Annotated in this window: 95 protein-coding genes, 5 tRNA genes, 1 pseudogene and 1 riboswitch (2 of these 102 cut by a window edge); of the genes and pseudogenes, 52 read left to right on the plus strand and 49 right to left on the minus strand. The window is 67.1% G+C overall.

All coding sequences use genetic code 11. The annotated features are described in order from the left end of the window. From LDO14_RS03325 to LDO14_RS03350, 6 genes and pseudogenes are all read right to left on the minus strand, one after another. Positions 1-3,820: the 5' portion of an ATP-dependent helicase gene (locus LDO14_RS03325; RefSeq protein WP_223993779.1), read on the minus strand. It extends 1,202 nt beyond the left edge of the window; 3,820 of the gene's 5,022 nt are visible here — the first part of the coding sequence; it begins with the start codon at positions 3,818-3,820; its stop codon lies off the left edge, out of view. 165 nt (positions 3,821-3,985) lie between these two features. Beyond that, positions 3,986-5,591 (minus strand): annotated as a pseudogene (locus LDO14_RS03330) (FAD-dependent oxidoreductase). Between the two features lie 90 nt (positions 5,592-5,681). Next, entirely contained in the window at positions 5,682-6,335 is a 654-nt protein-coding gene (locus LDO14_RS03335; RefSeq protein WP_200953184.1) for a DUF4232 domain-containing protein, read from the minus strand. A 101-nt stretch (positions 6,336-6,436) separates the two neighbouring features. After that, the gene (locus LDO14_RS03340; protein WP_223993780.1) at positions 6,437-7,207 is read right to left on the minus strand and encodes a YcnI family protein; all 771 of its coding nucleotides are present in this window, start codon (positions 7,205-7,207) and stop codon (positions 6,437-6,439) included. An 83-nt stretch (positions 7,208-7,290) separates the two neighbouring features. Then, positions 7,291-7,923 carry a hypothetical protein gene (locus tag LDO14_RS03345; RefSeq protein WP_223993781.1) on the minus strand — a complete coding sequence of 211 codons (633 nt, stop codon included), beginning with the start codon at positions 7,921-7,923 and terminating at the stop codon, positions 7,291-7,293. A 150-nt stretch (positions 7,924-8,073) separates the two neighbouring features. Beyond that, positions 8,074-8,283, minus strand: a complete 210-nt coding sequence (locus LDO14_RS03350; RefSeq protein WP_223995107.1) for a hypothetical protein — start codon at positions 8,281-8,283, stop codon at positions 8,074-8,076. A 215-nt stretch (positions 8,284-8,498) separates the two neighbouring features. On the opposite strand from LDO14_RS03350, the gene LDO14_RS03355 reads away from it, so the two are divergent. Continuing rightward, on the plus strand, positions 8,499-8,846 hold the full coding sequence (locus LDO14_RS03355; protein WP_018770854.1) for a hypothetical protein: 348 nt from the start codon (positions 8,499-8,501) through the stop codon (positions 8,844-8,846). 59 nt (positions 8,847-8,905) lie between these two features. Here LDO14_RS03355 and LDO14_RS03360 read toward each other — a convergent pair whose 3' ends face one another. The 8 genes from LDO14_RS03360 to LDO14_RS03395 form a co-directional block, all read right to left on the minus strand. Beyond that, positions 8,906-10,621 (minus strand): thiamine pyrophosphate-dependent enzyme, encoded by a 1,716-nt coding sequence (locus LDO14_RS03360; RefSeq protein ID WP_144601243.1) that lies wholly within the window; start codon positions 10,619-10,621, stop codon positions 8,906-8,908. A 40-nt stretch (positions 10,622-10,661) separates the two neighbouring features. Then, positions 10,662-12,179 carry an amino acid permease gene (locus LDO14_RS03365; RefSeq protein ID WP_223993782.1) on the minus strand — a complete coding sequence of 506 codons (1,518 nt, stop codon included), beginning with the start codon at positions 12,177-12,179 and terminating at the stop codon, positions 10,662-10,664. A gap of 47 nt (positions 12,180-12,226) precedes the next feature. Further along, positions 12,227-13,183 (minus strand): glutaminase, encoded by a 957-nt coding sequence (locus tag LDO14_RS03370; RefSeq protein ID WP_223993783.1) that lies wholly within the window; start codon positions 13,181-13,183, stop codon positions 12,227-12,229. After that, complete coding sequence (locus tag LDO14_RS03375; protein WP_018772169.1) at positions 13,180-14,778, minus strand: helix-turn-helix domain-containing protein; 1,599 nt, start codon at positions 14,776-14,778, stop codon at positions 13,180-13,182. Before LDO14_RS03375 ends, LDO14_RS03370 begins: the two co-directional genes overlap by 4 nt. A 235-nt stretch (positions 14,779-15,013) precedes the next feature. Beyond that, complete coding sequence (locus tag LDO14_RS03380) at positions 15,014-15,766, minus strand: maleylpyruvate isomerase family mycothiol-dependent enzyme (RefSeq protein ID WP_223993785.1); 753 nt, start codon at positions 15,764-15,766, stop codon at positions 15,014-15,016. Continuing rightward, positions 15,766-16,590: a fumarylacetoacetate hydrolase family protein gene (locus tag LDO14_RS03385; RefSeq protein WP_223993791.1), complete on the minus strand. Its 825-nt coding sequence runs from the start codon at positions 16,588-16,590 to the stop codon at positions 15,766-15,768. Before LDO14_RS03385 ends, LDO14_RS03380 begins: the two co-directional genes overlap by 1 nt. Next, positions 16,590-17,720, minus strand: a complete 1,131-nt coding sequence (locus LDO14_RS03390; protein ID WP_223993793.1) for a cupin domain-containing protein — start codon at positions 17,718-17,720, stop codon at positions 16,590-16,592. The genes LDO14_RS03385 and LDO14_RS03390 overlap by 1 nt, the downstream gene beginning before the upstream one ends. A gap of 109 nt (positions 17,721-17,829) precedes the next feature. Further along, the gene (locus LDO14_RS03395; RefSeq protein WP_018772173.1) at positions 17,830-18,636 is read right to left on the minus strand and encodes an IclR family transcriptional regulator; all 807 of its coding nucleotides are present in this window, start codon (positions 18,634-18,636) and stop codon (positions 17,830-17,832) included. A 48-nt stretch (positions 18,637-18,684) separates the two neighbouring features. On the opposite strand from LDO14_RS03395, the gene LDO14_RS03400 reads away from it, so the two are divergent. Together LDO14_RS03400 and LDO14_RS03405 are read left to right on the plus strand one after the other, a co-directional pair. Beyond that, positions 18,685-19,971: an aromatic acid/H+ symport family MFS transporter gene (locus LDO14_RS03400; protein ID WP_223993794.1), complete on the plus strand. Its 1,287-nt coding sequence runs from the start codon at positions 18,685-18,687 to the stop codon at positions 19,969-19,971. Then, positions 19,964-21,211: an FAD-dependent oxidoreductase gene (locus LDO14_RS03405; RefSeq protein ID WP_223993795.1), complete on the plus strand. Its 1,248-nt coding sequence runs from the start codon at positions 19,964-19,966 to the stop codon at positions 21,209-21,211. Before LDO14_RS03400 ends, LDO14_RS03405 begins: the two co-directional genes overlap by 8 nt. Positions 21,212-21,376: 165 nt before the next feature. Here LDO14_RS03405 and LDO14_RS03410 read toward each other — a convergent pair whose 3' ends face one another. Further along, positions 21,377-22,429 carry a LacI family DNA-binding transcriptional regulator gene (locus LDO14_RS03410; protein WP_223993796.1) on the minus strand — a complete coding sequence of 351 codons (1,053 nt, stop codon included), beginning with the start codon at positions 22,427-22,429 and terminating at the stop codon, positions 21,377-21,379. Between the two features lie 218 nt (positions 22,430-22,647). Between LDO14_RS03410 and LDO14_RS03415 the strand changes: the two genes are divergently transcribed. The 14 genes from LDO14_RS03415 to LDO14_RS03480 all read left to right on the plus strand — a co-directional run bounded on the left by LDO14_RS03415 (position 22,648) and on the right by LDO14_RS03480 (position 39,703). Beyond that, positions 22,648-24,009 (plus strand): extracellular solute-binding protein, encoded by a 1,362-nt coding sequence (locus tag LDO14_RS03415; protein ID WP_223993798.1) that lies wholly within the window; start codon positions 22,648-22,650, stop codon positions 24,007-24,009. Between the two features lie 6 nt (positions 24,010-24,015). Continuing rightward, entirely contained in the window at positions 24,016-25,026 is a 1,011-nt protein-coding gene (locus tag LDO14_RS03420) for a sugar ABC transporter permease (RefSeq protein WP_018772178.1), read from the plus strand. Then, positions 25,023-25,946, plus strand: a complete 924-nt coding sequence (locus tag LDO14_RS03425; RefSeq protein WP_018772179.1) for a carbohydrate ABC transporter permease — start codon at positions 25,023-25,025, stop codon at positions 25,944-25,946. Before LDO14_RS03420 ends, LDO14_RS03425 begins: the two co-directional genes overlap by 4 nt. 2 nt (positions 25,947-25,948) lie before the next feature. Beyond that, positions 25,949-26,797, plus strand: coding sequence for a sugar phosphate isomerase/epimerase family protein (locus tag LDO14_RS03430; protein WP_223993799.1), 849 nt, complete (start codon positions 25,949-25,951; stop codon positions 26,795-26,797). Continuing rightward, complete coding sequence (locus LDO14_RS03435) at positions 26,794-27,957, plus strand: Gfo/Idh/MocA family oxidoreductase (protein WP_056391229.1); 1,164 nt, start codon at positions 26,794-26,796, stop codon at positions 27,955-27,957. Before LDO14_RS03430 ends, LDO14_RS03435 begins: the two co-directional genes overlap by 4 nt. Before the next feature lie 3 nt (positions 27,958-27,960). Further along, positions 27,961-28,866 (plus strand): sugar phosphate isomerase/epimerase family protein, encoded by a 906-nt coding sequence (locus LDO14_RS03440; protein ID WP_223993800.1) that lies wholly within the window; start codon positions 27,961-27,963, stop codon positions 28,864-28,866. A gap of 3 nt (positions 28,867-28,869) precedes the next feature. Next, a complete protein-coding gene (uxaC, locus tag LDO14_RS03445) occupies positions 28,870-30,273 on the plus strand; it encodes a glucuronate isomerase (RefSeq protein WP_056391223.1) in 1,404 nt (467 codons plus the stop codon). A gap of 77 nt (positions 30,274-30,350) precedes the next feature. After that, a complete protein-coding gene (locus tag LDO14_RS03450; protein WP_223993801.1) occupies positions 30,351-31,700 on the plus strand; it encodes a mannitol dehydrogenase family protein in 1,350 nt (449 codons plus the stop codon). A gap of 198 nt (positions 31,701-31,898) precedes the next feature. Continuing rightward, the gene (uidB, locus tag LDO14_RS03455) at positions 31,899-33,287 is read left to right on the plus strand and encodes a glucuronide transporter (protein WP_223993803.1); all 1,389 of its coding nucleotides are present in this window, start codon (positions 31,899-31,901) and stop codon (positions 33,285-33,287) included. Positions 33,288-33,352: 65 nt separating this feature from the next. Further along, on the plus strand, positions 33,353-34,582 hold the full coding sequence (gene manD, locus LDO14_RS03460) for a D-mannonate dehydratase ManD (protein ID WP_223993805.1): 1,230 nt from the start codon (positions 33,353-33,355) through the stop codon (positions 34,580-34,582). A gap of 28 nt (positions 34,583-34,610) precedes the next feature. Further along, complete coding sequence (locus LDO14_RS03465; protein ID WP_223993807.1) at positions 34,611-36,890, plus strand: gluconokinase, GntK/IdnK-type; 2,280 nt, start codon at positions 34,611-34,613, stop codon at positions 36,888-36,890. Positions 36,891-37,156: 266 nt separating this feature from the next. Then, positions 37,157-37,906: a hypothetical protein gene (locus LDO14_RS03470; protein WP_223993808.1), complete on the plus strand. Its 750-nt coding sequence runs from the start codon at positions 37,157-37,159 to the stop codon at positions 37,904-37,906. Positions 37,907-37,955: 49 nt separating this feature from the next. After that, positions 37,956-38,492, plus strand: coding sequence for a GNAT family protein (locus LDO14_RS03475; RefSeq protein ID WP_223993809.1), 537 nt, complete (start codon positions 37,956-37,958; stop codon positions 38,490-38,492). Positions 38,493-38,668: 176 nt separating this feature from the next. Beyond that, on the plus strand, positions 38,669-39,703 hold the full coding sequence (locus LDO14_RS03480) for a zinc-binding dehydrogenase (protein WP_223993810.1): 1,035 nt from the start codon (positions 38,669-38,671) through the stop codon (positions 39,701-39,703). A gap of 89 nt (positions 39,704-39,792) precedes the next feature. Here LDO14_RS03480 and LDO14_RS03485 read toward each other — a convergent pair. Continuing rightward, positions 39,793-39,882, minus strand: a tRNA-Ser gene (locus LDO14_RS03485). A gap of 149 nt (positions 39,883-40,031) precedes the next feature. Here LDO14_RS03485 and LDO14_RS03490 point away from each other — a divergent pair. From LDO14_RS03490 to LDO14_RS03505, 4 genes are all read left to right on the plus strand, one after another. Beyond that, complete coding sequence (locus LDO14_RS03490) at positions 40,032-41,600, plus strand: HNH endonuclease signature motif containing protein (RefSeq protein ID WP_223993811.1); 1,569 nt, start codon at positions 40,032-40,034, stop codon at positions 41,598-41,600. A 271-nt stretch (positions 41,601-41,871) separates the two neighbouring features. Then, complete coding sequence (locus LDO14_RS03495) at positions 41,872-42,912, plus strand: zinc-binding alcohol dehydrogenase (RefSeq protein WP_223993812.1); 1,041 nt, start codon at positions 41,872-41,874, stop codon at positions 42,910-42,912. A gap of 2 nt (positions 42,913-42,914) precedes the next feature. Then, a complete protein-coding gene (locus LDO14_RS03500; RefSeq protein ID WP_018771245.1) occupies positions 42,915-43,310 on the plus strand; it encodes a 6-carboxytetrahydropterin synthase in 396 nt (131 codons plus the stop codon). A gap of 2 nt (positions 43,311-43,312) precedes the next feature. Continuing rightward, complete coding sequence (locus LDO14_RS03505; protein WP_223993814.1) at positions 43,313-44,416, plus strand: glycosyltransferase family 4 protein; 1,104 nt, start codon at positions 43,313-43,315, stop codon at positions 44,414-44,416. Here LDO14_RS03505 and tadA read toward each other — a convergent pair. After that, positions 44,413-44,919, minus strand: a complete 507-nt coding sequence (gene tadA / locus LDO14_RS03510; protein ID WP_134165856.1) for a tRNA adenosine(34) deaminase TadA — start codon at positions 44,917-44,919, stop codon at positions 44,413-44,415. The two genes, LDO14_RS03505 and tadA, sit on opposite strands and share 4 nt — an antisense overlap. 55 nt (positions 44,920-44,974) lie before the next feature. Between tadA and LDO14_RS03515 the strand changes: the two genes are divergently transcribed. The 3 genes from LDO14_RS03515 to LDO14_RS03525 all read left to right on the plus strand — a co-directional run bounded on the left by LDO14_RS03515 (position 44,975) and on the right by LDO14_RS03525 (position 46,913). Beyond that, positions 44,975-45,778, plus strand: a complete 804-nt coding sequence (locus tag LDO14_RS03515) for a phosphatase PAP2 family protein (RefSeq protein ID WP_043425400.1) — start codon at positions 44,975-44,977, stop codon at positions 45,776-45,778. A gap of 12 nt (positions 45,779-45,790) precedes the next feature. After that, the gene (gene upp, locus LDO14_RS03520; protein WP_018771241.1) at positions 45,791-46,426 is read left to right on the plus strand and encodes a uracil phosphoribosyltransferase; all 636 of its coding nucleotides are present in this window, start codon (positions 45,791-45,793) and stop codon (positions 46,424-46,426) included. A gap of 61 nt (positions 46,427-46,487) precedes the next feature. Beyond that, positions 46,488-46,913: a VOC family protein gene (locus tag LDO14_RS03525; RefSeq protein ID WP_223993820.1), complete on the plus strand. Its 426-nt coding sequence runs from the start codon at positions 46,488-46,490 to the stop codon at positions 46,911-46,913. An 87-nt stretch (positions 46,914-47,000) separates the two neighbouring features. Here LDO14_RS03525 and LDO14_RS03530 read toward each other — a convergent pair whose 3' ends face one another. From LDO14_RS03530 to LDO14_RS03555, 6 genes are all read right to left on the minus strand, one after another. Further along, positions 47,001-47,714: a hypothetical protein gene (locus LDO14_RS03530; protein WP_223993822.1), complete on the minus strand. Its 714-nt coding sequence runs from the start codon at positions 47,712-47,714 to the stop codon at positions 47,001-47,003. A gap of 5 nt (positions 47,715-47,719) precedes the next feature. Continuing rightward, a riboswitch (cyclic di-AMP (ydaO/yuaA leader) is annotated at positions 47,720-47,880 on the minus strand. 207 nt (positions 47,881-48,087) lie between these two features. Next, entirely contained in the window at positions 48,088-50,151 is a 2,064-nt protein-coding gene (locus LDO14_RS03535) for a glycosyltransferase family 39 protein (protein ID WP_223993824.1), read from the minus strand. A 6-nt stretch (positions 50,152-50,157) separates the two neighbouring features. Beyond that, complete coding sequence (locus tag LDO14_RS03540; RefSeq protein ID WP_223993826.1) at positions 50,158-52,296, minus strand: glycosyltransferase family 39 protein; 2,139 nt, start codon at positions 52,294-52,296, stop codon at positions 50,158-50,160. Next, positions 52,293-53,639 carry a bifunctional glycosyltransferase family 2/GtrA family protein gene (locus LDO14_RS03545; protein ID WP_223993828.1) on the minus strand — a complete coding sequence of 449 codons (1,347 nt, stop codon included), beginning with the start codon at positions 53,637-53,639 and terminating at the stop codon, positions 52,293-52,295. Before LDO14_RS03545 ends, LDO14_RS03540 begins: the two co-directional genes overlap by 4 nt. Before the next feature lie 155 nt (positions 53,640-53,794). After that, the gene (locus LDO14_RS03550) at positions 53,795-55,270 is read right to left on the minus strand and encodes a HAMP domain-containing sensor histidine kinase (RefSeq protein WP_018771235.1); all 1,476 of its coding nucleotides are present in this window, start codon (positions 55,268-55,270) and stop codon (positions 53,795-53,797) included. Positions 55,271-55,283: 13 nt separating this feature from the next. After that, on the minus strand, positions 55,284-56,024 hold the full coding sequence (locus LDO14_RS03555; protein ID WP_018771234.1) for a response regulator transcription factor: 741 nt from the start codon (positions 56,022-56,024) through the stop codon (positions 55,284-55,286). A 226-nt stretch (positions 56,025-56,250) separates the two neighbouring features. Here LDO14_RS03555 and LDO14_RS03560 point away from each other — a divergent pair, with 226 nt between their 5' ends. The 3 genes from LDO14_RS03560 (at position 56,251) to LDO14_RS03570 (ending at position 59,263) form a co-directional block, all read left to right on the plus strand. Continuing rightward, positions 56,251-57,219, plus strand: a complete 969-nt coding sequence (locus LDO14_RS03560) for a hypothetical protein (RefSeq protein WP_223993830.1) — start codon at positions 56,251-56,253, stop codon at positions 57,217-57,219. A gap of 568 nt (positions 57,220-57,787) precedes the next feature. Further along, positions 57,788-58,654 (plus strand): winged helix-turn-helix domain-containing protein, encoded by an 867-nt coding sequence (locus tag LDO14_RS03565; RefSeq protein ID WP_018771233.1) that lies wholly within the window; start codon positions 57,788-57,790, stop codon positions 58,652-58,654. Positions 58,655-58,735: 81 nt separating this feature from the next. Continuing rightward, a complete protein-coding gene (locus LDO14_RS03570) occupies positions 58,736-59,263 on the plus strand; it encodes a histidine phosphatase family protein (protein WP_026266065.1) in 528 nt (175 codons plus the stop codon). Positions 59,264-59,287: 24 nt separating this feature from the next. Here LDO14_RS03570 and LDO14_RS03575 read toward each other — a convergent pair whose 3' ends face one another. Then, complete coding sequence (locus LDO14_RS03575) at positions 59,288-60,217, minus strand: LysR family transcriptional regulator (RefSeq protein WP_223995109.1); 930 nt, start codon at positions 60,215-60,217, stop codon at positions 59,288-59,290. Positions 60,218-60,289: 72 nt separating this feature from the next. Here LDO14_RS03575 and LDO14_RS03580 point away from each other — a divergent pair, with 72 nt between their 5' ends. Next, complete coding sequence (locus LDO14_RS03580) at positions 60,290-61,294, plus strand: EamA family transporter (RefSeq protein ID WP_223993832.1); 1,005 nt, start codon at positions 60,290-60,292, stop codon at positions 61,292-61,294. Positions 61,295-61,787: 493 nt separating this feature from the next. On the opposite strand, the gene LDO14_RS03585 is transcribed toward LDO14_RS03580, so the two are convergent. The 5 genes from LDO14_RS03585 to LDO14_RS03605 all read right to left on the minus strand — a co-directional run bounded on the left by LDO14_RS03585 (position 61,788) and on the right by LDO14_RS03605 (position 66,841). Further along, positions 61,788-62,435, minus strand: coding sequence for a TetR/AcrR family transcriptional regulator (locus LDO14_RS03585; protein WP_223993839.1), 648 nt, complete (start codon positions 62,433-62,435; stop codon positions 61,788-61,790). Then, a complete protein-coding gene (locus LDO14_RS03590; protein ID WP_223993840.1) occupies positions 62,432-64,468 on the minus strand; it encodes a YhgE/Pip domain-containing protein in 2,037 nt (678 codons plus the stop codon). Before LDO14_RS03590 ends, LDO14_RS03585 begins: the two co-directional genes overlap by 4 nt. Continuing rightward, the gene (locus LDO14_RS03595) at positions 64,465-65,166 is read right to left on the minus strand and encodes a hypothetical protein (protein WP_018771227.1); all 702 of its coding nucleotides are present in this window, start codon (positions 65,164-65,166) and stop codon (positions 64,465-64,467) included. Before LDO14_RS03595 ends, LDO14_RS03590 begins: the two co-directional genes overlap by 4 nt. Positions 65,167-65,233: 67 nt before the next feature. Next, positions 65,234-66,688: an NAD(P)/FAD-dependent oxidoreductase gene (locus LDO14_RS03600; protein WP_223993841.1), complete on the minus strand. Its 1,455-nt coding sequence runs from the start codon at positions 66,686-66,688 to the stop codon at positions 65,234-65,236. 76 nt (positions 66,689-66,764) lie between these two features. After that, a tRNA-Arg gene (locus LDO14_RS03605) sits at positions 66,765-66,841 on the minus strand. A 277-nt stretch (positions 66,842-67,118) separates the two neighbouring features. On the opposite strand from LDO14_RS03605, the gene LDO14_RS03610 reads away from it, so the two are divergent. Next, positions 67,119-68,951 carry a phosphoenolpyruvate carboxykinase (GTP) gene (locus LDO14_RS03610; RefSeq protein WP_018771225.1) on the plus strand — a complete coding sequence of 611 codons (1,833 nt, stop codon included), beginning with the start codon at positions 67,119-67,121 and terminating at the stop codon, positions 68,949-68,951. A gap of 75 nt (positions 68,952-69,026) precedes the next feature. Here LDO14_RS03610 and LDO14_RS03615 read toward each other — a convergent pair whose 3' ends face one another. From LDO14_RS03615 to LDO14_RS03630, 4 genes are all read right to left on the minus strand, one after another. After that, on the minus strand, positions 69,027-70,187 hold the full coding sequence (locus LDO14_RS03615; protein WP_018771224.1) for a globin domain-containing protein: 1,161 nt from the start codon (positions 70,185-70,187) through the stop codon (positions 69,027-69,029). A gap of 138 nt (positions 70,188-70,325) precedes the next feature. Beyond that, positions 70,326-70,775, minus strand: a complete 450-nt coding sequence (locus LDO14_RS03620; RefSeq protein ID WP_018771223.1) for an Rrf2 family transcriptional regulator — start codon at positions 70,773-70,775, stop codon at positions 70,326-70,328. Between the two features lie 15 nt (positions 70,776-70,790). Further along, positions 70,791-71,288, minus strand: a complete 498-nt coding sequence (locus LDO14_RS03625; protein WP_144600277.1) for a hypothetical protein — start codon at positions 71,286-71,288, stop codon at positions 70,791-70,793. A 6-nt stretch (positions 71,289-71,294) separates the two neighbouring features. Next, on the minus strand, positions 71,295-72,713 hold the full coding sequence (locus LDO14_RS03630) for a phosphomannomutase/phosphoglucomutase (RefSeq protein ID WP_223993842.1): 1,419 nt from the start codon (positions 72,711-72,713) through the stop codon (positions 71,295-71,297). A gap of 191 nt (positions 72,714-72,904) precedes the next feature. Between LDO14_RS03630 and LDO14_RS03635 the strand changes: the two genes are divergently transcribed. After that, positions 72,905-75,058 (plus strand): RecQ family ATP-dependent DNA helicase, encoded by a 2,154-nt coding sequence (locus LDO14_RS03635; RefSeq protein ID WP_208324299.1) that lies wholly within the window; start codon positions 72,905-72,907, stop codon positions 75,056-75,058. Here LDO14_RS03635 and LDO14_RS03640 read toward each other — a convergent pair. The 3 genes from LDO14_RS03640 to LDO14_RS03650 form a co-directional block, all read right to left on the minus strand. Then, a complete protein-coding gene (locus LDO14_RS03640; protein ID WP_223993843.1) occupies positions 74,982-76,463 on the minus strand; it encodes an MFS transporter in 1,482 nt (493 codons plus the stop codon). The two genes, LDO14_RS03635 and LDO14_RS03640, sit on opposite strands and share 77 nt — an antisense overlap. A 234-nt stretch (positions 76,464-76,697) precedes the next feature. After that, a tRNA-Ser gene (locus tag LDO14_RS03645) sits at positions 76,698-76,786 on the minus strand. 190 nt (positions 76,787-76,976) lie between these two features. Further along, entirely contained in the window at positions 76,977-79,220 is a 2,244-nt protein-coding gene (locus tag LDO14_RS03650) for a prolyl oligopeptidase family serine peptidase (RefSeq protein WP_223993844.1), read from the minus strand. A gap of 84 nt (positions 79,221-79,304) precedes the next feature. Between LDO14_RS03650 and LDO14_RS03655 the strand changes: the two genes are divergently transcribed. Then, positions 79,305-81,233 carry an FAD/NAD(P)-binding protein gene (locus LDO14_RS03655; RefSeq protein ID WP_018771217.1) on the plus strand — a complete coding sequence of 643 codons (1,929 nt, stop codon included), beginning with the start codon at positions 79,305-79,307 and terminating at the stop codon, positions 81,231-81,233. Between the two features lie 93 nt (positions 81,234-81,326). Here LDO14_RS03655 and LDO14_RS03660 read toward each other — a convergent pair. After that, positions 81,327-81,414: transfer RNA gene (locus LDO14_RS03660), tRNA-Ser, on the minus strand. Between the two features lie 108 nt (positions 81,415-81,522). On the opposite strand from LDO14_RS03660, the gene LDO14_RS03665 reads away from it, so the two are divergent. From LDO14_RS03665 to LDO14_RS03710, 10 genes are all read left to right on the plus strand, one after another. After that, on the plus strand, positions 81,523-82,506 hold the full coding sequence (locus LDO14_RS03665; protein WP_018771216.1) for an NAD(P)H-quinone oxidoreductase: 984 nt from the start codon (positions 81,523-81,525) through the stop codon (positions 82,504-82,506). A gap of 123 nt (positions 82,507-82,629) precedes the next feature. Beyond that, positions 82,630-83,235, plus strand: a complete 606-nt coding sequence (locus LDO14_RS03670; RefSeq protein ID WP_018771215.1) for a PadR family transcriptional regulator — start codon at positions 82,630-82,632, stop codon at positions 83,233-83,235. Then, complete coding sequence (locus LDO14_RS03675) at positions 83,232-83,969, plus strand: ABC transporter ATP-binding protein (RefSeq protein ID WP_056389255.1); 738 nt, start codon at positions 83,232-83,234, stop codon at positions 83,967-83,969. Before LDO14_RS03670 ends, LDO14_RS03675 begins: the two co-directional genes overlap by 4 nt. Then, complete coding sequence (locus LDO14_RS03680; protein ID WP_223993846.1) at positions 83,969-86,833, plus strand: hypothetical protein; 2,865 nt, start codon at positions 83,969-83,971, stop codon at positions 86,831-86,833. Before LDO14_RS03675 ends, LDO14_RS03680 begins: the two co-directional genes overlap by 1 nt. Before the next feature lie 93 nt (positions 86,834-86,926). Beyond that, the gene (locus LDO14_RS03685; protein ID WP_018771212.1) at positions 86,927-87,211 is read left to right on the plus strand and encodes a DUF1540 domain-containing protein; all 285 of its coding nucleotides are present in this window, start codon (positions 86,927-86,929) and stop codon (positions 87,209-87,211) included. 226 nt (positions 87,212-87,437) lie between these two features. Further along, a complete protein-coding gene (locus LDO14_RS03690; protein ID WP_018771211.1) occupies positions 87,438-89,735 on the plus strand; it encodes a carbon starvation CstA family protein in 2,298 nt (765 codons plus the stop codon). Further along, positions 89,735-89,938 (plus strand): YbdD/YjiX family protein, encoded by a 204-nt coding sequence (locus tag LDO14_RS03695; protein ID WP_018771210.1) that lies wholly within the window; start codon positions 89,735-89,737, stop codon positions 89,936-89,938. Before LDO14_RS03690 ends, LDO14_RS03695 begins: the two co-directional genes overlap by 1 nt. A gap of 91 nt (positions 89,939-90,029) precedes the next feature. After that, a complete protein-coding gene (locus LDO14_RS03700; protein WP_018771209.1) occupies positions 90,030-90,656 on the plus strand; it encodes a bacterial proteasome activator family protein in 627 nt (208 codons plus the stop codon). Between the two features lie 7 nt (positions 90,657-90,663). Continuing rightward, a complete protein-coding gene (locus LDO14_RS03705; RefSeq protein ID WP_018771208.1) occupies positions 90,664-91,107 on the plus strand; it encodes a hypothetical protein in 444 nt (147 codons plus the stop codon). A gap of 117 nt (positions 91,108-91,224) precedes the next feature. Beyond that, positions 91,225-92,070 carry an aldo/keto reductase gene (locus LDO14_RS03710; RefSeq protein ID WP_026266063.1) on the plus strand — a complete coding sequence of 282 codons (846 nt, stop codon included), beginning with the start codon at positions 91,225-91,227 and terminating at the stop codon, positions 92,068-92,070. A 218-nt stretch (positions 92,071-92,288) separates the two neighbouring features. On the opposite strand, the gene LDO14_RS03715 is transcribed toward LDO14_RS03710, so the two are convergent. The 3 genes from LDO14_RS03715 to LDO14_RS03725 form a co-directional block, all read right to left on the minus strand. After that, a complete protein-coding gene (locus tag LDO14_RS03715; protein ID WP_018771206.1) occupies positions 92,289-92,474 on the minus strand; it encodes a hypothetical protein in 186 nt (61 codons plus the stop codon). A gap of 100 nt (positions 92,475-92,574) precedes the next feature. Further along, a complete protein-coding gene (locus LDO14_RS03720; RefSeq protein WP_018771205.1) occupies positions 92,575-93,666 on the minus strand; it encodes a hypothetical protein in 1,092 nt (363 codons plus the stop codon). 62 nt (positions 93,667-93,728) lie between these two features. Beyond that, the gene (locus LDO14_RS03725; protein WP_018771204.1) at positions 93,729-94,733 is read right to left on the minus strand and encodes a hypothetical protein; all 1,005 of its coding nucleotides are present in this window, start codon (positions 94,731-94,733) and stop codon (positions 93,729-93,731) included. Positions 94,734-94,855: 122 nt separating this feature from the next. Between LDO14_RS03725 and LDO14_RS03730 the strand changes: the two genes are divergently transcribed. Next, positions 94,856-96,097 (plus strand): NAD(P)/FAD-dependent oxidoreductase, encoded by a 1,242-nt coding sequence (locus tag LDO14_RS03730; protein ID WP_018771203.1) that lies wholly within the window; start codon positions 94,856-94,858, stop codon positions 96,095-96,097. Between the two features lie 110 nt (positions 96,098-96,207). Here LDO14_RS03730 and LDO14_RS03735 read toward each other — a convergent pair whose 3' ends face one another. From LDO14_RS03735 to tmk, 6 genes are all read right to left on the minus strand, one after another. Then, positions 96,208-97,149: a polysaccharide deacetylase family protein gene (locus LDO14_RS03735; RefSeq protein WP_223993854.1), complete on the minus strand. Its 942-nt coding sequence runs from the start codon at positions 97,147-97,149 to the stop codon at positions 96,208-96,210. A 426-nt stretch (positions 97,150-97,575) separates the two neighbouring features. Next, complete coding sequence (locus tag LDO14_RS03740) at positions 97,576-99,552, minus strand: APC family permease (protein ID WP_018771201.1); 1,977 nt, start codon at positions 99,550-99,552, stop codon at positions 97,576-97,578. A gap of 493 nt (positions 99,553-100,045) precedes the next feature. After that, positions 100,046-100,118, minus strand: a tRNA-Thr gene (locus LDO14_RS03745). Positions 100,119-100,223: 105 nt separating this feature from the next. After that, positions 100,224-101,789 carry an alpha/beta hydrolase gene (locus LDO14_RS03750; protein ID WP_223993855.1) on the minus strand — a complete coding sequence of 522 codons (1,566 nt, stop codon included), beginning with the start codon at positions 101,787-101,789 and terminating at the stop codon, positions 100,224-100,226. Beyond that, a complete protein-coding gene (locus tag LDO14_RS03755) occupies positions 101,786-102,949 on the minus strand; it encodes a DNA polymerase III subunit delta' (protein ID WP_056389228.1) in 1,164 nt (387 codons plus the stop codon). Before LDO14_RS03755 ends, LDO14_RS03750 begins: the two co-directional genes overlap by 4 nt. Beyond that, positions 102,946-103,620 carry a dTMP kinase gene (tmk, locus tag LDO14_RS03760; RefSeq protein ID WP_018771198.1) on the minus strand — a complete coding sequence of 225 codons (675 nt, stop codon included), beginning with the start codon at positions 103,618-103,620 and terminating at the stop codon, positions 102,946-102,948. Before tmk ends, LDO14_RS03755 begins: the two co-directional genes overlap by 4 nt. Positions 103,621-103,754: 134 nt before the next feature. Here tmk and LDO14_RS03765 point away from each other — a divergent pair, with 134 nt between their 5' ends. Both LDO14_RS03765 and LDO14_RS03770 read left to right on the plus strand, forming a co-directional pair. Beyond that, a complete protein-coding gene (locus LDO14_RS03765) occupies positions 103,755-104,945 on the plus strand; it encodes an aminotransferase class I/II-fold pyridoxal phosphate-dependent enzyme (RefSeq protein WP_144600290.1) in 1,191 nt (396 codons plus the stop codon). A 9-nt stretch (positions 104,946-104,954) separates the two neighbouring features. Then, positions 104,955-105,308, plus strand: a complete 354-nt coding sequence (locus LDO14_RS03770; protein ID WP_026266062.1) for a DUF2516 family protein — start codon at positions 104,955-104,957, stop codon at positions 105,306-105,308. Here the strand turns inward: LDO14_RS03770 and LDO14_RS03775 are convergent. Further along, positions 105,293-106,126: a class I SAM-dependent methyltransferase gene (locus tag LDO14_RS03775; RefSeq protein WP_223993856.1), complete on the minus strand. Its 834-nt coding sequence runs from the start codon at positions 106,124-106,126 to the stop codon at positions 105,293-105,295. The genes LDO14_RS03770 and LDO14_RS03775 overlap by 16 nt on opposite strands. 120 nt (positions 106,127-106,246) lie before the next feature. Between LDO14_RS03775 and LDO14_RS03780 the strand changes: the two genes are divergently transcribed. Further along, the gene (locus tag LDO14_RS03780) at positions 106,247-106,993 is read left to right on the plus strand and encodes a phosphoglyceromutase (protein WP_018771194.1); all 747 of its coding nucleotides are present in this window, start codon (positions 106,247-106,249) and stop codon (positions 106,991-106,993) included. Positions 106,994-107,068: 75 nt separating this feature from the next. Here LDO14_RS03780 and phoU read toward each other — a convergent pair whose 3' ends face one another. Beyond that, the gene (gene phoU / locus LDO14_RS03785) at positions 107,069-107,731 is read right to left on the minus strand and encodes a phosphate signaling complex protein PhoU (RefSeq protein WP_018771193.1); all 663 of its coding nucleotides are present in this window, start codon (positions 107,729-107,731) and stop codon (positions 107,069-107,071) included. 205 nt (positions 107,732-107,936) lie between these two features. On the opposite strand from phoU, the gene LDO14_RS03790 reads away from it, so the two are divergent. Together LDO14_RS03790 and LDO14_RS03795 are read left to right on the plus strand one after the other, a co-directional pair. Then, positions 107,937-109,169, plus strand: coding sequence for an ATP-binding protein (locus LDO14_RS03790; protein ID WP_134165866.1), 1,233 nt, complete (start codon positions 107,937-107,939; stop codon positions 109,167-109,169). Next, positions 109,166-109,846 carry a response regulator transcription factor gene (locus LDO14_RS03795; RefSeq protein ID WP_026266060.1) on the plus strand — a complete coding sequence of 227 codons (681 nt, stop codon included), beginning with the start codon at positions 109,166-109,168 and terminating at the stop codon, positions 109,844-109,846. Before LDO14_RS03790 ends, LDO14_RS03795 begins: the two co-directional genes overlap by 4 nt. 89 nt (positions 109,847-109,935) lie before the next feature. On the opposite strand, the gene LDO14_RS03800 is transcribed toward LDO14_RS03795, so the two are convergent. Then, positions 109,936-110,535: a hypothetical protein gene (locus tag LDO14_RS03800; protein ID WP_056389217.1), complete on the minus strand. Its 600-nt coding sequence runs from the start codon at positions 110,533-110,535 to the stop codon at positions 109,936-109,938. A gap of 272 nt (positions 110,536-110,807) precedes the next feature. Between LDO14_RS03800 and LDO14_RS03805 the strand changes: the two genes are divergently transcribed. The 5 genes from LDO14_RS03805 to rlmB form a co-directional block, all read left to right on the plus strand. Next, positions 110,808-111,290 carry a CarD family transcriptional regulator gene (locus tag LDO14_RS03805; RefSeq protein ID WP_011690592.1) on the plus strand — a complete coding sequence of 161 codons (483 nt, stop codon included), beginning with the start codon at positions 110,808-110,810 and terminating at the stop codon, positions 111,288-111,290. Between the two features lie 108 nt (positions 111,291-111,398). Next, complete coding sequence (gene ispD / locus LDO14_RS03810; RefSeq protein ID WP_056389214.1) at positions 111,399-112,181, plus strand: 2-C-methyl-D-erythritol 4-phosphate cytidylyltransferase; 783 nt, start codon at positions 111,399-111,401, stop codon at positions 112,179-112,181. 8 nt (positions 112,182-112,189) lie between these two features. Beyond that, a complete protein-coding gene (gene ispF / locus LDO14_RS03815; protein WP_018771188.1) occupies positions 112,190-112,690 on the plus strand; it encodes a 2-C-methyl-D-erythritol 2,4-cyclodiphosphate synthase in 501 nt (166 codons plus the stop codon). A gap of 9 nt (positions 112,691-112,699) precedes the next feature. Further along, positions 112,700-114,157, plus strand: a complete 1,458-nt coding sequence (cysS, locus tag LDO14_RS03820) for a cysteine--tRNA ligase (RefSeq protein ID WP_018771187.1) — start codon at positions 112,700-112,702, stop codon at positions 114,155-114,157. A gap of 105 nt (positions 114,158-114,262) precedes the next feature. Then, positions 114,263-114,864, plus strand: the 5' portion of a protein-coding gene (gene rlmB / locus LDO14_RS03825; protein ID WP_018771186.1) for a 23S rRNA (guanosine(2251)-2'-O)-methyltransferase RlmB. The gene runs 388 nt beyond the window's last position; 602 of the gene's 990 nt are visible here — the first part of the coding sequence; its start codon is at positions 114,263-114,265; the stop codon falls past the right edge of the window.

The following is a 114,864-nucleotide window of genomic DNA, read 5'->3' on the forward strand; positions in this document are numbered from 1 at the left end:
GCTCCCAGGCTGACGCGGGGACGGGCACCCCTGAGAGCTGGTCGATGGCGGTGATGATGCCGTCCAGGCCGCGCAGCGAGGGCTGGCCGCGGCCGCCGCCGGGAGTCCTGACATGCTGCCACGCGGGCAGGAAGCGTCCGTAGGCGGCAGCGTCCACCGGCTCCACTTCGGCACGCAGCGCGGCCAGGGAACGACGGCGGAGCTTGCGCAACACCTCGGCGTCGCACCATTCGCTGGGGATAGTGTGCGCAACGTCGGGGACGGGAGCGCTGGCGGCTTCATCGGCTGGCGGTGGTCCGGCAGGTTCGCCGGCCTCCGGCGGCGCGGTTTCGGGCGGGGTGACGTGGGGCCGGAATTCCCCCTCCACCACGCGTCCATCCGCTGCCAGGCGTTTCAGGGCCGTACCCACCACAGCCACACCGAGGCCCAGCCGGGCAGCGGCTTCGGCAGCGGTGAAGGGCCCATGGGTCCGGGCATACCGGGAGACAAGGTCGCCCAGGGGATCGGCCACCGGCTCGATGAAGGCCAGCGGAACGCCCATGGGCAGCGGAACGCCAATGGCGTCGCGGAGTCGGGCTGCATCCTCCACGGCGGCGAAGCGTTCAACCCCGCCGATGTTGACCTTGATGGCGCGGTTGGCGCGCTGGAGCGCGGCCAGGTGGGCCGCCGCCTCCTGCACGGTTGCCGCAGCCTCGACCGGCGGAGCGTCACCGGGCTCGGGCACCTGGATTGCGTCCCCTGCCGGCTGTGAACCCTGGAGCCGTGCCGCCGTTTCCCCAGCCGTCAGCGGGCCCAGCAACCGCAGGAGGTCCGCGACGCCCTCCATGCCCCGTGCACGCCGGTCAGGGGCCAGCCGCTGCAGCTCGCGTTCGGTGGCCTCGATGACTTTGGCGTCCAGGAGTTCGCGCAGTTCCACCCGGCCCAGCAGCTCGTTCAGGAGGGTGGAGTCCAGGGCCAGGGCGGCGGCCCGCCGTTCGGCGAGCGGGGAATCGCCCTCATAGAGGAACTGGGCCACGTAACCGAAGAGGAGGGACTTGGCGAACGGCGAGGGCTGTTGGGTGGTGGTCTGCAGGATCCGCAGCTCACGCCGTTCCACGGACGCGGCGATGTCCTTCAACGCCGGCAGATCGTAGACGTCCTGCAGGCATTCGCGGACTGTTTCCAGCACGATGGGGAACGTGGGGTACTTCCTGGCCACGTCCAGCAGCTGGGCCGACCGCTGGCGCTGCTGCCAGAGCGGCTGGCGCTTGCCCGGGGTCTGGCGCGGCAGCAGCAGCGCACGGGCAGCGCACTCCCGGAACCTCGAGGCAAACAGGGCGCTGCCGCCCACCTCTGCCGTGACGATCTGCTCGAGTTCCTCGGGATCGAAGAGGAACAGCTCGGCGCCGGGCGGCTCGTCCTCCATCATGGGCACCCGCAGCACGATGCCGTCGTCGGCGGCCATGGCGGAGCCGTCCAGTCCGTAGCGCTGGTGCAGCCGTTGCCCCACAGCCAATGCCCAGGGCGCGTGCACCGGCATGCCGAACGGGCTGTGCAGGATCACGCGCCAGTCGCCCAGTTCGTCGTGGAACCGCTCCACCACCAGGGTGGTGTCGCTGGGGACCACCTCGGTGGCCTGCTTTTGCTCGTTGAGGTACTGGATGAGGTTGTTGGCGGCGAAGTCGTCCAGGCCGCTGGCCTTGCAGCGCTCGGTGGCAGGGCCGGCGTCGGACGCGGACAGTTCGCGGACGAAGGCGCCAAGTGCGCGGCCCAGGTCCACGGGCCGCCCCAGCGAATCGCCCTTCCAGAACGGCAGCTTGCCGGGCTGCCCGAACGCGGGGGAGACCAGGACGCGGTCGTGGGTGATGTCCTCGATCTTCCAGCTGGTGGCGCCCAGGGCAAAGACGTCCCCCACCCGGGACTCGTAGACCATTTCCTCGTCCAGCTCGCCCACGCGCCGGCCGCCCTTTGGTGCGCGCGCCGGTTTGCCGTCCCCGGAGGGGGAGGCAGAGCCTTCCTGTTCGGTGCCGATGATGTAGACGCCGAACAGGCCGCGGTCCGGGATGGTGCCGCCGGACGTAACGGCCAGGCGCTGGGCTCCGGGCCGCCCCTCGATGGTGCCGGCGTTGCGGTCCCAGATGATCCGTGGCCGCAGCTCGGCGAACTCGTCGGACGGGTAGCGCCCCGCCAGGAGGTCGAGGGTCGCCTCGAACGCTGACCGGGGGAGGGAAGCAAAAGGCGCCGAGCGCCGGACGGTGCTGAACCACTCCTCCACGTCGATGCTGCCCAGGGCGGTTGCGGCAACGGTCTGCTGGGCCAGGATGTCCAGCGGATTGGCCGGGATGCTGAGCCGCTCGATCTTGCCACCCAGCATCCGCTCCACGGTGATGGCTGTGTGGACCAGGTCTGCCCGGTGCTTGGGGAAAAGGACGCCCTGGGAAATCTCGCCCACCTGGTGCCCGGCGCGTCCCACCCGCTGCAGGCCGCTGGCCACGGACGGCGGCGACTCCACCTGCACCACCAGGTCCACGGCACCCATGTCGATGCCCAGTTCCAGGGACGACGTAGCCACAACGCAGCGCAGCCGCCCGGACTTGAGGTCGTCCTCGATGAGCGCGCGCTGGTCCTTGGACACGGAACCGTGGTGGGCGCGGGCCAGGACCGGATCAGCGCCCGCGGAGCTGCCGGCCTGGGCCATCATGTGCGCAGGGGTGGCGGTTGAAGCGGGAATGCCCGACGGCGGTCCCCCCGGCGTGCCGGGCGCGCCGGCCTGCCCTTCCGGGCCGGGATCGTCCCAGCCCCCGCCGACGGCAATCAGCTGGCGTTCGGCGTAGATCTCGTTGAGCCGCGCCGTGAGGCGTTCGGCAAGCCGCCGGGAGTTGGCGAAGACGATGGTGGACTGGTTGGCCAGCACCAGGTCCACGATCTTTTCCTCCACATGCGGCCAGATGGAAGCCTGCGGCTGCAGGCCGGAAGCCGGGCCGGAGTCGAACGCCCCTGCCGCGCCCTGCAGGTCCGACATGTCCTCCACGGGCACCGATACGGTGAGGTCCCAGTTCTTCCTGGCCGGCGGGGCGACGATCTCCACGGGGGCTGAACCGGCCAGGAACTGGGCCACCAGCTCCCGCGGCTCCACCGTGGCGGAAAGCCCGATGCGCTGCGCAGGCTTGGGCAGCAGCGCGTCCAGCCGCTCCAGGGACACGGCAAGGTGGGCCCCGCGCTTGGTCCCGGCCACGGCGTGGACCTCGTCAATGATGATGGTGTCCACCTCGGCAAGGGTTTCGCGGGCCTTGGAGGTGAGCATGAGGAACAACGACTCCGGGGTGGTGATGAGGATGTCCGGCGGGTTGGTCAACAGCGTCCGGCGGTCCGCAGCGGGAGTGTCCCCGGACCGGACCCCTACCGTGATCAGCGGGGCGGGAAGTCCCAGCCGCTTTGCCGTCTGGGTGATGCCGATCAGCGGGGACCGCAGGTTCCGTTCCACGTCAACGCCCAAAGCCTTAAGGGGCGAAATGTAGAGGACACGGGTCTTGCGCTTTGGCGCCCGGGCCCGCTTGCCTTTTGCGGGCGCTTCGGCAGCGGCGGGATCAGGGGCCTGGGACGCCGAGGCGAGCAGCCTGTCCAGCGCCCAGAGGAAGGCCGCGAGGGTCTTTCCGGAGCCGGTGGGGGCCACCACCAGCGCATGCGATCCTGAGGAGATGGCGTTCCAGGCCCCGGCCTGCGCAGGAGTCGGCTCGGAAAACGCGCCAAGGAACCAGTCCCTGGTGGGCCGGCTGAACTGGCCCATGGGGGCGGCCGCACCGGAAACACTGCTGCCGGCAGGACGCTGTTCCTGGTTCATGCCTCCATCATGCCGCAAGGCACTGACACCCGACTCCCGGGCGGCCGGGGTTCCGCCCGAAGCCGAACATCACCCCGTCCACCCCCGGGATTTCGGCCAAGGCAGACGGCAGCCCTGCAGGGCCTCGGCCGGCAAATCCCTGTTCAATAGCTGATCAATTCCTGTTCAAACAGTTTCGGACTCCGGCAGGTCCTTGGTGGCCGGGCCTTCAAGCAACCTTCCCTGGTTCGTGAAGCGGGAGCCGTGCAGGGGGCAGTCCCACGTCTGTTCGTTGTCGTTCCAGTGCAGGATGCCGCCCAGGTGCGTGCAGACCGCCGAGAGCCTGCAGGTGGTTCCTTCCACGGTGGATACAGCCACCGGCCGGTTGCCCTGGCGGTAGACCTTGCCCTGGCCTTCAGCCGGGACGGCGGCAGCAGCACCCGCAGGACCAGGTGTCCCGGCGGCCGGGCCTGCGGTATCAGGTGTTGCGGGGGCAGGCGCTGCGGGAACGGTGGGTCCGCGGGTTCCCCGTTTGAGGCCGTCAATCCTGCGGCCCTCAGTGGTCACCTTCCCCCAGTCGGAGGCCATCCTCGCGGCAACGCCGGCGTTGAGCGCCACGGCGGACAACGCACCTGCCGGCGATGTAATGCGGTGGTGGATGGTGTCCGCCCAGGGCACCTGGCCGCCCAGGATGTCCGCCGAGATGCCCAGCGGCGGCGACGGCGTTGGTCATTCCCCACTTGTTGTAGCCGGTGCCGAAGTAGATCCGGCCCTTGCCGCGCGGGAGCTTTCCGAAGAAGGGCATGAGGTTGGTGGGCATGTAGTCCTGTGCCGACCACGTGTGCGTGGTGACCGCACCGGGGTAATGCCGGCCCGCCCAGTCGAGCAGCCCGGTGAGGTGCGCTTTCTCTGAGTCCGTCCGCCCCACGTGATGGCCGTGACCGCCCACAAGCAGCAGGTTCCGGCCGTCCACCTCATAGTCGCGAAGGGAGTGCGTGGGCTGCTCAACGGAGATATACATGCCCGGGGGAGGTGCCTGGTCCTCCTGCAGGGCAAGGGCCGCCGCGTAGGAGCGGCTTGGCTTCAGCTTGGCGAAATAGAGGCCGCGGTTCAGGACGGGGATTCCGGTGGCAAGGACGACCGTGTCCGCCCTGACACTGCCACGGTCGGTCCTGACGGCGGAGGGCGCATCGCCGGTGACGTCCTGGAGGCGCACGCCGCTGACGATCCGGCCGCCACGGCGGCGGATGTCCGCCACCAGTGCGTCGAGGACCTCCATCGGGTTGATCTGGGCCTGGTCCCGCAGCCGGGCGGCCCCGTGGACGGGAAACGGCAAACCCGCGTCGCGGACGTAATTCACGTCCAGCCCGGCGGTGGTGGCGGCGCTGACCTCCTCCCGCAGCTTTTCCGTTCCCTGTGCTGACGCAGCATAGGTGTAAGCGGTGCGGCGCTGGAAGGGCACGTTGTGCTCCTCCAGGTAGCGCAGCAGCCAGGCCTGGCCCTCCCGGTTTCCGTCCACGTACGCCTGCACCTGTTTCTGCGAATACTGGCGGGCCAGCTGGGACAGGAACGTGCCCTGCAGCAGCGTTACTTTTGCAGTGGTGTTGCCGGTGGTCACGGCCCCCGGCCGGCGGGCCTCCAGTACCAGTACGCTTTGCCCGGAGCGGGCCAGCAGCAGTGCGGCGACCAGGCCGGTGAGGCCGGCCCCCGCCACCACCGTGTCATACCTGGTGTCCGGTTCAAACGGATCAGAAATGAAGGGATCCCTGCGGTCCAGCCAAATCGACGTCATGCCAGTCCAACCTGCCTACGGTCCACGGCCCTCGCAGGCCAGTTTGTGCCTCCCTCCATTCCCGGTTCCCTCCTGGGTCAGGTCCCGGGGTCAGGCGGGCTGGAACGCTCCAATGCTGAGCAGTGTGATGTTTGCGTTGCCGCAGGCCCGGGTAGGTTGCGGGAGGAACAGGGAATCGGTGTCCTCGGGCGGATAGATCCGGTAGCCGGCAGCATCCACGGGGGAGCAGTCCATGTAGTTGCCTGCCTGCGTGTAGCGCAGCACCGCAGTGGCCATCTGGCCGGGGGCCAGCAGAACGTCCACGACACCTGCGGACTCATCCCGCGTGGCGGGGGCGCCAATGGGGGCGCCGGCGGCGTCTGCCACCAGGGAGACGCCCGGGAAGCCCCTGAGGATGCACGGCTCGGAGCCGCTGTTGGTGAGGTTGAGCTTCATGTAGACACTGCCGGCAGCGCCGCCACCGGACGGATCCGTGGCCGCCGTGAGCCCGGCCGCCTTGCACAGGCCCGGAGTGCCGGCAGGGCTGACGGGGGACGGGGAAGCCGGCGTCGACGTGGCCGGCGCCGAGGACGCCGGAGGCGCCGTTGACGCGGTCGGCGAGGGGGACTGGCTGGCCTGCCCGGTGGCGGGCGCCGTCGTAGTCTGGGACTGCGGCTGGCTTGGACCGCACGCGGTGAGCAGCAGCGCTGCCGCTGCGGCCGCCGTCGTCATGGCAAACCCCTGGGAAATTTTCTGAGACCTCATGGGACCACCTTCGCGGTAGCCGTTGCCCGCGTCAACGATGCCACCTGCAGTAGGGGCAATTTGATGCCCGGATCGTGATGATCCGGGCACCAATTACGACCCTAGGGCTTGCCGGCCGGCTCCCGGCCGGCAGTGCCGGCGGCAGTGTTGGTGCCCGGCGCGCGGAGCCTGCCCTTGCTCCGCAGCAGTGCCGCCCCGCCCAGGACCAGTCCGCCCACGCCGGCAGCAAGCCCGGTCCAGCTGCGCGCCTCCGCGCCGCTGTCCGTCCCCGCCGCCTGTCCGGTGCCGTGGGCAGCTCCTGCCGCGCCGTGGGCGTCCGCGCTGTCCGCCGCCGTGATGGTGAGCGAGGGGGCGGGGGCTTTCAGCCCGTGGGGGTCCTGGCCGTCAGCGGCGACCTGGGACCAGTCGGTCTGGCCGCTTTCGCAGGTCTGCAGCGTGGGGAAGTTCAGGGTTGTCCCGGCCATGTCCGGCAGGTGCACGGAAAGGACCAGGGCGTCGCGCAGTTCGGGGCTCAGCGGCGTCTTGGCCGTATAGACGATCTGGCTGGTCCGCTGCGTGATGGCGGTTCCGTCCGGGAGCTTCCGGGGTTCGGCGAACTGTTCGGTCACCTTTTCCGCTGTCCAGTTGGGGTTGACTGTGGGTTGGGCGTCATTCAATTCCGGGGGCAGCGTGATGGCCACCTTCGTGGTGGGGGACGTGCCGCAGCCGTGCGGAATGCCGAACGTCAGCAGGGCATAGGAACCGGCGCCGGTCTTGTCCGGCGTCACGCCAACATGCGCTGAGGCGCCGCCCGCCGCGGCGAGCAGGAGAACGGCTGAGCCTGCGGCGGCTGCGGATGCGGTCAGGGTACGGCGAAAAAACGGGGTTGTCATGGGTTGCCTTTCTGGCGCACACCACTGATTCAGGGCGTGCAAAATGTGTACCCCGACGCCGGGCGGAAGGCCGGTGCGGGGCTTTAGCAGGGAAGCACGACGGCGGAAGGCGGGCCGCGCCGGCTGTCCTGGCGGACGTTGCGCCAGGGGGAGCGGTACAAGGGAACGTGCCTGAACAGTCCGTTGAGGCGGACGGCAGGGACAGGTGCCACCGGCCCGGGAAGGCCGGCAAAGGGCCGCAGCCAGTCGGCCAGTGCCCACAGGGCAGCTTCGCCTTTGGCGAGGAGGAGGGCGCAGCCCAGCGTGGCCGCCGCGTGCGCTGCGAGCATCAGTGGTGCCAACGCGGGATTCGCGGGACTCAGGTGCTCCGCCAGGGGAGCGAACGCTGCGAACCCGGCCAGGGGGACCTGGTGCAGGTGGGCCGCCGCCGGCGCACCTGCTGCGCTCTCAAGGGGAGCGGAAAAGGCGGTGAGAAGCTCGTGCAGGGCCAGCTGGCCGCCGCCCAGGAGCGCGGCCATGGCCGGAAACGCCAGCCGAAGGCGGGTTGCGGCCGTGCTGGCCAGTGCTGTCAGGGCCAGCACGGCCAGGAGGATGCCCGGGGCCGGAAGGCGGCCTCCGCCAACCACGTGGGCGCCGCCGGCGAGGGCCAGGGTGCCGGCGGCCAGGGTCGAGGCACGGAGGAGGTGGAAAGGGACCTGCGGGAGGGCACCACGCACGGCTGCTCCTCCTGCTGTCCGCCGGCACTGCAGGGTGCAGGGCCGGTTCCGCCTACGGGTCCGGAGCCGGTGCCCGGACCCTCAAGATTCTACCGGCCCCTTAGTCAGTCTCCGGCCCGGTGCAGTAGGGGCAATCGTCCGGGCAGTCCGTCATGCCGGCACCCCTGCCAGGTCGTAGCCGTCGGCGATATGGAACAAGCGCCGGTCTCCCGCGGGGGCTGCCACCCACACCACGTCGCCGTCATCGGTCCGGGCATCCACCAGGCCGCTGAAGGCGGTGTGCCCATCCCTCCTGAGTTCGACGCTGTCGCCGACCTGGACAGCGTCCCAGCGGACAGGGCTCTTTACGCGGCTCGTCATTGAAGTCACGGATATTCCTTTGAAGAGGCTTGGCCGGGGCGGCTGCTGCGGCCCCGGTGATGCCATCAAACCGCTGCGCCACGGCGCGGCTCAATGGAGGAATGGCCACGGGTTCCGGTCCCTTGTTGTGCATCCCTCCAGCAGGGACCCTGTGCCGGCATGGAGCGGCAGGGTTAGACTGCCTGCATACGTGTTGGCGATCGAAGGAGAAGTTCATGGACTACACCGGAAGCCAGTCGGAGAAGGCCGTAACCGCCGGGGAACTGGGCCGCAGCCACATCGGGCAGACCATCAGCTTCAAGCCGAACGAGTTCACGGTTGTGTTCGGCAAGCTCGCGGGCATCGCCCGGACTGAGGCCATGGTCTACCTGTCGCTGACGGGGGTTGGAAACGGCACCCACCTGAAGGACGAATATGACCTGCCGCTGACCCATGAGGTCTTTGTGCCGGTGGACGTCATCACCAACGCGGAATCCACCATCAAGGACCTGTTCGGCAAAGTCCAGGAAAACCTCCGCGGGGCCGGCCACAAGGGTGGCGAGGACCGGACGGACCGGCTCTAACCGCCCGCAGCAAGAGCAAGGAAGAAGGCCGGCACTTTCGTGCCGGCCTTCCCCTTGGCCTAGTACGCCTTGACCCGCTGCTCCACCACGAGATGGATGAGGGCGAATACGCCGTCCCGGTCAATCGCTGCCAGGGCTGCATCCAGCGCTGCCGGGACATCTCGGTCCTCGGTCACCGTGACCCCGAATCCGCCGAAAGCCCTGGCCATCAGCGCAAAGTCGGGGTTCTTCAGCTGGGTACCGGAGACGCGCCGGGGATAGTGCCGCTCCTGGTGCGTGCGGATGGTGCCGTACTCCTGGTTGTCCATGACCACCACCAGCGGCGTGGCCCCGTACTGGGCAGCCGTGGCCAGCTCCTGCCCGTTCATGAGGAATTCGCCGTCCCCGGCGATGGTGACCACGCGCCGCTTCGGTTCGGCCAGGGACGCTGCGATGGCCGAGGGGACGGAGTAGCCCATGGACCCGTTCCGCGCGCTGATCATGGACGCGTAGCGGCGGGTGGGGAAATACCGGTGCGCCCAGTTGGTGTGTTCACCTGCACCGAACGTCACCATCGCATCCTCCGGCAGCCGGGGGACGAGGTTGGCCATCAGGGTGTCCATCCGGGCCTGCCCGGCCGCCGGGGCAGCAGGAGGCAGCGTGGCAAAGCGCTCCTGCTCGGCGCGCATCCTGGCCGTCCAGGCCTTCCACTCTTCCTTCACGGGCAGGCTGATGCCCTCCAGGCCGCGCACGAACGCTTCCGGTTTGGCCAGGATCTGCCGCGACACCGGGCCGGACCTTCCCCGCAGCGACGGGTCCACGGTGACCAGGAAATTTTCCTTGTTCCAGTCCTGCCGGCAGACGAAACCGTCCGTAATGACGTCGCCCGGCACCGTTCCCACGAAGACCAGGAGGTCGGTCTCCTCCAGCAGGTCGTAAGTGGGGCGCGGCCGGCCATAGCCGATCGGTCCCACGTAGGACGGCGAATCGAAGGGCACTGTTCCCTGCGTCCGCCATTCCGCCGCCGCCGGGATGTGGTGCCGTTCCAGCCAGGCGGTGAGCTGGTCCGCGGCCTCCTGCGTCCAGTCGTTGCCGCCGGTCACGAACAGCGGCTTGGACGATTCCGCCAGCGCCGCTTCCAGGGCTGACGCATCAGCGCTGCCCATCCCGCCTGCGGCCACGGGAATCGCAGGATGCAGCGCAGGGCTGACCTCCCGCCGGATGACGTCCTCGGGCAGGCCCACCACCACGGGCCCGGGCCGGCCGCTCATTGCCGCAAACATGGCCTCCGCCACGATCTCGGAGGCCCGTTCCGGGTGGTCAAGGACCATCACCCGCTTGGCGCCGGTGTCGAACCAGGACTTGATGTCGAATTCCTGGAACGCCTCGCGGTCCCGGTGGGCAAACGGGATCAGGCCCACGAAGAGCAGCATCGGCGTGGAGTCCTGCCAGGCGGTGTGCAGCCCTACGTGGGCGTTGGCCGCGCCGGGCCCCCGGGTCACCATCGCCACGCCCGGGCGCTGGTTCAGCTTTCCGTCGGCTTCCGCCATGTACGCGGCACCGCCTTCATGGCGGCAGACGATGGTTTCGATCTTCGAGTTGTGCAGGCCGTCCAGCACATCCAGGAAGCTCTCGCCGGGAACCACATAGGTGCGTTCCACGCCATGCGCCACCAGCGAGTCAACGATCACGTGCCCCGCGGATTTCAGGGCGGGCGCCACGGTGTCCTGGTGATGGACGACGGCGGCGGGCCGGGTGGGGGAGGAGGTCAGGGTGGGCTGCGGCTCTGGTGTCATGTTCTTTCTTTGGCTCGGAAGGTTGGCGGAAGGGATGGGGTCAGGAGATGGGGGTGCGGTTGGCGATGACGGGGGACTTTCCGGTGTAGCCGTCGCGGGTTTCGGCGATTTGGCGGATGCGGGTGCGGCAGGCGTACCAGCCGGCGACCATGAGGATGGAGGCGATGGCGGTGACGAGCATGGTCAGGGGTGAGTCGATGAAGACCATGATGAGGACGCCGATGAGGAAGAGCAGGGAGAGGTAGCCGGTGTAGGGGGCGCCGAACATGCGGAAGGAGGGGCGGGTGACCCAGCCTTTGTCGGCCCAGCTTTTGAGTTGGATTTGGCACAGGACGATGGTGGCCCAGGTCATGATGATGCCGACGGAGGCGATGTTCAGGACGATTTCGAAGGCTTCGGCGGGGACGAGGTAGTTCAGGGGGACGCCGAGGAGGGAGACGGTGGCGGTGATGGCGATGCCGCCGTAGGGGACGCCTGCTTTGTTCATGCGGGAGGCGAAGCGGGGTGCGGAGCCGTTGACGGACATGGAGCGCAGGATCCGGCCGGTGGAGTAGAGTCCGGCGTTCAGGGAGGACAGGGCGGCGGTGAGGACGACGAGGTTCATGATGACGTCTACGCCCTGGACGCCGATGGAGCCGAAGAAGGTCACGAAGGGGCTGACGCCTTTTTGGTAGGAGGTGAAGGGCAGCAGCAGGGCCAGGAGGATCACGGAGCCGACGTAGAACACGGCGATGCGGAAGACCACGGAGTTGATGGCCTTGGGCATGATTTTTTCGGGGTTTTCGGTTTCGCCGGCGGCGGTGCCGACGAGTTCGATGGAGGCGTAGGCGAACAGGACGCCTTGCATGAGGATGATCATGGGCAGCAGGCCGTTGGGGAAGATCCCGCCGTTGTCGGACAGGAGGCTGATGCCGACCTGTTGGCCGTCCACGGGGGTGCCGAAGATGACGAAGTAGGTGCCGATGATGAGGAACGCGACCAGGGCGGCGACCTTGATCAGGGCGAACCAGAATTCCATTTCGCCGAAGACCTTGACCGAGACCAGGTTCAGGGCCAGGACGACGATGAGGGCGGTCAGTGCCCAGGCCCACTGGGGAACGTCGGCCATCCAGGGGATGTAGTTGCCGAAGAAGTGCATGTAGAGGGCGGCGGCGGTGATGTCCACGATGGTGGTGGTGGCCCAGTTGATCCAGTAGAACCAGCCGGAGACGAACGCGGCTTTTTCGCCGAAGAATTCGCGGGCGTAGGAGACGAACGAGCCCGAGGAGGGCCGGTGCAGGACCAGTTCGCCCAGGGCGCGCAGGATCAGGAACGCGAAGAACCCGCAGACCGCGTAGGCGATGACCAGGGACGGGCCCGCGGCGTTGAGCCGGCCGCCGGCGCCCAGGAACAGGCCGGTGCCGATCGCGCCGCCGATCGCGATCATCTGGATCTGCCGGGGCTTGAGGTTCTTGTGGTAACCCTTGTCCTCCGCGTGCAGGGAGGTCTCGGACGCATGCGCGTGACCACCATCAATTATGTGGTCGAAGCCAACCTCGTCATTGGGGTTGTTGGGCATGGGTATTTCCTTTCGATCCGGGGAAGATCTGTCTTGGATGGGAAAAACTAGAAAACTGACCAGCCGGTGCGGTCGGAGAGGTCGGCAAGGGCTGCCGTGCCGGCGAGGGAATTGCCCTTGGCATCCAGGCGCGGGCTCCAGACGCAGATGGCGCACTGGCCCGGCACGATGACCAGTATTCCGCCGCCCACCCCGCTCTTTCCGGGCAGGCCCACGCGGTAGGCGAATTCGCCGGCGGCGTCATACATGCCGCACGTCAGCATGATGGAGCCGATCCGCTTGGCCTCGCTCCGGGACAACACGGTGCCGGCGGCTCCCTGTCCGTCATTGGCAAGGAACAGGCCGGCCTTGGCCAACTCCGCGCAGGTCATCATGATCGAACACTGGCGGACGTAGTTCTCCACCACTGATTCCGCAGGCTGCGTGAGGTTCCCGAAGTCCTTCAGGAAATGCGCCAGGGCAAGGTTGCGGCTGCTGCCGGCCAGTTCACCGGCGGCAGCTGCCTCGTCAATGAACGGCCCCTGTCCCCGGCTGTCCGCCTGTCCCTGGTGACCCGCTTGTCCGGTCAGGAACCGCAGGAGGTGCGCGGCGGCGTCGGGCGTCTCCTGCATCAGGTGGTCGGTGACCACCAGCGCCCCGGCATTGATGAAGGGGTTGCGCGGGATGCCATGTTCGGCCTCGAGCTGGACCAGGGAGTTGAAGGCTGTTCCGGACGGTTCGCGCAGCACTCGAGACCACAGCCGGGCGGACCGGCCGCCCTGCAGCGCCATGGCCAGGGTGAAGACCTTGGAGATGCTTTGGATGGAGAAGGGGACATCGGCGTCACCGGAGCAAAAAACGTCACCGGACGTGGTGGCGACGGCAATGCCAAACCGGTCGAAGGGGACCTTGGCCAGGAAGGGGATGTTGCGGGGTACTGCACCCGTTTCCTTCCGCGGACGGTGACGCCGGACGATGTCCTCGAGGACGATGTCCAGGGGTGGTGCGCCGAGTGTTGTGGTCATTTCCTGCCTGAAGTGTCGTAGGAAGTGGAGGCCCACTCCTGGAGGTGGAGCAGCGCCACCAGGGAATCCCTGGGGCTGCCGAAGTCGAGGCCGGTCACCCGGGTGGCTTTGGCCACCCGGTAGTAGACAGTGTTCTTGTGCAGGTTCATCCGCCTGGCGCATTCGGCGACGTCGAAGGACGCATCGAAATACGTGCGGAGGGTGTCGGCGAGTTCGGCGTCCTCCTGGAGGAGCGCTGCCAGGCCGCGGTGGCGGAACGGTGAGGTGTGGAAGTTCCGCACCGCCTCGCGGTAGAGGATTTCCGCTTCGAAATCGCCCACCGCGGCAACCGTGCCGGGTTCTGCCGTGCCCACGCAGGCCAGCAGCGCCTCCGTCACCCCGGTCACCGTATGGAGGGACAACAGGTCCGGCACCAAGGGGCCCACGGCCGCGAATGGACTGATGCCGAGGTGCTTGCGGGCATCCCGGACGATTGCCTCGGCAAGGGACCGCAGCCCCGATTCCGCGGTGCTGGACTGCAGGTCAGGCACGATGATGGCGGTGTCACCCTTGAACTGGCCCACGACGGCGGTGGGCTTGTACGCGGCCGCGTGGATGGAGGCGAGATTGGCAAGTTCCCCGTGCTTGAGTGCGGCGTCGTCGGCGCGCGAGTCGGCGTCGGACATGCCGATGAGGATGAGGGCGGCGGGACGTTCCGAAGGGATTTTTCCGCTGTGCGCGCTGGCGGCGGCCTCCGCGGGACCTGACAGGATCCGAACAATCCGGTCCTCCCGCATATGGACGGACTGCTGGTTGCGGTACCGGATCAGTTCGGCCGAGACGCGTGCCGCGGATCCCGTGAGGACATACTCAACGTCCGGGCCGAAGCCGGCTCCGGTCTCCTGGAGCCAGATGTAGCCCATGATCCGTTCGCCGGCAAAGAGCGCGATGGCCACCCGTTCCCGCAGCCCGTCCTGGGGCCGTGCGGGTACCCGGACCGGCTGCCGGGTGCGGTGCAGTTCGCGGTAGGCGCCAAGATCCTTGAGCAGCAGTTCGTATTTGCGGGGGCCGCGCCGGGCCAGGATGGAAGCCTTGCGGAGTTCGTCGATGTCATTGGTGACGGTGGAGTAGGCCAGGACCTTGTTGGCCGCATCCTCGATGAGCACGTGGCTGGACGTGAGCCGCGCTGTGGTCTGGGCGATCGCGAACAGGTCTTCCTCGAGCAGGGTCAGCACTTCGCTCTGGTAGCTGCGCGGCTGGATCCGGTCCTTGGCAATGGAGAGCAGGCGGTCCCAGTCTGCTGCCGGATCCACCAGCAGCAGTCCCGATCCGGCTGCGCGGAGGAGTTCTTCCGCTTCCGCCAGGTCTTCGCGCTGGCCCTTGACGGCGACCACCGGGGGCGGGTCCTTCAGGAGGCGCCGGAGGGCAGGCAGCGCCGAACGGCCACGGACCCCGATGAGCAGGACAAAGGCTTTGCCGGCCTGGGCTGCTTCATCGTCGGCGTCGACGATCAGGAACCGTTCGATGTCCGGCGCCGAGGGGGCCGGGCGAAGGATGAGGCTGGCGAAGCCGAGGGGAAGATCCGAGAGGATGTCATCCACCGTAACCGCGGCCATGGGTTGTCCTTTTGCGTCGATCCCACCGGACGGCTCTGTCCGGTCACCTCATGCTATCCAGCGTCCTGGGCTGATTTTATGGAACCTCCTCCAAGTCCAGGGGATCCTTTTTAGGCTCCAGCCTGAGGCGACGCACCGCACGTGACGGGACATGCGGGCAGGAACGCCGAAAGGCGGGCCAGCCGGTGCTGGCCCGCCTCTGGTGCGGTGCTGTGGCGGGTGCCACGGCGGCCTGTCAGATCCAGGCCGGTGCCGGCGGCGCCGGGGTAGCTGCTTCGCCGTCGCGCTTCGCCGTGGTTCCGTCCGTGCCGCGGCCCGCGGCCCACTGGGCGATGGCGGCCAGTGAACCTGACACCACGGTGGGCGACAGGGCGGCGGTGTCCCCAAACGACAAGCCGGTGCCGTCCACTGTGATGAGGAGCCCGGCGTCGGTGCCGCGCGCATGCCAGGCGCCGGTGATGTCCTTGAGCAGGCGTTCCAGGACGGGTGCAGGGATGTCCTTGAAGGTGGCCCCGTTGTCCAGGTCCACGGCGTGGACCCAGACTTCGCGGGTGCGCATCCACACGGTCTCTTCGGCCGGGACGGTCCTGCCCTGGACGGTTTTGACCTTGTGGTGCCAGTTGGCGGCGGGCAGGTCGCGCCATTCGACGTTCAGGTGCACGGCGGAGTGGTCGAACAGGTTCCGCAGGGCGATGGGACTGAGGGTGGACCCGAAGTCGATCTCGTGGTTGCGGACCTCAACGGAAGGGTACATGGGTGTTTCCACCCCGGTGGCCGCCCACTCGACCAGACGGGCGATGGCCCTGGCGTTGTAGCCCACGTGGGCTACAACGTGGCGGCGGGTCCAGCCGGGCAGCAGCGAGCCCCCGTCCAGTTCCGCGTCGGGAAGCTCGTTGAGCTTGCGGGCGAAGAACGCGGTGCCGCGCCGGGCCTGCAGCAGCCCCTCGAGCAGCACGGGGTCGCTGGCCTGGTCGTGCCGGGCAACCATCAGGCTTCCTTGACCACGCGGTTGGTCAGCTGGCCCAGGCCCTCGATGGTGGTGACCAGGACCTGGCCCTCCTGCAGGTAGCGCTTGGGGTCCTGCGCGTGGCCCACGCCGCCGGGGGTGCCGGTGGCGATGACGTCGCCCGGGTTCAGGGTGATGATGGTGGAGATGTAGGAGACCAGGTATTCCGGGGTGAAGACCAGGTCGCTGGTGGGGGTGGACTGCTGGACGTCGCCATCCACGGCCGAGGTCATCAGCGGCCCGGGGGTGAATTCGTCCTTGGTGACCAGGGCCGGGCCGAACGGGGTGGACTTCTCCCAGGTCTTGCCCTGCAGCCACTGGATGGTGCGGAACTGGTAGTCGCGCATGCTGATGTCGTTCAGCACGGAGTACCCTGCGATGTGCCCGGCAGCCTCTGCCTCCGGGATGCGCCGGCCGGCCTTGCCGATGACGACGGCGAGCTCGGCTTCCCAGTCCACGGTGTCCGATTCCTGCGGCAGCGCGAGGTCATCGTTGGGCCCGATCAGCGACTCGGCGTACTTGGCGAACAGGGTGGGGTACTCGGGGACCTCGCGGCCCATCTCCTTGATGTGGTTGCGGTAGTTGTGGCCCACGCAGATGATCTTGCCCGGGGAAGGCACGACGGCGGCGAGGTCGGCGCCGTCGAACGCGTGTGTTGCGCCGTTGGCATCCTTGGCGATGGTTTCCCAGTTGGGGTCCTGCAGGAGTGCCCCGACATCGGAAAAGCCCGGGACTTCGGTGAGGGTCTCGCCGTCCTGGCGTGCGGCCTTTGTTCCGTCGGGAGTGCGGAGGGTGAGGAGTTTCATTACTTGGTGCGTCCTTCGATGTAGGTGCGGTTGAAGTTCAGGCGCTCGAAGATGGGGGCGTCGCTGAACCGGAACAGATCAAACTCAGTCCCGGCTTCCAGGGACCATTGCTGCCAGGACGGGACGACGAACAGGTCGCCCTTGGCCAGGACCTTGGTTTCGCCGTTCAGGGTCACGGATCCGGTGCCTTCGAAGACCTGCCAGACGCTGGAGCCCACCTCGCGGACGGTCTCGGTCCAGGCGCCGGCGCGCAGCCGGTGGAACTCGGCGCGGATGGTGGGCATGACGTCCCCGCCCGTGGTCGGGTTGGTGTACCGGATGGCGGCGTGGCCCTGGGAGACGGTGGCGGGGTGGCCCTCGTCCTCGAGGAGCAGCTGTTCGCGCAGGGCGGCGTCGGTGTACTTCCACCGGTAGGCCGCGATGGGGGAGTTGGTGGTGTCATCGAGGCCCGAGAGCGGGCGCAGTCCGGGGTGGGCCCAGAGCCGCTCGGAGCGGGAGATGTCCGGGGTGGCTTCGTCGGTGACGCGTTCGGTGCCGAACTCGAAGAACCCGGCGTCCGCGTAGTGCACGAACGGGATGTCCAGGCCGTCGATCCACGCCATGGGCTCGTCGGTGTCGTTGTGGTGGCCGTGGAAGTTCCAGCCCGGGGTGAGCAGGAAGTCGCCGCGGGACATCCGGACAGGGTCCCCGTTCACCACGGTCCACACGCCCTCGCCCTCCACCACGAACCGGAACGCATTCTGCGAGTGGCGGTGCTCCGGGGCCGTTTCACGGCCGCCCAGGTACTGGATGGCCGCCCACAACGTCGGGGTGGCGTAAGGCGTGCCGGCCAGGCCCGGGTTGGCCAGCGCAATGGCGCGCCGTTCCCCGCCGCGGCCCACCGGCACCAGGTCCCCGGCGCGGGCGGCCAGGGGGTACAGGTCATTCCAGCGCCAGACGTGCGGCACTGCTTTCGGGGACGGGACCATGGGCATCAGGTCCGCGATCTCCGTCCACAACGGAATCAGGTTTTCCTTATCGAAATCCCGGTACAGCTGCTCAAGCTGCGCAGCCTCCTCCGGGGTGGGCCCGGGAACGTGGTGTTCCTGCGCCACGGATTCGTGCGTTTGTTTTTCAGCGCTGATCGACACTGGCCTTCTCCTTGCGTGCGGACTGACTGCGACGTGGATTCGACCCTAGGGAAGATCTGCTGTGATCCCCAGCATATTCTGGCATGCAGAATTCCTTCGGCCCTGCCGGTCAGCTTCCGGCTGCCCCGTCCGCCGGATTGGCCGCGATGTCTATTTCCAGCTGGCGCCGGGTCTCCATCATGACGCCCACCAGCCCGGCGTCGAACAGGGGCCGGAACCGTGCCACGGGAGTGGCCACGCTCAGGGCGCCCACCACCATGCCCTTGCCGTTGTGCAGGGCCATCCCGAAGGCGCTGATGCCCTCCTCGGTACCCTCGAAGTTGGCGGCAAATCCGTTGGCGCGGACGGACTCAAGCTCGCGCAGGAACGCGGGGTAGTCGGCGTCCGGGATGTAGTCTCCGCCCAGTTCCGCGTTGGGGCTGCGGAACAGCTGTTCCAGCACGGCGGGATCGAGCTCCGCCAGGATGGCCTTCCCGCCCGAGGCTTTATGCGCGGGGAGCAGGGTCCCCTGCCGGTCCCCGACGCGCAGGATGTTGGTGCTTTCCACCGTGTCCAAAAAGCGGACTTTTGTGCCCACCCGGATCATGAGGTTGACGGTCTCGTTGGTGCGCGCGCACAGCAGTTCCATGTGTGGCCGGGAGATGTCCCGCAGCTGGCGTGTCCAGCTCAAGCCCGCCGGGCCGGCGCCCATCGCGGGGCCCGGCACATACCGGCGCGTTTCATCCTGGACCGCGAAGCCCCGGTACACCAGCATGGCCAGGAGCCGGTGTGCCGTGGACGGCGCCACGCCGAGCTCCGCCGCAGCGTCCTTGAGCCGCAGGCTGCCGACGTCCCGCAGGAGCTGGAGGAGCTGCAGGGCGTTATCCACCGCTTCGATGGAGTAGGTGGGCTTCCGCCGGGCAGGAAGATTCTGCATGACAGAATAATATGGGCGCGCTGGTATGACTGCCAGCACAGTGGTGGGATGAATCACACAACTTCCGCTGCAGCGCCGCAGCGCACGGCCGCCCCCAGCTCGGGCGCAGGCCTTTCCGGGTTCCCCCGGCGTTCCGTACTTGCCGTCCTGGTGTGCTGGCTGCTGGTCGTTTTCGACGGCTACGACCTGATCGTCTACGGCACCGTCCAGGGCTCACTCATCAGCGACACCGGCTGGGGCCTGACCAAGGCCACGGCCGGGACCATCGGGTCCATGGCCTTTGTCGGCATGATGATTGGAGCGGTCTTTGCCGGCCGTATGTCCGATACCTGGGGCCGGCGGCGCACCATCATCGGCTGCGCCATCGTGTTTTCCACGTTCACCATCCTTTGCGCCTTTGCCCCCAATGCGCCGGTCTTCGGCGGCCTCCGCCTGCTGGCCGGCATCGGACTGGGGGGCCTGGTGCCCTCAGCCAACGCTTTGGTGGCCGAACTCGTGCCGGAAAAATGGCGGTCAACCATCGCCACCCTGATGATGTCCGGCGTTCCCATCGGCGGCTCCCTCGCCGCGCTGGTGGGCATTCCGCTGATTCCGGCCTTAGGCTGGCCCATCATGTTCCTCGTGGCCGTCGTCGCCCTGGTGGTAGTGATCCCGCTGGGGTTCCGCTACCTGCCGGAAACACTGGCACCCAAGACAACCGGCGGCAGCACCGCGAAGGAGTCCGTGGGATTCGGCTCCCTGCTCCGGGCGCCTTACCTTGGCACCAGCCTGCTGTTTGCCATCGGAACCCTGGTGACCCTGTTCGCCTGGTACGGGCTGGGCACCTGGCTGCCCAACCTGATGCAGCTGGCCGGGTACAACCTTGGCTCCGCCCTGACGTTCGCGCTGGCGCTCAACCTGGGCGCCGTGGCTGGCTCGGTACTGACCGCCTGGGCCGGCACAAGGTTCGGGCCCATTCCCACGGCGATTGCGGCAGCGGCGGTGGCCGCCGTCGCCCTGGTGGTCCTGGTGTCCGGGCCGCCCGTCGCCGTCGTCTATTTCATGCTGGTGCTTGCCGGCGTGGGAACGCACGGCACCCAGTGCCTGATTATCGCGGCCGTGGCCAGCCACTATCCGGCACACCTCCGCGGTACTGCCCTTGGCTGGGCACTCGGCGTGGGCCGCATCGGGGCAGTGGCCGCACCGCAGGCCGGCGGGCTCCTGCTCGCAGCGGGCCTGGGCGTCAACTCAAACTTCCTGGCGTTTGCCGGAGCAGCCGCCGCAGCAGCAGTCCTGCTCGCAGCAGTCGGCATCAAAATCAAGAAATCAACAGCAGTAGGAGTTTCCAATGTCTAACGTCAAAGCGTCCACCGACGTCCTCGTGGTGGGCGGCGGCATGGCCGGGCTTGCCGGAGCGCTGGCGCTTCGCGAAAACGGCGCCGACGTCACCCTGGTTGAAGTGGCACCGGCCTTCGGTGAAGTGGGTGCGGGCCTGCAGATGGCCCCCAACGCATCCCGCGTCCTGAAGCGCTGGGGCCTGCTGGAGAAGGCGCTGGAAATTGGCGTCCAGCCCAAGCACCTGGTGTTCCGCGACGCCATCACCGGCGAGGAGCTGACCCGCCAGACCCTGGGCGGTGAGTTCGAGGAGCGCTACGGCGCCCCCTACGTCGTCATCCACCGCAGCGACCTGCACCGGATCCTGCTCGAAGCCTGCCAGGAAGCCGGCGTCACCCTGGTGAACGACGTCCTGGTGCAGAAGGTGGAAACCGACGGCGACCGGGGCCGCGCTTACGCCGCCAAGGGCGAGGTCTTTGAAGCCGACGCCATCCTGGCTGCGGACGGGCTCAAGTCCACCTTGCGCGGCACCGTTGCCAATGACGGTCCGGTGAATTCGGCCTACGTGGCGTACCGCGGAACCGTGCCCATCACCGAGGAGACCCCGGCCGCGGACCTGGAGGACGTCATCGTCTACCTGGGACCGGACTGCCACCTGGTCCAGTACCCGCTGCGCAAGGGCCAGCTGCTCAACACCGTGGCGGTGTTCAAGTCCCCGTCCTTCGAGCGCGGCGAAGAGCAGTACGGCGGCGTGGACGAGCTCGAGGCAGCCTATAAGGACTGCGTCCCCGCCGTGCAGGAAGCCCTGAAGAACCTGGCCACCGGCATCCGCTGGCCCATGTACGACCGCGACCCCATCGAGAACTGGGTTTCCGGCCGCATGGCACTCATCGGCGACGCCGCCCACCCGATGCTGCAGTACCTGGCCCAGGGTGCCTGCCAGGCGCTGGAGGACGCGGCAGTCCTGCAGGACGTGGCCCGCGAAAAGGTCTTCACGCCCGAGGGCATCGACGCCGGCGCCTGGGAAGCTGCCTTCCGCGAGTTCAACGAAGCCCGCGCCGCGCGGACGGCCCGAGTGCAGCGCACCGCCCGGATCTGGGGCGAGTCCTGGCACGTGGGCGGCGTGGCACGCATCCTGCGGAACATGCTGTTCAAGAGCCGCGGCGACAACAACTTCCAGTACAACGACTGGCTGTACGGGCGCGGTGAGCCGGGCGTTCCCGCGGAGGTTCCGGCCGGGGCCAGGCTGGTGGAAGCCTAAGCACTGATTTTCCAGGGCGGGCGTACGACGGCGGGTGGCTGCCGCCGTCGTACCCCCGCCGGAGCGGCCCCCACCTGGACCCGCGCCAGCGGGGCCATTCCAGGCAGGAAGTCGTTGACGCCATCGCCCGCCGCGGACGTCTGGGGGGAAATGAGCCTCGCCTTCCTATAGTCGTGCAGGGCCTGTGGACTCCCGGATGGTCAAGTGGGTGGGCATGACCGCCAGCTGCCGGGCGGCTCTTCCCGCCAGCGGGTTGAGCTGGGCCAGCAGCATGGACACCGCCACCCGGCCGGCCTGCTCGATGGGACTTGAAATGGTGGTCAGGGGCGGGTTGCAGAAGTCCGCGCCGAAGATGTCATCGGACCCGATGATGCTCATGTCCTCCGGGACGCGGATGCCGCGGGCCTGGAGGCGCTGGAGCATGCCGATGGCCAACAGGTCGTTGAAGACGATGCAGGCAGTGGCACCCGTCCTGACCGCCGCGTCCGCCGCGGCAGCCCCCGACGTCGTCTTCGGGGTGTAGGGCCCGATCCGGTGGACCTCCATACCGCGCCGTTTCGCGTCCTCCTCGAAGACCTTCCACCGCATCTGGTTTGACCACGACGTGGGTGGTCCGGCGACGTAGCAGACCTTGTGGTGGCCCAGGGAGGCCAGGTGTTCCAGGGCCTGGATGATGGCCGACGGCGTATCGATCATGACCGTGGGAGCGCTGGTGGAGGCGCGGTTGAAGGTGACCAGGGGCTGCGTCCGCGAGACCTCCGCCAGCTGGGCGTCCGTCAGGCGGGAGGCAGCGAGAATGAAACCGTCGGCGGATTTGCGCATCTTGTGCAATGCATCGAGTTCCACCTCGTTGGATTCTTCAGTGTCCACCAGCAGCTGGGTGTAACCGGCTGCCTTGAGCTGGTGCTGCGTGCCCCGGATGATGTCGAAATAGAACGGGTTGGTGATATCGGGCACCAGCACCGCCACGGCGTTGGTGCGCCCCGAACTGAGTCCCCGCGCCTGGGAGCTCGGCACGTAGTTCAGCTCCGCGGCTGCCTCTTCGATCCGCTGCCGGGTCCTCGCATTGACCCGGTCCGGCCGCGACAGGGCACGTGACACCGTGGAGGTGGCCACTCCGGCCAGTTCCGCCACGTCGCGGATGGTGGGCGGCCGGTTTGCACTGGCGTTAAGGTCTAGCGCACCGCGCGTGGTGGCTTCGACGGGTAGATCAGCCATAACGCTGGACCTTTCCTCGCTGGCTGGACGAACCGCCGTCGACAATTAACGCCGGCGAGGCCCCTGACTCTGTAGCCTTAATCCCACCATTTTTGGCAACTTTTGGCAACCGCTTGCCGGAGTTGTTGCATCCTTCCTAGACTGGCATTCGAGTCGCCTGCAGTGATTTCCGCCACAGGACGGATGTGGCCATGTGGGTGTCCTAGAGGAGAAAAACAATGAGGTTTAAATCGACTACTGGGCTTGCGGCGATTGTTACGGCTGCAGCACTGGCCCTGACCGGTTGCGGTTCGGGTTCCGGGACTGGCGGGGGAGGGTCCACGAATGCGGACGGCAAAGTGGACGGGACGGGCAAGACGCTGAACGTCCTGACTGGCGTTCTCAGCCAATACCCCGAGCAGCAGAAACAGTGGCAGAGCGATATTGCAGCCAAGTTCAAGGCTGAAACCGGGGCCGACGTGAAGTTTGAAACCTTCGCCTCGGCCAACGACGAGCTCACCCGCATCCAGACTTCCGTGGTCTCCGGCCAGGGGCCGGATGTCTACGGACTCGGCACGACCTTCACCCCCACGGCCTATGCCACCAAGGCCTTCGTCACCCTCTCGGATGACGACTGGAAGAAGGTTGGCGGCAAGGACCGCTTCAACCAGGCTGCCCTCGGTATTTCCGGCCCGGACAAGGACCACCAGGCCGGTATCCCCTTCGTCAGCCGCCCGTTCGTGATGGCGTACAACAAGGACCTGCTCGCCGCGGCCGGCATTGACAAGCCCGCAACCAGCTGGGACGAGCTCGCAGCCCAGGCCAAGAAGATGACCAAGGCTGATACCTATGGCATCGCCACGGGCTACAAGGACAACTATGACCCCTGGAAGTTCATCTGGGCCATGTCCGTCCAGGCCGGAAACCCCTTGGTCGACGGTAACAAGCTCAAGATGGACGACCCCACCGTCAAGAAGGCCTACCAGACCTACTTCGGCTGGTTGACCCAGGACAAGGTCGTTGACCCTGCTTCCGTCGGCTGGAGCAACAGCAACGCCGTGGCGGCCTTCGCCAGCGGCAAGGCCGGCTACCTGATGATGACCACTTCCAGCTCCATCCCCACCCTGGACAAGTCCGCAGTTGCCGGGAAGTACGAGTACGCCCTGATGCCCACGGTCGCACCGGGCGAGACGCAGTCCAAGTCCGATGGCGAGGCCGCCAGCATCCTCTCGGGCGACAACCTGGTGGTGGCTGATTACTCCAAGCAGAAGGACCTTGCCTTCGCCTACATCAAACTGATCACTTCCAAGGACGAGCAGTTGAACTACCAGAAGACCTTCGGCGACCTGCCTGCAAACGCCGAAGCCCTGGCCGCTCTGACAGACCCCAAGCTCAAGCCGGTGGCTGACGCCGCCGCCAAGTCCAAGGCCACACCGTTCACTGGCGCCTGGGGCGATATCCAGCTCGGCCTCCTCAACGTCACCGTGCAGTCGATCCCGGACCTGGCCGCGGGCAAGGTGGACGAGTCAGCACTCGAACAAAGGATCAAGGACGCCCAGAACAAGGGCCAGGCTTCCCTGGACCGGGCCTCCAAAGGATAGGTTCTGATGTCAACCGACGCCTCTCATGAAGTCCGGCCTGCGGTGGATTCCGCCGCGGGCCGGGCGCCCCGCGATTCACACGACGCCGGGCAACAGCCCGGCCACCAGGGCGGCCTGCGCCGCAAGGGAATGAGCGAACGCAACCGGCCGCTCTGGATGCTGATCCCGGGTGGGGTCCTGATGATCATCATCATCGTGGTCCCGCTGCTGCTGGGCATCTACATGTCCGTCCTCAACCTGGACCAGTACACCCTGCGGAAATGGATCAGTGCGCCGCTCATCGGAGCCGAAAACTTCGTTGAAGCGGTGACGGCATCGCCCTTGCTGCACGCCGTCTGGCTCAGTGTCAGCTACTCGCTGCTGGCCATGGTGGTGACGCTGCCGCTGGGCATCGCCGCCGCGGTGGCCACGCAGAACGCGTTCAAGGGCCGGGCAGTGATCCGCTCGGTTTTCCTCATCCCGTACGTCCTCCCATCCTTCGTGGTGGCCACCGTCTGGCGCACCATGCTCCAGCCCGGCGGGATCGTGGACGAGGCCTTGGCCACCGTGGGGATCCACGTGGGGCTGTGGCTCAACGGCCCGCAGACCTTTTGGACGCTGGTACTGGTCCAGATCTGGGCATCGTGGCCGTTCATCTACCTGCTGGCCCTGTCCGGCCTGCAGTCGGTGGACCATGAGGTGCACGAAGCGTCGGCACTCGACGGTGCGCTGTGGTGGAACAAGCTCCGGTACGTGGTGTTCCCGTACTTGAAGGGCCCGCTGGCTCTGGCCTTCCTGATCGGGATGCTGCACCACATCAACAACTTCACCCTCCCGTTCGTGCTGTTCGGCGTCCCTGCGCCGGCCGACGTCGAAGTCCTCCCCATCCTGACCTACGTCACCAGCTTCCAGAGCTTCCGCTTTGGACTCAGCGCCGCAATGGCCTTCATTTCCCTGGTGCTGATCGCCATTCCGCTGTTCGTCTACCTCCGTGCCGTCAAGCTTGACGACGCCGAAACACCAGGAGCGAAGAAATGAGCACCACGACAGCCACCCGGCGGAGTGCGTCAACCGTTGATGTTGACCGTCCGGGCTCGCACCGCCAGCATGAGGTGCTCCGGCTCCTTCCGGGCCCCCTGCTGGTCATCATCCTGGTATTCCTCGGCGCACTTGTCCTGATCCCTGTGCTGTACATCTTCCTGGCTTCGGTGAACTCGGACATCGGGGTGGCCAATGGCGAGTTCTGGCCGTCCTCAGTCACATTCGATAACTACTCGAAGATTTGGACCAGCGTTGGCCTGGCCACCGGCCTCACCAACAGCGTCCTGGTGGCGGGAGCAACCGCGGTGGTCTCCGCAGCGATGTCCATCTCCACTGCGTTCGTCCTGGTCCGCTACAGCTTCCGCGGCAGGCTGACCATCCTCCGCGGGCTGCTGGCACTGCAGTCGGTGCCCGGAACCCTCATGGTGCTGCCGGTCTTCGTCCTGTTTTCCTCGGCGGCAACCTACCTCGGCATACAGGTGATCGGAACCCAGTGGGGCCTGTTCGTGACCTACCTCACCTTCGCCATGCCGTTCTCCACCTGGGTGATGGTCACCTACCTTCGCGGACTTCCCAAGGAACTTGAAGAAGCAGCACGGATCGACGGCGCGTCCCACCTTGGCGTCCTGTTCCGGATCATCCTTCCGCTGAGCTGGCCCGGCATCGTGGTTTCAGGCATCTTCGCCTTCCTGCTGGGCTGGAATGACGTGTTGTTCGCCTCGGTGATGACCCGCCCGGAAAGCCAGACGGCCGCCGTCGCACTCCAAATTTTTGGTGCTTCGCAGGAAGGCGGCGCCATTCCGTTCTACGGCCAGATGATGGCGGCGGCATTGGTTTGCGCCGCTCCTGTGGTCATTCTTTACCTGATTTTCCAGCGTTACCTAGTAGGCGGGCTCACCGCCGGAGGAGTTAAATAACCATGGTTTCGACCACCCAGGTCACGTGGCAGCTGTCAGGCTTCGGCGACGAGATCGACGACGACCCAGCGGTCCAGATAGCAGTGCTGCAGGCCCTCGGCGCCAACCACATTGAAGTCCGCAGCGCCTGGGGCACCAACATCGTGGACCTGAGCGATGAACAGCTCCAGTCCCTGGCGTCCCTGCTGGCGGAGAAGGGCATGAAGGTCTCCGCGATCGCTTCCCCCATTGGCAAGGTGGACGTCAGCCTGCCGGTGGAGCACGAAGTGGAACGGCTGCGCCGGGCGGTCAACGCCGCCAAGGTCCTGGACGCCAGGTACATCCGCATCTTCTCCTTCTACTACGGCGAGTCCGTGCAGGTGGAGTCCATCCGCGATGCCGTCATCGAACGCATGCGGGCGCTCGCCGATGTGGCTGAGGAAGCGGGCGTGATCCTGCTGCACGAGAACGAGAAAGACATTTTCGGCGACGTACCAGACCGCGTCCTGGACATCATCGAAACCGTCAACTCGCCCGCGCTGAAGGTGGCATGGGATGCCGCGAACTTCGTCCAGGTGGGGGTCAAGCCCTTCGATGAGGGATACGCCAAACTGCGTCCGCACCTTGAGTACCTGCAGGTCAAGGACGCATTGTTCGAAAACGGCCACGTGGTGCCGGCAGGTGAAGGCGACGGGGATGTGCTCCGCACCGTGGAGGCGCTGAAAGCAGACGGGTACCAGGGCTTCGCCTCCCTGGAGCCGCACCTCGCCGGTGCCCACGGACTGGGCGGTTTCTCCGGCCCCACCGCGTTCGGCATCGCAGCACGCGCCTTTGCAAAAGTCACCGCAGAAGCAGGAGTCCAGACCGCATGAGCACCCTTAACGTAGCCATCACCGGATGCGGCGTCATCGGGCGCACCCACGCCGTAGCCCTCGAGGCGTTTCCGGAAGCCCGGATCGTGGCACTGGTGGATGCCATCCCGGCCGCCGCCGAGGCCCTGGCGGACTTTATCGAACAGCGCGGCGGCCAGAGGCCGGCGCTGTACAGCACGCAGGCGGAGGCCTTTGCGGCTGAGGACATCGATCTTGTGGCCCTGGCCACCCCCAGCGGCCTCCACATCCAGCAGGGCCTGGAAGTCCTGGCCGCCGGTAAGCACGTGGTGATCGAAAAGCCACTCGACGTTGACCTCACCCGGGCCCAGGAAATCGAAGCCGCAGCCAAGGAAGCGGCCAGCAAGGGGATTGTTGCCTCGGTGATCAGCCAGCACCGGTTTGACCAGTCAAGCGTCGCCGTTGCCGACGCTGTGGCCAAAGGACGTTTCGGGCGGCTGACGTCCGCCATCGCTTCCGTGGCTTGGTGGCGCAGCCAGGGGTACTACGACTCCGGCGACTGGCGCGGCACCTGGGCCATGGACGGCGGCGGTGCGCTGATGAACCAGGGCGTCCACACGGTGGACCTGCTGCTGTGGTTCATGGGACGCCCCGTTGAGATCCATGCGCACACCGCCAGGCTTGCGCACGAACGCATCGAGGTGGAAGACACCGCCGTTGCCACCATTACCTTCGAAAACGGCGGCCTGGCCGTCCTGCACGCCACCACCGCTGCCTACCCGGGGCTGACCGTACGCGTCCAGCTCATGGGGTCCGAGGGCTCGGCGGTGGTGGACAACGACCGGCTGCAGTACTTCCACAGCAAGGACGCGGGCGGCGAGTCCGCGGACATGGGCCTTCAGGGCGGGGGCAACCAGGCGGAAGAGGAACTGGCCAAATACCCCGAGGAGGACTACAAGGCCGCGGACCCCACCGTGTATCCGGCCGGCCACGTCCGGCAGTACCGGGACATCCTGGGCGCCATCGCCGGTGGGCGGCAGGCCGGCGTCACTGTCAGCGACGCCGTCAACGCACTCGCCGCGGTGCGTTCCGTCTACGTTTCGGCCACGCTTGGCCAGCCCGTCCTCTTCGACGATGTCCTGGCCGGCAAGTACAACGACCTCGAAGTCCGCACCGGCGGCACTTCGGCAGAAAGCGCCTGAGCCATGAAGTTTTCAGTATTTACCGCATCAACCCCCGAATGGACCCCCGACGAAGCAGTGCAGCACCTGGCCCGGCAGGGCTGGGATGGCATTGAGTGGCGGATCACCGACCAGGCCGACGCTGCCGAGCCGGGCTTCTGGGCCGGCAACAAGGCCACCGTCCCGCTCACCGGCATGGAGGACCACCTGGACCGGATTGCCGCCCTCACATCCGGCGCGGGCCTGGAATTCTCCGGCATCGGGGGATATGCACGGTGCGATAACCATGCGGACGTTGACCGGATGCTGGCCGCCACTGCCAGGCTCGGCGCCGGGCAGGTCCGGGTGACCACCCCTCCGTTGGGAACGGCCGTCTGGGGGAACGAACCGGCCAGCGGTACCCCGTACCCTGAGCTGTTTGCCGGTGCCCGCCGTGACTTCGAGTGGATCGCCGAACGGGCTGCCCACCACGGCGTGAAGGCACTCGTGGAACTGCACCACCGCACCATCACCGCTTCGGCCTCGTCCGCGCTGCGGCTGCTGGACGGACTCGATCCGCGGCACGTGGGAGTCATCCATGACCTCGGCAACCTGCTGATCGAAGGCCAGGAGGACTACCTCCCCGCGTTCCAGCTCCTGGGCGACTACCTGGCCCACGTGCACGTCAAAAACGCCGTCTGGGTCAACAGCGGCAAAACCGACGACTCCGGTGCCGCCATCTTCCGGAACGAGTGGGCCCCGCTGCGTTCCGGCCAGGGCAGCGTGCTGGAGTACTTCAAGGCACTAGCGGCCCATGGCTATGACGGCTGGGTGACGGTGGAGGACTTCTCCACCGAACTCCCGCTGGCTGAACGGACGGCAGATAACCTTGACTACCTCCGCTCCGCGGCCGCGCTGGCGGGACTTTCCGTCCCCGCAGGGAGGCGATGACCCGTGGGAACGCCGATTGCGGAACACCCCGACCGGCTGCTGCCGGCTGATCCCGGTGTCCGGAGCATCGCACGGTCACTGTTCACAACTGTGGAGGGGCTGCCCATCATCTCCCCGCACGGGCACGTGGACGCTGCGGTCATCGAGCAGAATACCCCTTTCCCGGACCCGGCTGCCCTGCTGGTCACCCCGGACCACTACGTCACCCGGCTGATCCACGCCGGCGGGGTGCCCATGGACCAGCTGGGGCTGGGCAGCCAACCCGCCGCGTCACGGGAGGTCTGGCGCCACTTCTGTGCCGCCTGGCCCACCTTTGAGGGAACGGCATCCGGTTACTGGATCCGGCAGGAGTTCGCCCACGTGTTCGGCCTGGCGGAGGAACCGTCCCGGGAGAACGCGGACCGGCTTTACGACGCCCTGCAGGCCAAGCTCTCTGAGCCGGGCTTCCGGCCGCGCGAGCTGTTCAAGGAATTCAACATCGAGGTGCTGGCCACCACGGATGATCCCCTGGACTCACTGGACAGCCACGCCGCGCTGCACGCGGACCCATCCTTTGCCGGGCGCGTCCTGCCCACCTTCCGCCCCGACCAGTACCTGAACATGGCGCACCCGGCCTGGCGGGACAACGTGGACCGCCTGATCGCTTCGGCGGGGGATGGCGCTTCGGGTTACGCCGGGTACATCAAGGCGCTTGAGGCCCGGCGCAGGCATTTCGTGGAGCGGGGCGCCGTCTCCGCCGACCACGGCGTTTTCACTCCTGCCACCCTGAAGCTGGACGACGCCGAGGCGGAGCGGCTTTTTGAGCGCGGGCGCAACGGCCAGGCGGATGCAGCTGACAGGGAAGCCTTCGAAGCGCACATGATCTACCAGATGGCGCGGATGTCCGTGGAGGACGGCCTGGTGATGACCGTCCACCCCGGATCCTTCCGCAACCACCATGCCCCCACGTTCGAGGCGTTCGGGGCGGATACCGGCCACGATATTCCTGTGGCGGTCAACTACACCGAGGCCATCCGGCCCCTGCTGCAGGATTTCGGGACCGCCAAGGACTTCCACCTGGTCCTCTTCACGCTCGACGAGACGGTGTTCTCCCGGGAACTTGCCCCGTTGGCCGGGTTCTACCCGTCGGTGTACCTGGGAGCGCCGTGGTGGTTCCTGGATGCGCCGGACGCCATGCTCCGTTTCCGGTCTGCCGTGACGGAGACGGCGGGCTTCTCCCGGTCCTCCGGCTTCATCGATGACACCCGGGCCTTTTGCTCCATCCCGGCCCGCCATGACACGGCCCGGCGGATCGAAGCCTCCTTCCTGGCGCGGCTCGTGGCCGAGCACCGGGTCACCGAAGAGCGGGCGCACGAACTGATCGTGGACATCGTGGACGCCTCGCCCCGCCGGGTGTTCAAGCTGTGAGTGCCCCCTTTACGTCCCCTCCGTCGGCCACGCCGCCCACTGCGGAGCTTCCGCGGCTGAACCGAACGCTCCGTCAGGTGCCCAAGGCGCCGGTCCGCATTGTCCACCTGGGGCTGGGCGCCTTCCACCGTTCGCACCAGGCCTGGTACACCCAACAGGCATCAGATTCCGCCGGTTGGGGGATCGCCGCCTTCACTGGCCGCCGGCCGGATGCGGCCCTTGCCCTGGCTGAACAGGATGGTCTCTACACGCTGGTGGAACGCGCAGACGAGGGCGACTCCTTTACTGTCATGGGCAGCATCGTGGAGGCCCTCGACGGTGCGGACATCGAGCGGCTTGCCGCCCTCGTGGCTGCACCGGAGACCGCCCTGGTTACGCTGACCATCACCGAGGCCGCCTACGGGTTGGGTGCGGACGGCAAGCTGGACACCAAGGCGCCCGACGTCGCCGCCGACCTTGCGCTGCTGGGTTCCGGCAGCGGACGGCCCACCACGCCGTTGGGACGGCTGGTGCTTGCGCTCGCCGCCCGCCGGGAAGCCGGTTCCGGGCCGATCGCGATTGTCTGCTGCGACAACCTGTCCAACAACGGCACGGTGGCACGGCAGGCAGTGGCGGGGTTTGCCGGGGCCTGGGATTCCGAATTCGCCGCGTGGGTCACGGGCAATGTCAGCTTCGTGAGCACATCCGTGGACCGGATCACGCCCAGGACCACGGAAAGGGACCTCGCCGTCGTCCGGGAAGCCTGCGGTTACGTGGACAATTCCCCGGTGGTGGCTGAACCCTTTTCAAGCTGGGTGCTCAGCGGGGACTTCCCCGCGGGCCGCCCGCGATGGGAGGACGCAGGTGCCCTGTTCGTCCAGGACATCGAACCCTATGAGAACCGGAAACTGTGGCTGCTGAACGGCGCACACTCACTGCTGGCTTATGCGGGCCAGTTGCGGGGTCATGCGACCGTCGCGGAGGCATTGGCCGACCCCTGGTGCAGGCGGGCAGTGGAGGCTTTCTGGGACGAAGCAGAAACGAACCTTGCCGGCCCCGCCGACCTGCGGATACGCGAGTACCGGCAGGCTCTCCTGGCCCGTTTCAGCAACGCGAGGATCGCCCATAACCTGGCCCAGATTGCCATGGACGGCAGTACCAAACTTCGGATGCGCGCTGTCCCGGTGCTGCAGGCTGAACGCGCCGCCGGACGGTCCGGTGCCGCGTCGGCGCTGATGATTGCCGCATGGATGGACTACAGTGCCACCGCGTCCCCGTTCCACGACCCTCTGGAGCAGGCCGTGACAGCCGCCAACCGGCTGCCAGGCACTGAGCGAACCAAGGCGCTGCTGGCAGTTGTCGACCCTGCCTTGGCAGGGGATGCCGGTGTGGTGGGACTGGTGGAAAGCCTGTGCGGCACCGCTGCCGGGCGTTCCGCTTCCGAATAATCATGAGTCAAATCTGCCCGGCACGTGCGCGTGCCGGGCAGTTTTTGTGTGAAACGAAATTATGGCAATTTTTGGCAACCGGTTGCCACTGGGTTTGCCGTTTCGTTAGTATTACTGCCGGAGCAACACCCGGCGCGCCCACGCGGCCCGCACTTCTTCTCTTGGCCACCACCGCAATGACGCGTTAGGACTCTCAGAATGAACAGGCTGACCAAGCTCAGCATCCTCGGCTATGGCGCGGGGGATCTTGCCAACAATCTTGCATTCACCCTCTCCACTACCTACCTCCTGCTGTACTACACGGACGTCGCCGGTATCTCAGCGGCGGCAGCAGGCACCCTCTTCCTCCTGGTGCGCGTCTTTGATGCTTTTGCGGACATCTTCGCGGGCCGGATCGTTGACCGCACCTTCCACAGGAAGCTGGGCAAGTTCCGCCCCTTCATCCTCTTCGGTGGCCTTCCCCTGCTGATCATGAGTGCCCTGACCTTCTCCGTCCCGGCGGACTGGAGCCATGACGGCAAGCTTGCGTACGCCTACCTGACCTACGCCGGCCTGGGCCTGGCATACTCCATGGTCAATATCCCGTACGGCTCGCTGGCCGGCGCCATGACGCAGCAGCCGGCGGAGCGTGCCAAACTGGGCGCTGCCCGCTCCTGCGGTTCACTCGTTGTGGGCTCCGGCCTGCTGTTCTTCATCACGCCGCTCACCAAACAGGGTGCCGCGCAGCTGCAGCCACTCTTCACCACGCTGACCATTGCCTTCGTAGTGGTGGGCATGGCGCTCTACCTGCTGACCGTCTTCACTACCCGGGAAGTGGTCCACCGTGAGGTTCCCAAGGTGACCTTCAAGCAGTCCCTGGCCACCCTGAAGGGCAACCGTCCACTGCTCATGCTCTGCATTTCATCCCTGCTGATGCTTACCGCCAGCACGGGGCTGTCCACCATCCAGGTCTACTACCTGCGGGACGTGCTGCAGAATGTCAGCCTTGCCCAGCCCATGGCCGTCATCAACGTGGTCCTGGCCGTGGTGGTCATCGTGCTCACGCCGGCCATGGTCCGGCGCTGGGGGAAGAAGGCCCTGTACCTGGCAGCCGGAGGCCTGGTGGTGCTCGGTTCGCTGGTGGTCATGCTGGCCCCGCACTCGTTGACCTACCTGGCCTTCACCGGGCTCGTCATCAGCCTCCTGGGCGTGCAGATAATGAACATCGTGGTGTGGGCACTGGAGGCGGACACTGTGGAGTATGGCGAAGCACGTACGGGTGTCCGAACCGAAGGCATCATCTACTCCCTCTTCTCCTTCACCCGGAAGATGGGCCAGGCGCTGGGCGGAGCCGTCATGGCCTACGCCATTGCCAGCGCCGGCTACGTCCGGTCGGACAGCGGCCAAAGCGAGGCCACCATCCAAGGGCTGCAGCTTGCCGCAGGACTGGTGCCCCTGGTCCTCTGTGGGCTGGGCATGGCCATCATGAAGTTCTACAGGCTCACTGACACTGCCCACGCGGAAATCGTCGCCGAGATCAAAGCCCGCCAGGCTGTAGCCGCCGCCGGTACAAGCCGGCAGGCCGCCACCCACGCGGAACTCCACTGACCACCGAAAACACTCCTTCCCGCCACAACGCCCCCTCCGACCGACCGTCTCCGAAAGGACCAGCTGTGAAAATCATTGCCGCGGAAGTGTTCGTTACCAGCCCCACCCGAAACTTCGTGACCCTCCGGATCACCACGGACGAGGGCGTGACGGGCATTGGCGACGCCACCCTGAACGGCCGCGAGCTCGCCGTCGCCGCCTACCTGAAGGAACATGTGGCGCAGTTGCTCATTGGCAAGGATCCGCACCGGATTGAGGATACGTGGCAGTTCCTGTACCGGAGTGCGTATTGGCGGCGGGGTCCGGTGACGATGGCGGCGATCGCTGCGGTGGATATGGCGTTGTGGGATATCAAGGGCAAGGTGGCCGGGTTGCCGGTGTACCAGTTGCTGGGTGGTGCGTCGCGGAACGGGTTGCGGGCGTATGGGCATGCTTCGGGTGCGGATATTGAGTCGTTGTTTGATTCGGTCCGGGAGCATCTGGAGTTGGGGTACAAGTCGATCCGGATCCAGACGGCGATCCCGGGGATCAAGGCCGTGTATGGGGTGGCGGCGCAGGCGCAGGCGTCGGGGGAGCGGTATGACTATGAGCCGGCCGGGCGGGGTGCGTTCCCGCAGGAGGAGGACTGGGATACCCGGGCGTATCTGCGGCACCTGCCCACGGTCTTCGAAGCGGTGCGGAACGAGTTCGGCCCGGAGATCCCGTTGCTGCATGACGGGCATCACCGGATGACGCCGATCCAGGCGGCGAAGCTGGGCAAGGCGCTGGAGCCGTATGACTTGTTCTGGTTGGAGGACTGCACGCCGGCGGAGAACCAGGAGGGGCTGCGCCTGGTGCGGCAGCACACCACCACGCCGTTGGCGATCGGGGAGATCTTCAATACGGTGTTTGACTTCCAGACGCTGATCAAGGAGCAGTTGATTGATTATGTGCGGGCGGCGTCCACGCACTTCGGTGGGATCAGTCCGTTGAAGAAGGTGATGGATTTCGCGGCGCAGTACCAGATCAAGTCCGGTTTCCACGGTCCGACCGATATTTCCCCGGTGGGCTTCGCGGCGCAGCTGCACGTGGGGTTGGCGATCCATAACTACGGGATCCAGGAGTACATGCAGCACTCGGCCAAGACCAACGAGGTCTTCGAGCAGTCCATGACGTTCGTGGACGGGTACCTGCACCCGGGCGACAAGCCGGGCATCGGCGTCGAATTCAACGAAGAAGCCGCCGCGGCCTACCCCTACCAGCAGGCCTACCTGCCCTACAACCGCCTCGTCGACGGCACCGTCCACGACTGGTAAGACCGCCACGACTGGCAAGGACCAAACAATGATCAAACATCGCATTATCGTCATGGGCGTCTCCGGCTGCGGCAAGACTACCATCGGTGACCTCGTCGCCCGCGAACTGGGCGTCCCGTTCGTTGACGGCGATTCCCTCCACCCCGTGGAGAACGTCGCGAAAATGGCTGCGGGCACACCGCTGACGGACGAGGACCGCTGGCCCTGGCTCGCAACGGTGGGCAGCAAGCTGGCGGCTGCCGGCGACGGTGGGCTGGTCCTGGCGTGTTCTGCCCTGCGCCGAAGCTACCGGGACGCCATCCGGGAACAGGCCCCGGACACCGTCTTCCTGCACCTGGACGGCAGCAAGGAGGTTCTGAAGGCGCGGACCGAGGGACGGACCGGGCACTTCATGCCTCCCGCGCTGCTGGAATCCCAACTCGCCACACTGGAACCTCTGCAGGAAGACGAGCGCGGCGTGGTGGTTGACATCGCCGCACCCGTTCAGGACGTGGTGGCGGAGGCACTCAAGGGGATTGCCGCCGTCGTACCTCCTGCCATGGGGGCCGCGGGCACCAGGCCGCGCCAGTTCGACGTCGACCTTGCGGCAGCGCCATTCATGCTCGACGCCGGCGCGATCGCCTGGGTGGAAGGCACCATTGGTGCCATGACGCTCGAGGAAAAGATCGGGCAGCTGTTCATCAACCACAACAACGACTACTCGCCCGGATACCTCGACGGGGTGCTGGAAAACTACCACGTGGGCGGCATGCGGTACCGGCCCGGCCCGTCCGCCGCCGTCCAGGAACATATCCGCTACGCGCAGTCCAAGTCCCGGATTCCCTTGCTGATTGCCTCCAACCCGGAGATGGGCGGGGCCGGCAGCTGCGACGACGGCACGTTCGTATCCACGCACCTGCAGGCAGGCTCGCACCCGGACAGGAACATCGCCCGGAAGATGGGGCAGGTGGCAGGCGTGGAGACGGCTGCCCTGGGCTGCAATTGGGCCTTCGCGCCGATCGTGGACATCCACTACAACTGGCGGAACACCGTCATTTCCACACGGTCCTTCGGCAATACGCCGGAGGTGGTGGTGGAGCGCGCCAAGGAGTACTTCGACGGCATCAGCGAATCACCCACTGCCTGCGCCATGAAGCACTTCCCGGGCGACGGCATCGACGAGCGGGACCAGCACGTGGTCACGTCCTACAACACCCTCGGGTACGAGGAATGGAACCGGACCTATGGGCACGTGTACCGGGAAATGATTGCGCACGGCGTGCAGTCCATCATGGTGGGCCACATTGGGGCGCCGGAGGTCTCGCGGCATTTCCGGCCGGGTCTTCCTGATGCCGGGATCCTGCCGGCCACGTTGTCCCCGGAACTGCTGCAGGACCTGCTGCGCGGCGAACTGGGCTTCAATGGCCTGGTCCTCACCGACGCCTCGCAGATGGTGGGCCTGACGCAGGCAATGAAGCGGAAGGACCTGGTTCCGGCAACGATTGCGGCCGGCTGCGACATGTTCCTGTTCTTCCGGAACCCCGCCGAGGACTTCCAGTACATGCTGGACGGATACAAGTCCGGGGTCATCACCGAGCAGCGGCTGCACGACGCCCTGCGGCGGATCCTCGGACTGAAGGCATCCTTGGGGCTGCACCTGAAATCCGCTGACCAGTTGGTGCCGCCGGCCGAGGCGCTGGCCGTGATCGGCAGTCAGGCGCACCGGGCGATTGCGGCCGAGATCGCCGACAAGACCGTCACACTGGTCAAGGACACGGCAGGGAACCTGCCCATTACCCCCGGGACTCATCCGCGGATCCGGTTGTACGGCATTTCCGGCGGCGCCGACTTCACGCGGGCAGATCCGCTGGCCTACCTGGACGTGGTGAAGGAGGAACTGGAGGCCGCCGGCTTCGAAGTGTTCTTGTACCGGACGGCTGAACAGCGCGAGGCGGCGGGGGAGACCGGGGTGAACTTCATGTCCGTCATCTCCGAGGAAGCCACCGGGGACTACGCGGAAAAGTACGACGCCGCATTTGTCTTTGCCAACGTCAAGGGCTTCGCCCAGGAGGCCGCCATCCGGATCAAGTGGTCCTCGCCGATGGCAGCCGAGATCCCGTGGTACGTCACGGAGGTGCCCACGGTGTTCGTGTCCCTCAACCAGCCGAACCACCTGATTGACGTGCCCATGGTGAAGACGGCAATCCACGCGCATGCCGGGACTCGGGAAGCCATCCGTGCCGCGGTGGAGAAGATCCAGGGCAAGTCCGCGTTCCAGGGAACGTTCAACGAGAACGTATTTTGCGGGTCGTTCGACACCCGGCTTTGAGCAGGTACTGAAGAAGGAGGCGCCGCCGCAACAGCGGTGGCGCCTCCTTCATGCCCGGAAGGCCAGGGCTGGGTTCCGGAGACCGCCACGTTCTTCGGCGCACTGCCTGATGACTTCGTGATGGGTGGTTGCCAGGCAGTTGCCTGAATGGGACGTCAGTCGTTGCAGGGCGGCCGCAAGGGGGGCCTTGGACTCTGTGGCGCCCAGATGATGGTTTGTAGGCTGCAAGGCATCGCGGAACCACCTCAACCAAAGGGAGGCGTGCCATGAGCAGCACGGCGTCGGATGTCCTGGCCTTCATTCGGCCGAAGACAGGCACGAATCATTCATCCACCCCTTCCCGCCGCCGGCTTTCCGGATTCCTTGGTGCTGCGGCCGCTGCCGGGTTTCTCACGCACGCCCTCGTGCCGCGTGCCCTGGGGACATGGGGAACCACGGAGCCCGAAAGAACAATGCCCCTTCCGGGGGACGAATTGATTCCCGATCCCGAGGACATCCAGACCATGGCGGTCACTGTCTCCGCCCGTCCCGACCAGGTGTGGCCCTGGATAGTGCAAATGGGTGTGGACCGGGCGGGGCTGTATTCCTACACGGCGATGGAGAACGGATTGCTGCACCTGGGTGTTACGAACGCGGACCGCATTCATCCGGAGTGGCAGGACCTGCAGGTGGGGGACATCATCGCCTTCACGCCGGAAGGTTACCCGGGCGGCCGGCGCGGGCCGCGCGTGGTGGAGTTGGAGGAGGGCCGACACCTTGTTCTGGACTCAAGCCCTGGTGCCCCGCCCGGAAAAGTGACAGGAACCTGGCAGTTCGTCCTCCACGATGCAGGTGCTGCCGGTACCAGGCTGCTGCTCAGGACGCGCACGGGCCCGGGACGCCCTGCCGGGCTTCGTGTGACGGACTTCCTTCTTCGACCCGGCTACCTGGTCATGGACCGCGCCATGCTCCTGGGCATCAAAAAGCGCGTCGAGACGGAAGCGCAGGGGCGTCCGCCGTTGTCGACCCCGCAGTGACGCCGTCCTGGACGTGGGCGCCTATATGGGCTCGGCGTAGTGTGAAGCAGTGGACTTTTCCTGTGTGATTGCCGAAGGTGTTGTGCTCCGTCCCGTCCGGGCGTCGGACGCAGAGGCGCTGGCAGCGGCGTTTCAGGAGAACCGGTCATATCTCGCCCCGTGGGAGCCTGTCCGGCCTGAGGAGTTCTACACCGTCCAGGGCCAGCGGGACGTGGTTGAAGGGCGGCTTGTTGAACTCGATTCGGGCACGGCACTTCCCATGGTGCTGGCACAACATGACGGTATCGTCGGGCTGCTGACCCTCAGCTCAATCGTGCGTGGCGCATTCCAGAACGCGCACGTTGGTTACTGGATTTCCCGCACAGCCCAAGGGAAAGGGCTTATGACGGCGGCAGTAGCGGCGGCCGTCAATATTTCACAGGCTGCATTGGGACTTCACCGACTCGAGGCAGCAACCCTGGTGCACAACACGGCGTCGCAAAGAGTGCTGGAAAAGAATGGCTTCGTGGCCTACGGCACGGCCCCCGACTACCTCCGGATAGCCGGCAGGTGGCAGGACCACCGGATGTATCAGCGGATTCTCTAATCCTGCGGAGACCGGCAGTGACGCCAATGCTCCCGGCAGCATCCGTGGCTGGCCAGCATGTGCGGCTTCGCGGCAGGACACAGGGGAGGGAGTTCGATGCACCATCGCCGCGTGCGAAGATGTCGCCGGACTCCCGGCTGAACAGGACGGGACGAATTCGATGCCTGGAGGACACTATGCGCGCGATTGTCATGAACAGCATTGCCGGGCCGCTGGCGGTTCACGAGGTCGACGCCCCGGAGGCGCCTGCCGGCGGTGTGGTGATCACCGTCGTGGCCACCGGATTATGCCGCAGTGACTGGCACGCATGGGTAGGCCACGACGACATCGCTCTGCCGCACGTTCCAGGCCATGAGTTCGCCGGCGTTGTGGCCGTGGTTGGTTCGGGTGTGACCAGATGGACGGTTGGCGACCGCGTGACCGCACCCTTTGTGGAAGGCTGCGGCGCCTGCGAATGGTGCCTCGGCGGCAACGCGCAGGTCTGCCCGGAGCAGCAGCAGCCAGGCTTCACCCATTGGGGTTCCTTTGCCGAGCAAGTTGTGATCCATGCGGCCGACACCAATCTCGTGGCAATTCCCGAAGGGGTCAGCTTCGAAGCAGCGGCCAGCCTGGGATGCCGCTTCGCCACTGCCTACCGGGCGCTCACGGGCCGGGCCCGGCTTGCGGCCGATGAATGGGTGACCATCGTCGGGGCAGGCGGTGTGGGGCTCAGCGCCGTCATGGTTGCGAAGGCGCTCGGCGGAAAGGTTGTGGCTGTCGACCGGAACCCCGCCGCCCTGGAGGTGGCCGCTTCCCTCGGCGCAGACCACGTATTGGTCGCGGACGCCTCGGACATCCCCGCACAGGTGCATGCGATCACGGGAGGATCCCATGTCTCCATTGATGCTGTCGGCAGCGAGCAGACGTGCGCCGACGCGCTCCTGAGCCTTCGTCGCCGTGGACGGCACGTCCAGATCGGCCTCCTCCCGCCCATAGAGGGTCACCCCCGCGTGCCTATGGCGCGCGTTATTGCCTGGGAACTGGATGTGTTCGGAAGCCACGGGATGGCTGCGGCCGACTACCCGCAGATGCTCGCCCTCATCGAGTCGGGGTCACTGGAACCGCAGAAGCTCATCGAACGCGTTATCGGGCTGACCGAGGCCGCTGACATGCTCCCGCAGTTCGACACTGTTAAGGTCGCGGGCATGACGATGATCGATCCCGCGCGCTGACGCTTTGGCCGCTGAGGACACATGGCCCGGGGAAAGCAAAAGGCCCTGGTTTCCTTGATGTACAAGGGAGCCCAGGGCCTTTTCCTATATGGCGGTGACGGTGGGATTTGAACCCACGTTGGCTTTTACACCAAACAACATTTCGAGTGTTGCACCTTCGGCCGCTCGGACACGTCACCAACCTCAATAGGGTACCGGAGCATGGCCTGCATCCCCAAAACGGACGCACAGTGGGTGCCTATTGCGGGTTTCATCCAACCCAGCGCTGCCTGGGGATGGGCGTTGGAGCAGGATCATAATTGTCGGACCCCCTTGTCATGATGGGTTTATGGGGAAAGTGGCGGTGGTGAGGGCGTTCGAGGAGATTCGTGCTGCCCTTGCTGTGCTTCAGGCTGAGGTGGATGGGGAGGGTCTGGAGGCGTTCTCGGATGCTGATTCGTTTTTGGATGCTGAGCCTTTCTCGGTTTCTGATCCGTTGCGCGGTTTGGCGGATGGGTGCCTGGACATCCTCGCCGGGGCCCGGGAGGTGGAGGCGCGGGTTGCGGGGGTGAAGGCGAAGGCTGCGGTGGCGTACGCGGAGGCTGCGCATGCTGTGGCGGGGCCGGACGTGCCGGTGGTGGCGCAGGAGATGGCGGTCGCGGCGGAGATCGGGTGCGTGCTGGCCCTGGGTCCGCGGGCGGCGGCGTCGTTCCTGGCCACCTCCCACGCCCTGACTGTTTCCTTGCCGCGGACTTTGGAGGCGCTGCAGTCCGGAACCCTGTCGTGGCAGCACGCGCTGGTGATGGCCGACGAAACGGCGAGCCTTGATGTGGCGGGGGCGGCGGCGTTGGAGGCGCATTTCCTGCCACCCGATACACCGGACCCGGACGCCCTTCCCCCGGCCAGGGGGTGCCCGGTTGGGGAACTGCCGGCGCACCGGTTCCGGGTCAAGGCCCGGACCTGGCGGGAACGCCACCACGCCGAATCGATCGAGAAGCGGCACGCCAGGGGTGTGGCGGAGCGGCGGGTGGAGTTCCGGCCGGACCGGGACGGGATGGCGTGGCTGGGCGCGTACCTGCCCGCGGACCAGGCCATGTCCGGCTGGAACCGGCTCACCGCTGCCGCACGGGGCCTGCAGGGGCCGGCCGAGGACAGGACCATGCCCCAGCTGCGGGCCGACAGTTTCGCCGCAGCGATCCTCGGCAGCGGCGACACCCGGGGCGGCAGCACCAGTCTCAGCAGTGCCAGTGCCAGTGCCAGTGCCAGTGCCACTGCCGGCGCCCTGGCTGCTGCGCGGCCGGGCGCCGGTGCCGGTGGCACTGATAGCGCCGCATCGGGAACTGGCCACCAGTCGCCATCGGTCCGCGCCGAGGTCCTGGTTACGGTTCCGGTGTTCGCGCTGATGGGCCTGACCGATGAGCCGGCGATGCTGGATGGGTATGGTCCGGTGCCGGCGTCGATGGCGCGGCGACTGGTCGCGGACGGGGCGGCCTCGTTTTACCGGGTGTTGGTGGACCCGCGGGACGGGGCGCCGTTGGAGATCGGCCGGAAGAGTTACCGGGTTCCCAGGGCGATGCGGGCCTGGCTGCGGATGCGGGACGGGAAATGCCCGTTCCCGGGCTGCAGCAACACCTCCCTGGACACGGAGGCCGACCATCTCCTCGCCTGGCACTACGGCGGCACCACCGGAATCAGCAACCTGGGACAGCCCTGCCCGAAGCACCACAGGCTCCGGCACACCACCGGCTGGAGACCCACCCCGGCCAGCACGAACGAACCACCGGGCTGGACCTCGCCCACCGGCCGCCACTACACAAGCGAACACCAGGACTGGGAACCACCAAAGTGGCCACCCGGGTTCCTGCCCGGCGAACGAAGCCTCCTCGAGGAGGCACTGCTTAAACACCTCGGCGTCTAAGCCGAAGCTGCTGCACTGCCGCGTCTTCAGTCCGGTCCGCCCGCGCAAGTTGCGGCACGTCCGCCCGGGCCCCTGCCCGTCCGCACATGTTCCGGCAGGTCCACGCCCCGCCGCCCTCTGCACCTGCACCTGCACCTCCTGACGCCCTACCCGCCCCCAGCAAAGGCTCCTCAAGAAGGGCTGGCACCGACGCCGCCGCGCGGCACCAAACCCCGCCATCCGCCGTCGGACTTTCCCCGCCACCGCGCGTCCGGTTAGATTCATCAGCAAGATGACAAATTCACAGACTCCGATCCACGCAACCGCTTACTGGACCACCGCCAAGGAACACGGCGAGCTCAGGGCCGAAGAAGTGCCCGCGCCGGGGACAGGTGAAGCTTTGGTGCGTGCCCTGTACTCCGGCATCAGCAAGGGCACCGAAATGGTGGTCCACGCCGGAGCCGTGCCGCCACGTGTCGCGGAAGAGATGCGTGCCCCACGCCAGGAGGGAACGTTTCCAGGGCCGGTGAAATTCGGCTACCTCTCGGTGGGAGTCGTGGAGGAAGGTCCTGAGGAGTGGAAGGGCCGGCGCGTCTTTTGCCTGAATCCGCATCAGGACCTCTATGTGGTGCCGGTGACCTCTCTAACCAGGGTTCCCGACAGCGTTCCATCCCGGCGGGCGGTCCTCACCGGCACGGTGGAAACCGCAGTCAACGCCCTGTGGGAAGCCGGGCCTCGGCTGGGCGACCGGATTGCCGTTGTCGGAGCCGGCCTGGTGGGCGGCATGGTGGCTACGCTGCTGCGCACCTTCCCGTTGCAGCGCCTGCAGTTGGTGGACCTCGATCCGGGCAGGAAAAAGCTCGCGGACACCCTGGGCGTGGACTTCGCACACCCCGATGACGCCCTGGCGGACTGCGACATCGTGTTCCACTGCTCGGCCTCGCAGGAAGGCCTGGAGCGCAGCCTGCAGCTCGCCGGCGATGAAGGCGAAATCATCGAAATGTCCTGGTATGCCAACCGTGAGGTCACTGTGCCGCTGGGGGAGGACTTCCACGCCAGGCGGCTGTCCATCAGGGCGAGCCAGGTGGGCATGGTGGCGCGTTCCCGGCGCCACAGGCGCACCAATGCGGACCGCCTGGACCTGGCCGTATCGCTGCTAAAGGACCCCGTCTTCGACGCGTTCCTGACGGGATCGTCCCGGTTCGAGGACCTGCCTGGCGTGGTCCAGAGCCTGGCGGACGGCAGCCTGGAAGCCCTGTGCCACGTCGTCGAATACCCTGCCGGCAGTCCCGCGCCCAGCCCAGCCACCCACACCCCCAAAGACTTGAGGTAACAATGTTCAGCCTGACCATCCGCCGCCACTTCATGATTGCCCACAGCCTTCCCCGTGAGGCTTTCGGCCCCGCCCAGGGCCTGCACGGTGCAACCTTCGTCGCCGAGGTGGCCTTCCGCCGTCGCGCCCTCAATGCCGACGCGATCGTCCTGGACATCGGCGCTGCCGGGACCATCATCGAGGAGGTGCTCGCCGGCCTGAACTACCGCAACCTGGACGAGCACCCGGACTTCGAGGGCAAGCTCAGCACCACGGAAGCCCTCGCCGAGTACATCGCCCGGAAGGTGGCCGCAGAGATCAAGGACAACGACGACGGCCGTGAACTCGCAGGACTGGAGGTCACCCTGCGCGAGAATCCTGACGCCTGGGCCACCTTTTCCCTGGACCTCACCGCGTAGCAATGCGTCCCATCCGGCTGCTGGTTCCCGGCAATATCCGCCACAGCTCAGGCGGCAACGTCTACAACGCGCGCCTGGTTGCGGGCCTGCAGGAACGGGGCGCGGAGGTGGAGGTGGTTGCCGTGGAGGGCAACTGGCCGGACGCCGGCGCCAAGGAACGACGCCGGCTGGCCACCCTCCTCGGAGCATGGGAACCTGAGGCACACCACGGGGAAGCAGTGGCCATCGTGGACGGCCTGGTGGCGGTAGGTGCCCCGGATGAACTCGAATACGCCGCGAAGGCGGGCGGGGAAACATGGGTCCTGGTGCATATGCCCGTTGAGGAAAGCTCCGGGGCCGCAGCCCTGGAACGCGAAGCGAGAGCCCTCCGTGCGGCAACCGGCGTGATCTGCACCAGCACGTCATCTGCATCCCTCCTCCTGGAAAGGGGGCTTTCCCGGGTCACCGTTGTCCTTCCCGGCGTCAACCCCGCACCCCTGGCCCAGGGATCCAGGCCGCCGCACGTGGCGGTCATCGCCGCGCTGCTGCCAAACAAGGACCAGTTGCTGTCCGTGCATGCCCTGGCCCGGATCCAGGACCTTGAATGGACTGCGTCGTTCGTGGGCTCCGAGCAGGCGGACCCGGACTACGCACGGGAGGTCCGGGCTGCCATTACTGCCCACGGGCTCCAGCGGCGGGTGCAGCTCACCGGCGAGCTCATTGGCGAAGCCCTGGAGGCCGAATGGGCGCGGACGGACCTGACCCTGCTGGTGTCGCGGCTGGAGGCTTTCGGCATGGCCGTCACCGAATCCCTGGCCCACGGCATTCCTGTTCTGGTCCGTGCCGGGACCGGGGCGGTGGAGGCGCTTGGCATGGGCGGGCTGGGAACGGCCGACGGCGACCCCCGCCTTCCGGGGGCAGTGCTTACCCTTCCAGACGGCGGACAGGAGAGTCCCGGCCGCCTGGCCAATGCCCTGCGGGGTTGGCTGGTGGATGGAAAGACCCGGGAAAAATGGCGTTCAGCCGCGCTTGATGCGCGGACCAGGCTGCCGGGATGGAGCGAAACAGCGCAGGACGTGCTGGCCCTCCTGGAGGGACCCGGCGGACACGGGGAGCGGCAGGGCTAGAGGCTGCTCCGGTGGGCGGCGAAAAATTCGCGCAGCAGTAAAGCGCACTCTTCCCCGCGGACCCCGGGATACACCTCAACCCAGTGGTTCAGCCGGCGCTCGCGGAGGATATCGAATACCGATCCCGCAGCGCCGGCCTTCTCATCCCAGGCCCCGAACACAACCCGGGGAATCCTCGCCAGGACGATCGCGCCCGCACACATGGCGCAGGGTTCCAGGGTGACCACCAGCGTGCAGTCGGACAAGCGCCACCCGTCGCCCTGGCCGCCGCCGAGCCGTGCCCGTTCCCGCAGCCGTCCGGCCGCCTCCCTGATGGCCACCACCTCGGCGTGGGCTGTGGGGTCGCCCAGCTCCTCCCGCTGGTTGCGTCCCGAACCCAGAACGTCGCCGTCGGGCCCTATCACTACGGCGCCGATGGGCACGTCCTCCGTGTCGAGCGCACGGCGGGCCTCCGCCAGGGCAAGGCCCATCCAGGCCTCGTGTTTCTTTTCGGGCAAGGGCATGGCTCAATGATAGTTTCGGGGTTAGTCAGGTTACTTGCCGATGCCGGGAGGCACCATGGACACTCTTCGGGACCGATTGGGTATTTGGTTCAAACCCTATGCGGCGTTGATCCTCACCATCCTTGTGGGCGGTGTGGTCATCGTGTCCCTGGCGCTGCTTGGGGCAGAGGTCTACGACGATGTGGTGGACTCCGCTGGCCTGGCCAACCTGGACAAGCCTGCCCTTGCCTTTGCCGAAGGCCTCCGCAGCCCCGGCCTTGACTCCTTTGTCACCGGTTTCACCAACATCGGCGGCGGCATCGGGATGCCCATCCTGGCCAGCATCCTCACCGCGTGGTTGACCTTCCTGAGCCGGAACTGGCGTCCGCTGGTCCTGATCGGCGGTGCAGCGGCAGCGTCCGTCACCGCTACCACGTTCGGCAAGAAGCTGGTGGGCCGTACCCGGCCCGACCATGCGGACGCCGTCCCCCCTTACGAGGATTCGCCATCCTTCCCCAGCGGACACACCCTGAATACCACCGTGGTGATCAGTCTGGTGATCTACCTCATCTGCCTTCAGTTCCACACCATGCGGGTCCGGGTTACCGCCATCACCGCCGGCTCGATCTTCATCATCGCCATGGGCCTGAGCCGGGTCTTCCTGGGCCACCACTGGCTCACGGACGTTATGGCCGGCTGGATCCTGGGCCTGGCCTGGGTGGCAATCGTTATCCTGGCCCACCGGCTGTTCCACCTGGTCCGAAGGCGCGAGCACGCAGGGGCAGCGCCGTCGTTCGACCGTCCCATCGTCCGGGACGTGGTGGCCGAGGAACTGCACGACGGCGAACACTCCGGACGCGGGAAGGGCAGCGCCGAGTGATAGTTTTGGGGGATGCGCACTCTCGTTGTTGACCACCCCCTGGTCGCCCACAAGCTCACTGTCCTGAGGGACAAGAACACGCCGTCGCCGGTCTTCCGCCAGCTGACGGAAGAGCTGGTGACCCTGCTGGCCTACGAAGCCACTCGGGAGGTCCGCACCGAGCCCGTCACCATCGAGACGCCCGTCAGCACCACCGTCGGCACCGCCTTCACCAAGCCCACCCCGCTGGTGGTTCCCATCCTGCGCGCCGGCCTGGGAATGCTGGAAGGCATGACCAAGCTGGTTCCCACCGCTGAAGTGGGTTTCCTGGGCATGGCCCGGGACGAGGAGACACTGGACATCATCACCTACGCGGAGCGCCTGCCGGAGGACCTCACCGGCCGCCAGGTTTTCGTCCTGGACCCCATGCTGGCCACGGGCGGAACCCTGCGCGAAGCCATCAAGTTCCTGTTCAAGCGCGGCGCTTCCGATGTCACCTGCATCTGCCTGCTGGCCGCCCCCGAGGGCCTGGCGCGGCTGGAGGAGGAACTGTCAGGGGCCAACGTGCACATCGTCCTGGCCTCCATCGACGAGAAGCTCAACGAGAAGTCCTACATTGTCCCCGGGCTGGGCGACGCCGGCGACCGCCTCTACGGCATCGCCGGGTAGCACTTCGGCCCTGTTTGAACGGGCTCTTTCCCAACGGGTGTCCCGCCGCTAGCCTGTGCGGATGGACTGGAAACTCGAGCTTGTCTTTGTCCCCGTATCCGACGTTGACCGTGCCAAGGACTTCTACGTCAACAAAGTGGGCTTTAACGCCGACTACGACGAGCGGCCGTCGGACTCCATCCGCTTTGTGCAGTTGACGCCGCCGGGCTCGGCCTGCTCCATCTGCATCGGCGAAGGACTCGTCGACGCCCCGCCCGGCACGGGCTCCAACCTGCAGATGGTGGTCGACGACATCAATGCGGCGCATGACCAGCTCAAGAGCAACGGCGTGGATGTCAGCGATGTGGACGTCCAGGACTGGGGCCACTTTGTGTACTTCGCCGATCCGGACGGAAACAAGTGGGCTGTCCAGTACATCCCGTGGCGGAACGCCGGGCAGGGCGCTGGCGGGAACACCGGACAGGGCGCCGGACCGGGCGCTGGTTAACCAAATCGGCGGCCCGCATCATGATGATGCGGCCCGCCGCTTTGGTGCAGTCCCCCCGGCATCGCTGCCGCCGGGGGGGAGGAGTGCCTAGTACCAGTTGTGGGCCAGGTGGAAGTTCAGGGCACCACAGGGCGACTGGTAGCTCTTTTTGATGTAGTCCAGGCCCCAGTTGATCTGCGTGCGGTAGTTGGTGAGGTAGTCCGCGCCGGCGCTTGCCATCTTCTCAGCGGGCAGGGACTGGACGATGCCGTATGCCCCGCTGCTGGAATTGGTGGCCGTGGTGGTCCAGTCGGACTCCTTGGTCCACAGCGTCTGCAGGCACTGCATCTGGTCCGGTCCCCAGCCAAACACCCCCAGCTGGCTGGCGGCGTACGCCTGGGCGCCTGCAGGATCGTTAACCGCGACGGCGCGAGCCGGCTCAGGTGCGGGGGCGGGCTCAGGCGCCGGGGCCGGGGCAGGCGCTGCGGGTGCTGCCGGTGCCGCTGCGGGGGCCGGTTCAGCTGCCTGCGGTGCCACGCTGATGGCAGCGGGCGCGGGGCTTGCTGCCGGGTTGGAGCGGATCTCGCTCTTCTCGATGCTCATTTGAGCGTCTGACGCCGTCGTGGAAGGGTTGGACGCGGTGGATGACACCGGAGTCATGCTGCTGGTGGCCTGTCCTGCCGCGCCAACCCCCACCAGCACCGCGCACGATGCTGCAAGGACAGCGGCGCGCTGGCCCAGGGTGGTCTTCTTGGCCTGCTGCGCGGCCCTGTGTTTAGCCTTGGCCTGCAGCAGGCGTGCTTCTGCCGTGTTTTTGGACATGATTGATCGCCTCTCACACCTGCGGAGTTAGCTGTCGGGTTCGGATGAGGGCATCCGGCCATACGGAAAGATCACGTACTGGCTTAACCCCAAGGGCATTCAATGCCCGGGACGGTGGGTCCCCCGCCTCTGCCGTAGCTCAATCGGAATCCGGGGAAGCGGCAGAGCTTGGCGTCGACCCGGGATATGCGGCCCGAACGGGGGCCGCACCCAATCGACGCTACAGGAAGTGCACGCGAAAGTCACATTTAGGTAACGGAAGTCACGATCCTCAGCGCGTTGATTTGCCGGATTCCCCGTTCGTAACCTCGGTCCCATTGGGGTATGGCCGCCCCATTTCATGAGCGCAGCGCGCCGACCGTTACAGTTCCCGTTACCCAGCCAACAGGTAGACGGTGGTGCCGCCAATGCTCTGCGCCGTGAAGTTGTTCGCCACCCACTGGGCGATCTGGGCGGCAGCGTCCGAACCGGTACTGGCCCGGATGGTTCCGCCTGTGATGAAGTAGTGGATCTTTCCCTGGGACACCAGATCCTGGAACTCCGCCAAGGTAGGGGCGGGATCTGTGCCGTTGAACCCACCCACCGCCATGACCGGCAGTTCCGTTGCCAACTGGTAACCGGCAGCGTTGTTCGAACCCACCACTGCCGCTGCCCAGGTGTAGCCTGAGGCGCCATTCCTGAGTGCTGCCACGAGTTCCGCGGACGGCGTTGGGGCGCCCAAGAGGCCTCCCAAGGCTCCGCCTCCGCGACCACTTGCAGCAGCGGTTCCGCCGGGAAGTGTTCCTCCGGGCGCGCCCTGCTGGCGGGCCGTGTTTCCCTGGGTTGCTGGCTGCCTGGTGCTGCCTGTCCCGGTCCCGCCAAGGCCGGTCCGGCCAGGGCCCGTCCCGCCAGGGGCGAAGCCCGACGAGGGCCCGGCACTGACGATCGCCCCGCTGTGCGTTGTCGACGCCGTGGAAAGGGAGTACGCCAGCGGCCCGGTGAGCGACGCCGCAATGGCGAGCGCCGCCGTCGTCCGCTGCACGGCACGCCAGCGCAGGAACCTGCCGAACGCCACGCCCGCTGCGGCCGCCAAGCCTCCGGAAAGGACCAGCCAACGCAGCCACGCGCCGTAGGCGGACGTGGTGCCCAGCAGCTGGAAGGCCATCAGGGCGGCCGCGGCCACCGCTGCGGCCAGCAGGAGTGCGGCGGGTGGCTGCTGCCGGTGCTGCCACAGGAGGACCGTGCCCAGCCCCGCAAGCCCGGCGATCCCCGGCGCCAGCGCCACGGCGTAGTAAGGGTGGATGATGCCGGCCATGAAGCTGAAGACCAGGCCCGTCACCAGCACCCACGAGCCCCAGATGATGACGGCGGCGCGCACCGCATCGGTCCGCGGGGCCCGCCGGCCCAACCACAGCAGGCCCGCCGCAAGGATCAGGGCGGACGGCAGCAGCCACGCGATCTGGCCGCCGAACTCGCTGTTGAACATCCGGAGCAGCCCGGGATCTCCCCAGCCGTTGCCGCCGCCCACACTGCCGGTCTCGTCGCCCGTCAGCCGGCCCAGCCCGTTGTAACCCAGCGTGAGCTCCAGGATGGAGTTGTTTTGCGATCCGCCGATGTAGGGACGCAGGCCGGCCGGCGTCAGCTCCACCGCCAGGAGCCACCACCCGGCGGAGGCCACCATGGCCGCTCCCGCCGCGGCCAGCCGGAGCAGGCGCCGCGGGAGACTGTGCGGGCCTGCCAGCGCGTAGGCGATTGCGAATCCCGGAACCACCAGCAGGACCTGCAGCTGCTTGGCCAGGAAGCCGAAGCCCAGGAACACTCCGGCAAGCAGGAGCCAGCGCAACCGGTCCTCCTGGACTGCACGGAGGACCGCGTAGGCGGCTGCCGTCATGAGCAGCACCAGCAGGGCGTCCGGGTTGTTGAAGCGGAACATCAGCGTGGCAACGGGGGTGAGGGCCAGGACGGCCGCGGCGATCAGTCCTGCGCGGTGCGCCAGGCGTGGATCGGCCGTGGCAGGCGACGCGGCCCGCCGTACGGCCAGGTAAAGCAGCCAGGCGGTGCCGACGCCCATCAGTGCCTGGGGGACCAGGATGCTCCAGGAACTGAGGCCGAAGATCCGGACGGACAACCCCATGATCCACAACGACGCCGGCGGCTTGTCCACCGTGATGGCGTTGGCCGCGTCGGAAGAGCCGAAAAACCAGGCCGTCCAGTCCTGCGATCCGGCCTGGGCCGCGGCGGAATAGAACGCGTTGGCCCAGCCGGATGCTCCAAGGTTCCACAAGTACAGCACGGCGGTCCCGGCCAGCACCGCTGCCAGTTCCAGCCCCCGCCGGAGCGCCCGCGGGTCCGGCCGGTAGCAGGCCGGGACAGGATGATGCGCGGCGGCAGGAGCGCCGGCAGGGTGTCCGGTGTGGACCGACGCAGTGTGGACGGACGCTGGGTAGTGGCTGGCCATGGAGTCCTACTTGGTGAGTTGGTACACGGTGGAGTTGCCTACGGTCTGGGCCTGGAAGTTGGCCTGGACCCAGGCGGCCACCTCGGAATTGCCGCGACCACCCATGCCGCCGCCACCCATGCCACCGCCTTGGATGAAGTAGCCGATCTCGCCCTTGGCCACCATGTCCTGGAACTCGGCGAGCGTGGGGTAGGGGTCACCGCCGTTCCAACCGCCCAGGGCAATGACGTTGGTGTTCGTGGCGAGTTCCAGGCTGGCTGCCTGGCTGGCGCCGGAGACGATCGCGGACCACTTCGTGGTGGTGGCCTTCAGGAGTGCCGCCACCGCCGCATCTGCGGATCCTTCGCCCGGGCCGCCGGCGCCCCCGGCACCCCCGGCACCTCCGGGGCCGGCTGCGCCGTCGAGGCCGCCGAAGGGATCGAGTCCACCCGCGCCCTTGGCAGCGTCAGTGGCGGCCTCCCTGCCGTCAGCCCGTGCGCCGCCGAATCCAGCGGCACGGTTGCCGAAGCCACCCGCGGACGAACCCGCCGGGCCCGACGTCGGAATGGAACCGGAGTGGGCGGAAGCAGCGGTAGCGAGGGTCCACCCCGCTGTCCCAAGACCGCCGGCCAGGAGGGATACGACGACGACGGCGGCCGCACCGGCCCGGCGGAACCGTCCGGAGGCGCCCAGTTTCGAGGTGCCCGGTTTTGAGGTGCCCAGTGCGTCGAGGCGGAGGAGGATTGCGGCGGCGGCGAGGACGCCGAGCACGATGATGGCGACCCGCAGCCAGGGGAGCCACGACGTGTCGCGGCCCAGCAGGACTGCCGACCACACAGAGGTGCCGGCGACGGTCACGGCGAGGACGATCCGGGCCGGCCAGTAGCTTCGGCCACGCCAGAGCTCCACTGCGCCTATGCCCACCAGCGCTGCGATCGCCGGCGCCAGTGCCACCGAGTAGTAGGGATGGACAATGCCGCTCATGAAGCTGAAGACACCTCCGGTGACCACGAGCCAGCCGCCCCACAGGATCAGGGCCGCGCGGCCCGGGGAGGTGCGTACTTCCCGGCGCGTGAACCAGAGGCCTGCCACCAGCAGGACCAGGGCGGCGGGCAGAAGCCACGAGACCTCACCGCCAAAGCTGGTCCCGAACATCCGCAGCAGCCCGGCCGCCCCGCCGAATCCGGCGTTGCCGCCGCCGAAGCCGCCTCCGGGACCGCCGGCAGCACCCCCGGCCCCGCCGGGCATGCCCTCGCCGGAACCGGTGAGACGGGCCAGTCCGTTGTACCCGAACGTCAGTTCAAGGAAGCTGTTGGTGCTGGACCCTGCCATGTACGGCCGCTCCGAGGCCGGCGTCAGCTGGAACAGGGCGATGTAGCTGCCGGCAACCACGACGATTCCGCCCAGCGCGCCAAGCAGATGCACCAGCCGGCGCCCCACCGGCGTGGGTGCGGCCCACAGATAGGCCAGTCCCAGAGCGGGAACAATCAGGAAGCCCTGCAGCATCTTGGTCAGGAAGGCCAGGCCAACCACGGCACCGGCGGCCACCAGCCACTTCCAACCCGCCCTCTCAATGGCGCGGGTGGTGAAGTAGGCGGCGAGCACCAGGCACAGGGTGAGCATGGCGTCCGGGTTGTTGAACTTGAACATGAGCGCAGCCACCGGCGTCAGCGCCAGGGCAGCGCCGGCCAGCAGGCCTGCGGCAGGTCCCGAGACGCGTTTGACGGCCAAGTAGAGGAACCCGACGGCGGCCACCCCCATGAGTGCTTCCGGCACCAGCATGCTCAGTGGTGAAAAACCGAAGATGCGCCCTGCGAGGGCGGGGATCCAGAGTGCTGCCGGCGGCTTGTCCACCGTGATGGCGTTCCCTGCGTCCAGCGAGCCGAAAAGGAACGCCGTCCAGTCCTTGGTGCCGGCCTGGATGGCGGCTGCATAGAAGGAGTTGCCGTAGCCGGTTGCTGCCAGGTTCCACAGATACAGGATCGCCGTGGCTGCCAGGAGCCCCGCGGCGGAAGGCCTCACCCAGCGGGGCTGCGCACCGAAGGCGTAGCGGGTCCAGCGGGGTGCCGTATCGGCCGCCCCGGGGGAGGAGGCAGCGTGGCCGGATGGCGACGGCTGCCGGCCGGCGGGTGAGCCGGCGTCCGCCGGCGAAATGGTGGAGGTCATGATGCTGCCGTTTCTGTCGAAGTGGGGGCGTCTTTCGTGGTCCGGTTGCCGTGGTTGCCGCGGAACACCCAGAGCCGGAACAGCAGGAACCGGACCGCCGTGGCTGCCAGGTTCGCCGCCACAACGGTGAGGACTTCCACCCACCGGTCAGGCGTCGTCGTCCGGTGTACAAAGGCGAGTGCTCCGGAGGTGAGCAGCAGGCCGATGCCGAACACGATCAGCCCTTCGAAGTGGTGCCGGACCGGGTTGCCGCCCTGGATGCCGAACGTGAAGCGCCTGTTGGCGCCAGTGTTGGCCACGGCGGTGATCAGCAGTGCAAGGAAGTTGGCCAACTGCGGGTCCATGAATCCCCGGCAGAACACGAAGATCAGCAGGTACGCAAGGGTTGAGGCGGCGCCAATCGCGGCGAACCGGACCAGCTGGCCGAAAAGGCTGCTGCCGCGTGTCTGCTCACCGGACCGCGAGGACGCCGGGATCGGACCCCGTGCCAGGGCTGCGCGCAGTTCCGGGACCGGGATGCGACCGTAGACCAAGTCGCGGGTGAGGCGGGCCATTCCCCTCACGTCGGCCAGTGCTGTGCGTACCACGTCCACGCTGGAATCGGGATCGTCGATCCAGTCAACGGGGACCTCATGGACACGCAGGCCGCAGCGTTCGGCGAGGACCAAAAGCTCGGTGTCGAAGAACCAGGAGTTGTCCACGGTGTAGGGCAGGATCTGCTGGGCGACGTCGGCGCGGATGGCTTTGAACCCGCACTGCGCGTCGCTGAAGCGCGCGCCCATGAACGAGTGCAGCATCATGTTGTAGCTGCGTGAGATGAACTCCCGCTTGGGCCCGCGGACGACGCGGGAGTTGCGGGTCAGCCGGGTGCCGATGGCGAGGTCCGAATGCCCGGAAATCAGGGGCGCCAGCAGCGGCGGCAGGGCGGCGAGGTCGGTGGAAAGGTCCACGTCCATGTAGGCCAGCACCGGTGACGGGGAGGCCAGCCACACTTTGCGCAGGGCGTTGCCGCGGCCCTTCTCGTCCAGGTGGACCGCCACGAGCTCAGGGAACTCCCGGGCCAGCCGCTCGGCGATCTTCAGGGTTCCATCCGTGCTGGCGTTGTCCGCCACGGTGATCCGGAAGCTGTGCGGAAAGGTATCCAGCAGGTGCCCGTGGAGCCGGCGGAGGCATTCCTCAAGGTCCCGTTCCTCGTTGAAAACGGGGATGGTCACGTCAAGGACCGGAACGGTGGTACGGGTGTCCACGGGTGCGCGCCGTACGGCATGTCCGCGGGAAGGAAGGCCCGCCGGCGCCACCGCGGCGTCCGGCAGGGTTCCTGAAGTGGAGTCGGTGAGCGTCATGCATCAAGAGTGGCGCCGCCGGATTTGAGGGCTTTAGGCGCAACCTGTGATGTGCCTGTGTAACTGGCGCTGTGCAAACGGCGCTGTGCAACTGGCGCAGTGCAGTTGGCGCGGGCTTGGCCTTCAGTGGCCACCGCCCTGTGCGTGTGTGGCGGTCAGGCGGCGGCGGGTCCGGGCACGGGAAGGCGGACCGCAAACTCGGTCCTGCCTGGCCGGGACACCAGTTCCACCGTGCCCCCGTGGGCCATGACGATGGATTCGACGATGGACAGGCCCAGGCCCGACGAGCCTTCTGAGCCTGAGCGGGCGGCGTCGGCCCGGGTGAAGCGCGAAAAGATGTTGCCCTGGAATTCGGCGGGGATGCCGGGCCCGTCGTCGGTAACCGTCACCACCACGCTCCCATCGGCCGAGCGCATCAACCCGGTGGTTACGGTGGTGCCGGCCGGTGTGTGCTTCCGGGCGTTGGACAGCAGGTTGGCCAGCACCTGGTGCAGCTGGGTGGCATCCCCGCGGACCGTGACGGGCTCGTCGGGCAGCGTCAGCTGCCACGTGTGGTCCGGGGCCATGACCTTTTCATCGCTGACGGTTTCCACCACCAGCTGGGTAAGGTCCACATCGGTGGTTTCGGTTGCCTTGCCCTCATCAAGCCTGGCCAGCAGGAGCAGGTCCTCCACCAGCGCGGTCATGCGCTCGGACTGGCTTTGGACGCGGCCCAGTGACTTCCGGCCGTCCTCGGTAAAGGTCTCGGTCATGCGCATCAGCTCGGTGTACCCGCGGATGGCGGTCAGGGGCGTCCTGAGCTCATGGGAAGCGTCCGCAACGAACTGGCGCACCTTCATCTCGCTGCGCTGCCGGGCTTCCAGGGCGCTGGAGACGTTGTCCAGCATCAGGTTCAGGGCATGGCCCACGCTGCCCACCTCGGTGGTGGGATGCGCTGCGGACGGCGGTACGCGCACGGCAAGCGCCACCTCGCCGGCGTCGAGGGGCAGTTTGGAGACCTTGGTGGCGACGTCGGACAGCTGTTCCAGCGGACGCATGGTCCGGCGGATCAAGGCAGTGCCCGCAAGCCCGATCACGACCAGGCCGCCCAGTGACACCAGCACCATCGTGAGCACCAGCGAGGCCTCGGTGCTTTGTTTCGTTGCCAGCGGCAGGCCGGTGATCACCACGTCGCCGTAAGGGGTGGCCGTGGCCATCAGCCGGTAATCGCCGTTGGACAGCTTGCGGTCCACGGGAAGGCCATTGCGGGGCAACGCCTGCAGGGTGGCCACATCGGCGGAAGTCAGCGCCGTGCGGGTGGCATCGGAAGACAGGAAGCCCGCCTCCCGGCTGACCTGGCCGCCCACCACCCGTGCGTTGAGCGTCCCCACACTCTGGCCCCGGGCATCGAGGGGGTCCGGTCGGCCGGACGGGTTGCCCTCCGGCGGCCGTCCGCGGGAGGCCAGCATCAGCTGCGAGTCCAGCTGGTTGGTCAGGACCACATCCATGGAGGCGTAGCTGACCACGCCGATGGCGCTGGAGATGGCCACCAGGAGCGCCATGGAGAGCAGGATCAGGCGGGTGCGGAGGTGCCAGGTGGACGGGTTGAACCAGGACCGGCCGGTGGGCCGGGGGACACCGGAAAGAGACACGCGTATCCTTTGGCTAGTCTGCGGGCTTGATGACGTAGCCTGCTCCGCGCACGGTGTGGATCATCGGCGGATGGTTGGCTTCGATCTTCTTGCGCAGGTAGGAAATGTACAGTTCCACGATGTTCGCCTGGCCGCCGAAGTCGTAATCCCAGACGTGGTCCAGGATCTGGGCCTTGCTGACCACGCGCTTGGGGTTTTCCATCAGGTACCGGAGGAGCTCGAACTGTGTTGCCGTCAGCTGGATCCCTTCCCCGGCACGGGTGACTTCACGGGTGTCCACATTGAGCACCAGGTCGCCGACCACCAGTTCGGCAGTGTCCATGGCGGCCACGCCGGAACGCTGCACCAGCCGGTGCAGGCGCAGCAGGACTTCCTCCATGCTGAAGGGCTTGGTGACGTAGTCGTCCCCGCCGGCGGCCAGTCCCACAATGCGGTCCTGGACGTCGTCTTTGGCCGTCAGGAAGAGCGCAGGCACCTCCGGCGCAAAGGCGCGGATCCTGCCCAACAGCTCCACGCCGTCGAACCCCGGCAGCATGACGTCCAGCACCAGGACATCCGGGTGGAAGTCCTTGGCGAGCTTGACGGCAGTGGGACCGTCCGCTGCCACGGCCACAGACCAGCCCGCCATGCGCAGGCCCATGCTCATGAGCTCGGACAGGCTCGGCTCGTCATCCACCACCAGGGCACGGATCGGCGACCCATCCGGGTGGGTGAGCTGGGGAAGGTTGTTGGTCATGGAGTGCGGGGATGCCATGGGACAACTCTCCGATCTGTCGGTTTGCCGACGCTTTGCCGTTGCTGTGCTCCAGCTGTGAGGTCCAGCCTAGCCACCTGAACCCAACGCAAGCTCTGCCTTGGGGATGCGGCCCCGAAGGTCACAGGCAGGCTTGGCCTGCCGCACAGCCGCCGCACAGCATGGCGGCAGACCCTGTTGGAACAACAGCATCACCACCATCAGTTTCAACTTCTTGGAGAAAGCCATGGATCAGCAAGACGACCGCGCCGTCCCCGGGGCATCGGGGCAACCCGGCGCCTCAGGACACACGCCCCAGCCGGCTCCAATCTGGGGCGGGGCAGCCGACGGCACCGACCGGGACGGGGCAGCCACAGGATGGGGTGTCCCCGCAGGCAGTACCAGCGGCCGCGGGGAGCCGGCCCGGTCACCCCAGGGGCAGCCTGTGCAGGGTTGGGGGTCGTCCGCTTCCGCTGCGCCTTCCGCAGGCTGGGGAACGACGGCGGCACCTGGCCAGGTGCCAAACGCCGGCGGTGGGTGGGGCGCGCCGCAGCCGTACGCCTCCGGCACGTCTTCCCGTTCCGGTAAAGGAAACTGGACCGCGAAGAAAGGCCTGTTGGTAGGCGGCGTGGCGGTGGTTGTGGGCGCCGCGGCCGGTGCCGGCGCCTACGCTGACGGAAACGGTGCCACTGCGGCGTCCGCGAACAACGGCCAGGGCACAGGTGCCGCGGGCCAGTTGGGCCCGGGAGGACAAAGCGGCATGACCGGACAGGGCGGCATGATGGGCCCCGGCGGCCAAAGCGGCTTGGACGGCGGAATGGGCATGGACGGCGGCCCCGGTGGCCTGGGGATGGGAGCGGCCGGCCTGAACGCTGCCGTCCACTCCGAATACGTGGTCCTCCAGGATTCGACCTACGTGACCATGGCGGGCCAGACAGGCACGGTCACGGAGGTTTCCGCGACCTCCCTGACTGTCAAGAGCGGGGACGGCTTCTCCCGTACTTATGCGGTCGGTTCCGGCGTGCAGGTCACGCAGGGAATGCGGCAGCGGGGCAGTGCATCCACCAGCAGCACGCTCAGCATGTCCAACGTGACCACGGGAGCGGGCGTCCGGGTGACGGCCGTGAAGGATTCGGACACCTACACCGCCCAGACCATCCAGCTGGCAACATCCGGCACGGCAACCACTCCGGGCTCCGGAGCAAGCAGTAACTGACACGCCAAGACGAACGGGGCGAACCATGTGGGGCCGGGCACCCGACGGTCCCGCGGCAAAAAAATTCTGGAGGAGAGGGAATGTCGGCTGGACAGGAGAGGGGCCTGTCCAGCCGATTCTATGTCAAACGGTTGAATTTCAGAGAGATTCGGTCAAATCTGATTCGAGCGAATAATGTTCTGCAAACTGGTAGATAGAAGGCCGTTCACCGGATAAGCATCAAAAATAAATCCCTCTTCCGAAATAGTGATCTACCGCACAATCCTGCGTTTCGTCTCACAATGCGGACGATTTGGTCCATTGTTACTTGCAAGTTGGCATTGTTACGCTGCACACTTCCAATGTGAACAAGAACTCAACAGCACCTGCAGCCGCAGAATATTGGCCCAGCACATCCGCTGCTGCCGACATGCGCTGTTGTCGAATGCACGCCTGACCTTCCCACCCAACGAAGTTCTTAGGCATTCGCCCCCAAGCCCAGCGTCGGGCGCCCATCCCCGGTTCCTGTGACGGGGAAGCCAGCATTCGAGCCGCGAAAACGGCCATTTCACATTGAGGTAAGCATTTCATGTCAGTTGCATCCGGATACGTCCACATCTCAGTCCGTAACGCCGCCAAGGCAGGCCAGCCCTCCGGCCTTCGTCCCGGTTTCGGCCCGCGCCCGGCACTCGCTCCCTCCACTCCCGGAAGCAGCTTCCCCGGCCAGGGTTTCGCCCCGCAGGGATACAACCCCAACTCATACGGGCAGCTCCGCGCCGTACATCCCGCAGACTCCGCGCCGGTGACCGCTCCCACCCCAGTCGTGGCCGGCGCCAACCAGGTCCGCCCTGTCGCCAACGAGAACGTCGCCCGCGGATTCGTCCTCTACATGGGCATCGACGAGGAGACCGCGGCAGCAGCCGGAACCTCCATCGCCAAGCTCGCGCAGGAAATCCGCGCATACGCCCAGTCGCTGGTCTCCGGCGCCGAAAGCTACGCCGCCGTCGCAGTAGCCCCGGCCGGCACCCCCGGTTCCGCTCTCGACGTCGTCCGTTCCACCTTCGGCGACCCCACCGTGAACTCCCGCCAGCGCTCGGAAACCCCGCGCCCTGCCCAGCCGCAGGAACCGCGCCCCTCCGGCGTGCTCATCGACCTCGCCCGCCGCGAAGTCCACCTCGACGGCGAATCCCTGAACCTGACGTTCAAGGAGTTCGAACTCCTCAACTACCTCGTCGAAAACGGAACCCGCACCGTGGGCCGTGACGAACTGCTCGAAGGTCTCTGGCGCAACGCCGAAGAGGTTCCCAACGAGCGCACCATCGACGTCCACATCCGCCGCCTCCGCTCCAAACTGGGCCGCCTCGCCAACACCGTCCGCACCGTCCGCGGCCAGGGCTACCGGTTCTACGAGCACCCGGAAGTTGTTGTCTGGGCCGCTCCGGAGTACTCGATCTAGTTCCTCTGTACGGGAGGCGCCCGCCCTCTGGGGATCCTCGTGTCACTGTGGGCATGCTTTTGCTGGGGCTAGGCTTGGGCCATGAGTTCGCACCATGTCCGACGCCTTGTGATCATGCGCCACGCCAAGGCCGACTGGCCCGGCGGGGTGGCCGACCATGAGCGGCCGCTCGAGGAGCGCGGGCACCGGGAGGCGCCGCTGGCCGGCCGCTGGCTGCTCAAGCACAACATCGTCCCGGACTTCATCCTGTGCTCCAGCGCGCTGCGCACGCGGCAGACCTGCACCTGGGTCTGCTCCGAACTCGGCGACAAAGCGCCGACGCCCAAGCTGGAAGACGGCCTGTATGCGGCCTCGGCCCTCCGGATGCTCACCGTGGTCAACCACGTGCCGGACACCGTGACCACCCTGATGGTGATCGCGCACCTGCCCGGCGTGCAGGACCTGGCCATGCACCTCGCCTCACGCGACTCCGACCACGACGCCTACATGGACGCCGCCACCCGCTTTCCCACCAATGCGCTTACGGTCCTGGAGACGGAGAAAACGTGGGCGGAACTCGATGGGCAGGATGCCCGGATCACCCGCTTCAAGGTGCCCCGGGCCCACTAGCCCCAGCCTCACCAGCTCCCGGGCTCACTGGCTCCCAGCCTCACCGGCTCCTGGCCCATCCGCCGCGATGCCGCGCAGCAGCGCCGCGACGTGCCTGATGCCCGGACTGGCCGTCATGGTCCTGCGATGGACCAGCCCCACCTGCCGCGCCTGGACCGGATTGACCACTGGAATTGCGACGACGTCCGGAGGCAGCGCCGGGCGTCCCAGCCGGGGCACCAGTGCAACCGCCACGCCCTGCTCCACGAAAGCGATGTGCGTGGCAAAATCCGGATCGTAAACCCTGATGTCCGGAACCCGGCCCAGGTCGGCGAAGATCCGCAGGAGCGCTTCATTGCAGATCGCGCCGGCCGGCGTACTGATCCAGCGCTCGTCGACAAGCTGGGCAGGGTCAACTTCCGCCCTAAGCGCGAGTGGATGCCCGCGGTGGACCAGGACATCGGCCACGTCCTCGCACAGCCACTCCAGCGCCAGGTGCTCAGGGATCACCAGCGGCACGGAGTTCCAGTTGTGCACCAGGCCCAGGTCGGCTTCGCCGTTGGCTACCCTGGCCACGGCCTCGCGCGGGTCCTCCGCCAGGACGGAAATGTCGAGCGCCACCCCCGACTGCCCAACCTGGGCCAGCAGAGGCCCCACCAGTCCACGGCAGGCAGTGGAAAACGAAACGATGCGGAGGCTGCCGCTGGGCTTCGCCGGGTCTGCCAGCAGCGTGGACTCCAACTCCTCGAGCTCTGCCAGGATGCGCCGCCCATAAGCTGCCAGGGCCAGCCCCCGCTCGGTGAGCAGAACCCCGCGGCCCCGGCGTTCCAGGACAGCGAAGCCGCCCTCTTTCTCCAACTTCTTCACCTGCTGGGACACGGCGGACGGGCTGAATCCCATGGCTTCCGCCGCCGCAATAACCGTCCCATGCTGCTCGATTGCCGCAAGGGCGCGCAGCGACCCGATGTCGATCATGAAGAAAACGTACACGATCCAGTGCTGAATTACGCGCTGGTGCTTCATTGATACCTCTGCCAGAGTGGGAGCGTGAGCCTGCGCGAATCCCTCCTTGCCGTCCTTGTAGCCCTGCTGTGGGGCCTGAATTTCGTGGCCATCGACATCGGGCTCCACGCCGGCGGCCGGAATTTTCCCCCGTTGCTGTTCGTCGCGCTGCGTTTCGTCCTGGTGGTTGTCCCCTGGATCTTCTTCGTCAGGAAGCCGGACGTGGGCTGGAAGGCCATTATCGGCGTCGGACTTTTCATGAGCGCCGGCCAGTTCGGCCTTCTGTACCTTGCCATGGCGCTTGGCATGCCGGCCGGTCTTGCCTCGCTGGTGCTTCAGGCACAGGTGCTCCTGACCGTCCTGCTCGCCGCCGGGTTCCTGCATGAGCGGCCCAGCGCACGCCAGCTCGCGGGTGTCGTGCTGGGGGTAGCAGGACTCGCCCTCGTGGCCGTGGGACGAAGCGCCGTGGCACCGCTCCTGCCGCTGGTCATCGTCCTGGCGGCGGCACTGTCCTGGGCAGCCGGAAACGTCATTGCCCGGAAGGCCAGGGCTGCCTCCGGCCTGGGGCTGGTGGTCTGGTCCGGCGCTGTGGTGCCGCTGCCGCTGGGGGCATTGTCGCTGGTGGTTGACGGGCCGGGCGCCGTGTGGGACTCGCTGTCCAATCTCCAAGGGCCAACCATGCTCAGCGCCCTCTACACCGCTGTTTTCGCCTCATTGGTGGGCTACGGAATCTGGAACCGGCTCCTGGCCAGCCACCCGTCGTCGGCTGTTGTTCCGTTCACCTTGCTGGTCCCCGTGGTGGGCATGAGTGCTGCGTGGCTGGTGCTCGGGGAAGTGCCGTCGCCAACGGAGCTGGCTGGCGGGCTGCTCCTCCTGGGCGGGGTGGCGACGGCGGTGCTCACCGGTGCAGGCAGGCGGCGTCAGCGCCGGGAAGCGGAGCCGCTCCCGGACCTGGGTGCCGGCCTGGCTGAGGGGGAGGCGGACGACGACGGGCGCCTGGCTGCGGTCGAAGAGCCGCCGGACGGTCTACGGGTGACGGAGGCCCGCTGAGGGGCGGAGGCCTGGTTGCCGGAGCGCGCGGAGGGGCGCGTTGCCTGGGGACTTCCGCGCCTGGCGGAGGAAGGCCTGCGGGCCGGCATTGTCTGGCCCCTTCCCGGCCATAAGGCACCCAGGAAGAGGATCCCGAAGGTTCCGGCAAGGGCGCAGGCGGCACCCACGAAGTAGTTGTCGGGGTCGTCCGTGGGGAGTGGGGTGCCCAGGAATGAGGACTGGCCGCTGAACGCCAGCTCCCACGTGCTGACGAACGCCAGGGAGAAGCCGAGTGCCAGGGCGGTCCCGGCGCCCGCGGCCAGCAGGGCAAACCGCCGCCGCCTGACCAGGATCTCGGCAAGCGCGCCGAGGTAGGCCAGCCCCAGGACGCCCAGGAAAGCCAGGAAGACCGGTTCGGCCAGTGTCATCGCCGTGAGTACCAGCAGCCCCGCAGCGACGACGCCGCAGATGACCGCGAACTTTCCGCTCTTCCCCGTATGGCGCATGTGCTCCATCATCCCCGAGGAGCCGGCTCCTTGAGGACGTAGCCGCGCATGATGGCCATGATTGCTGCAACACTTTGGTCACGGGTGCGCTCGGGGTTGTAGGTCTGCCGGTCCAGGCCCACTACGAAGCAGGCCCCAAAGATGGCCGTCTCCAGGCTGCCCCGGGACACCGATTCGTCCACGGGATAGGTCTTGGCCACCCTCTCCACGGCCTGGCCAATGACCTCCAGGAGCTCGCGGCGCAGGACCGAGAAGGTGCCCTGCCATTCGCTGGGGATCCGCCAGTTCTCGCTGACCCACAGGCGGGCGAAGGAAGGGTACTCGGCCATGAAATCCATGGCCTGGCCGATCATCGCTTCCATGGCCAGCAAGGGGTCCCGGCCGGTGCCTTCGCTGTCCGCGGCCTCGAGCAGCTGCGCCTTGAGGATGTCCACACCGTGCCGCAGAAGCTGCGCGATCAGCTCCGATTTGCTGCCGAAGTTGTAGTAGACGGTGCCCTTGGAGACCCCGGCCGCCGCTGCGATCTCATCCACCGTGACACTGGCCGCGCCGCGCTCGCCGATCAGCTCCATGGAGGCATCGAACAGTTTCTGGCGGGTGGCGTTGGTGCGGGCGGGCCGAAGCCCTTTGCCCGCGGCCGTGGGTTCGGTGCTCATACCGCGATCTCCGGTTTCAGTGTCTTGAGCGTCCAGTATTTGTTCTTGCGTACTGCGAGGGTGGACATGGCCGCCCCCAGCAGGGTGTAGCCCAGCAGGCCCGCCAGCGTGGGGGCAATCATGGACAGGTCACCGCCGTAAATCAGGTGCCGCATCCCGGTCACCACGTAACCCATGGGCAGGACCTGGTGCACCACGTGCAGCGGCTGCGGGGTGGTCTGCCACGGGAACGTGCCGCCGGATGACACCAGCTGCAGGACCAGCAGGATGAGCACCACCAGCTTGCCCGGCGAACCCAGCAGCGCCACCACACCCTGGATGAGCGCGCTGAACGCCATGGCAGCGGCGAGCATGAACAGCCACATCAGGACCGGGTGTGCCGGGTCCAGGCCCAGGGCCACGTCCACCACCAGGGTCAGCAGCGACGCCTGCACCACCGAGACCAGCAGGAAGGGAAGCCAGCCGCCCAACGCGATCTTCCACGACGGCGCGTTGGAGGCCAGTGCCCGCTGGGTGATGGGGCGCATGGCCTGGACCAGCATGAAGATCCCGATCCACAGGGCGAGCGTGAGGAAGAACGGCGCCAGCCCCGCACCGTACGATCCGGCCTTGGCCTGCGAGACGTTGCTGACCGCCACAGGATCGGCCATGACCTGGGACAGGTTGCTCTTCTGGGCATCGTCCGGGTTGGGGACCTGGCCGGCGCCCTTCCCGATCTCGTCGGCGAGAGTACCGGACCCCGTCGCGGCCTGGGCCGCTCCGTCGGACACCTGCGCCGCCCCCGCATCCACCTTCCGTGCTCCGTCCGCAAGGCCGGCGGCACCGTCGACGGCGGACTGCTCACCGGCTGCCAGCGCGGCAGCGCCCGTGTGCAGCTGGTCAGCCCCTGCCGAGGCCTGCGCGATCGCGTCCCTGAGGGCCGGCATCCCGGCTGCCAGCTGGGCTGCGCCGACACTGACCGCCTCGGAACCGCTGGCCAGCTGCTGGACCTGGGCCGCATCCGTCTGGATCCTGCTTTTGGCCGCTGCCACGGGGCTGGATGCCGCGGCGGCGTCGAAATCCGCCAGCACCTTGTCCGCCTGCTCCTGCGTCAGGGCGCCCGAGGCGACGAGCCTGCTGTTGGACTCCACCACCCGGGAGCGCAGTCCCTGGTCCGCTGCCTCCAGCTGCGCCGCCACATCCTGGACCTTGGCGTTCAACTGGGCGTTCCCGGCAGCCACCTGGGCGGCGCCGGACGCGAGGGTCTGGGTATCGGTTGGCAGGGTGGCCGTCTTGTCCTTCAGGACTGACAGTCCGCTGCTGAGCTGCCCCGCGCCGTCGGTCAGCTGGTTGGCGCCGTCCCGCAGCTTCAGCTGGCCGGCGTACAACTGGTCCGCCCCGCTGCTCAGGGCCGAGGTCCCCTCGTGGAGGGTGACCGTTCCGTCCCTGAGCGTGGCCACGCCGTCTGCCAGCCGGGTGGCACCGTCCGCGGCCTGGACCATCTTGGAGTGGATGGTGCCGAACCCGGTGAGCAGCTGGTTGGCGGTCTCCTCACCCACCTCCTTGGCGACACTGGAGTGCACGGCAGTGGTCAGCTTGTCCACGATCGTGCTCAGGAGGTAGTTGTTGGCGTCGTTCGTGGTCACGTTCAACATGGCCTGGCTGGCCGAGTCGAAGCTGCCGGGCGATACCAGGTTGGCCGAAAAGTCCTTGGGGATCTTCAGTGCGAAGGCGTACTGCCCGCTGCTCACACCCGCGTCGGCCTCCGTGGAGCTGGCCACCGGCACCCAGTGGAAGACATTGCCTTCCACCAGGCTGTCCGCCACTTTTGTTCCGGCCTCAAGCCGGCTGCCGTCCGCCGTGGTTGCGCCCGCATCCTCCACCACCAGGGCTGCGTCCAGGTTGTTGAGGTGGCCGTACGGATCCCAGTTCGCGTAGAGGTACACCGCGCCGTAGAGGAGGGGGACCATGGTCAGCGCCAGAATGGTCAGCTTGGGGAGCAGGCCGCCGGTCATGCGCTTGAGTTCGGAGCGGGCCAGCCGCAGGACAGTCACTTGGCAACCTCTGTTTCGAGTGGGGTTTCCTGGTTTTCCGGGTCCGGCCCGGCTTCCGCGGCAGGGGCCGGCTCCGGGGCGGCGTTGCCGATGGCGGCGACGGGCCCGTCCCATGAGCCGGGGACGGCGCTGACGGCCGCAACCACGGCAAGCGGCCGCCCGCCGTCGTACGCCAGCTGCTGCAGGCGCGGCAGCCAGGTGAGCTCATCTGCACTGTGGCGGTCCGGGGAATCCACCACCAGCAGGTCCGTGCGGGGGTTGGCCAGGGCCAGCGCCGTGAGGAGTTCGAGCCGCCGGCGGGGTTCAAGCTGTTCCGTCCAGAGGCCCGCGATGTCCTCGAACCGGTTGACCTTGAGCCACGGGCCGCTGAGCAATGCCCCACGGTAGCGCCGGGGTATCAGGGCCAGGTCCTCGGTCACCAGGTCGCGGACGCTGAGGTGTTCTTCAGGTTCATTGACGCCGGGGGAGTCCACCAGGGCCGCTGCCAGGCGGAGCTGCTTGGTCCGGGAACTGTTGTCCCAGCCGACCTGGCCGCCCGAAGCCTTCATCCTCCCGCTGAGCAGGAGGGACAAAGCGGTGCGCTGGTCCTGGCGGTCACCGGTAACGAGCAGCAGTTCGCCGCGGCCCACGGCCAGCGAGGTTGGCGGAAGCAGCGGGTCCCGGCGTCCTTTGGCATGGAGCTGGAGTGCTGAGAGCAAGGCTTGCCTTTCGCAGGAATGGTCTGCATCAAGGCTAACCGAACTGACTGGTCAGTTCAAATAAGTGTCACAGGCCGTACTTCTCCAGCAGCCGGAGCCACACCTCGCTGATGGTGGGGTAGGAGGGGACGGCATGCCACAGGCGGTCCAGCGGCACCTCGCCCACCACAGCGATCGTGGCCGCGTGCAGCAGTTCCGCCACGTCCGGGCCGGCGAACGTTGCGCCAAGGAGGACCCGTCGGTCTTCATCAACCACCAGTTGGGCCCAGCCTTGGTAGTTCTCCGAATGGAGCGACGATCCGGCCACCTGGATGGGCAGCTCCACCGAGGACGCGTTGTGCCCGTCCTTCCTGGCCGCCTGCAGGGTGCGTCCCACGCTGGCCAGCTCGGGGTCCGTGAAGACGACGCTGGGCACGGCGTGCTGGTTGGCCGTCTGGGCGAAGCGGGTCCACTCGCCGGGCGTGCCCTTGAGCTCGCCCCTGGCCCGTGCGGCAATGGCGTCAGCGGTGGCCCGCGCCTCGTACTTGCCCTGGTGGGTGAAAAGGTTATGGCCGGCGGCGTCTCCCACCGCGTACAGCCAGGGTTCGTCACCGGGGGTTCCCTGGACCAGGCCGGAGGTGTCCGTGGTGAGCGAAAGGTGCCCGGAGCCGTCCGGCTCGAACCCGACGCTCTCCAGGCCCAGGCCTTCGAGGGCCGGATGCCGGCCCGTTGAGACCAGGACCTTCTCGGCCGTGACGTCGGTTCCGTCGCCCAGGCTGACGGTGAGGGTGCCGTCGCCGTTCTCGCTGATGCGCTTGGTGGCGGTGTTCAAGCGGAGTTCGACGCCGTCCGCGCGCAGTCCTGCCGCAACCAGTGCCGCGGCCTCCTCCGGAAAGTTGCCCAGCAGCCCGCTGCGCGCCACCAGGGTCACGCTGGAGCCCAGGCGGGCGAAGGCCTGGGCCAGTTCGGCGCCGGCCACGCCGCCGCCCAATACTGCCAGGCGCTCCGGAACCTCGGCCGCCGATGTGGCTTCACGGGTTCCCCAGACCTGTACATCCTGCAGACCGTCGATGGGCGGGGTGTTGGGGGTGGAGCCGGTGGCGAGTACTACGGCATGCCGCGCCCGCAGCAGGTGGCGGGTACCGTCCAGGCCTGCCACCTCCACCGCCCTGGGGGCGGTCAGCCATGCATGGCCGCGCACCAGGTCGATGCCGGTATCCTCCACCCATGAGACCTGGCTGTCGTCCTGCCAGTTGGAGGTGAAATAGTTTCGGCGTTCCAGGACGGCCGCGGCATCGAGGGTACGGGTGACTGCTTCCTTGGCGCCCGGCGTCGTCTGTGCTCCGTGCAGCGCGGTGCCGGGCCGCAGGAGTGCCTTCGATGGCATGCAGGCCCAGTAGGAGCATTCGCCGCCCACCAGTTCCGCTTCCACGAGCACGGCGGTGAGCCCGCCCTCCACAACGCGGCCGGCCACGTTTTCCCCCACGGCGCCTGCGCCGATAACAACAACATCAAATTCGCGCTCAGCGGCGTCGGGCATCATGTGCAAAGCCTAGCCGGGGATCACGGGCCCGGCTGCACAAAAAAGGTCCGCACCGGCGAGCCGGTGCGGACCTTGTTGGTGCGCCCAAAGGGATTCGAACCCCTGACCTTCTGTTCCGTAGACAGACGCTCTATCCAGCTGAGCTATGGGCGCATTCCGTGTCCCGGGAGAAGAACCGCTCTCCCCGAACCTCGAATTACTTTACGCGAGCAGGGCCCGTAGTGCCAAATCGAACCGACTGTAATCTCCGCAACTAGACCGGTATAGGTGACCTTTGTCACTTAATCGGCGTTTTTGCGGGAATAATTCCTTGATTTTCCGCGGAATTCACATTTGGTGACCGGAGATGTCAGTCAAGCTCCCCAAAAACTCCACTGGTCCGGACCATAGCATTTAGCTCACACCGATGAACCCGAGGAAGGGAACTGCAATGGGCGATCTGGCGCAGAAGCCGCTGCTTGAGAAAGCACCCACCACACATGCCGGCCTGCTGGCATGGGTCGAAGAGGTTGCTGAGCTTACGCAGCCGGACCGCATTTACTGGGTTGACGGGTCCGAAGAGGAAAACACCCGCCTTACCGACGAGCTTGTTGCTGCCGGCACCCTGACCAGGCTCAACCAGGACCTCTTCCCGAACTCCTTCGCTGCGTTCTCCGATCCCGCTGACGTCGCCCGCGTCGAGGAACAGACCTTCATCTGCTCGGAAAACCGGCGTGACGCCGGCTTCACCAATAACTGGATGGAACCGCGGGAGATGAAGGAGAAGCTGCGCGGGCTGTTCGCCGGTTCCATGCGCGGCCGCACCATGTACGTCATCCCGTTCGTCATGGGCCACCTCGACGCAGAGGACCCCAAGTTCGGCGTGGAAATCACCGACAGTGCCTACGTTGTCGCTTCCATGCGCATCATGGCGAACATCGGCACCGAGGTCCTGGACAGGATCACGGCCACCAACGCCTTCTTCGTTCCGGCCCTGCACTCCCTCGGCGCACCGCTGGCCCCCGGCCAGGACGACGTGCCGTGGCCCTGCAACCCGGACAAATGGATTGTCCACTTCCCCGAAGAGCGCTCCATCTGGTCCTTTGGCTCCGGCTACGGCGGCAACGCCCTCCTTGGGAAGAAGTGCTACGCCCTGCGCATCGCCTCGGTCATGGCGCGTGACGAGGGCTGGCTGGCCGAGCACATGCTCATCCTCAAGCTCACCTCGCCGGAGAAGAAGTCGTACTACATGTCCGCGGCCTTCCCCTCGGCCTGCGGCAAGACCAACCTTGCCCTGCTCGACCCCACCATTGAAGGCTGGGAAGTCGAAACCCTTGGCGACGACATCACCTGGATGCGGATCGGCAAGGAAGGCGAGCTGCGCGCCACCAACCCGGAGGCCGGCCTCTTCGGCGTAGCCCCCGGCACCGGCTGGGGCACCAACCCGAACGCCATGCGCGCCATTGCCAAGGGCCACAGCATTTTCACCAACGTGGCATTGACCGACGACGGCGGCGTCTGGTGGGAGGGCATGACGGACGAGGTTCCGGCGCACCTGACCGACTGGCAGGGCAACTCCTGGACCCCAGATTCGGGCCGTCCCGCCGCCCACCCGAACTCCCGGTTCTGCACCCCCATCTCGCAGGTGGACATGCTTGCCGAGGAATACTACAGCCCGGAAGGCGTGGAGCTCTCGGCCATCCTGTTCGGCGGCCGCCGCAAGACCACCGTTCCCCTGGTCACCGAGGCACGCAGCTGGACCAACGGCATCTTCATGGGGTCCACCCTTTCCTCCGAAACCACGGCCGCAGCCGCCGGACAGGTCGGCGTGCTCCGCCGCGACCCGATGGCCATGCTGCCCTTCATCGGTTACGACGCCGGCGACTACCTGAAGCACTGGATCAGCGTCTCCGGGAAGGCCAACCCCGAACGCCTGCCGCACATCTTCCTGGTGAACTGGTTCCGCCGCACCGCCGACGGTGGATTTGCCTGGCCCGGCTTCGGCGACAACGCCCGCGTCCTGAAGTGGGCCATCGAGCGGATCGAAGGGAAGGCGGACGCCGTCGAAACACCCATCGGCTTCGTGCCCGCCGGCCATTCACTTGACCTCACCGGCCTTGACCTGACCCACGCCCACGTGGAGGACGCTGTCCGCGTGGACCGCGGGGAATGGGACGCCGAGCTGGCCTCCATCGAGGAGTGGTACGCCAAGTTCGGGGATTCACTCCCGGATGCCCTGCGTGCCGAGCTCGCTTCCCTCAAGGAACGCATGGCCAAGCACTAGTCACTGCTGAAGCCACGACGGCGGCCCCGCACCTTTTTCGAAAAGGTGCGGGGCCGCCGTCGTTGGATGGCTGTTTCAGCTGGCGAGCCAGATGTCCGGGCCGAAGACCTCGTAGTGGATCTTGGTGGCCGGGATGCCGGCGTTGATGGCCTCGTTGCGGATGTTCTTCATGAACGGCAGGGGGCCGCAGAGGTAGAGGGAGGCGTCCGCCGGAAGGTCCACTTCGCGCAGGGACATGAACCCTTCCCGGGCGCCCTCCACCGGCTTCTCCAGCCACAGCTGGAGTTCCGCGCCGTCCAGGCGCTCGACGTCGTCCGTCATCTGGCTGCGCAGGGCCCAGCTGTCCAGGGTGCTTTCGGCATGCAGCACCAGGACCTGCCGGTCGGAGCCTGATTCGGCGAGGGAGCGGAGGATGGAGGCGGTGGGCGTGCAGCCAATGCCGGCGGAGGCGAGGACCACGGGGCCGTCGCCCTCCTTGAGCGTGATCTCGCCGTAGGGGTTGGAGATCTCGACGACGTCGCCCACCTGGACGGTGTGGTGCAGGACGGGGGAGACCTCGCCGCCGTCGTCCAGCTTGGTGGTGAAGATGCGGCTGGTGCCTGCATCGCCGGAGAGGGAGTACTGGCGGACCTGGCGCAGCCCGTCCGGGAGGGCCACTTTGACGCTGATGTACTGGCCGGGCAGGGCGGGGGTGACGGGGGTGTCGTCGGCCGGCTCCAGGGTGAAGGTCATGGACCCGGTTCCTGCCGGTGCCTTGGCTGCCACCCGCCAGGGCGTCCACATTTTGTCGTTGGCCTGCGCGGCGTAGAGGCCCTTTTCGAGCTTGATCAGGGCGTCCGCCATCAGCCAGTACACCTCGGTCCAGGCTTCGGCGATTTCAGGAGTGATCACCTCGGCCAGGTCCTCGGCGATGGCGGCGAACAGGTGCTCGTAGACCACCTGGTACTGCGGCTCCGTGATGCCCAGGGAGGCGTGCCGGTGCGCGATGCGCGAAAGGACAGTTTCCGGCAGGGTGCCCGGGTTGTTCACCAGATGGGTGGCGAAGGCGGCGATGCTCCCGGCGAGGGCCTGCTGCTGGTTGCCGGAGCGCTGGTTGGAGCGGCTGAACAGGCCATCCATCAGTTCGGGGTGCGCCGCGAACAGGCGGGCGTAGAAGTTGGGGGTGATGGATCCGATCCGGGAACCGACCAGCGGCAGGGTGGCCTCAATGACGGGGCGGGACTTGTCCGAGAGCATCTGAACTCCTGAGGTAGTGGCCGGGGCCTTCGTCCGGCCGGAGGAAAACTCATATTTGAAATACGAGTATTTCTGCCTCAGTTCTACACCTTGTAGAAGTTTGAAATCAAACCGGGAGCCTGCGCTCGGATAGTCGGTTCAAAGCCCCGGGCGGAGGCCGATCATCTGGAAGACCGGAGCCATTTGCCGGGCCTGGGGGAGTTCCGCGATCACCACGGAGTCCAGCTCCGCATAGAAGGCTTCGCGGGCGCGGGCCAGTGCGCCGCGCAGTTTGCACTCGTTAATGAGCGGGCAGTTGCCGCCAGGCGCAACACAATCGGCAGGATCGGTGCGGGTATCAAGCTGCCGCAGGATCTGGCCCACGGAGGCGATCCGGCCCGCATGGCTGAGCCGGGAACCGCCGGACCGGCCCCGGACAACCTCAATCAGGCCCATGCTCCGCAGTTTGGCCATGGCCTTGCTGACATGGTTGTAGGGTGTGCCCACCGCGTCCGCGATGCTCTGGGTGGTGAGCAGCGTGCCGTCCGGAACGGCTGCGAGCACCATGAGTGCTCGCAGGCTGACGTCAGCGAAGGCATTGATCTTCATGGCTGCGGGTCCGGTCTAGTCCACCCAGATCGCAGGCTCGCTGGCGTCCGCGCCCAGTTCGCCGAACTCCCAGGACTGTGTGGTTGCGTTGGCGGAGTATGGCAGCACGGCCGCAAACAGGGATCCGTCGCGGTGTTCGGCGGCCACATGGATGGCGTCCGAATCCTCCTCCACCAGCAGGATGTCGCAGACCACCGCGGCGGCGCGGAAATCGTCCCGGTTCTGGCGGAGGAGGGCCTGAAGGTCGTGGATCATGGCATCCGCGTCGAAATCCCCGTCCGCGCCGTCGGCGGCATCAGCAGGCGAGACGGCCACCAGCCGCACCTCGCCGTCGTTCTGGACTGTCAGCGCGAAAGGCAGGAAACCGCCGTTGCGCTGGAGCTGCTCCTGGGCCGCGCTGACGCCCGTGCCCAGGAGGTTCTCCAGGTCAGTTGCCGTGGCCTCGGAGACGGAATCGCGCCAGCTTTCCTGCCCGCCGGTTCCGCCCGCTGCCTGCCCCGTGTGGTCAGCCATCCGCTGCTAGGCCCGCACCAGGGACAGGACGCGGTCGCGGATGCGTTCCATGGTGGCCCGGTCCGTTGCCTCGGCATTGAGCCGCAGGAACGGTTCGGTGTTGGAAGGGCGGAGGTTGAACCAGTAGCTGCCGTCGTTGGCCGTGAACGTGCTGCCATCCATGTTGTCCACGGTGAGGTCCTCGTCCGCGAAGGCCTGGCGCACCCGCTCCACCGCTGCGGGCTTGTCCTCCACCTCGGAGTTGATCTCGCCGGAGCTGACATACGGCTCGTATTCGCGGGCCAGCTCGGAGAGCGGGCCGTCCTGCTCGCCCAGGGCTGCCAGGACGTGCATGGCGGCCAGCATGCCGGTGTCAGCGTTCCAGAAGTCGCGGAAGTAGAAGTGGGCGGAGTGCTCGCCGCCGAATACTGCGCCTTCCTTTGCCATGACTGCCTTGATGAAGGAGTGGCCCACGCGCGTGCGGACGGCGCGGCCGCCGTCGTGCTCCACCAGTTCGGCGACGGCGCGGGAGGTCAGCAGGTTGTGGATGATGGCGGGCTTTTCCTCGCCCTGGGCCTTGGCGCGGGCGATCTCGCGGCGGGCCACCATGCCGGTGATGGCCGACGGCGAGACGGGCTCGCCCTTCTCGTCGATGACAAAGCAGCGGTCGGCGTCGCCGTCGAAGGCCAGGCCGATGTCCGCGCCGTGTTCGATGACAGCTGCCTGCAGGTCGCGGAGGTTTTCCGGCTCCAGGGGGTTGGCCGGGTGGTTGGGGAAGGAACCGTCCAGTTCGAAATACAGGGGAACGATATCGAAAGGCAGCTTGGGCAGCAGCGCGTCACCCAGGACGGCCGGGGTGGTCAGGCCGGCCATGCCGTTGCCTGCATCCACCACCACCTTCAGGGGGCGGGACGCGGAAAGGTCAACGAGCTTGCGGAGGTACTCGGAGTAGTCCTTGAGCACGTCGCGGACACTGATGAGGCCGCGCATGCCGCCTGCGGGGATGGACCCGGAGTTGAGGTACTGCTCCGCGAGGGCCTGGATTTCCTTGAGGCCGGTTTCGGAGGAGATGGGGACGGCGCCCGCCTTGGCCATCTTGATGCCGTTGTATTCGGCGGGGTTGTGGCTGGCGGTGAAGGTGGCCCCGGCGCGGTTGAGGAACCCGCAGGCAAAGTACAGCTCATCGGTGGAGATCAGGTCCAGGAGCTCCACATTGGCGCCGCGGGCTGCCGCTCCGTTGGCGAAGGCCTTGGTGAACTCGGGGGAGGAGGGGCGCATGTCCCCGCCCACCACGATGGTCTGGCCTTCGAGCTGCAGGACATCCACGAACGCGGCCCCCACGGCTTCGACGATTTCGGCGGTGATCGACTCGCCTACAATCCCACGGACGTCGTAGGCCTTGAAGGATGCCGAAAGGTCAAATGTCGTTGTCTGTTCGCTAGTCACGGGCTTTATCTTACGTGGGCAGCGCTTCCGGCCAATGTGGATTGGGGAGCTCTTTCGTAACGGGTCCGCTTTGCGGCCGGCTTTCCACATAGCAGCCCGCGGCTGTGCAGGGTGTCGGAGGGTGCTGGGATACTGAACCAATGGCCGATAACCAGTACACGTCCACAGTTTCCGCTACCGCCGCTGCAGACATGGCAGCTCCCGGCGCACCGGGCACCGCCACCCATGCCGAAGCGCTTGAGGTCCTGCGGGGCCTGGTGGGGCACCCGGACGCGGTCTTCCATGACGGGCAGTTTGAGGCCATTGAGGCACTGGTCGACGGCGGGCGGCGGGCTTTGGTGGTGCAGCGCACCGGCTGGGGCAAGTCGGCTGTGTACTTCGTGGCCTCCCTGCTGCTGCGGCGCCGGGGCGCCGGGCCCACCCTGATCGTCTCGCCGTTGCTTGCCCTGATGCGGGACCAGGTGGCCGCCGCCGCCCGGGCCGGGGTGCGCGCCGTTGCCATCAACTCCGCCAACCAGCTGGAGTGGGACGCCGTGCGTGGCCAATTGGCCGCCGATGAGGTGGACGTCCTCCTCGTCTCGCCGGAGCGGCTGACCAATCCCGCGTTCCGCGAAACCCAGCTGCCCGAACTGCTCCGCCGGACCGGCCTGCTGGTCATCGATGAAGCCCACTGTATTTCCGACTGGGGGCACGACTTCCGCCCCGACTACCGCCGGATCGCGGACCTCATCACAAGGCTGCCGGATTCCGTCCCGGTCCTGGCCACCACCGCCACGGCCAACTCACGCGTGGTGCACGATATCGAAGAGCAGCTCGGTGAGGGAGTCCTGACCATCCGCGGCTCCCTGGGCCGTGACTCGCTGCGGCTTGGTGTCCTGTCGCTCCGTGACTCCAAGGAACGGCTGGGCTGGCTGCTGACCCACCTGGCCGATCTTCCGGGCAGCGGGATTATTTACACCCTTACCGTTTCCGCGGCCGAGGACACCGCCCGCCTGTTGTCAGAAGCGGGGCACAACGTACTCGCCTACACCGGACGGACCGATCCCGCAGACCGTGAACGGGCCGAACAGTTACTGAAGGACAACCAGGTCAAGGCGCTGGTGGCCACGTCCGCCCTGGGGATGGGCTTCGACAAGCCCGATCTTGGCTTCGTCGTCCACCTCGGTGCGCCGTCCTCGCCCGTCGCCTACTACCAGCAGGTGGGGCGTGCCGGACGTGGTGCCGCCAACGCGGACGTCCTGCTGCTCCCGGGCGCGGAGGACCGTGAGATCTGGCAGTACTTCGCCACCGCGTCCATGCCGTCCGAGGAGAAGGCCGGAGCCGTGCTGACGGCCTTGGCTGAAGCCGGAACCTCCCTGTCAACCGTGGCGCTGGAGGCCAGGGTGGACCTTCGCCGCACGCCGCTTGAGCTGTTGCTGAAGGTGTTGTCGGTGGACGGGGCGGTGGAACGGGTCGGCGGGGGATGGCGGTCCACCGGCCAGCCCTGGGTTTATGACGCGGAACGCTACGGCCGCATTGCCGAGGCACGGGTGGACGAGCAGGACTCCATGGTGATCTACCAGGACACCGCAGGATGCAGGATGGAGTACATCACCTCGGTCCTGGATGACGAGACGGCCCGTCCCTGCGGGCGGTGCGACAACTGCGCCGGCCGGTGGTTCCCGGCAGACGTGGCAGCCGATGCCACGGCGGCGGCCGGCCAGACCCTGAGCCGGGCCGGCGGCGTCCTTGAACCGCGTCTTCAGTGGCCCAGCGGGATGGACCGGCTGGGAGTACCGGTGAAAGGAAAGCTCAAGCCGGCAGAGGGCCTTTCGGAGGGACGTGTCCTGGCCCGGCTGACCGACCTGGGGTGGGGCGGTGCCTTGCGGGAGCTGTTTGCCGCCGGCGCGGAGGACCGGCCGGTGGATCCCGGCATGCTCCAGGCCTGCGTGCAGGTCCTGCGCGAATGGGGAACCGGCGATGCCCGGAGCCCGGGCTGGAGCGGCGCGGGCAGGCCGGCCGCCATCGTGGGTATGCCGTCCCGCAGCAAACCGCAGCTGGTGGGCTCGCTGGCCAGGGGGATTTCCGAGATCGGGCGCATTCCCTACCTTGGTGATCTGCAGCCGGCGCACGGCGGTCCTACCGGCGGACGCGGCGGAAACAGCGCTTACCGGCTGGCGGGCGTGTGGGACAGGCTGGTGGTGGGCCCGGAGCTCGAAGCCGCCCTGCAGTCCGTCCAGGGCCAGACGGTCATGCTGATTGATGACCTCGCCGACAGCCGGTGGACCCTTACCGTCGCGGGGCGCGCCCTTCGGCAGGCCGGGGCGGGAGCGGTGCTTCCCCTGGTTTTGGCCCAGGCCGGCTGACGGCTGCCCCCGCATGGCGGGGGAGCAGGATGCTGTCCGCGGTGCTGGCCAGCATCAGGACGGCCATTGCCACAAAAGCGCCGCGGAAGGGCCCGGCGGGGTCCTGCGGTCCGAGGGCCAGCCCGTCAAAGGTCCGGATAAGCAGGGCTGCCACCGCGATACCCGAGCCGGTGGCCAGCTGTACCAGGGTGGCCGACACCGTGTTGGCGGAGGTCAGCTGTGCCGGCGGGATGTCGGCGTACTGCACGGAGGCATAAGCCGAGAAACCGATGGAGCGGAAGGCCCCGCTGCACACCAGCAGCACGAACATCAACGCCTCAGGGGTCTGCGGTGTCAGCAGGGCACAGAGGGCGAAGGTGACGGCGGAGGCCAGCGAGGCGAACACCAGCATTGCCTTGAAACCGAACTTCCGGATCAGCGGGGTAGTGGCCGGTTTGATCCCGATATTCCCAATGAACACGGCCGCCACCAGCGCCCCGGCATGCAGGGGAGACCAGCCGAACCCGGTCTGGAACATCAGGGGCAGCAGGAACGGCACTGAACTGATGGTGACCCGGTATATGAACCCGCCGGTGGCCATGGCCCGGAAGGTCCGGGTGCGGAAGACCTGCAGGTTGAACAGCGGATGGGGAGTCCTGCGCATCCAGAACACGGCCCCGGCCAGGGCGGCAACCCCGGCGGCGGCACTGATCCCGGCCCAAGGCAGTTCAGGATGGCTGCTGGCCAGTTCCAGACCGGCCACGAGTGCGCCCACCCCCACCGTGGTCAGGGCCATTCCGGGCCAGTCCAGCCGCCGGTGCGGATCTCCCGGAGCCGGGGGGACCAGGCGCAGGGCGGCGGCAAACGCGGCGGCACCAAGGGGAATGTTCACCAGGAAGATCCAGTGCCAGGAAAGGTACGTGGTGAGCGCGCCGCCTACCAGCGGCGCGAGGACGGGTGCCAGGAGCCCGGGCCACACCAGGAAGGCGGTGGCACGCAGTAATTCGGATTTCGGCGTTCCGCGCAGGACCACCAGGGTTCCCACCGGCACCATCATGGCCCCGCCAACGCCCTGGGCGATGCGGCTCAGCGTCAGCGTGGCAAGGTCCTGGCTGAGGGCGCAGGCCAGGGAAGCGAGCGTGAAGATGGCGATGGCCGCGCAGAAGATCCGCCTGGCGCCGAACCGCTCCGCCAGCCAGCCGCTGATGGGGATGCCGACGGCTACCGTCAGCAGGTACGCGGTCATGGTGATGTTGACGTCGGCGGCGGGGATGGCGAAGTCCGACGAAATGCTGGGAATGGCCGTGGTCAGGACCGTGCCGTCCAGGAATTCCATGAAGAACGTTGCCGCCACCAGAAGCGCCAGGCGTGGATTCCACGCCGCCCGGCCCACATCCGGTTGGTTTGAGTTGCTGCGTGCCGCCATGCGCTAATCCTGCCACTGCGGCAAGGCCTGCGCGCCCAGCGTCCGGCTACCGGACAGCGTTTTCCGCGGACCGGGCCCACGCCCGGCGTTTTCCGCGGACCGCGCCCACGCCCGGCGTATCAGAAGCTTGTTCGCGTTTCCGAACCTTCAGGGCGCTGATTCGCGAACGGGCTTAGGACTGGCCAAGGGCACCCTGAAACGCAAAAGGCCCCGGTCCAGGACCGGGGCCAAACGCGGAGACGGGGGGATTTGAACCCCCGGTCGAGTTTAACCCCGACCCTTCATTAGCAGTGAAGTCCATTCGGCCGCTCTGGCACGTCTCCAATTGCTATTCCTAGCCCACCAAGGATACGCAGATCCGGCCATGCAGTGCAAAACGGTCCCCGCCACGGCCGCGGGCATGCCGGCCCGGGGCCCCGGCGTCCTATGGCAATCGTTGCCCGGGGCGGACGATGCGGATTTCCGGGAGGCCGGAACCGGCCCTCCGGACAGCCAGCCAGGGGCCCACGCCGGTCAGCCTGCCAGCGCCTTCCACAGGAAGTGCTGGCTGCGGGCCTGCAGCGCGGCAGCCTGCCGGTTGTCCGAGGCGCCGGCATGGCCACCCTCCAGGGCTTCGTGGAACCAGACGTTGGGGATGCCCATGGCCAGCATCCGGGCTGCCATCTTCCGCGCCTGCACGGGGCCAACCCGGTCATCGGAGGTTGCCGTCCAGATGAAGGTCTCCGGGTACTCCACCGCGTCCTTGAGCAGGTGGTAGGGCGAGAAGGTCCTGATGTACTCCCACTGTTCGGGAACGTCCGGGTCACCGTACTCGGCGATCCACGAATGCCCGGCGGAGAGCTTGGTGTAGCGGCGCATGTCCAGCAGGGGCACCCCGCAGGAGACGGCCCTGAACAGTTCGGGGTACCGGGTGAGCATGTTGCCCACCAGGAGGCCGCCGTTGGAGCCGCCCACGCAGCCCAGGCGGCGGGGCGAGGTGACGCCGCGGGAGATGAGGTCCCGTGCCACGGCCGCGAAGTCCTCGTAGGCCCGGTGCCGGTTTTCCTTCAGTGCCGCCCGGTGCCAGGCGGGCCCGTACTCCCCGCCGCCCCGGATATTCGCCACCACGTACACTCCGCCGCGGGAGTGGGGCGCCTTCCCGCCGTCGCCGCCGGACAGCGTGGTCCGCCGCTCCAGCCATGCCCGGCCCACCGTGCCGCTGTAGGACGGCGTCCGCGAAACCTCAAACCCGCCGTAGCCGGACAGCTGGGTGGGGTTCTGCCCGTCCAAAGCCAGCCCCCGCGGAGCAATCTGGAAATACGGAACCCGGGTGCCGTCGTCGGACACGGCGAAGTGCTGCTCCACTTCATAGTCAGTGTCGGCAAAGAACGACGGCGAGGCCTTGATTGCCGCATGCCGGCCCACCACGCCGGACGTCCCGGCGCTGTGGTGCTCCAGGGTGCCGCGCATGAGCGTGGTGGGGGTGGTGAAACCCGTGGCGACGAGCCAGAAGTCGTCGCCGGCGCCGCCGTCGGCTGGTCCGTCGTCCTCGTCGTCCACGGCGTAGGCATTCACGTCATGCAGCGGTGGGCAGGCGTCAAGGAGGGTGGCCGCCCAGCCGCAGTCCGTGGTGCCGGCGGGCCTGGATGGATCCAGGACCCGGATTTCCGAGGAAACGTCCCTGAGCAGGTTCAGCAGCAGGAAGCTGCGGGTCCAGCTCCAGGACTGCAGCGATGTGTGGTCATCGGGGGTGAACAGCACGGTGAGCTGCCGGCTCCCGGCGAGGTAGTCCTCGAAGTTTGCGGCGAGCAGGGCGCCGGAGGGGTAGGTGGTTCCGTCGAGGACCCAGTCCTGTTGCGGGCGGAAGAGCAGCCATTCCCGGTGCGCGCTGACGTTGACGTCGGTGGGCACATCGATCGGCGTCCAGTCACCGTCCCGGAGCACAAAGTTGGTCCGGTTGAAGAAGTCGATGTAGTCAACAGCGAAGGTGCGCTCAAATCCGGGTGTGGAATCGTGCGCCGCGACGGCCATCATGTGGTCCTCCGGCACGTCGAAAAGGCGCGGGGCAGCGGCCAGGGAACCGCCGCGTTTGAGGGTCACCGCTGTGCGGGCGTAGGACGACGCGGTCTTGGGCAGGCCTTCCGCGGTGGAGGAAACCAGGAGTGTGTCGGCATCCAGCCACGACACGTTGCCCTTCGCCGTCGGCAGGTCGAACCCGCCCCGGGCGGGGTCAACGAAGCCGCGCGCCTCGACGTCGAACTCGCGGTAGCGGTTCGCGTCGCCGCCGTCGGGGGACAGGGCCAGCAGCGCCAGCCGGTAGGGGGCTCCGGCCGCGGGGCGCAGGAACGTGGCGCCGTGGAACACCCACTCTTCGCCTTCGGTCCGGGACAGCTCGTCCACGTCCAGCAGGACGTCCCAATCGGGGGAACCGGTGAGGTAGCTCTCCCAGGTGGTCCGCCGCCACAGGCCCTTGGGGTTCTGGCTGTCCTTCCAGAAGTTGTAGTACCACTCGCCCCGCTTGCCCACCATGGCAATCCGGTCCGTGGAGTCCAGGACCTCCAGGATGCTGGTCTCCAGTTCGGCGTACCCGGCGTCCTCCAGCAGGTCCTCGGTCCGGGAGTTCTGCTCCCTGACCCAGGCCAGCTGTTCCTCGCCGTAGATGTCCTCCAGCCACACATTCTCGTCGACGGGCACGGGCGCAGTTCCCTGGGATGCGGTGCCGGAGGTGTCCTGGCCGGGGCCGGGAGCGGAGGCTTGATCAGCTGCTGTGGTGGTCATGCGCCCCATCCAAACAACATCCCCCAAGGCTGGCAAGTCAAGCGTCCGGCACATCCTCCGCTTTCAGCCCGTACGCTGGATGCCGTGGAATTATCGCAGAGCAACCGGGCCGTCATTATCGGCGGCGGCCCCCGTGGCACCAGCGTGCTCGAGCGGCTGCTCGCCCACGCCGCCGCGGCCGGAGGCCCTGCACAGCTGCACATCGACGTGGTTGACCCCTACCCGGCGGGCCCGGGGCACGTGTGGCAGCCCGGCCAGTCACGGCTGTTCCTCATGAATACGCAATCCTTCTACCCCACGCTGGTTCCCCAGGAACCGTCGCTGCCGGCGCCCGTGGCCGGCACCACGTTCGACCAGTGGCGTGCCCGGCAGCAGCGGGATCCGCTGCCGGCCCTCACCGGTGAGGAGCGGGCGGAACTGGCGGTGCTGGGGTCCAATGACTTCCCCAGCCGCGCCCTGTACGGCCGCTACCTGAAGTGCATGCTGGAGGAGCTGCTGGCCAAAGCTCCCGACGGCGTCACGGTCGAATTCCACGAAACGTCGGCTGTGTCCGTGCGTCCGGTGGGGGACGGAATGTTCGACGTCGGCCTGGCCGCCGGGGCTGCCCTCCGCGCCAACGCAGTGGTGCTCGCCCTGGGGCACATCCCGTCCCGGCTGAATCCGGAACAGCGCGGCCTGCACGCCGCGGCCGAGCAGCTGGGCCTGCAGTACTTTCCCCCTGCCGTGCCCGCAGACGTGGACTGGACACGGATTCCCGCGGGGAAACCCGTGCTGGTCCGCGGGATGGGCCTGAACTTCTTCGACACGATGGGGCAACTCACCGAAGGCCGCGGCGGAAAGTTCGTGTCCACGGGAAGCCGCCTGGAGTACGAACCGTCCGGCCAGGAACCCCTGATCATCGCGGCGTCCCGGCGCGGAACCCCCTACCGTGCAAAAGCAGCCCTCAACGGCTATTACGCCACCTCCATCACGCTCCGCTACCTCACCGAAGCCGCCCTGGAGCGGCTGGCCAAGGCCGGAATCCGGCCCTCGTTCGACCACGACCTGTGGCCCCTGCTGCACCGCGATGCCCTCTGGGCGTACTACTCAACCCTGGTGCGCTCGCAGCCGGGGGCTGTCCCCGATGCGGCGGCTTTCCTGGCAGCGCTGGAGGAAGCCCTGCAGCCGCACGCCCACACCGCCGCCAACTGGGAAGACGCCGTGGAAAGCGTCCTGGCCGTCCACGTTGGTCCGCGGCACCGGCTGGACCTACCGGGCCTCGCGGCCCCCTTGGCGGGGCGCTCCTTCGCGTCCCGGCGCGAGCACGATGCCGCCGTGGTGGAGTTCCTGCTGGACGATGCACGCCGGTCCGCGCTCGGCGAGGACGACCCCGTCAAGATGGCCATCGGCGCCCTGCACCACGGGCGGGCCCTCCTCAAAACGGCGGTGGCCGACGGCGGCATCACCGATGAATCATGGGTCGCCGGGCTGCGCGGCTGGTTTGAATCCTTCGTGGAAGGCCTTGCCAGCGGGCCGCCGGCGCTGCGCGCCGAACAGCTCGCCGCACTGGCCAGGGCAGGGGTGGTCAGCTTCGTTGGACCCGACCCCAAGTTCGGCGTGGACCGGCAGTCCGCGATGTTCACGGCTTCCTCGCCGTGGGTTGCCGGTCCGCCGGTCCTGGCACGGACCATGGTGGAGGCCCTTGCGCCGGGCAACAGGGTGTCGGCCAATGATTCGCCGGTCCTGGAGCAGATGCTGTCCGATGGGCTGGTGCGTCCACGGCTCATGATGACCGCAGAAGGTGCCCCCGTCGAGTCCACGGGCCTGGACGTGGAGCCCCACCCGTACCGCCCACTTGCCTCCAACGGGTCCGTGACGGAAAACCTGTACGTGCTGGGCCTCCAGTTGTCCTCCACCCAGTGGGGCACGGCCATCGCGGCCGAAGCCCTCCAGCCGGGCAGCCCCGCCTACCGCAGCGGCCAGCGCACCCTCAGGGATGCAGACGAGATCGCGGCAGCCATCCTGCGACGCTGACCCGAACTCCCTGTCACGCTTGACCGGTAAGGCAGCAGCGCCCAAAACACAAAACCCCTGGCGGCCGGTGCCGGCTGCCAGGGGTTTCCAGTGCGGAAGGTAAGAGATTCGAACTCTTGGTACGGGGTTACCGCACACTGGTTTTCAAGACCAGCTCCTTCGGCCGCTCGGACAACCTTCCTCAGCTAGTAGTGTTTCATAGGCACTTGCCTGCAACAAAACAGGAGCGGGAAGGTGCCCGGTGCACACTTGTTGCAGCCAGGATTTGAGTCAGGAACGGGAGAGGTCCATGAAAGCCGTCTACATATCGGAACCGGGCGGCCCGGAAGTGCTGGAAGTCCGGGACGTGGATGCGCCGGTGCCTGGCCAGGGCGAAGTGCTCATTGACGTGGTGGCTGCGGGCCTGAACCGGGCCGATGTCCAGCAGCGCCGGGGTTTCTACCCGCCGCCTCCCGGTGCCTCCGAGATCCCCGGGCTGGAAGTTTCGGGCCGGATCGCAGGCTTTGGCCCTGGCGTCAGCAAGCCATTTTCGTTGGGGGACAAGGTGGTGGCCCTGCTGGCCGGCGGCGGCTATGCCCAGCAGGTGGCGGTTCCGGCCGAGCAGGTACTGCGGGTGCCGGACGGGGTGGACCTGGTCACAGCGGCCTCGCTGCCGGAAGTGGCCGCAACGGTCTATTCGAACCTGATCATGACGGCGCAGCTGCAGCCGGGGGAGACCGTCCTCATCCACGGCGCCACCGGCGGGATCGGCACCATGGCCATCCAGCTTGCCAAGGCCTTTGGCGCCAAGGTGGCCACGACTGCCGGCACTGACGAGAAGGTGGGCACCGCCAAGGCGTTCCTTGGTGCTGACATCGCCATCAACTACGCCGAGGAGGACTTCCCGGAGAGCCTGCGGCGGCAGAACGATGGCTACGGGGCGGACGTCATCCTGGACGTGGTGGGGGCCAAGTACCTCAAGCAGAACGTGGAGGCCCTGGCCGACTACGGGCGCCTGGTGGTGATCGGCCTGCAAGGCGGCACCAAGGGGGAGCTGGACCTGGGCCTGTTGCTGAAGAAGCGGGCAGCCGTGGTGGCCACCGCCCTGCGGCCCCGGCCGGTAGCGGAAAAGGGTGCCATCATGACTGCGGTGCGGGACGCCGTGTGGCCGCTGGTGGCTGACGGCCGGATCCGTCCGCTGGTCGCCAAGACCTTCCCGCTGGACCAGGTAGCGGCAGCCCACCGCTATTTCGACAGCGGCGACCACGTGGGCAAGGTCCTCCTGGTCATGTAGGAACCCCCGGTTGCATACCCGGTATTGCGCCGGGGCGTCAGTCGGGGCTAGGCTGCCTATACGCGGTATGCACGGGTCTTGGGGGCTCGTGCATACCGGTTGGAACCAGCCCGGGGGAGCACAATGTCCATTCGCCACAGCCTCCTTGCCCTGTTGCAGGACCAGCCGCGCTACGGCTACCAGCTGCGGGTCGAGTTCGAGAACCGCACCGGGGCCACGTGGCCGCTGAATATCGGGCAGGTGTACACCACACTTGACCGGCTGGAGCGCGATGCCCTGGTGGCCAAGGAGGGCGACGACGGCGAAGGGCACGTGGTGTACAGCATCACCCCTGCCGGCAAGGACGAGGTGCGGAACTGGTTTGCCGCCCCCGTGGAGCGGAACAGCCCACCACGCAACGAGCTCGCCATCAAGCTTGCGCTCGCCGTTACCCTGCCCGGGGTCGATGTCCAGGCCATCATCCAGGCCCAGCGCGTGGCGTCCATCCGCGCCCTGCAGGACTACACCAGGGCGCGCCGCGATACGGCGGCAAACCAGCGGGCCACGGATACTGCCTGGCTGTTGGTGCTCGATTCACTGATCTTCCAGACCGAAGCGGAAGTCCGCTGGCTGGACCTTTGCGAGGCCAGGATGGTCCAGCAGGCGCAGGCCACGGCGGCAATTGGAGCCCGGAAATCCTCCAACGGGGCCACGGAAGACACCCCGCTCAACGCGGACATCCGCCGGTGAGCGTGCAGGGGCCGCAGCAGGTCCTTGAACTCGCCAGGGTGGGAAGGACTTTCGGGCACGGCGCGACGGCGGTCGCCGCCCTCCGCGACGTTGACCTCACCATTTCAGCTGGGGAGTTCGTCGCGGTCATGGGCCCGTCGGGCTCCGGCAAGTCCTCCCTTCTGGCCATTGCCGGCGGACTGGACCGGCCGACGTCGGGCGCTGTCTACGTTGAGTCCACGCCGCTGGCCGGGCTGGGCCTGAACGAACTGGCCCGGCTGCGCCGCCGGGCCGTGGGCTACGTCTTCCAGGACTTCAACCTGGTTCCCACGCTGACCGCCGCGGAGAACGTGGCGCTGCCGCTGGAACTGGACGGAACTTCCACCAGGAAAGCGCACCGGCAGGCCGCCGATGCGCTGCGGCAAGTGGGGATTCCCGAACTGGCGGACCGGTTCATGGACCAGATGTCCGGCGGCCAGCAGCAGCGCGTCGCGATCGCCAGGGCCATCGTGGGCCAGCGGCGGCTGATCCTGGCCGATGAACCTACAGGTGCATTGGATTCGACAACGGGCCAAGGGGTCATGGAGGTCCTGCGGGCCCGTGCCGACGCCGGAGCGGCCGTCATGCTCGTCACCCACGAAGCCAGGCACGCCGCCTGGGCGGACCGCGTGGTTTTCCTTCGGGACGGGCGGATCATCGACCAGGCCGCCGCCATGCACGATCCCACCATGCTGCTCACCCAGGCCGGTCTCTGATGCCGGTGGACCTTGCTCCGGCGCCCACAAGCCGCCGGAGCAGCCTTCGGGTTGCCCTGCGGCTGGCGCGCCGGGACATCACCCGCCACAAGGGGCGGTCCCTCCTCATCATCCTGCTCATCATGCTGCCCGTGGCCGGGATGACGGGTGCCGCCACCCTCTACCAGAGCTCACAGCGGACGCCGGGTGAAATCGTCACCTACGAACTGGGAAACACCCAGGCCAGGTTCAGCGTCCTGCCCGTTCCCAGCGCGGACTCCCTCCAGGACCCGCTCAATGACGGTGTGGTCGCCTCCAGCACCGGCCGGTTCGATCCTGAATTCCGGCGGACCGACCCGCTTGACGCCATTCCCGCGGGCTACGATGTGCTGCCGCAACGCCTGCTCCAGCTGACCACCGGCGTGGGGGAAGCACTTGTTTCGCTGCAGGGCCGCGAAGTGGATGCCCTCAATCCGGCCTTCACCGGAAAGTTCAGCCTCCTGGCGGGCCGGCCCCCGCGCGACGGCACGGAGGTGCTGGCGTCGCCCGGGCTGATGACGCGCTTCCACCTCACTTTCGGACAGGAATTTACGACGTCGGCAGGCACCTTCGTGCCGGTGGGCACCATTCGCGATGCCGGCCTCCCGGACGGCACCAGCTTCCTGTACCTGCAGGCAGGACAGGTACCCTCTGACCTTGCCAAGGGACCGCAGACCCGCCAGTCCGTGTCCTACTACCTGGTGGGTCCGGAGCCGGTCACCTGGCCGCAGGTCATGGAAGCCAACAGTAAAGGCGTGGGCGTGCTGTCCCGCAGCGTGGTGCTGGACCCGCCGTCCCGGGAGGAACGGACCGTTGCCGGTTCCGTGCCCCGGGATGATTCCACGGAAGCGGTGGCCGTCTACGCCGGGTTCGGCCTGATCGGCGCCCTGGCGCTGCTGGAGGTGGGCCTGCTGGCCGGTGCTGCCTTCGCCGTGGGCGCCAGGCAGCAGGTGCGTGAGCTGGCACTGCTGGCATCCTCGGGTGCGGAAGGCCCCGCCATCCGCGCTGTTGTCACCGCGGGTGGACTCTGGCTGGGCGGCGTTGCCGTTGCCGCCGGAGCCGCGGTGGGGCTGGGAGCCGCTGCCGTCGTCGTCCACGTGGTCCGGTTGCACGGCTCGGCACGGCTGGCAGGGCTGCATCCGGATTTCCTGCTGACACTCGCCGCCATGGCCATGGGACTGGCATCCTGCACCATCGCGGCGATGGTGCCTGCGCGGCAGGTGTCCCGGCAGGCTGTGCTGGGTGCCCTCAAAGCCGGCCGGGCCCCCTCGGCGAAGACGCGGCGGGCAACCGTGGCCGGCACCGTGGCGCTGGTGCCCGCTGCCGGGCTGCTGGCGGCGGGCTGGCTGCTGGGACGGTCCACCAACGATCCTGACCGGCTGGCGGAGCAACTGCCGCTGGTGGTCACGGTGCTCATCCTCGGCGCCGTGCTGGCGGTTGTTGCCCTGGTGCTGCTGACCGGCTGGCTGGTCCTCCGCCTGACCTCCCGCAGCCAGTGGATGCCGCTGTCCCTCCGGATGGCGGCCCGGGATTCGGCCCGGAACCGCGGGCGCAGCGTTCCCGCCGTGGCCGCGGTACTCGCCGCCGCCACCCTGGCAAGCGCCGCCCTGGTGCTCTCTGCCAGCCAGCAGGCGGGGATGCGGGAAACACATTACTGGGGCGCCCTGGAAAACCAGGCGTACCTGCCGCTGGTGGTGGATCCGCCGGCGTCGGCCGATGGCAGCAGGAAGCCGCCCGTCCGGGTGGATGTCCATAAGCTCTCCTCTGCGGTGGCAGATGCCCTGGGCACCGTCGAATCGACGCACGTGATCACGGCGCCGGAGAGCCTGCGCAACTGCCCCGAGGGCCCGGCTGATCCCGGATTGCCGGCGCGCACGGATACGTCAAACTGCCTGCTGTTTTCGCTTGCCAGGCCGCAGGCAAATGAATGCCCGAGGACTCCCAAGGGAAGGGTGTTGGACCCGGGCGACTGGCGGTGCCGCGGTTCCATGGTCAGCGAACAACCGTCCGGCCGGGCCATCCTGGTGGGCGGCGGCGAGGAGATCCGGGCGGCGCTGGGCCGCAGCGCCACCGCCGAGGCAACGGCGGTGCTGGACGCCGGCGGGATGGTGGTGACGAACCCGGTGTTCGTCAGTGCTGGAAGGGTACTGCTCGAGGGAAAGGACGTACGGACCCAAGAGCCGGCATCCTCGGGGCCGGGCACCGTCCCCTCAACCGTCAGGAGCGACTCCCTTGCCGCGGCAGTGCTTGAACCGGCTGTCCCGGTGCCCTATTACGGCGTTGTCTCGCCGGAAACCGCCGAACGCCTGGACCTCCGCGCGGCCCCGGCCGGACTGCTCGTGCAGCTCTCTGCCTACCCCTCCGAGGCTGAGGCAGATGCGGCCTCCGCTGCGGCCGCCGCCGTCTACGGGCAGCCGGGCATGACTTTCCAGGCGGAACCGGGCGTTTCGCAGGTAAGCCAGTGGATCACCTGGTCCATCGTGGCCGCGGCTGCGCTGATCACCTTCAGCGCGGCGGGCATTACGACCGGACTCTCCATGGCTGATGCACGGAAGGACCATGCGGTCCTCGCCGGCGTCGGGGCCTCGCCAAGGCTGCGCAAGGCCCTTGCCGGGGCGCAGGGACTGTTCACCAGCTGCGTTGGAGCCGTTCTGGGGACGTTGGCAGGAACGGTGCCCGCGGTCCTGCTGGTCCTTTCCACGGACATGCGGACAGCCCTCGAGGTTCCCTGGCTGCACCTGTCCGCGCTGCTGGTGGCAGTGCCCTTGACGGCGGCAGCGCTCGCCTGGGCCTTCACCCGGTCCGGGCTGCCCCTGTCCAGGCGCAGCCTGGTGGAGGGGCATTAGGTCAAAGTATTGGGTCTTTTTGATCACCGGGATCAGGCCTACCGTAGGTGCACGAGCCGCCCGCCCGGGCGGTGGAACTTACGGAGGAACTTCATGACGACCCATGTTGCCGACTGCAGTGTCACCCGTTGTTCATTCAACGACCATGAAGGCTGCACCGCCCATGCCATCACCGTGGGGGGAAGCCAGGACCACGCATCCTGTGCCACGTTCATCGAGACCGGCATCCACGGCGGCCTGCCCAAGGTCCTCGCCGACGTGGGAGCCTGCCAGCGGGCCGAGTGCGTCCACAACGACCACCTGATGTGCAACGCCCCGGAGGTGCACGTCGGGCCGGGAGCCGACAACGCCGACTGCCTCACCTACGCCCACGCCTGACCGTCCCTGCCGCCATGCGAAGGGCGAAGGCTCCCGTCCGGAATCCGGACGGGAGCCTTCGCTTTTGCCGCAGCCCGCCGTCGTACGTCCGTCACCGCTCATTCAGCGCCGGACTGCCGCCGCTCGCCGCACAGGCCGGCGCCGCGCCGCCGTCGGACCCTTTTGGCAGGATCGGCGTTGGTAGGGTGCCCAGTAGCAAACGAGGGAAAACTCTCAAGGAGGAGACATGGCCGGAATGCCTGACCAGCGGAACAACGGATCCCGGGCGGAGGGCGGGTTGGCGACTGACCCGAATCTTCCCCCGCCCGCTGTGGACGAGGCACGGCTCGACGCCGAAGACCGGAGGTGGACGCCAGGCAAGATCGCGCTCTGGGCAGCAATCGCCCTCCTCGGCGGGGTGGCCTGGTTCATGCTGGCGATCGTCCGCGGGGAAACCGTCAACGCCATCTGGTTCGTCTTTGCCTCCGTCTGCACCTACCTCATCGGGTACCGCTTCTACTCGAAGGTGATCGAGCGCTACATCACCAAGCCTGACGACCGGCGCGCCACCCCTGCCGAATACAAGGCAGACGGCAAGGACTACGTCCGCACCGACCGCAACGTCCTGTTCGGCCACCACTTCGCCGCCATTGCCGGCGCCGGCCCGCTGGTGGGGCCGGTCATCGCGGCGCAGATGGGCTACCTGCCCGGCACCATCTGGATCATCCTCGGCGTCGTCCTTGCCGGGGCCGTCCAGGACTACCTGGTCATGTTCTTCTCCATGCGCCGCGGCGGCCGGTCGCTGGGCCAGATGGCCCGCGAGGAACTTGGCGTCATCGGCGGCACGGCCGCCCTCATCGCCACCCTGCTCATCATGGTGATCATCGTGGCCATCCTGGCGCTCGTCGTCGTTAATGCCCTGGGCGAAAGCCCGTGGGGCGTGTTCTCGGTGGGCATGACCATCCCCATCGCCCTGTTCATGGGTGTCTACCTCCGTTACCTGCGCCCCGGCAAGGTCATGGAGGTCTCGATCATCGGCTTCGTCCTCCTGATGGCGGCCATCATCGGCGGCGGCCTGGTGGCGCAGACCCAATGGGGCGCCACCGTGTTCCACCTGGACAAGGTCACCATCGCCTGGGGCCTGATCGTTTACGGCTTCATTGCTGCGATCCTGCCCGTATGGCTGCTCCTGGCTCCGCGCGACTACCTCTCCACCTTCATGAAGATCGGCGTGATCGTGATGCTCGCGCTGGCCATCATCGTGGTCCGGCCCGAAATCACCGTCCCGGCCTTCAGCGAATTCGCCGGCCGCGAGAACGGGCCCGTGTTCTCCGGCGCACTGTTCCCCTTCCTGTTCGTGACCATCGCCTGTGGTGCGCTGTCCGGTTTCCACGCCCTGATCTCGTCCGGCACCACCCCCAAACTGGTGGAGAAGGAACGGCAGACCCGGTACATCGGCTACGGCGGCATGCTGATGGAATCCTTCGTGGCCATCATGGCGCTGGTAGCAGCCATCTCGATCGACCGCGGCCTCTACTTCGCCATGAATGCCCCCACGGCGCTGACGGGCGGCACCGTGGAAACGGCAGCCACCTGGGTCAACGGCCTGGGCCTGAGCGGCGTCAACATCACCCCCGGCCTGCTCAGCGAAACCGCCGCCAACGTTGGGGAGCAGAGCATCGTCTCCCGCACCGGCGGCGCACCCACGCTGGCCGTCGGGCTGGCGCACATCATGCAGCAGTTCATCGGCGGGACGGCCATGATGGCGTTCTGGTACCACTTCGCCATCATGTTCGAGGCGCTCTTCATCCTCACCGCCGTGGATGCCGGCACCCGCGTTGCACGTTTCATGCTGCAGGACTCGATCGGCAACTTCGTCCCCAAGTTCAAGGAAGCCTCCTGGCGGCCCGGGGCCTGGCTCTGCACGGCCATCATGGTGGCTGCCTGGGGTGCCGTGCTGCTGATGGGCGTGACCGATCCGCTGGGCGGCATCAACACCCTGTTCCCGCTGTTCGGCATCGCCAACCAGCTCCTGGCCGCCATCGCGCTGGCTGTATGCCTGGCCATCGTCGCCAAGCGCGGCACCTTCAAGTACCTGTGGATCGTTGCCCTGCCGCTGGCCTTCGCCGCCGTGGTCACCATCACCGCCAGCTACCTGAAGATCTTCTCGCCCGTCCCTGCCGTGGGGTACTTCGCGAACAACGCCGCCTTCAGCAAGGCGCTGGCGGACGGCAAGACCGAGTTCGGTACCGCCAAGACCGGGGCCGCCATGGAAGCTGTGGTCCGCAACACGGCCATCCAGGGCTGGCTGTCCGTGATCTTCGTGGTGCTGAGCATCATCGTGATTGCCACGGCGGTGCTGGCCACGGTCAAGGCATTCCGTGACAGGGCGGCCGGCACTGCCACCACGGACAACGAGGACCCGGCGGTTCCCTCGCGCGTCTTCGCCCCCGCCGGACTGGTGCCGACGACGGCCGAACGTGAGTTGGCAGCCGAGTGGGACAGGGTGCCCGCAGACGCACGGCTTGAACGGGCCAGGCACTGATGGGCACCGGTGTGGCTTTGGTGGCCAATGGCTTCCGCGGGTTCGCCCGCTACCTGGGCGGCGTCATGGGCGCGGACGCCTACACCAAGTACCTCGAGCACCACAGGGCAGCCGGGCACCAGGAGGAGCCCCTCAGCGAACGCGAGTTTTGGCGGGACCGTACGGACCGCCAGGACAACAACCCGCAGGGCAGGTGCTGCTGATTGGGCCTGCTGATTGAGCCGGCAGCGGACAAGCCCGCCACAGGCGTTCACGGGTGGACTCCGGGCGGATGGGCCGTGAGAGTATGAACGCATGAGCGATCCCAACGACACTCAGGCAGCTGAGGACCTCCCGGTAGAAGGCACTCCCGTTGACGACACCCAGGACCCCGTGCAGATTCCGTCCGCCGCGGACGGCAAGCCCAGGGGCAGCAGCCTGCAGGATCTGGTGGACGAGCCTGCCAAGGTGATGCGGATCGGCACCATGATCCGCCAGCTTCTCGAAGAGGTGAAGTCCGCGCCGCTTGACGACGCTGCGCGGGGCCGGCTGGCCGCCATCCACGCCCGCTCCATCAAGGAGCTGGAGGACGGGCTTGCGCCGGAGCTGGTGGCAGAACTGGACAGGATCAACCTGCCCTTCTCGGACGACGCCACGCCCTCCGACGCCGAGCTCCGGATCGCCCAGGCGCAGTTGGTGGGTTGGCTTGAGGGCTTGTTCCACGGGATCCAGACCGCCATCGCGGCGCAGAACGCCGCCCGCGAACACGCCGCCGCGCAGCTGCAGCTGCGTCAGCTGCCGCCAGGCACCATGATTGCGCCCGGCGTCGTCATCGGCGAAAACGGCGAGCCGCAGCGCGCCCCGGCCGGAGCACGGCCGGGGGCGCAGGCACGGCCCAACCAGCGTGACGAACCGGACCACGGTCCCGGGCAGTACCTGTAGGCTCCGCTTGGGCTTTTTCAGCGCCGCACGGCAGGGGCGCAAGGATGATGTTGAACTGGGCAAGGGGTTGTGGCGCCGCGCGCACGACCGCTTCCAGCGGGGACTTGACCGCTTCCACCAGGTGCTCGAAGGGGTGGAGGACGACCAGCTGTACGGGGAACTGGTGGATATCGCCAACGAACTGGCCGGCCTCCTGCAGCGTGTCCGGACGGTATGCATGGAAGCGCAGCGGCGTGCGCCCAGTGACGGCCTGGACATCCCGGCCGGCCTTGCGGACGTCCACAGGTCCCTCTCCAAGGCGGGCAATTCGCTGGCGACCACGGCTGAGGCGGCGGCAATGCTGCGGCTCGCCGTGGGGCCGGTACCGGTTGGTGCGGTGTCGGTCCGGCGCCGGGCTGAGGCGGTGTTCCAGCAGGTGAACGACGCCGAGAGGCAGCTTCGCGGGGAGTAGCTGGACCGGTGCCGCGCAAATATTCCCGGTTTGGGACGTAAATATCGCGGTTACGCGTGTGGCTGACATTGAACCAAACGGGAGCCTGAAGCGGGGGACGTTTGGCAGGATGAAGAAATGACTTCTTCACCTACCTTGACTTTCAACGACGGAAACACGATCCCCCAGCTCGGCTATGGTGTGTGGCAGGTTGAGGACGGCGTGGCTGAAAAGGTTGTCCGCCAGGCCTTCGAAGCCGGCTTCCGGCACATCGACACGGCGAAGATCTACGGCAACGAGGCAGGCGTTGGCCGTGCAATCGCCGGCTCCGGCCTGTCACCGGAACAGATCTTCATCACCACCAAGCTGTGGAACGCGGACCAGGGGTACGAATCCACCCTCGCCGCCTTCGAGGAATCCATGGACCGGCTTGGCCTCGAAACGCTGGACCTCTACCTGATCCACTGGATGCAGCCCAAGCAGGACAAATACGTGGACACGTGGAAGGCGCTGATCGAACTCCAGAAGCGCGGCCGGGTCAAGTCCATCGGTGTCTCCAACTTCACCGCCGAGGGCCTGCAGCGCCTGATCGATGAAACCGGAGTGGTTCCGGCCATCCACCAGATCGAACTGCACCCCTACTTCAGCCAGCGTGAACTGCGGGAATTTGGAGCAGAAAAAGGCATCCTGACCCAGGCATGGTCCCCGTTGGGCCAGGGCGGGGAACTGCTGCAGGACCCCGTTGTTGCGTCGATCGCTGCCAAGCACCAGGCGACTCCCGCCCAGGTGGTCATTGCGTGGCACCTGGCCATCGGCAACGTGGTCATCCCCAAGTCCGTGACTGAGTCCCGCATCAAGGAGAACTTCGCGGCACTCGAGGTTTCCCTGGACGCCGGGGACGTTGAAGCCATCAACAACCTGGACCGCACCGCCGGCGGCGAGGGCCGCATCGGACCCGATCCCGCGGTCTCCGACTTCGCGTAACCCGCGACCGGCGGTGCCGGCCCAACCGGCCGGGGACCTCCGCCGAACCAACGTCAGCCCGTGCTGCCGGCAACCGCCAGGCAGCGCGGGCTGACGGCTTTAATGCGAGGCTGGCGCCCGTGACCGGCGTGGCTGTCCTGCCTGGTTTGCACCCTGGTTGGCGGAGCTGGGCCGCGGCTGGCCTGGGCCGTGGACCGCGGGGTTTTTGGCTGAACCGGTCAGGCGGCGATTCGGACGTGCTCCACGGTGACGGCGTCCACCACGGCCCAGCTGTCTTCGCCGTGGCAGTGCCGGGAGGCGAAGCGCTCGGCCTCTTCGAGGGTGTCAAAATACTCGGAGCGGGCCCGGCCGCAGTCGGCGTCGAAGTACGTTACGTGAAATTCCTGTACGGCTTGGTTTTCCATAAATCCAGTGTGCAACCGGGGTCTGACATTCACCGGAAGCAGCGCCGCGTGTTGTTGGGATTTGCCAACCCGGCTGAAGCCAGGCCGCGCACCTGGCGGGCTAAAGGGCCCGTGGATCCGGGACTGCGGCGCCGGTGGCCCGCACCTTCAGCACGAGTGCGGCCACGGACAGCATTGCCAGCCCGCTCCATGTGAGGGTTCCGCTCCATATCTCGGGCGGGAAGCTGAGCGCCCGGTCGTGAAGCGCCACAGTAGCGAAATAGGGGGCCCAGAAGACGACAGGTGAGAGGCCTGCCGCGGTCAGGAGCCGCGCGGGACTGTCCGGGACCGGCCGCGCCACCGCCCACACCACTCCTACCAGGAGTGAACCGGCCAGGGCAGCCGGCAACAGCCAGGCATCCCGCAGGGCCACCATGATCTGCAGGGCTGCGGAGGGGACAAGCACCATCGCCGCCGGCACCAGGGCCGGCAGCCGCCACCGCAGCGACAACAACAGGATGGGAACGAAGAGCACGAACGTCGAGACCAGGAATGTCGCCAAGGAGACCATGATGCTCGACGACGTTGGACCCGTCACCGCCGGCTGGGTCCCGGCGGGGCCGGAGTACGTCTGGATGAGGCCATGGCGGGAGAAGACCGCAAACTCCTGCAGGATGAAAGCTGCAACCATGCCGGCGAGCATCGCGCTCACGAACGCCGGCACCAGCCGGGCCCACGGCCGGGCAGGTGAGTGCCACGCTGCCGAGAAAGGTGCACCAAGAATGAGGAAGCCGCCGGTAGCCAGACCCAGGTGGGACGGGCTGAACAGGGCGCTGATGTTCTGCTCAATGCCGAACACCGAATGCCAGGCGAAGTCGCCCAGCCCGGAAGCAAGGAAGAGGAGTACGCCGGCGGAGGCTGCCCCATAGCCGGCAGGGACTGCTTCCCGCCACCTCGTCCCCGGGGCGTGCCGGCGCCAGGTCAAGGCGCCGATCCAGAGGGCGCAGGCGGCGAAGCCTGAGTAGAGGATCGCGTGCCACGGTGTGAAGAACGTCTCCAGGCCGCGGAGGTTGTTGTGCGCCCAGCCGTCAACGTAGGTCCCCGTGAGGAGCCAGACGCCGGCCGCGAGGGTGACGGCGTCTTCCACGGCCGTGGTGGGACGGTGAACCGATACCGGCGGGATCGCAAAGGCGTGTGCTGCTGCGGCGTCCATAGCTCCACAGTAGGTCCCGCCGATGCCCGGGGCGAGAGGGCATGCCAAGTAGTTGGCGCCCCTCAGGTGCTGGCCAGGCGGAGTACGCGTTCCTGTGCCAGCATGGCCGTGCGGCTGGCTTTGTCGGCCGCCCGGACCGCCTGTTTCGCTTCTGCGGTGGTGGCGGCGAGCCGCTTCCGGGAACGGTCCAGGCTTTCCTCGGCGGCCTTGAGCCGGTTTCGAAGCTCAGCCGTTTCCTGCTGCAGTAACGCGATTTCCGCACGTGTCTGCTCCTCCCGGTCCTGCAGCTCGCCCGCGAGCCGGGAGGCCTCCTCTTCAGCGGCCTGGGCCTCGGCCAGCGCGGCCCTGGCCCTTTCCAGCGCCGGCGGCGAGGCCGGCCGGGGAGTCTGCCGCACTGCCTCAAGCCGGGGCTTGGCGGGCTTTGGCTGGGTGTGGTGCTCCGCCGTCATGCGTGTCTTTGCCGCTGTTGCCTTTGGCCCCGCTGCCTGCGCCTCCGTTTTCGTCTTTGGAGCCGGGGGAGCACTTGCGCGGGCGGTGGCCGGCGCGGCCGGGAGCAGCCCGGGGAGGGCCACCGCCCCGTCCAGGTCGACGTCGTTGATGCCGTCGGCTGACAGGACTTTCAGCAGCCGGCCGCTGCCCACCGCAGCCGCCGCACGCTCGTCTGCCGTCAGTGCCCGCAGGGTCTCCTCAACGTCGGCGGCCATCGCGTCGCTGATGGAGCGGCCCTGCTCCTGGGCCACAGACCGGGCAGCGTCGACGGCGTCAGCCAGCATGGTGCGGCGCTCCCGGCCCAGTTCGCGCAGGGCGGGCGCATCCAGCGAGTTCTGCGCTGCCCGCATGCGCTCGCCAAGTCCGCGAAGCGCGGCCAGCACGTCCGGCCGGTGCCGTGCCAGCATGTTGAGCGCCCACGCGGCGACGGATGGTTTCGGCAGGGCGCGGACCGCTGCCCCCAGTTCCTTGTCCTGCCGCCCGGCGTCCTTCGCAGCGGCGGTCCTGGCCGCTATGAAGTCGTCCAGCGTCCCGCCGTACAGCCTGTCCGCAATGTCCGCCAGGGCTTCGTCTTCCATGCCGCCATCTTAGGTGCCGTGCTCCCGCCGGCGTCCGGTCCCGGCGGGCGCCGGACGCCGGCCGCCCTGCCAGTGGCCTCGGCACTCTGTTACTCATCGGCCCGGAGGGGTAAGTTGCACGAATGGACGATTCATACCAGGTCATCGTGGTTGGCGGCGGATTCGCCGGAAAGACGGCGGCTGAGGAGTTGGGCCGCAAGGGCGTCCGGGTGCTGTTGCTCGATGCCAACAATTACCAGCAGTTCCAGCCGCTCCTGTACCAGGTGGCTGCATCCCAGATTGGCGTCTCGGCGGTCACCCGGCCGCTCAGGTCGGAGTTCCGCAAGGTCAACAATGTCCGCGTCCTCACCGCGGAGGTGACGTCTATCGATGCGGCCAACCGCACCGTCACCACCGCAGACGGCTCCAGCTACCGGGCCAGGATCCTGGTCATCGCCACCGGGGCCGTACCGAACTTCTTCAACACCCCGGGCGCCGAAGAGCACGCCTACCCGCTGTACTCGGTGGCGGACGCAACGCGCCTGAGCGCCGCGATCACTGCTGTTTTGGACGAAGCTGACCGCGAGCCCGGGGCGGAAGCCGACGTGGTCGTGGTGGGCGGGGGTCCCACTGGTGTGGAAACTGCAGGCGCCTTGGCGGAGAACGTCAAATACATCGTGCCAAAATACTTCTCGCCGGGGCTGGCTGCCCGGTGCCATGTCCACCTGGTGGATATGGTTCCGAACGTCCTTGCCGCGTTCTCCGAAAAGTCGCAGGCGTATGCGCGGGACCGCCTGACCAAGCTGGGCGTACAGCTGCACATGGGCCAGCCTGTTGGTGAGGTCCGCCCGGACGGCGTGACCCTCAAGGACGGCACCGTTATTCCCGGCCGGGTGGTGGTGTGGGCCGGTGGCCTCCAGGCCGGCCGGATCATTACCGGGTCCGGCCTGAAACAGGGCAAGGGCGGCAGGGTGGACGTGCAGGCCGATCTGACAGTCCCTGATTTTGACGGCGTTTACGTGCTGGGAGACTCCGCCAACATCACCGATGCTACTGGAAACAAACTGCCGCAGCTCGGGTCGGTTGCGCAGCAATCAGGCAAGTGGGCGGCCCGCAATATCTATGCAGACCTTACCGGCGGTGTGCGCCAGCCTTTCCGGTACTGGGACAAGGGGTATATGGCCATGGTGGGACGCGGCGCAGCGGTCGCGGAGCTGGGGCGCCGCCGCCTGCAACTGCAGGGCCCACTGGCGTTCGTGTCCTGGCTGGCGGTCCACCTGGCCCTGCTGCCCGGATTCCAGCAGAAAGTCAGGGCGCTGTTCTCCTGGGCCAACGGCTACGTCACCCACAGCCCGGCCCAGGTGGTGGTGGGCAGGCCGGATTAGTTCCCGGCGAAACCCGGATGGTGGCGCCCGCCATCGCGCATCGACGGGGTCCTGCGTTCGCTAACGTATGGATCAGCACCTACCCGGCCGGCGGAGCTCCGGAGGCATGCTCAGGGCAGATGGGTGAAGGAGATTCCTGCTGCCAGCAGCTTGTCCACCGCCTGCTTCACGCCTTCCGCCGTTCCGCCGCTGGGGTGGTTTCCATGGCAGATGACCACGTCTCCGGCCCGGGCCTTTCCCACTTCTTTGGCGACGACGGCGGCGGGATAGGTGGCGCCGCCGTCGCCATTGATGCTGAAGCCTGCCGGCTTCACGCCCAAGGTATTCAGGATGTCCACGGCGATGTCATCCATGTACGCGGTGCCCGGGCGGAAGTACCGGGGACGCTTACCGGTGATGCCGGCCAGGACGCCGTCGTTGGGTATGACCTCGTCATAGACTTCCCCCGCGTTCCTGGTGCCCGGGATGCCGTAGGCCGTGTTGCCGGCGGTGGACAACGGCTTATGGGACGTCCCGTGGTTGGCGATCTCAAAGAGCGGATCCGCTGCCAGCTGACGGGCCGTGGCCGGGTTGGCTGTGATCCACCGCGAATTCAGGAACAGCGTTGCCGGGACGTGCCGTTGGCGCAGGGTATCAATCAGCACCTGATCGTAACCGCTGCCGCCGGGACCGCCGCAAAAGTCGAAGGTGAGGGCGATGCCCTGTGATCCGGGCGGCAGCCGCGTCAGTACGCCGGGTGCCTCCAGGCCCCAGTAGTGGGCCTGGCGCTTCGCATAGGTGTCGATGATCTGTGCCCGGGCGGGCACGGTGCCTGCAGGCGTCCTGGATGCCGGCCCGTCGCCGTCGGAGCCGGTATGCGACAGCGGCGCGGAGCCGTCCGCCGGACCGTTGGCGGTGTCCGCGGACGTGTCCTGTGCCGCGGAAGGGTGCCCTGGTTGCGGCTGCAGGTCGGGCACGGCGGCCGACAACGTCAGCACGGCTGCCAGGAGGATGGTCCTGCGGGCGGGTCCTTTCCCGTCCTGGTTCATGTGCCGGGGTGCGTGCTGGTTCACCCCTAGGATCCCCCCAACGCCGCGAAGTGGGCGCTTGTCCTGCCCCGCCGGGCCGGGCCTCCGGGGGTGTTCGGCAGGAGGTGGCCGAAGCTGCTTGCATGTGCCGCGGCGCGCGGAACAGCAGCCTGGAAGCGGGTGGTCATGTGGGGAGGATACCTTGGCTTTCTTGCCGTTCCCTGAACCTCGCGCTGCACCCGGGGTGGCGGGCGTAATAAAGTGCGGATCCGGGCCCTGCGGTGGCAGCTCGGCGTCCCGGTTCGGGGCAGGCCGTTCCTAAGTTCCCTTCCCTGGGGCGCCCCGGACAGGAGCGGTTGTCGGGGCGGCACTGAAGGTAGCTGACCACGTTCGGCGGCCGGTAGGGGACGCCGGAGCACCCCCTTCACGTTCAATCCTGCCGACGCCTGCTTGGCTTCCGCGCAGCGCTCGTCAGCCGACGTGAATGCCTGGCCTTGCCGCCTGGTCGGGTTCAATCTCGCGGAGGATCTCCCGCACCAGCGGCGGGGTGTCACCCTGCCCGAGGAAAAGATAACGCATCAGGTGCGCCACCGGGCTTCCCTCGGACCACTCGAAATAGCACTGCGGCTTCACGCCGGTGGAGTTCCGCATCGCCAGCAGGACCGCCGCGATGGCATTCGGCACGGCCGGGGATTTCACCCTAAGCACCCGGTAGCCCTCGACTTCAAGACCTTCGACCCGGAGCGTGTGCGTGAAGTCCGACGGGTCGGAGATCTCGACCTCGAGAAAGATAACGTCGGCTGGGCCCGGAACCGGGTTCAGCCCCCGCTGTTCGTACTCCTTCTCGGCGTACTCAGCCTTGTCACCGCTTTGCTTCTTGTTGGCGATGATGTGCAGCTCGCCGTCGAAGGCAATCGAGTCTGTGATGAACTGGCGGGCGGCCTCATCGAATTCAATGGTGTCCACGCGCAGTTCGGTGGAGCGGGTGACCCGCGAGATGAGCGAGACCGCGATGATCCCGGCGATGAAGAACGCCGAGATGACGATCCCGTCCGGTTTTTCGAGGACGTTGTCGCCCAGGGCGTACAGCAGGATCAGGGTCAGGATGCCGAAGCCGACGGCCCCGGCCCTGCTCCGGCGCCGGAGGGCCGAGACCGTGACGGCGACCGCCCCCGAGACCATCATGGCCAGGATCCCGGTGGCGTACGCGCCGGCCTGGGCGTTCACGTCAGCGCGGAACGCGATGGTGATGCCGATGCTCAGGACGGTGTAGACCAACACCACGGGGCGGACCGCGCGGGCCCATTCCGGTGCCATTCCGTAGGCGGGCAGGTACCGCGGCACGATGTTGATCAGCCCTGCCATGGCGGACGCGCCGGCGAACCAGAGGATCAGGGCGCTGGAGATGTCGTAGACGGTACCGAACCCGGCTCCGAACAGGTCGTGGGCGAGGAACGCGAGGGCGCGTCCGTTGGCCTGTCCACCCTCCTCGAATTCCTTGGCGGGGATCATGACCGTGGTGATGAAGCTGGTGGACATGAGGTAGACGCTCATGATGAGGGCGGCCGTGGTGAGCAGCTTGCGGGTGTTTTTGACCCGGGAGGCCATCGCTTCCTCGGGTGTGCGTCCCGTGGCCTTGATCAGCGGCATCATGGAGACGCCGGTTTCGAAGCCGGACAGGCCCAGGACCAGCAGCGGGAAGGCGATGATGGCAGGGCTGACCAGCCCGATCGGGCCGCCGCCGCTGGAGAACAGCCGGTCGGTCCAGCCGCTGACCAGCGACGGATCCGCGGCCAGGTGGAGGAACCCAGCCACCACAACGGCTGCATTGAGGAGCAGGTAGATGGCCACCAGGGGGATCGCCACACCTACAGCTTCGTTGAAGCCGAGCAGGAACACCCCGCCGAGGATCAGAAGCAGGATCACGGTGATGATGACGGCGCTGCCCTTGAGGGCCTCGGGGAAGAGCGGGTTCTCGAGCAGGTGGACGGTCGCGTCAGCGCCGGAGAGGGTGATCGTGATGATCCAGGAGGTTGCGACGAAGCCCAGGAGCAGCAGGACGAAGAACTTGCCGCGCCAGAACGGCAGCAGCTTCTCCAACATTGCCACCGATCCTTGCCCCTGGGGGCTTTCCTGCGCGACCCTGCGGTACATGGGAAGCATCCCCAGCAACGTCAGGGCCACAATCAGCAACGTGGCCAGTGGGGAGAGGGCACCGGCAGCCAGGGCGGCGATGCCGGGCAGGTAGGACAAGGTGGAGAAGTAGTCGACTCCGGTCAGGCACATGACCTTCCACCAGGCGTTGGGTTTATGGTCTTCCTTGGCCTCCGGGCCGGCGGGGGCCACCTGGTTGGCGAGCAGCCAGCGGACCAGGGGAGCCTGGTCCAGGCTTGAGTCCTGCTTCAGGGAGACCTGGGCCGGAACCGGGTGGTCAGAAGGGGGTGTCATTGAGGACTTTCTATTGATGACCAGGGTGGTCGGCGACGAATCGAAGCGCCCGAACGGGCCAATTCTAGTCCGGTTCCGTACGTGGAACTGGGGTTACGGGGCGTCCATTGGGCCTGTCCCACAGCGGCGGCGGCTGGTCCGGGACGGGTTGCGCAGTGTCGGTGATTGGCCCGCCGACCATGAGCAGATGGTCAGGTGTGGAGTTCGCGCCAAAGTCGCTGCAGCAGTTTTCGGGGAACGCCCCCGGTTCGTGCGAAGTAGGCGTAGAACGGCGCGTTGTGGTGGTTTCAGCGGCAGCTCGCTCCCGTCAATAGCCCTGGCGGACTGACGTCCAGGGCCTGCTTGGCGCACGTTCCGGGCGGCCAGCACTGTCTTTGGATCGTGGCCGGGAGGGGTTCCCATCATGTGCCCTGCCCTCCGGCAGTACTACCCGCTTAACCAGCGAAAAACCCCGGAAACCCCTGAAAACAGGGGCTGTCCGGGGTTTATCCCGAGCTTCCTATCAGAATCGAACTGATGACCTTTTCATTACGAGTGAAACGCTCTACCGACTGAGCTAAGGAAGCACCGCACCAAATCCCCCGGACGAACCGGGCGCTTCATGCAAGAGTCAACTGTAATAGAGTCCCGCCGCCCCGGTCAAAATGGCCGGCGTGACGCTGCTGCGACCCTCAGCACACCGTATTGTCGGCCGGCAGCTTGCCGCTGACCAGATAGTTGTCCACGGAATCCTCCAGGCAGCTGTTGGCCCGGCCGTACGCGGTGTGTCCTTCACCCTTCCAGGTCAGCAGGGAGGCGTTCCCCAGCTGCTTGCGCAGTGATGCTGCCCATTCAACGGGGGTTGCGGGGTCGCCGGTGGTGCCGACGACCACGATGGGGGAGTCGCCGCTGTACTCCACCGCCGCCGGCGTGCGGACGTTTTTGTACGGCCAGTCTGCGCAGATGGTTCCGCCGTAGGCAAAGAAGTAGCCCAAGGTGGGTGAATCCTGTTCCAGCCGCTTTTCCTCCGCCCGCATGCCCGCGGCGTCCGAAACCATGGGGTAGTCCAGGCAGTTGACCGCATTGAAAGCGAGCGCCGAATTGGACGTGTAGGAGCCGTCGGGGGCCCGGTCGGCACCGATATCGGCAAGCCGGAGCATGAGGCTGACGTCCCCGGAGACGGCGGCCTCCAGCGCTTGGGTGAGGGCCGGCCAGCTTTGGTCGTTGTAGAGCGGGGTGATCAGGCCGCTGACGAACTGGGTTGCATTGACCAGCCGCCCGTCCTTGGCCGGGCGGGGTGTCTGCCGTATGGAGTCAATGAGGTCCCGGATCTGCTGAACGCCGGAGTCGACATCACCGCCCAGGGGGCACTTGGTCTGCTTCTGGCAGCTGGCCACGTAGCTGTGGAGCGCCTTTTCGAAGGCCCGGGCCTGGCCGCTGGTCAGGTCCTCATTGCTGATTGACGGATCGAGGGCGCCATCGAGGACCATCCGGCCTACGTTGTCCGGGAAAAGCGAGGCGTAGGTGGAGCCCAGGAACGTGCCGTAGGAGTACCCCAGGTAGTTCAGCTTGGAGTCGTTCACAACCGCGCGGAGCACGTCCAGGTCCTTCGCGGCGCTGACGGTGTCGATGTGGCCCAGGACGGGGCCTGTTTGTGACGCGCACTGGGTAGCGATTGCCTTGCTGTCAGCCAGTGCCGCCGCCAACCCGGCATCGGTTTCGTACGCGTAGATCTTGGCCCGGGCGGCGTCGCGTTCGGCGTCCGTGGCACAGGTGACCGGAGCGGAGCGCTTCACGCCACGCGGATCGAAGCCCACGAGGTCGTAGGCGTTGCGGACAGCCGCTGAAAAGTGGGTTCCGGCAGCGTCTTTGACAAAGTCGTAACCGGAGGCGCCCGGGCCGCCGGGATTGACCAGGAGGCTGCCGGTCTTCTTACCGGTGCTGGGTGCCCGGAGCGCTGCGATCTGGATGGTGTCGCCGCCGGGATTGGCGTAATCCATGGGCACGTTCACCTTGGCGCACTGGAATTCCCCTTCGCAGGGCTCCCACACGATTTGCTGCGAGTAGAACTTTTCCAGCCCTGCGGGAGCAGACGCCACGATGGAGGGGTCAGCCTTGGCCGTGGCAGCTTCCGGCGGGTTCTTGTCGCCACCAAGGAGGCTGCAGGAGGCCAGGACAACGGCCACGGCCATTGCTGCGGCGGCGCGGACAGCGACCGTCAGGGACCTGTGGCGTGCGGGCAGGGGGCGGGCAGTCATCGGGTCTCCTTGGAGGGCTGTATCAGGCTGGCAGCCATGGACTCAATGGTCAGCAGCGGGGCAACGTTGGTGGTGGTGATGCGTTCACGGGCTTTGTTAATGGCGTCCATGCGGGCCAGCGTGGCTTCCGGCGTGGAGCGGGCTGCGAACTCTTCCAGCTCACTCCTCAGCTCAACGTTGACCAACTCCACGGCGTTCCCAAGCTGGATGATCAGGACGTCGCGGTAGAAGGACAATAAATCCGTCAGGGTCCGGTCCAGGGAGTCCGTGATGGATCTCTTGGCCCGCCGCTTCTGGTCGTCTTCGAGCTGTTTCAGCTGGCTGCGCATGGCCGGGGGGAGGGCGCCGGTTTCCGGTGCTCCCAGCGTCGCCAGCAGTGCGGCCTTCTCTGCTGCATCGCGTTCCTCGTTGGAGCTGTTGGCCTCCGCAGTGGCGATCTTGACCAGCTTGTCCGCCATCATGACCGCCGCTGTTACGCCGCGCAGCCCCAGCGGGAAGCGGACAGTCTCCAGGCGGCGTTCCCTTGCCGCCGGATCCCTGGCCAGCCTCCGGGCGATGCCCACATGGCTTTGGGCAGCGCGGGCGGCCTGCTCCGCAAGGGCAGGGTCCACGCCGTCGCGCCGGACCAGCAGCGCTGCCACGTCCGACGCGGGCGGCAGCCGCAGGGCAACGCTTCGGCAGCGGGACCGGATGGTCACCAGGACATCGGCCGGGGACGGCGCGCAGAGCATCCACACGGTCCGCGGCGTGGGTTCCTCGATGGCCTTGAGCAGCACGTTGGTGGTCCGCTCGGCCATGCGGTCGGCGTCCTCCACCACGATGATCCGCCACCGCCCGGACGACGGCCGGTTGCCGGCGGTTGCCACCAGTTCGCGGGCCTCGTCAATAGTGATGGTGACCTTCTCTGTGCGCACGAAGGTCACGTCCGAATGCGTTTCACCCAGGATCGTGTGGCAGGCCTGGCACTGTCCGCAGCCACGCTGGCCCACGTCCTCCTGGTCGCAGTTCAGTGCGGCCGCGAACGCCTTGGCGGCATTGGAGCGACCGGACCCCGGCGGACCGGTGAACAGCCAGGCGTGCGTCAGGCTTTCGCCGCCGGCGGCTTGGCGCAGTTGTTCGACGACGGCGGGCTGGCCCTGGAGGTCATCCCAGACGGTCATGAGTCACCGCCGTCCGTGGCTGCTGCGGCGGCAGGAACGGCAAGGAGGGTTTCCACCCGGGCGAGGATCTGAGCGGCAAGGTCTTCCACCGGCAGGTGGGCCGGGAGGACCAGGTACGACTCCGGGCGGTCCGCAGCAAGGCTAAGGAAGGCCTCCCGGATCCGGGTATGGAACTCGTCAGCCTCGGATTCCAGGCGGTCTTCCGCTGCCTGGCCGGCAGTTCGGCGGCGGCGGCCAAGTTGGGGGTCAACGTCCAAAAGGACTGTGAGGTGGGGCTGGAGGCCCGATGTGGCCCACTCATTGAGGGAACGCACCGCGTCCAGGCCCAGGTTGCGGCCGGCACCCTGGTAGGCCACCGAGGAGTCGATGTACCGGTCCGTCAGGACGATTTCACCGCGGCCAAGAGCCGGGCGGATTACCTGGGTGGCGTGCGCGGCCCGGGAAGCCGCAAATATGAGGGCCTCGGTGTGTGCGTCGATGTCGCCATTGCCGTGGTCCAGCACAAGCGACCGCAGCTTCTCGCCAACCGGGGTGCCGCCGGGCTCCCGGGTGCGCAGCACGGTGTAGCCCAGGGACTCCAATGCTGCCGCAAGCCGGCCGGCCTGGGTGGACTTGCCTGCACCATCGCCACCCTCGAACGCGATGAATACGCCGGCCCTCTGTTTGTTCACTTCTCAAGCCTACCGAGGGGTACCGACTTTTCCCGATCCGTAGCTACCTCGAAGGCGGCAGTCCGGTGAACGGCAGCCGTCCACAAAACGACACCGCTTCCGGCGGATCCGGCAGGAACAGTACGCTTTTCACCATGAGTCTTTCCGAGCACCAGGCCGCTTCCCTTTCACCCGAGACCGTGGTGGTGGCGGCCGGGCGTCCGCCGCGGGAAAGGGACCAGCCGGTCAATCCTCCCATCACGCTTTCCTCCACCTACTTCGGTACCGGTCCGCTGGGCGACGGCGACCGGGGTTATGGCCGCTATTCCAACCCCACCTGGGATCCCTTTGAGGAGGCCCTCGGCCAGCTTGAAGGAGCTGCCCTTCCCGGACTGCTCTACGCGTCGGGGCTGGCGGCGGTCAGTTCCGCGCTGTCCCTGATCCCTGCCGGCGGCGTGCTGGTCATGCCCAACCACAGCTACTCCGGCTCCCTGGTGATGGCGACGGAACTTGCCCAAAAAGGATTCATCGAACTCCGGACAGTGGACATTGCCGACACGGACGCCGTCAAGGATGCCCTGGCACCGCAAGGCCCGTCGGCGAAAACCGCGGCCATGCTGTGGCTGGAAAGCCCCACCAACCCCATGCTCGGAATAGCGGACATGCCGGCCGTCGCTGAGGCCGCCCATGCAGCCGGGGCAATCGTCGTCACTGACAACACCTTTTCCACGCCACTGGTGCAGCAGCCCCTGCAGCTCGGATCCGACGTCGTCCTCCACTCGGTGACCAAGTACCTCGCCGGGCACTCCGACGTCGTCCTTGGCGCCCTGGTTACTTCCAATCCGGACATCCGGTCGTCGCTGCTCCACCACCGCATCATCCACGGCGCCATCGCGGGTCCCTTCGAAGCGTGGCTCGCACTGCGGGGTCTGCGGACCCTCGCGCTGCGCGTGGAACGGTCGCAGGAGTCGGCAATGATCCTGGCGGAACGCCTCGCCGCCCACCCCGCCATTGATTCCATCCGGTTCCCCGGGCTCGATTCCGACCCCGGCCATGCCCGCGCCAAGGAACAAATGCAGGGCTTTGGCTCCATTATCTGTGTCCAGGTGGCACCCACGGCGGGCCTGGGCGGCGCCGACGCCGCGGACAAGCTGGTGCAGGCGTTGGAGCTTTGGCTGCCGGCCACCTCCCTGGGCGGGGTCGAATCCCTGATCGAACGGCGGCGCCGGCACTCGGCGGAACCCGCCAGCGTCCCCGAAAACCTGGTTCGGCTGAGCGTCGGGGTGGAAAATGTTGAGGACCTGTGGGCTGACCTGAAGCAGGCGCTGGACACGCTGGAGGGCTAGGCTGGGCTTGTGGACGGTCGAATAATTATCGCGTACGTAGAGCAGGCAGTGTTCTTTATCCTTGGCCTGGTGGCCCTGGGGCTTGAACTGTGGGCGTTCGTGGACTGTGCCAGGCACCGGGCCAACGCCTTCGAAGCCACGGGCAAGCGGACCAAGACGTTCTGGCTTGCCCTCACCGGCGGTGCGTTGCTGGTGGGCATCATTTCGCTGTTCGGCGCCGGTGGCGGCATTATCAGCACCCTTGGCCTCTTCGGGCTCGCCGCCGTGGTGGCAGCCTCCGTCTACCTGGCCGACGTCCGTCCCGCAGTGAAGGACGCAGGCCGCGGCGGCAGCCGCAACATGGGCCCCTACGGCCCCTGGTAACCAGGTTCCACGGCCGCCCAGTCCACCGTCAGCTCGCCCAGCCGCCACCTGGCCGGCCCGTCCTGCACCGGCCACCCGGCCTCGCGCAGGCCCCGGCACATGCCGACCCAGCGCTGCCTGTTGCCGAACGAGGCGAGCGGCGCGCTCCCAAGCCATGCGCGGTCCATCGCCTGCATGAAGGCATGAACAGGTTCGCCAGGGACGTTGCGGTGGATCAAGGCCTTGGGAAGCCGCTCGGCCACGTCCGAAGGCAGGTCGAAGCTCCCGAAACGGACCGAGATGCTCAGCGACAGCGGACGGACCCGGTCGAGGGTCACCCACGCCACGCGCCGCCCGATCTCGTCGCACGTGCCGTCCACGAATATGCCGCCCGGCGACAACCTGCCCTGCACCAGCTGCCAGATGCCCCGGACATCAGCTTCCTCGTACTGCCGCAGGACATTGAAGGCGCGGACCAGGACAGGATGGCCGGGAACGGGCAGCTCGAAGCCGCCCAGGTGGAAGGTCAGCCCGGGCCGCTGCAGCGGAAGCGCAGCGCGGACGCGCTCCGGTTCGATCTCGATCCCGCAGACCCGCACGTCCGGCCGGACAGCGGCGAGCCTTTCATGGAGTTCGACGGCGGTGGCTGGTGTTGCGCCGTAGCCCAGGTCAATGACGAGCGGGTCAGCCGCCGACCGCAGGCGCCAGGCCTGAGGTCCGGCCAGCCAGCGGTCCACCCGGCGCATCCGGTTGGGGTTGGTGGTGCCGCGGGTGACGTTGCCCACCGGACGGCCCTGCCGGGCGGCGGATGTCCTGCCGGATAGTTGCGGGGAGTTCACCCGTTCAGCCTTTTGAACCACCGCACAACCCTATCCCTGGCCCTGGGGGAAGCGGGCCCCACCGCGGCCTGGCTTGTAACGCTGGGCGGGCGGCAACACTGCTCGGCTAGGATGAAAATCATGACTTACAAGCTGATTCTGCTGCGCCACGGCCACAGCGAATGGAACGCAAAGAACCTGTTCACCGGCTGGGTGGACGTTGACCTGAACGACCAGGGCCGCGCGGAAGCAGCGCGCGGCGGTGAGCTGCTGGTGGAGAACAACATCCTTCCGGACGTGCTCTACACCTCCCTGCTGAAGCGGGCCATCAACACCGCGAACATCGCCCTGGACAAGGCCGACCGCGGCTGGATTCCGGTCAAGCGCGACTGGCGCCTGAACGAACGCCACTACGGCGCGCTGCAGGGCAAGGACAAGGCGCAGACCCTCGCCGAATACGGCGAAGAGCAGTTCATGGAATGGCGCCGTTCCTACGACACCCCGCCGCCGCCCCTCGACGACAACTCCGAGTTCTCCCAGGCGCACGACCCCCGTTACGCGGGACTCGGCGATGCCCTGCCGCGCACCGAGTGCCTCAAGGATGTCCTGGTGCGGCTCCTGCCCTACTGGGAATCGGACATCAAGGAGGACCTCAAGGCAGGCAAGACGGTCCTGGTGACCGCGCACGGCAACTCGCTGCGTGCCCTGGTCAAGCACCTCGACGGCATCAGCGACGAAGCCATCGCCGGCCTGAACATCCCCACCGGCATCCCGCTGGTGTACGAACTGGACGAGGACTTCAAGCCGGTCAAGCCCGGCGGAACGTACCTGGACCCCGAAGCTGCCGAAGAAGCCATCCTGGCAGTGGCAAACCAGGGCAAGAAATAGGACATTAAACCCGTACGACGGCGGGCCGGTCACCTCAGGTGACCGGCCCGCCGTCGTCCTCCGGCAGCTTGGGTGTCAGCTGTGTTCTGTCCCGGTGGGCTGCCATGCGCCCGTGACCAGGTAGGTCACCTTCTGGGCGACGGAGACGCCGTGGTCGGCGAAGCGCTCGAAGTAGCGGCTGGCGAGGGCCACGTCCACGGTGGTGGCGGGGGACTCGTGCCACTCAGGCGCGGCGATGGCCTTGAAGACGCTCAGGTGCAGGTCATTGATCGCCGTGTTGGCCTTGAGGATGTCCCTGGCCACCTCGAGGTCGCGGCTTTCAAGCAGGACGGTCAGCTTGTCGGCGATCTCCTGGTCGAGCTCGGCCATCCGGTTGAAGGTCTCCGTCATGGACTCCGGAATCACCGTGGAGGGGTAGCGGAGGCGGGCCAGTTGGGCGATGTGGCGGGCCAGGTCACCCATCCGCTCGAGGGACGCGCTCATCCGCAGGGAACCGACGATCATGCGCAGGTCGCTGGCGACAGGACCCTGCAGTGCCAGAATGTCGATGGCCCGCTCATCGAGGCTGTTCTGCAGGAAATCGATGCGCGCGTCCGCGGCGATGACATCCTGCGCGAGGTCCACGTCCGCTACCTGGAACGAGGTAGTGGCCTTGTTGATCGCTTCGCTGACCAGTCGGGAGATCTCCACCAGCTGGTCACCGACCTGGGTGAGCTCTTCCTGAAAAACCTTACGCACGTAGGCGTCCTTTCCTTGGAACTCCCGCCGGCCGCTGCAGGGCAGCAGGAATCGTGTCGCCATTAGGCGCTCTGACCACCAACTCTGTCATCGCCCGGTAAACGATTATGCCCACACAGATGAACGTTAGTTGAACCGTTGGCCGGATAGGCCGGAAGTCGGCAGGGGGCTTAGGGCAAGAGCATAAAGTGGAGCTGTGGATCCTATGCTCATTGGTCTGGTTGCCGGCCTTATCGGTCTGGCGCTTGGCACGTTCGGCGTGCTTGCCTACCGGGTCAGCGAGAAGCAGCGCGAGCTGCTGGAGATCGACGCCGGGGAGCTGGCACTGCCGCCCGGCGCAGCGGAGGTGCTCGCCGTCGTCGGACGCGCTTTTGTGGTGCTGGACGACGTGGACGGCGTGGTCCGGGCCAGCCCCGCAGCGTACGCGTACGGCCTGGTCCGCGGGCACACCGTGGTCCACAGGGAACTCCTGGACATGACCGCGGGAGTCCGGCGGGACGGCGTCATCCTGGAAAAGCAGCTCGAACTCCCGAGGGGGCCGCTGGGCAAGGGAACCATCATCGTCCAGGTGCGGGCGGCCATGCTGGGTGAGGAATACATCCTGCTCCTCGCCGATGACCGGACGGAGATCACGCGCACCGAAGAGATCCGCAACGACTTCGTCGCCAACGTATCCCACGAACTGAAAACCCCCGTGGGTGCCATTTCGCTGCTGGCCGAGGCGCTCGAATCCTCCGCCGACGATCCTGACGCTGTCCGCCGCTTCGCCAAGCGCATGCACAAGGAATCCGCCCGCCTGGCCGCCCTGGTCCAGGACATCATCGAACTTTCCCGTCTGCAGGGCGCCAGCGTGACCCAGCAGGGCGGCCCGGTGGACATCAACGCCGTCATCGCCGAGGCCGTGGACCGGTCGCAGCTTCCCGCGGAAAGCAAGAACATCAGCATCGTGGTGGGCGGCCGCACCGAGGGCAAGGTCTTCGGTGACCAGGACCTGCTGGTGACGGCGCTGCGAAACCTTATCGACAACGCCATCCGCTATTCACCCGACAACACCCGGGTGGGGATCGGTGTACGTTCCAGGGAAGGCGTAGTCTCGATTTCCGTGACGGATCAGGGCGAGGGGCTGACCCCTGAGGACCAGGAACGCGTGTTCGAACGCTTCTACCGGGTGGACGCCGCCCGTTCCCGCCAGACGGGCGGTACCGGCCTGGGCCTGAGCATCGTGAAGCACGTGGCGTCCAACCACGGCGGCGAAGTGACCCTCTGGTCCCAGCCCGGGCAAGGGTCCACCTTCACCCTCCGGCTGCCCGAAATGGAAGGCCAGGACGGCGAGGACGCGCCGGCCGGGCCGGAAGCACCGGCACAGGCGCCGGAAAAACTCAGTCTTACCCACCTACCCCGCGCCGCCGGCGCAACAGATCGAGGAGCCAGCGCTTGAGCAGGATTTTGATTGTCGAGGACGAGGAGTCGTTCAGCGATCCGTTGTCCTATTTGCTGGGCAAAGAAGGGTTCGAGGTGGAGGTGGTGGACAACGGCCTTGATGCCATCACCGAATTCGACCGCAACGGCGCCGACCTGGTGTTGCTTGACCTGCAGCTCCCGGGTCTCTCCGGCACTGAAGTGTGCCGGCAGCTCCGCCAGCGCTCAAGCGTCCCCGTCATCATGCTGACCGCCAAGGACTCGGAAATCGACAAGGTGGTGGGCCTGGAACTCGGTGCTGACGATTACGTCACCAAGCCCTACTCCTCCCGCGAACTGGTGGCCCGCGTCCGGGCGGTATTGCGGCGCCAGGGGGAGCCTGAGGAGCTGATTTCCTCAACCGTCCAGGCCGGTCCGGTCCGCATGGACATCGAACGGCACGTGGTGAGCGTGGACGGCCAGCAGGTCCTGCTTCCCTTGAAGGAGTTCGAGCTCCTGGAGATGCTGCTGCGCAACTCGGGCAGGGTGCTGACCCGCGGCCAGCTCATCGACCGCGTCTGGGGCTCCGACTACGTGGGCGATACCAAGACCCTTGACGTCCACGTGAAGCGCCTCCGCGGCAAGATCGAACCCGATCCGTCCGCTCCCCGCTACCTGGTGACCGTCCGCGGCCTTGGGTACAAATTCGAGCCGTAGGCCGTACCGGGACTCCGTCAGCAGGCATAACAAAAGGGAGGAGCCAGTGGGCTCCTCCCTTTCGTTGTGTCCGGGGTTCCGGCGCCTGCTTAGCGGCTCGTGGCGGTCGCGGTGGCAGTAGCCGGGGCGGAGGCGCTCGAAGTGGCGCTGGTGGTTGCGCCGGCAGAGGGGGTGGCGGATGAAGAAGCGGACGACGAGGACGTTGCCGAAGCGCTCGGCGTAGGTACGTAGTCCTTGTACTCCTCCAGCGTGGCGTCCAGGACGGGAACCTTGACGGTGTTGCTGACGTTGGTGCCGTTCTCGCTGATCTTGACGTCCACCAGGGAGCCGGGCTGGCCACCAGTGGTGCTCAGGATGGCTTCGTCGGACTTCTCGTTGAGGAGCGTGTACGAGTTGGCCTTCACCGGTACCTCGGTCTGCGAGCCCTTGGCGCCGTTGACCGTGAGCTTCACGTCCTTGGAAGAGGAGTTGTAAACGGCGCCGATCAGGCGGCCGGGCTTGTCCTCGCCGGTGGAAACAATCAGGATGTTCCGCAACTGCAGGGGACCGAGGTCCGCGCGGATGCCGTCCGAGGCGGAGTACTGATGGCTGGTCTGCTGGGGCGTGATGTAACCGCAGCCCGCGGTCAGCAGGCTGGCGCCAAGGGCAGCAGCCGTCAGTGCCAGTTTGCCGCGCTGGGCCCGGTTCATCGCAGTGGAACGCACGTCACGTACTCCTCGAGAAATTTGAAGTCTTTTTCAGCCCATAGCCTATCCGCAATGAGGGGCAAACGAGGATTCGGCGGTGTCACATCCACTGTGGGAGCGCTCACCTGATGCACTAATCCTCCCATCCGTCAAGGGGGTGAAGGGGGTTGATTGGGCCCATTTTCCGCGTATTTTCGCGGTTGGAGGCCCTTTCTCCGGCCGGTCATATGCCTGAATCGTGATAAACTGGTCTGCGGGAAAGGGGAAATGTCCACATGGTATTTGAGGTCGGCGAGACAGTAGTTTACCCTCACCACGGTGCTGCGAAGATTGAAGAAATCAAGATGCGCACCATCAAGGGCGAAGAGAAGATGTATCTCAAGCTCAAGGTGGCTCAGGGTGATCTGACCATTGAAGTTCCAGCAGAGAACGTTGACCTTGTTGGGGTCCGGGACGTAGTGGGCAAGGAAGGCCTGGAGCACGTGTTTGATGTGCTCCGCGCCGAGTTCACCGAGGAACCCACCAACTGGTCACGCAGGTACAAGGCAAATCTGGAGAAGCTTGCTTCCGGTGACGTCATCAAGGTGGCAGAGGTCGTTCGCGACCTGTGGCGCCGGGATCACGACCGGGGCCTTTCCGCAGGCGAGAAGCGTATGCTGGCCAAAGCCCGTCAGATTCTGATTTCAGAACTGGCGCTGGCTGAAAAGACCGACGAGGAGAAGGCTGCAAGCGTTCTCGACGAGGTCCTGGCTTCCTAAGAATTTAGCCCCGGCGGCACGCAAGTGCCGCCGGGGCTTCTTTTTTTGGCATCACCCGCCGGTGTCCAAGCCGCCTGACCGCAGTGGCGGCGTCGTAGGCTAGTCCGCATGAGTGAATCACCCACGCGCCTGGTCACGGCCGTCATCCTCGTGGCCGCCGGTTCCGGGCAGCGCCTCGGCTACGGCATGCCCAAGGCCGCTGTTCCGCTCGGCGGCGAGCCCATCCTGATACATGCCCTGCGGGGCATTGTCGCGTCAGGAGTGGCCAGCCAGGTGTGCGTGGCGCTGCCTGCCGGTGACCAGGGCCTGCGGGAGTTGTGTGACGACTTCCGTGGCGAGCTTGCCGATGGTGGTCCACTCCTGACGATTGTCGACGGCGGAGCCACCCGGGCCGACTCCGTCCGCGCAGGCATCTCGGCACTGATGGACGGCATCGAGGCGGTCCTGGTCCACGACGCCGCCCGCGCGCTCACGCCCGAATCCGTTTTCCACCGCGTCTCCGATGCCCTTGCCGCCGGCGCTGCCGCCGTCATTCCGGCGCTGCCCGTGGTAGACACCGTCAAAACGGTGGCCGCCACTACCGGGGAGGACGCGGCCTTTGCACCCGAAGTTGTCACGGGGACAGCCCGCCGCCAGGAGCTCCGGGCCGTGCAGACGCCCCAGGGTTTCCGGATCGGCGCGCTGCTGCAGGCGCACCAGGCCGCACAGTCCCTGGACCAGCAGCAGTCCGCGGCCGTCACCGACGACGCCATGCTGGTGGAGATGCTCGGCACCCCCGTCCATGCCGTCCGCGGATCAACGCAGTCCCTCAAGATCACAACGCCCCTTGACCTGATCTTCGCGGAAGGGCTCCTGGAAGGCCCGCTCGGCGCCCGGTGGGTGGAAGGATGAGCGCGGAGATGGTTCTGCCGCGCACCGGGGTGGGGATCGACGTCCATGCCTACGCGCCGGAAGACTCGCCCCGGCCCCTCTGGCTCGGTGGACTCCTATGGCCCGGCGAACGGGGCCTCGCCGGGCACTCAGATGGTGACGCCGTCGCCCATGCGGCCGCGGACGCCCTGTTCTCGGCCGCCGGTATCGGCGACCTTGGCACCCACTTCGGTACCGACCGCCCGGAGTTCGCCGGCGCATCCGGCGCCACCCTCCTGGCCGAAGCCGCCCGGATTGTCCGGGCAGCCGGGTTCGAAATTGGCAACGTTGCGGTGCAGTTCGTGGCCAACCGGCCCAAGTTCGGGCCGCGCAGGGAAGAATCCCAAAAGGTCCTCAGCGAAGCCGCAGGCGCCTCTGTGGGCGTCACGGCAACCACCAGCGACGGCCTGGGATTCACCGGACGCGGGGAAGGCATTTCGGCGGTGGCCACCGCGCTGGTGTACCCCCAGCAGCCCCAGCCCATCAGCTAGTCTGGAGCGGTGACCCTGCGCTTCTATGACACCGCCTCCGCCGAAGTCCGGAACTTCGTCCCCATCGTCGACGGCAAGGTCAGCCTCTACTACTGCGGCGCCACCGTCCAGGGCATGCCGCACGTGGGGCACATCCGCTCCGCCATCGCCTTTGACCAGCTCACCCGCTGGCTTGAGTACCGGGGCCTGCGCGTCACGGTCGTCCGCAACGTGACGGACATCGACGACAAGATCCTGGCCAAGTCCGAGGCTTCGTTCGCGCCGGACTTCAGCCCGGAGGTGGGCGAAGTGCCTCAGGAGGAATGGTGGGCGCTGGCGTACCGCTACGAGCAGGAATTCCTGAAGGCCTACGACACCCTTGGCGTCTCCCGGCCCACGTACGAACCCCGGGCCACCGGACACATCCCCGAGATGCATGCCCTGATCCAGCAGCTCATTGACCGCGGCCATGCCTATCCTGCCCTGGATGATTCAGGGGACGTGTACTTCGACGTCCGTTCGTGGGACACATACGGCGCACTGACCCGGCAGAACATCGATGACATGCAGGCAGCGCCCGACGCCGACCCCCGCGGCAAGAAGGACCCCCGCGACTTTGCGCTGTGGAAGGGCTCCAAAGAAGGGGAGCCGGCCACCGCCAGCTGGGCTTCGCCCTGGGGGGCAGGACGGCCCGGCTGGCACCTTGAGTGCTCGGCCATGGTCACCAAGTACCTGGGTACCGCATTCGATATCCATGGCGGCGGCCTGGACCTGCGCTTCCCGCACCACGAAAACGAGATGGCGCAGTCACAGGCGGCCGGACACCCGTTCGCCAACTTCTGGATGCACAACGGCATGGTGACCTACCAGGGCGAAAAGATGTCCAAGTCCATCGGCAACACCATCAGCCCCGCGGAGATGCTGGAACTCGCGTCGCCGCGGGTGGTGCGCTACTACCTCGGCCAGGCGCACTACCGCTCCATCCTGGACTACCGGCCCACCTCCCTGCAGGAGGCCGCGGCCGCCGTCGAACGCATTGACGGCTTCATCAGCCGGGCCGTGCGTGCACTTTCCTCTGACGGAACCTACACCCTTGCCACGGACGGTCTTGTTCCCGAGGCGTTCGAACGCGCCATGGATGACGACCTGAACGTCCCCCAGGCGCTGGCAGTACTCCATGACACGGTCCGCTCCGGAAACACCGCCCTCACTGAGGACCGGCTGGAGGACGCCCGGCAGGCGCTGCACCATGTCCACGACATGCTCGGGGTCCTGGGGCTGAACGCAGTCGAAGGCTCCGCTGCCGCGGCAACCCGGGAGGCCGAGGCCCTTGGCGTGCTGGTCGAAGCGCAGCTGGCCGCCCGCGCGGCTGCCCGGGCCCAAAAGGACTGGGCCGCCTCCGACGCCATCCGGGACACGCTCAACCAGGCCGGCGTCGTGGTGGAAGACGGCCCGGACGGCGCCACGTGGAGCCTCAAGCGGGACTGATCCCTACCCGCCCCAGGGGACGGATCGCTTGCCGGCGCTGCCGATTTTTCTTCGGTCAGTAGACTGGTAGGCAGATTCAGTCAACACAATCAAGGGTGGAACATCATGGCCAACAATGGTCGCCGATCGGTTAAAGCGAAGAAGGGCCCAACCATCGGAACCGGTGGCCATGGCCGCAAGGCCCTCGAGGGCAAGGGCCCCACGCCCAAGGCCGAGGACCGTCCGTACCACAAGGCACACAAAGCCAAGCAGCTGGCCGAGCGCTCCGCTGCCAAGCGCGGAACCGGTGCCCGCAGTGCCGGTGCCGCCAAGTCCGGACCCAAGGGCCGTGCCACCGAGGAAGTGGTGACCGGACGCAATTCGGTCGTAGAAGCGCTCCGCGCCGGCATCCCTGCCAAAGCCCTGCACGTTGCCATCCGCATCGAGATGGACGACCGCGTCAAGGAATCCCTGAAGCTCGCCGCCGAACGCGGCATCCCGCTGATGGAAACCGGCAAGGCGGAACTGGACCGGATGACGGACGACGCCGTCCACCAGGGCCTGGTGCTGCAGATCCCGCCTTACGATTACCAGGACGCCTACGAACTGGCCGAGGAAACCGTGGAGAAGTGGAAGAAGGGGCACGTCGCCAACGCGCCGCTCTTCGTTGCACTGGACGGCATCACGGACCCCCGGAACCTGGGTGCCATTATCCGCTCCGTCTCCGC

Origin of the sequence: Arthrobacter sp. NicSoilB11 (assembly GCF_019977375.1) — a bacterium.
Classification (GTDB): domain Bacteria; phylum Actinomycetota; class Actinomycetes; order Actinomycetales; family Micrococcaceae; genus Arthrobacter.

What these genes read in the sequence shown, in the direction of transcription:
- LDO14_RS03730 (WP_018771203.1), top strand. Translation starts at nt 94,856, where the DNA reads ATGGACGATTCATACCAGGTCATCGTGGTTGGCGGCGGATTCGCCGGA.
- LDO14_RS03610 (WP_018771225.1), top strand. Translation starts at nt 67,119, where the DNA reads ATGGGCGATCTGGCGCAGAAGCCGCTGCTTGAGAAAGCACCCACCACA.
- LDO14_RS03720 (WP_018771205.1), bottom strand. Translation starts at nt 93,666, where the DNA reads ATGGACGCCGCAGCAGCACACGCCTTTGCGATCCCGCCGGTATCGGTT.
- LDO14_RS03640 (WP_223993843.1), bottom strand. Translation starts at nt 76,463, where the DNA reads ATGGCGGCACGCAGCAACTCAAACCAACCGGATGTGGGCCGGGCGGCG.
- LDO14_RS03740 (WP_018771201.1), bottom strand. Translation starts at nt 99,552, where the DNA reads ATGACACCCCCTTCTGACCACCCGGTTCCGGCCCAGGTCTCCCTGAAG.
- LDO14_RS03680 (WP_223993846.1), top strand. Translation starts at nt 83,969, where the DNA reads ATGCCGGTGGACCTTGCTCCGGCGCCCACAAGCCGCCGGAGCAGCCTT.
- LDO14_RS03505 (WP_223993814.1), top strand. Translation starts at nt 43,313, where the DNA reads ATGCGTCCCATCCGGCTGCTGGTTCCCGGCAATATCCGCCACAGCTCA.
- LDO14_RS03440 (WP_223993800.1), top strand. Translation starts at nt 27,961, where the DNA reads ATGAAGTTTTCAGTATTTACCGCATCAACCCCCGAATGGACCCCCGAC.
- LDO14_RS03375 (WP_018772169.1), bottom strand. Translation starts at nt 14,778, where the DNA reads ATGGCCGCGGTTACGGTGGATGACATCCTCTCGGATCTTCCCCTCGGC.
- LDO14_RS03615 (WP_018771224.1), bottom strand. Translation starts at nt 70,187, where the DNA reads ATGCTCTCGGACAAGTCCCGCCCCGTCATTGAGGCCACCCTGCCGCTG.
- LDO14_RS03335 (WP_200953184.1), bottom strand. Translation starts at nt 6,335, where the DNA reads ATGAGGTCTCAGAAAATTTCCCAGGGGTTTGCCATGACGACGGCGGCC.
- LDO14_RS03365 (WP_223993782.1), bottom strand. Translation starts at nt 12,179, where the DNA reads ATGCCCAACAACCCCAATGACGAGGTTGGCTTCGACCACATAATTGAT.
- LDO14_RS03355 (WP_018770854.1), top strand. Translation starts at nt 8,499, where the DNA reads ATGGACTACACCGGAAGCCAGTCGGAGAAGGCCGTAACCGCCGGGGAA.
- LDO14_RS03410 (WP_223993796.1), bottom strand. Translation starts at nt 22,429, where the DNA reads ATGGCTGATCTACCCGTCGAAGCCACCACGCGCGGTGCGCTAGACCTT.
- LDO14_RS03560 (WP_223993830.1), top strand. Translation starts at nt 56,251, where the DNA reads ATGGATCAGCAAGACGACCGCGCCGTCCCCGGGGCATCGGGGCAACCC.
- LDO14_RS03500 (WP_018771245.1), top strand. Translation starts at nt 42,915, where the DNA reads ATGTTCAGCCTGACCATCCGCCGCCACTTCATGATTGCCCACAGCCTT.
- LDO14_RS03360 (WP_144601243.1), bottom strand. Translation starts at nt 10,621, where the DNA reads ATGACACCAGAGCCGCAGCCCACCCTGACCTCCTCCCCCACCCGGCCC.
- LDO14_RS03725 (WP_018771204.1), bottom strand. Translation starts at nt 94,733, where the DNA reads ATGGAAGACGAAGCCCTGGCGGACATTGCGGACAGGCTGTACGGCGGG.
- LDO14_RS03425 (WP_018772179.1), top strand. Translation starts at nt 25,023, where the DNA reads ATGAGCACCACGACAGCCACCCGGCGGAGTGCGTCAACCGTTGATGTT.
- LDO14_RS03380 (WP_223993785.1), bottom strand. Translation starts at nt 15,766, where the DNA reads ATGGTTGCCCGGCACGACCAGGCCAGCGACCCCGTGCTGCTCGAGGGG.
- LDO14_RS03695 (WP_018771210.1), top strand. Translation starts at nt 89,735, where the DNA reads ATGGGCACCGGTGTGGCTTTGGTGGCCAATGGCTTCCGCGGGTTCGCC.
- LDO14_RS03495 (WP_223993812.1), top strand. Translation starts at nt 41,872, where the DNA reads ATGACAAATTCACAGACTCCGATCCACGCAACCGCTTACTGGACCACC.
- LDO14_RS03385 (WP_223993791.1), bottom strand. Translation starts at nt 16,590, where the DNA reads ATGAAACTCCTCACCCTCCGCACTCCCGACGGAACAAAGGCCGCACGC.
- LDO14_RS03545 (WP_223993828.1), bottom strand. Translation starts at nt 53,639, where the DNA reads ATGACGCTCACCGACTCCACTTCAGGAACCCTGCCGGACGCCGCGGTG.
- LDO14_RS03600 (WP_223993841.1), bottom strand. Translation starts at nt 66,688, where the DNA reads ATGATGCCCGACGCCGCTGAGCGCGAATTTGATGTTGTTGTTATCGGC.
- LDO14_RS03805 (WP_011690592.1), top strand. Translation starts at nt 110,808, where the DNA reads ATGGTATTTGAGGTCGGCGAGACAGTAGTTTACCCTCACCACGGTGCT.
- LDO14_RS03435 (WP_056391229.1), top strand. Translation starts at nt 26,794, where the DNA reads ATGAGCACCCTTAACGTAGCCATCACCGGATGCGGCGTCATCGGGCGC.
- tadA (WP_134165856.1), bottom strand. Translation starts at nt 44,919, where the DNA reads ATGCCCTTGCCCGAAAAGAAACACGAGGCCTGGATGGGCCTTGCCCTG.
- LDO14_RS03780 (WP_018771194.1), top strand. Translation starts at nt 106,247, where the DNA reads ATGACTTACAAGCTGATTCTGCTGCGCCACGGCCACAGCGAATGGAAC.
- LDO14_RS03685 (WP_018771212.1), top strand. Translation starts at nt 86,927, where the DNA reads ATGACGACCCATGTTGCCGACTGCAGTGTCACCCGTTGTTCATTCAAC.
- upp (WP_018771241.1), top strand. Translation starts at nt 45,791, where the DNA reads ATGCGCACTCTCGTTGTTGACCACCCCCTGGTCGCCCACAAGCTCACT.
- LDO14_RS03790 (WP_134165866.1), top strand. Translation starts at nt 107,937, where the DNA reads ATGCTCATTGGTCTGGTTGCCGGCCTTATCGGTCTGGCGCTTGGCACG.
- LDO14_RS03430 (WP_223993799.1), top strand. Translation starts at nt 25,949, where the DNA reads ATGGTTTCGACCACCCAGGTCACGTGGCAGCTGTCAGGCTTCGGCGAC.
- LDO14_RS03465 (WP_223993807.1), top strand. Translation starts at nt 34,611, where the DNA reads ATGATCAAACATCGCATTATCGTCATGGGCGTCTCCGGCTGCGGCAAG.
- LDO14_RS03765 (WP_144600290.1), top strand. Translation starts at nt 103,755, where the DNA reads ATGAGTCTTTCCGAGCACCAGGCCGCTTCCCTTTCACCCGAGACCGTG.
- LDO14_RS03750 (WP_223993855.1), bottom strand. Translation starts at nt 101,789, where the DNA reads ATGACTGCCCGCCCCCTGCCCGCACGCCACAGGTCCCTGACGGTCGCT.
- LDO14_RS03470 (WP_223993808.1), top strand. Translation starts at nt 37,157, where the DNA reads ATGAGCAGCACGGCGTCGGATGTCCTGGCCTTCATTCGGCCGAAGACA.
- LDO14_RS03395 (WP_018772173.1), bottom strand. Translation starts at nt 18,636, where the DNA reads ATGCAGAATCTTCCTGCCCGGCGGAAGCCCACCTACTCCATCGAAGCG.
- LDO14_RS03665 (WP_018771216.1), top strand. Translation starts at nt 81,523, where the DNA reads ATGAAAGCCGTCTACATATCGGAACCGGGCGGCCCGGAAGTGCTGGAA.
- ispF (WP_018771188.1), top strand. Translation starts at nt 112,190, where the DNA reads ATGGTTCTGCCGCGCACCGGGGTGGGGATCGACGTCCATGCCTACGCG.
- LDO14_RS03635 (WP_208324299.1), top strand. Translation starts at nt 72,905, where the DNA reads ATGGCAGCTCCCGGCGCACCGGGCACCGCCACCCATGCCGAAGCGCTT.
- LDO14_RS03340 (WP_223993780.1), bottom strand. Translation starts at nt 7,207, where the DNA reads ATGACAACCCCGTTTTTTCGCCGTACCCTGACCGCATCCGCAGCCGCC.
- LDO14_RS03690 (WP_018771211.1), top strand. Translation starts at nt 87,438, where the DNA reads ATGGCCGGAATGCCTGACCAGCGGAACAACGGATCCCGGGCGGAGGGC.
- LDO14_RS03575 (WP_223995109.1), bottom strand. Translation starts at nt 60,217, where the DNA reads ATGATCGACATCGGGTCGCTGCGCGCCCTTGCGGCAATCGAGCAGCAT.
- LDO14_RS03715 (WP_018771206.1), bottom strand. Translation starts at nt 92,474, where the DNA reads ATGGAAAACCAAGCCGTACAGGAATTTCACGTAACGTACTTCGACGCC.
- LDO14_RS03570 (WP_026266065.1), top strand. Translation starts at nt 58,736, where the DNA reads ATGAGTTCGCACCATGTCCGACGCCTTGTGATCATGCGCCACGCCAAG.
- LDO14_RS03515 (WP_043425400.1), top strand. Translation starts at nt 44,975, where the DNA reads ATGGACACTCTTCGGGACCGATTGGGTATTTGGTTCAAACCCTATGCG.
- LDO14_RS03490 (WP_223993811.1), top strand. Translation starts at nt 40,032, where the DNA reads ATGGGGAAAGTGGCGGTGGTGAGGGCGTTCGAGGAGATTCGTGCTGCC.
- uidB (WP_223993803.1), top strand. Translation starts at nt 31,899, where the DNA reads ATGAACAGGCTGACCAAGCTCAGCATCCTCGGCTATGGCGCGGGGGAT.
- LDO14_RS03585 (WP_223993839.1), bottom strand. Translation starts at nt 62,435, where the DNA reads ATGAGCACCGAACCCACGGCCGCGGGCAAAGGGCTTCGGCCCGCCCGC.
- LDO14_RS03540 (WP_223993826.1), bottom strand. Translation starts at nt 52,296, where the DNA reads ATGACCTCCACCATTTCGCCGGCGGACGCCGGCTCACCCGCCGGCCGG.
- LDO14_RS03625 (WP_144600277.1), bottom strand. Translation starts at nt 71,288, where the DNA reads ATGGCTGACCACACGGGGCAGGCAGCGGGCGGAACCGGCGGGCAGGAA.
- LDO14_RS03755 (WP_056389228.1), bottom strand. Translation starts at nt 102,949, where the DNA reads ATGACCGTCTGGGATGACCTCCAGGGCCAGCCCGCCGTCGTCGAACAA.
- LDO14_RS03525 (WP_223993820.1), top strand. Translation starts at nt 46,488, where the DNA reads ATGGACTGGAAACTCGAGCTTGTCTTTGTCCCCGTATCCGACGTTGAC.
- ispD (WP_056389214.1), top strand. Translation starts at nt 111,399, where the DNA reads ATGAGTGAATCACCCACGCGCCTGGTCACGGCCGTCATCCTCGTGGCC.
- LDO14_RS03415 (WP_223993798.1), top strand. Translation starts at nt 22,648, where the DNA reads ATGAGGTTTAAATCGACTACTGGGCTTGCGGCGATTGTTACGGCTGCA.
- LDO14_RS03555 (WP_018771234.1), bottom strand. Translation starts at nt 56,024, where the DNA reads ATGGCATCCCCGCACTCCATGACCAACAACCTTCCCCAGCTCACCCAC.
- LDO14_RS03400 (WP_223993794.1), top strand. Translation starts at nt 18,685, where the DNA reads ATGAATCACACAACTTCCGCTGCAGCGCCGCAGCGCACGGCCGCCCCC.
- LDO14_RS03420 (WP_018772178.1), top strand. Translation starts at nt 24,016, where the DNA reads ATGTCAACCGACGCCTCTCATGAAGTCCGGCCTGCGGTGGATTCCGCC.
- LDO14_RS03405 (WP_223993795.1), top strand. Translation starts at nt 19,964, where the DNA reads ATGTCTAACGTCAAAGCGTCCACCGACGTCCTCGTGGTGGGCGGCGGC.
- LDO14_RS03565 (WP_018771233.1), top strand. Translation starts at nt 57,788, where the DNA reads ATGTCAGTTGCATCCGGATACGTCCACATCTCAGTCCGTAACGCCGCC.
- LDO14_RS03620 (WP_018771223.1), bottom strand. Translation starts at nt 70,775, where the DNA reads ATGAAGATCAATGCCTTCGCTGACGTCAGCCTGCGAGCACTCATGGTG.
- LDO14_RS03700 (WP_018771209.1), top strand. Translation starts at nt 90,030, where the DNA reads ATGAGCGATCCCAACGACACTCAGGCAGCTGAGGACCTCCCGGTAGAA.
- LDO14_RS03535 (WP_223993824.1), bottom strand. Translation starts at nt 50,151, where the DNA reads ATGGCCAGCCACTACCCAGCGTCCGTCCACACTGCGTCGGTCCACACC.
- LDO14_RS03710 (WP_026266063.1), top strand. Translation starts at nt 91,225, where the DNA reads ATGACTTCTTCACCTACCTTGACTTTCAACGACGGAAACACGATCCCC.
- LDO14_RS03800 (WP_056389217.1), bottom strand. Translation starts at nt 110,535, where the DNA reads ATGAACCGGGCCCAGCGCGGCAAACTGGCACTGACGGCTGCTGCCCTT.
- LDO14_RS03350 (WP_223995107.1), bottom strand. Translation starts at nt 8,283, where the DNA reads ATGACGAGCCGCGTAAAGAGCCCTGTCCGCTGGGACGCTGTCCAGGTC.
- LDO14_RS03530 (WP_223993822.1), bottom strand. Translation starts at nt 47,714, where the DNA reads ATGTCCAAAAACACGGCAGAAGCACGCCTGCTGCAGGCCAAGGCTAAA.
- LDO14_RS03480 (WP_223993810.1), top strand. Translation starts at nt 38,669, where the DNA reads ATGCGCGCGATTGTCATGAACAGCATTGCCGGGCCGCTGGCGGTTCAC.
- LDO14_RS03650 (WP_223993844.1), bottom strand. Translation starts at nt 79,220, where the DNA reads ATGACCACCACAGCAGCTGATCAAGCCTCCGCTCCCGGCCCCGGCCAG.
- LDO14_RS03670 (WP_018771215.1), top strand. Translation starts at nt 82,630, where the DNA reads ATGTCCATTCGCCACAGCCTCCTTGCCCTGTTGCAGGACCAGCCGCGC.
- LDO14_RS03370 (WP_223993783.1), bottom strand. Translation starts at nt 13,183, where the DNA reads ATGACCACAACACTCGGCGCACCACCCCTGGACATCGTCCTCGAGGAC.